98 protein-coding genes, 1 pseudogene and 1 riboswitch (1 of these 100 cut by a window edge) are annotated in these 113,119 nt (G+C 63.7%); of the genes and pseudogenes, 44 read left to right on the plus strand and 55 right to left on the minus strand.

Annotation, left to right across the window (positions count from 1 at the left end):
• The first annotated feature begins 247 nt into the window (after positions 1–247).
• Positions 248–1,567 (plus strand): Na+/H+ antiporter family protein, encoded by a 1,320-nt coding sequence (locus tag TZ03_RS00005; protein ID WP_051094848.1) that lies wholly within the window; start codon positions 248–250, stop codon positions 1,565–1,567.
• 13 nt (positions 1,568–1,580) lie between these two features.
• On the opposite strand, the gene TZ03_RS00010 is transcribed toward TZ03_RS00005, so the two are convergent.
• From TZ03_RS00010 to TZ03_RS00020, 3 genes are all read right to left on the minus strand, one after another.
• Positions 1,581–2,588, minus strand: coding sequence for a FecR family protein (locus TZ03_RS00010; protein ID WP_051094849.1), 1,008 nt, complete (start codon positions 2,586–2,588; stop codon positions 1,581–1,583).
• A gap of 422 nt (positions 2,589–3,010) precedes the next feature.
• Positions 3,011–4,780 carry an acyl-CoA dehydrogenase C-terminal domain-containing protein gene (locus TZ03_RS00015; RefSeq protein ID WP_051094850.1) on the minus strand — a complete coding sequence of 590 codons (1,770 nt, stop codon included), beginning with the start codon at positions 4,778–4,780 and terminating at the stop codon, positions 3,011–3,013.
• A 137-nt stretch (positions 4,781–4,917) separates the two neighbouring features.
• The gene (locus tag TZ03_RS00020; RefSeq protein ID WP_051094851.1) at positions 4,918–6,540 is read right to left on the minus strand and encodes an acyl-CoA synthetase; all 1,623 of its coding nucleotides are present in this window, start codon (positions 6,538–6,540) and stop codon (positions 4,918–4,920) included.
• A gap of 195 nt (positions 6,541–6,735) precedes the next feature.
• Here TZ03_RS00020 and TZ03_RS00025 point away from each other — a divergent pair, with 195 nt between their 5' ends.
• From TZ03_RS00025 to TZ03_RS31055, 6 genes are all read left to right on the plus strand, one after another.
• Positions 6,736–8,142, plus strand: a complete 1,407-nt coding sequence (locus TZ03_RS00025) for a sensor histidine kinase (protein ID WP_051094852.1) — start codon at positions 6,736–6,738, stop codon at positions 8,140–8,142.
• Positions 8,139–8,783, plus strand: a complete 645-nt coding sequence (locus tag TZ03_RS00030) for a response regulator transcription factor (protein WP_051094853.1) — start codon at positions 8,139–8,141, stop codon at positions 8,781–8,783. Before TZ03_RS00025 ends, TZ03_RS00030 begins: the two co-directional genes overlap by 4 nt.
• A gap of 361 nt (positions 8,784–9,144) precedes the next feature.
• Complete coding sequence (locus TZ03_RS00035; protein ID WP_051094854.1) at positions 9,145–9,618, plus strand: MarR family winged helix-turn-helix transcriptional regulator; 474 nt, start codon at positions 9,145–9,147, stop codon at positions 9,616–9,618.
• Between the two features lie 30 nt (positions 9,619–9,648).
• Positions 9,649–10,842, plus strand: coding sequence for an HlyD family efflux transporter periplasmic adaptor subunit (locus TZ03_RS00040; protein WP_051094855.1), 1,194 nt, complete (start codon positions 9,649–9,651; stop codon positions 10,840–10,842).
• A complete protein-coding gene (locus tag TZ03_RS00045; RefSeq protein WP_051094856.1) occupies positions 10,839–12,374 on the plus strand; it encodes a DHA2 family efflux MFS transporter permease subunit in 1,536 nt (511 codons plus the stop codon). The genes TZ03_RS00040 and TZ03_RS00045 overlap by 4 nt, the downstream gene beginning before the upstream one ends.
• 654 nt (positions 12,375–13,028) lie before the next feature.
• Complete coding sequence (locus TZ03_RS31055) at positions 13,029–13,289, plus strand: hypothetical protein (RefSeq protein WP_160297731.1); 261 nt, start codon at positions 13,029–13,031, stop codon at positions 13,287–13,289.
• On the opposite strand, the gene TZ03_RS00055 is transcribed toward TZ03_RS31055, so the two are convergent.
• Together TZ03_RS00055 and TZ03_RS00060 are read right to left on the minus strand one after the other, a co-directional pair.
• Positions 13,225–14,154 (minus strand): DMT family transporter, encoded by a 930-nt coding sequence (locus TZ03_RS00055; RefSeq protein WP_051094857.1) that lies wholly within the window; start codon positions 14,152–14,154, stop codon positions 13,225–13,227. The genes TZ03_RS31055 and TZ03_RS00055 overlap by 65 nt on opposite strands.
• 294 nt (positions 14,155–14,448) lie before the next feature.
• Positions 14,449–15,042, minus strand: a complete 594-nt coding sequence (locus TZ03_RS00060; RefSeq protein WP_051094858.1) for a helix-turn-helix domain-containing protein — start codon at positions 15,040–15,042, stop codon at positions 14,449–14,451.
• A gap of 308 nt (positions 15,043–15,350) precedes the next feature.
• On the opposite strand from TZ03_RS00060, the gene glnT reads away from it, so the two are divergent.
• From glnT to TZ03_RS00080, 4 genes are all read left to right on the plus strand, one after another.
• Positions 15,351–16,685, plus strand: a complete 1,335-nt coding sequence (gene glnT, locus TZ03_RS00065) for a type III glutamate--ammonia ligase (protein WP_051094859.1) — start codon at positions 15,351–15,353, stop codon at positions 16,683–16,685.
• A gap of 127 nt (positions 16,686–16,812) precedes the next feature.
• Positions 16,813–17,718, plus strand: a complete 906-nt coding sequence (locus TZ03_RS00070) for a class II glutamine amidotransferase (RefSeq protein WP_051094860.1) — start codon at positions 16,813–16,815, stop codon at positions 17,716–17,718.
• Between the two features lie 27 nt (positions 17,719–17,745).
• Positions 17,746–18,420, plus strand: coding sequence for a protein glxC (locus TZ03_RS00075; RefSeq protein ID WP_051094861.1), 675 nt, complete (start codon positions 17,746–17,748; stop codon positions 18,418–18,420).
• Positions 18,421–18,435: 15 nt separating this feature from the next.
• Positions 18,436–19,761 carry an FMN-binding glutamate synthase family protein gene (locus TZ03_RS00080; protein ID WP_051094862.1) on the plus strand — a complete coding sequence of 442 codons (1,326 nt, stop codon included), beginning with the start codon at positions 18,436–18,438 and terminating at the stop codon, positions 19,759–19,761.
• Positions 19,762–19,921: 160 nt separating this feature from the next.
• On the opposite strand, the gene TZ03_RS00085 is transcribed toward TZ03_RS00080, so the two are convergent.
• The gene (locus TZ03_RS00085; RefSeq protein WP_051094863.1) at positions 19,922–21,334 is read right to left on the minus strand and encodes a purine-cytosine permease family protein; all 1,413 of its coding nucleotides are present in this window, start codon (positions 21,332–21,334) and stop codon (positions 19,922–19,924) included.
• Positions 21,335–21,936: 602 nt separating this feature from the next.
• Positions 21,937–22,389: an Lrp/AsnC family transcriptional regulator gene (locus TZ03_RS00090; RefSeq protein ID WP_015270735.1), complete on the minus strand. Its 453-nt coding sequence runs from the start codon at positions 22,387–22,389 to the stop codon at positions 21,937–21,939.
• Positions 22,390–22,499: 110 nt separating this feature from the next.
• On the opposite strand from TZ03_RS00090, the gene TZ03_RS00095 reads away from it, so the two are divergent.
• Both TZ03_RS00095 and TZ03_RS00100 read left to right on the plus strand, forming a co-directional pair.
• The gene (locus TZ03_RS00095; RefSeq protein WP_051094864.1) at positions 22,500–23,114 is read left to right on the plus strand and encodes a LysE family translocator; all 615 of its coding nucleotides are present in this window, start codon (positions 22,500–22,502) and stop codon (positions 23,112–23,114) included.
• A 60-nt stretch (positions 23,115–23,174) separates the two neighbouring features.
• Positions 23,175–23,807, plus strand: coding sequence for a LysE family translocator (locus tag TZ03_RS00100; protein WP_051094865.1), 633 nt, complete (start codon positions 23,175–23,177; stop codon positions 23,805–23,807).
• Between the two features lie 37 nt (positions 23,808–23,844).
• Here the strand turns inward: TZ03_RS00100 and TZ03_RS00105 are convergent, their stop codons facing one another.
• From TZ03_RS00105 to TZ03_RS00150, 10 genes are all read right to left on the minus strand, one after another.
• Positions 23,845–26,028 (minus strand): ATP-binding protein, encoded by a 2,184-nt coding sequence (locus TZ03_RS00105; RefSeq protein ID WP_051094866.1) that lies wholly within the window; start codon positions 26,026–26,028, stop codon positions 23,845–23,847.
• A 93-nt stretch (positions 26,029–26,121) separates the two neighbouring features.
• Positions 26,122–26,685, minus strand: a complete 564-nt coding sequence (locus TZ03_RS00110) for an NUDIX hydrolase (RefSeq protein WP_051094867.1) — start codon at positions 26,683–26,685, stop codon at positions 26,122–26,124.
• Between the two features lie 2 nt (positions 26,686–26,687).
• Positions 26,688–27,452: a GntR family transcriptional regulator gene (locus tag TZ03_RS00115; protein WP_051094868.1), complete on the minus strand. Its 765-nt coding sequence runs from the start codon at positions 27,450–27,452 to the stop codon at positions 26,688–26,690.
• Positions 27,453–27,540: 88 nt separating this feature from the next.
• Positions 27,541–27,930, minus strand: coding sequence for a carboxymuconolactone decarboxylase family protein (locus tag TZ03_RS00120; RefSeq protein ID WP_051094869.1), 390 nt, complete (start codon positions 27,928–27,930; stop codon positions 27,541–27,543).
• Between the two features lie 196 nt (positions 27,931–28,126).
• Complete coding sequence (locus TZ03_RS00125) at positions 28,127–28,612, minus strand: flavin reductase family protein (RefSeq protein WP_051094870.1); 486 nt, start codon at positions 28,610–28,612, stop codon at positions 28,127–28,129.
• Between the two features lie 13 nt (positions 28,613–28,625).
• Positions 28,626–30,107 carry an aldehyde dehydrogenase gene (locus TZ03_RS00130; RefSeq protein WP_051094871.1) on the minus strand — a complete coding sequence of 494 codons (1,482 nt, stop codon included), beginning with the start codon at positions 30,105–30,107 and terminating at the stop codon, positions 28,626–28,628.
• A complete protein-coding gene (locus tag TZ03_RS00135; protein ID WP_051094872.1) occupies positions 30,104–30,937 on the minus strand; it encodes an alpha/beta fold hydrolase in 834 nt (277 codons plus the stop codon). Before TZ03_RS00135 ends, TZ03_RS00130 begins: the two co-directional genes overlap by 4 nt.
• Positions 30,938–31,005: 68 nt before the next feature.
• Positions 31,006–31,602 carry an amino acid synthesis family protein gene (locus TZ03_RS00140; RefSeq protein ID WP_051094873.1) on the minus strand — a complete coding sequence of 199 codons (597 nt, stop codon included), beginning with the start codon at positions 31,600–31,602 and terminating at the stop codon, positions 31,006–31,008.
• Positions 31,603–31,924: 322 nt separating this feature from the next.
• Entirely contained in the window at positions 31,925–32,965 is a 1,041-nt protein-coding gene (locus TZ03_RS00145; protein WP_051094874.1) for an LLM class flavin-dependent oxidoreductase, read from the minus strand.
• 75 nt (positions 32,966–33,040) lie between these two features.
• Positions 33,041–33,526 (minus strand): flavin reductase family protein, encoded by a 486-nt coding sequence (locus tag TZ03_RS00150; RefSeq protein ID WP_051094875.1) that lies wholly within the window; start codon positions 33,524–33,526, stop codon positions 33,041–33,043.
• A 317-nt stretch (positions 33,527–33,843) separates the two neighbouring features.
• Between TZ03_RS00150 and TZ03_RS00155 the strand changes: the two genes are divergently transcribed.
• On the plus strand, positions 33,844–35,250 hold the full coding sequence (locus tag TZ03_RS00155) for a purine-cytosine permease family protein (RefSeq protein ID WP_051094876.1): 1,407 nt from the start codon (positions 33,844–33,846) through the stop codon (positions 35,248–35,250).
• Between the two features lie 205 nt (positions 35,251–35,455).
• On the opposite strand, the gene TZ03_RS00160 is transcribed toward TZ03_RS00155, so the two are convergent.
• Positions 35,456–37,081 (minus strand): methyl-accepting chemotaxis protein, encoded by a 1,626-nt coding sequence (locus TZ03_RS00160; RefSeq protein ID WP_051094877.1) that lies wholly within the window; start codon positions 37,079–37,081, stop codon positions 35,456–35,458.
• Positions 37,082–37,311: 230 nt separating this feature from the next.
• The gene (locus TZ03_RS00165; protein WP_051094878.1) at positions 37,312–38,514 is read right to left on the minus strand and encodes an NAD(P)/FAD-dependent oxidoreductase; all 1,203 of its coding nucleotides are present in this window, start codon (positions 38,512–38,514) and stop codon (positions 37,312–37,314) included.
• 256 nt (positions 38,515–38,770) lie between these two features.
• Between TZ03_RS00165 and TZ03_RS00170 the strand changes: the two genes are divergently transcribed.
• The gene (locus tag TZ03_RS00170; protein WP_051094879.1) at positions 38,771–39,310 is read left to right on the plus strand and encodes an RrF2 family transcriptional regulator; all 540 of its coding nucleotides are present in this window, start codon (positions 38,771–38,773) and stop codon (positions 39,308–39,310) included.
• Positions 39,311–39,534: 224 nt separating this feature from the next.
• Here TZ03_RS00170 and TZ03_RS00175 read toward each other — a convergent pair whose 3' ends face one another.
• Entirely contained in the window at positions 39,535–40,446 is a 912-nt protein-coding gene (locus tag TZ03_RS00175) for an AraC family transcriptional regulator (RefSeq protein WP_051094880.1), read from the minus strand.
• 101 nt (positions 40,447–40,547) lie between these two features.
• Here TZ03_RS00175 and TZ03_RS00180 point away from each other — a divergent pair, with 101 nt between their 5' ends.
• The 5 genes from TZ03_RS00180 to TZ03_RS00200 all read left to right on the plus strand — a co-directional run bounded on the left by TZ03_RS00180 (position 40,548) and on the right by TZ03_RS00200 (position 45,035).
• The gene (locus TZ03_RS00180; RefSeq protein ID WP_046615469.1) at positions 40,548–41,108 is read left to right on the plus strand and encodes a carboxymuconolactone decarboxylase family protein; all 561 of its coding nucleotides are present in this window, start codon (positions 40,548–40,550) and stop codon (positions 41,106–41,108) included.
• Between the two features lie 97 nt (positions 41,109–41,205).
• Entirely contained in the window at positions 41,206–42,270 is a 1,065-nt protein-coding gene (locus TZ03_RS00185; RefSeq protein ID WP_051094881.1) for an acyl-CoA dehydrogenase family protein, read from the plus strand.
• The gene (locus TZ03_RS00190) at positions 42,267–43,088 is read left to right on the plus strand and encodes an ABC transporter ATP-binding protein (RefSeq protein WP_051094882.1); all 822 of its coding nucleotides are present in this window, start codon (positions 42,267–42,269) and stop codon (positions 43,086–43,088) included. The genes TZ03_RS00185 and TZ03_RS00190 overlap by 4 nt, the downstream gene beginning before the upstream one ends.
• The gene (locus tag TZ03_RS00195; protein ID WP_019096625.1) at positions 43,075–44,280 is read left to right on the plus strand and encodes an ABC transporter substrate-binding protein; all 1,206 of its coding nucleotides are present in this window, start codon (positions 43,075–43,077) and stop codon (positions 44,278–44,280) included. Before TZ03_RS00190 ends, TZ03_RS00195 begins: the two co-directional genes overlap by 14 nt.
• The gene (locus TZ03_RS00200; protein ID WP_051094883.1) at positions 44,280–45,035 is read left to right on the plus strand and encodes an ABC transporter permease; all 756 of its coding nucleotides are present in this window, start codon (positions 44,280–44,282) and stop codon (positions 45,033–45,035) included. Before TZ03_RS00195 ends, TZ03_RS00200 begins: the two co-directional genes overlap by 1 nt.
• 110 nt (positions 45,036–45,145) lie before the next feature.
• Here the strand turns inward: TZ03_RS00200 and TZ03_RS00205 are convergent, their stop codons facing one another.
• Together TZ03_RS00205 and argC are read right to left on the minus strand one after the other, a co-directional pair.
• Positions 45,146–45,832, minus strand: a complete 687-nt coding sequence (locus TZ03_RS00205) for a GNAT family N-acetyltransferase (RefSeq protein ID WP_051094884.1) — start codon at positions 45,830–45,832, stop codon at positions 45,146–45,148.
• A gap of 80 nt (positions 45,833–45,912) precedes the next feature.
• Positions 45,913–46,854, minus strand: coding sequence for an N-acetyl-gamma-glutamyl-phosphate reductase (gene argC / locus TZ03_RS00210; protein WP_051094885.1), 942 nt, complete (start codon positions 46,852–46,854; stop codon positions 45,913–45,915).
• 170 nt (positions 46,855–47,024) lie between these two features.
• Here argC and TZ03_RS00215 point away from each other — a divergent pair, with 170 nt between their 5' ends.
• Entirely contained in the window at positions 47,025–47,906 is an 882-nt protein-coding gene (locus tag TZ03_RS00215; RefSeq protein ID WP_051094886.1) for a LysR family transcriptional regulator, read from the plus strand.
• Between the two features lie 107 nt (positions 47,907–48,013).
• Positions 48,014–48,286: pseudogene (locus TZ03_RS00220) on the plus strand (hypothetical protein).
• 135 nt (positions 48,287–48,421) lie between these two features.
• On the opposite strand, the gene TZ03_RS00225 reads toward TZ03_RS00220, so the two are convergent.
• Positions 48,422–49,072, minus strand: a complete 651-nt coding sequence (locus TZ03_RS00225) for a TIGR04211 family SH3 domain-containing protein (protein WP_051094887.1) — start codon at positions 49,070–49,072, stop codon at positions 48,422–48,424.
• 217 nt (positions 49,073–49,289) lie between these two features.
• Between TZ03_RS00225 and TZ03_RS00230 the strand changes: the two genes are divergently transcribed.
• Positions 49,290–49,769: a VOC family protein gene (locus TZ03_RS00230; RefSeq protein ID WP_051094888.1), complete on the plus strand. Its 480-nt coding sequence runs from the start codon at positions 49,290–49,292 to the stop codon at positions 49,767–49,769.
• A gap of 353 nt (positions 49,770–50,122) precedes the next feature.
• On the opposite strand, the gene TZ03_RS00235 is transcribed toward TZ03_RS00230, so the two are convergent.
• The gene (locus TZ03_RS00235) at positions 50,123–51,016 is read right to left on the minus strand and encodes a dihydrodipicolinate synthase family protein (protein WP_051094889.1); all 894 of its coding nucleotides are present in this window, start codon (positions 51,014–51,016) and stop codon (positions 50,123–50,125) included.
• Between the two features lie 127 nt (positions 51,017–51,143).
• A complete protein-coding gene (locus tag TZ03_RS00240; protein ID WP_051094890.1) occupies positions 51,144–52,136 on the minus strand; it encodes a LysR family transcriptional regulator in 993 nt (330 codons plus the stop codon).
• Between the two features lie 169 nt (positions 52,137–52,305).
• Here TZ03_RS00240 and TZ03_RS00245 point away from each other — a divergent pair, with 169 nt between their 5' ends.
• Positions 52,306–53,535: an aromatic ring-hydroxylating oxygenase subunit alpha gene (locus TZ03_RS00245; protein WP_051094891.1), complete on the plus strand. Its 1,230-nt coding sequence runs from the start codon at positions 52,306–52,308 to the stop codon at positions 53,533–53,535.
• 73 nt (positions 53,536–53,608) lie between these two features.
• On the plus strand, positions 53,609–54,955 hold the full coding sequence (gene dddP, locus TZ03_RS00250) for a dimethylsulfonioproprionate lyase DddP (protein WP_082056493.1): 1,347 nt from the start codon (positions 53,609–53,611) through the stop codon (positions 54,953–54,955).
• Between the two features lie 165 nt (positions 54,956–55,120).
• Here the strand turns inward: dddP and TZ03_RS00255 are convergent, their stop codons facing one another.
• A complete protein-coding gene (locus tag TZ03_RS00255; protein ID WP_051094892.1) occupies positions 55,121–56,866 on the minus strand; it encodes a BCCT family transporter in 1,746 nt (581 codons plus the stop codon).
• 313 nt (positions 56,867–57,179) lie between these two features.
• Between TZ03_RS00255 and TZ03_RS00260 the strand changes: the two genes are divergently transcribed.
• Together TZ03_RS00260 and TZ03_RS00265 are read left to right on the plus strand one after the other, a co-directional pair.
• A complete protein-coding gene (locus TZ03_RS00260; protein WP_051094893.1) occupies positions 57,180–57,497 on the plus strand; it encodes a hypothetical protein in 318 nt (105 codons plus the stop codon).
• Positions 57,498–57,667: 170 nt separating this feature from the next.
• The gene (locus tag TZ03_RS00265) at positions 57,668–58,456 is read left to right on the plus strand and encodes a substrate-binding periplasmic protein (protein WP_051094894.1); all 789 of its coding nucleotides are present in this window, start codon (positions 57,668–57,670) and stop codon (positions 58,454–58,456) included.
• A 167-nt stretch (positions 58,457–58,623) separates the two neighbouring features.
• On the opposite strand, the gene TZ03_RS00270 is transcribed toward TZ03_RS00265, so the two are convergent.
• On the minus strand, positions 58,624–60,885 hold the full coding sequence (locus TZ03_RS00270) for a xanthine dehydrogenase family protein molybdopterin-binding subunit (protein ID WP_051094895.1): 2,262 nt from the start codon (positions 60,883–60,885) through the stop codon (positions 58,624–58,626).
• Positions 60,885–61,340, minus strand: a complete 456-nt coding sequence (locus TZ03_RS00275) for a (2Fe-2S)-binding protein (RefSeq protein WP_051094896.1) — start codon at positions 61,338–61,340, stop codon at positions 60,885–60,887. Before TZ03_RS00275 ends, TZ03_RS00270 begins: the two co-directional genes overlap by 1 nt.
• 404 nt (positions 61,341–61,744) lie before the next feature.
• On the opposite strand from TZ03_RS00275, the gene TZ03_RS00280 reads away from it, so the two are divergent.
• Positions 61,745–63,931 carry an OsmC domain/YcaO domain-containing protein gene (locus tag TZ03_RS00280; RefSeq protein ID WP_051094897.1) on the plus strand — a complete coding sequence of 729 codons (2,187 nt, stop codon included), beginning with the start codon at positions 61,745–61,747 and terminating at the stop codon, positions 63,929–63,931.
• A 257-nt stretch (positions 63,932–64,188) separates the two neighbouring features.
• On the opposite strand, the gene TZ03_RS00285 is transcribed toward TZ03_RS00280, so the two are convergent.
• The 3 genes from TZ03_RS00285 to TZ03_RS00295 all read right to left on the minus strand — a co-directional run bounded on the left by TZ03_RS00285 (position 64,189) and on the right by TZ03_RS00295 (position 68,726).
• Positions 64,189–65,067: a DUF6708 domain-containing protein gene (locus tag TZ03_RS00285; protein ID WP_051094898.1), complete on the minus strand. Its 879-nt coding sequence runs from the start codon at positions 65,065–65,067 to the stop codon at positions 64,189–64,191.
• 4 nt (positions 65,068–65,071) lie between these two features.
• Entirely contained in the window at positions 65,072–68,062 is a 2,991-nt protein-coding gene (locus TZ03_RS00290) for a T6SS effector BTH_I2691 family protein (protein WP_051094899.1), read from the minus strand.
• A 364-nt stretch (positions 68,063–68,426) separates the two neighbouring features.
• Positions 68,427–68,726 carry a hypothetical protein gene (locus tag TZ03_RS00295; protein ID WP_051094900.1) on the minus strand — a complete coding sequence of 100 codons (300 nt, stop codon included), beginning with the start codon at positions 68,724–68,726 and terminating at the stop codon, positions 68,427–68,429.
• A 163-nt stretch (positions 68,727–68,889) separates the two neighbouring features.
• Here TZ03_RS00295 and TZ03_RS00300 point away from each other — a divergent pair, with 163 nt between their 5' ends.
• The 4 genes from TZ03_RS00300 to TZ03_RS00315 all read left to right on the plus strand — a co-directional run bounded on the left by TZ03_RS00300 (position 68,890) and on the right by TZ03_RS00315 (position 72,096).
• The gene (locus TZ03_RS00300) at positions 68,890–69,318 is read left to right on the plus strand and encodes a DUF2231 domain-containing protein (RefSeq protein ID WP_051094901.1); all 429 of its coding nucleotides are present in this window, start codon (positions 68,890–68,892) and stop codon (positions 69,316–69,318) included.
• Positions 69,315–70,607 (plus strand): PQQ-dependent sugar dehydrogenase, encoded by a 1,293-nt coding sequence (locus tag TZ03_RS00305; RefSeq protein WP_051094902.1) that lies wholly within the window; start codon positions 69,315–69,317, stop codon positions 70,605–70,607. Before TZ03_RS00300 ends, TZ03_RS00305 begins: the two co-directional genes overlap by 4 nt.
• A 197-nt stretch (positions 70,608–70,804) precedes the next feature.
• Positions 70,805–71,386 carry a hypothetical protein gene (locus TZ03_RS00310; RefSeq protein ID WP_051094903.1) on the plus strand — a complete coding sequence of 194 codons (582 nt, stop codon included), beginning with the start codon at positions 70,805–70,807 and terminating at the stop codon, positions 71,384–71,386.
• A 191-nt stretch (positions 71,387–71,577) separates the two neighbouring features.
• Entirely contained in the window at positions 71,578–72,096 is a 519-nt protein-coding gene (locus tag TZ03_RS00315) for a DMT family transporter (protein WP_051094904.1), read from the plus strand.
• Here the strand turns inward: TZ03_RS00315 and TZ03_RS00320 are convergent, their stop codons facing one another.
• Complete coding sequence (locus TZ03_RS00320; RefSeq protein WP_051094905.1) at positions 72,097–73,005, minus strand: LysR family transcriptional regulator; 909 nt, start codon at positions 73,003–73,005, stop codon at positions 72,097–72,099. It lies immediately after the preceding gene.
• Between the two features lie 302 nt (positions 73,006–73,307).
• Between TZ03_RS00320 and TZ03_RS00325 the strand changes: the two genes are divergently transcribed.
• Positions 73,308–74,522, plus strand: coding sequence for a YeeE/YedE family protein (locus tag TZ03_RS00325; protein ID WP_051094906.1), 1,215 nt, complete (start codon positions 73,308–73,310; stop codon positions 74,520–74,522).
• Between the two features lie 371 nt (positions 74,523–74,893).
• Here TZ03_RS00325 and TZ03_RS00330 read toward each other — a convergent pair whose 3' ends face one another.
• Positions 74,894–75,223, minus strand: coding sequence for a hypothetical protein (locus tag TZ03_RS00330; RefSeq protein ID WP_051094907.1), 330 nt, complete (start codon positions 75,221–75,223; stop codon positions 74,894–74,896).
• A gap of 182 nt (positions 75,224–75,405) precedes the next feature.
• Between TZ03_RS00330 and TZ03_RS00335 the strand changes: the two genes are divergently transcribed.
• A complete protein-coding gene (locus TZ03_RS00335; RefSeq protein ID WP_051094908.1) occupies positions 75,406–76,155 on the plus strand; it encodes a FadR/GntR family transcriptional regulator in 750 nt (249 codons plus the stop codon).
• A 294-nt stretch (positions 76,156–76,449) separates the two neighbouring features.
• Here the strand turns inward: TZ03_RS00335 and TZ03_RS00340 are convergent, their stop codons facing one another.
• The 11 genes from TZ03_RS00340 to TZ03_RS00390 form a co-directional block, all read right to left on the minus strand.
• On the minus strand, positions 76,450–78,030 hold the full coding sequence (locus TZ03_RS00340; protein ID WP_051094909.1) for an aldehyde dehydrogenase (NADP(+)): 1,581 nt from the start codon (positions 78,028–78,030) through the stop codon (positions 76,450–76,452).
• Between the two features lie 162 nt (positions 78,031–78,192).
• The gene (gene garD, locus TZ03_RS00345; protein ID WP_051094910.1) at positions 78,193–79,746 is read right to left on the minus strand and encodes a galactarate dehydratase; all 1,554 of its coding nucleotides are present in this window, start codon (positions 79,744–79,746) and stop codon (positions 78,193–78,195) included.
• Positions 79,747–79,824: 78 nt separating this feature from the next.
• On the minus strand, positions 79,825–81,189 hold the full coding sequence (locus tag TZ03_RS00350) for an MFS transporter (protein ID WP_051094911.1): 1,365 nt from the start codon (positions 81,187–81,189) through the stop codon (positions 79,825–79,827).
• Between the two features lie 105 nt (positions 81,190–81,294).
• Positions 81,295–82,206: a 5-dehydro-4-deoxyglucarate dehydratase gene (gene kdgD / locus TZ03_RS00355; protein WP_051094912.1), complete on the minus strand. Its 912-nt coding sequence runs from the start codon at positions 82,204–82,206 to the stop codon at positions 81,295–81,297.
• Positions 82,207–82,654: 448 nt separating this feature from the next.
• Positions 82,655–83,464, minus strand: coding sequence for a gamma-glutamyl-gamma-aminobutyrate hydrolase family protein (locus TZ03_RS00360; protein ID WP_051094913.1), 810 nt, complete (start codon positions 83,462–83,464; stop codon positions 82,655–82,657).
• Positions 83,465–83,867: 403 nt separating this feature from the next.
• Positions 83,868–84,650 (minus strand): amino acid ABC transporter ATP-binding protein, encoded by a 783-nt coding sequence (locus TZ03_RS00365; RefSeq protein WP_051094914.1) that lies wholly within the window; start codon positions 84,648–84,650, stop codon positions 83,868–83,870.
• A gap of 22 nt (positions 84,651–84,672) precedes the next feature.
• The gene (locus TZ03_RS00370) at positions 84,673–85,917 is read right to left on the minus strand and encodes an NAD(P)/FAD-dependent oxidoreductase (protein ID WP_051094915.1); all 1,245 of its coding nucleotides are present in this window, start codon (positions 85,915–85,917) and stop codon (positions 84,673–84,675) included.
• 16 nt (positions 85,918–85,933) lie between these two features.
• Positions 85,934–86,644, minus strand: coding sequence for an ABC transporter permease (locus TZ03_RS00375; RefSeq protein WP_051094916.1), 711 nt, complete (start codon positions 86,642–86,644; stop codon positions 85,934–85,936).
• Positions 86,641–87,360 (minus strand): ABC transporter permease, encoded by a 720-nt coding sequence (locus TZ03_RS00380; protein ID WP_051094917.1) that lies wholly within the window; start codon positions 87,358–87,360, stop codon positions 86,641–86,643. The genes TZ03_RS00375 and TZ03_RS00380 overlap by 4 nt, the downstream gene beginning before the upstream one ends.
• 145 nt (positions 87,361–87,505) lie before the next feature.
• Entirely contained in the window at positions 87,506–88,258 is a 753-nt protein-coding gene (locus TZ03_RS00385) for a transporter substrate-binding domain-containing protein (protein ID WP_051094918.1), read from the minus strand.
• Positions 88,259–88,280: 22 nt separating this feature from the next.
• Positions 88,281–89,153, minus strand: coding sequence for a MurR/RpiR family transcriptional regulator (locus tag TZ03_RS00390; RefSeq protein WP_051094919.1), 873 nt, complete (start codon positions 89,151–89,153; stop codon positions 88,281–88,283).
• Between the two features lie 143 nt (positions 89,154–89,296).
• On the opposite strand from TZ03_RS00390, the gene TZ03_RS00395 reads away from it, so the two are divergent.
• Together TZ03_RS00395 and TZ03_RS00400 are read left to right on the plus strand one after the other, a co-directional pair.
• Positions 89,297–90,322, plus strand: a complete 1,026-nt coding sequence (locus tag TZ03_RS00395) for an Ldh family oxidoreductase (RefSeq protein WP_051094920.1) — start codon at positions 89,297–89,299, stop codon at positions 90,320–90,322.
• Between the two features lie 230 nt (positions 90,323–90,552).
• On the plus strand, positions 90,553–91,749 hold the full coding sequence (locus TZ03_RS00400; protein ID WP_051094922.1) for an aromatic amino acid transaminase: 1,197 nt from the start codon (positions 90,553–90,555) through the stop codon (positions 91,747–91,749).
• A gap of 280 nt (positions 91,750–92,029) precedes the next feature.
• Here the strand turns inward: TZ03_RS00400 and TZ03_RS00405 are convergent, their stop codons facing one another.
• Positions 92,030–92,884 (minus strand): LysR family transcriptional regulator, encoded by an 855-nt coding sequence (locus TZ03_RS00405; RefSeq protein ID WP_051094923.1) that lies wholly within the window; start codon positions 92,882–92,884, stop codon positions 92,030–92,032.
• Between the two features lie 92 nt (positions 92,885–92,976).
• Here TZ03_RS00405 and TZ03_RS00410 point away from each other — a divergent pair, with 92 nt between their 5' ends.
• The gene (locus TZ03_RS00410) at positions 92,977–93,405 is read left to right on the plus strand and encodes a multidrug/biocide efflux PACE transporter (protein WP_051094924.1); all 429 of its coding nucleotides are present in this window, start codon (positions 92,977–92,979) and stop codon (positions 93,403–93,405) included.
• Between the two features lie 90 nt (positions 93,406–93,495).
• On the opposite strand, the gene TZ03_RS00415 is transcribed toward TZ03_RS00410, so the two are convergent.
• The 4 genes from TZ03_RS00415 to TZ03_RS00430 form a co-directional block, all read right to left on the minus strand.
• Positions 93,496–94,515, minus strand: a complete 1,020-nt coding sequence (locus tag TZ03_RS00415; RefSeq protein ID WP_051094925.1) for a branched-chain amino acid aminotransferase — start codon at positions 94,513–94,515, stop codon at positions 93,496–93,498.
• 136 nt (positions 94,516–94,651) lie between these two features.
• Positions 94,652–96,229, minus strand: a complete 1,578-nt coding sequence (locus TZ03_RS00420; protein ID WP_051094926.1) for an ATP-binding cassette domain-containing protein — start codon at positions 96,227–96,229, stop codon at positions 94,652–94,654.
• Between the two features lie 328 nt (positions 96,230–96,557).
• The gene (locus TZ03_RS00425) at positions 96,558–96,917 is read right to left on the minus strand and encodes a hypothetical protein (RefSeq protein WP_051094927.1); all 360 of its coding nucleotides are present in this window, start codon (positions 96,915–96,917) and stop codon (positions 96,558–96,560) included.
• Entirely contained in the window at positions 96,914–97,291 is a 378-nt protein-coding gene (locus tag TZ03_RS00430) for a glyoxalase superfamily protein (RefSeq protein WP_051094929.1), read from the minus strand. The genes TZ03_RS00425 and TZ03_RS00430 overlap by 4 nt, the downstream gene beginning before the upstream one ends.
• 101 nt (positions 97,292–97,392) lie before the next feature.
• Positions 97,393–97,609: riboswitch (cobalamin riboswitch) on the plus strand.
• A 99-nt stretch (positions 97,610–97,708) separates the two neighbouring features.
• On the opposite strand from TZ03_RS00430, the gene cobW reads away from it, so the two are divergent.
• Genes cobW through TZ03_RS00450 form a run of 4 tightly spaced genes read left to right on the plus strand, consistent with a single transcriptional unit; the run spans position 97,709 to position 104,221 of the window.
• Positions 97,709–98,776: a cobalamin biosynthesis protein CobW gene (gene cobW, locus TZ03_RS00435; protein ID WP_051094931.1), complete on the plus strand. Its 1,068-nt coding sequence runs from the start codon at positions 97,709–97,711 to the stop codon at positions 98,774–98,776.
• Positions 98,777–98,779: 3 nt separating this feature from the next.
• Entirely contained in the window at positions 98,780–102,541 is a 3,762-nt protein-coding gene (gene cobN, locus TZ03_RS00440) for a cobaltochelatase subunit CobN (RefSeq protein WP_051094939.1), read from the plus strand.
• Between the two features lies 1 nt (position 102,542).
• Positions 102,543–103,553, plus strand: coding sequence for an ATP-binding protein (locus TZ03_RS00445; protein ID WP_051094941.1), 1,011 nt, complete (start codon positions 102,543–102,545; stop codon positions 103,551–103,553).
• A gap of 53 nt (positions 103,554–103,606) precedes the next feature.
• Positions 103,607–104,221 (plus strand): vWA domain-containing protein, encoded by a 615-nt coding sequence (locus TZ03_RS00450; protein ID WP_051094944.1) that lies wholly within the window; start codon positions 103,607–103,609, stop codon positions 104,219–104,221.
• 105 nt (positions 104,222–104,326) lie between these two features.
• Here TZ03_RS00450 and TZ03_RS00455 read toward each other — a convergent pair whose 3' ends face one another.
• Complete coding sequence (locus TZ03_RS00455; RefSeq protein WP_003247923.1) at positions 104,327–104,593, minus strand: hypothetical protein; 267 nt, start codon at positions 104,591–104,593, stop codon at positions 104,327–104,329.
• Between the two features lie 340 nt (positions 104,594–104,933).
• On the opposite strand from TZ03_RS00455, the gene TZ03_RS00460 reads away from it, so the two are divergent.
• Positions 104,934–106,259, plus strand: coding sequence for a sigma-54 dependent transcriptional regulator (locus tag TZ03_RS00460; protein WP_051094946.1), 1,326 nt, complete (start codon positions 104,934–104,936; stop codon positions 106,257–106,259).
• A 206-nt stretch (positions 106,260–106,465) separates the two neighbouring features.
• Here TZ03_RS00460 and TZ03_RS00465 read toward each other — a convergent pair whose 3' ends face one another.
• The gene (locus TZ03_RS00465; RefSeq protein ID WP_051094949.1) at positions 106,466–108,466 is read right to left on the minus strand and encodes a peptidase U32 family protein; all 2,001 of its coding nucleotides are present in this window, start codon (positions 108,464–108,466) and stop codon (positions 106,466–106,468) included.
• Positions 108,467–108,671: 205 nt separating this feature from the next.
• Entirely contained in the window at positions 108,672–109,052 is a 381-nt protein-coding gene (locus tag TZ03_RS00470; protein WP_051094951.1) for a RidA family protein, read from the minus strand.
• Between the two features lie 134 nt (positions 109,053–109,186).
• Between TZ03_RS00470 and TZ03_RS00475 the strand changes: the two genes are divergently transcribed.
• Positions 109,187–109,879, plus strand: coding sequence for a tRNA (adenine(22)-N(1))-methyltransferase (locus TZ03_RS00475; protein WP_051095381.1), 693 nt, complete (start codon positions 109,187–109,189; stop codon positions 109,877–109,879).
• A 1-nt stretch (position 109,880) separates the two neighbouring features.
• On the opposite strand, the gene TZ03_RS00480 is transcribed toward TZ03_RS00475, so the two are convergent.
• Entirely contained in the window at positions 109,881–110,141 is a 261-nt protein-coding gene (locus TZ03_RS00480) for a DUF2790 domain-containing protein (protein WP_051094953.1), read from the minus strand.
• 125 nt (positions 110,142–110,266) lie between these two features.
• Here TZ03_RS00480 and TZ03_RS00485 point away from each other — a divergent pair, with 125 nt between their 5' ends.
• A complete protein-coding gene (locus TZ03_RS00485; RefSeq protein ID WP_051094955.1) occupies positions 110,267–111,199 on the plus strand; it encodes a LysR family transcriptional regulator in 933 nt (310 codons plus the stop codon).
• Positions 111,200–111,298: 99 nt separating this feature from the next.
• Here the strand turns inward: TZ03_RS00485 and TZ03_RS00490 are convergent, their stop codons facing one another.
• The gene (locus tag TZ03_RS00490; RefSeq protein WP_051094957.1) at positions 111,299–112,450 is read right to left on the minus strand and encodes an acyl-CoA dehydrogenase family protein; all 1,152 of its coding nucleotides are present in this window, start codon (positions 112,448–112,450) and stop codon (positions 111,299–111,301) included.
• Positions 112,451–112,466: 16 nt separating this feature from the next.
• Positions 112,467–113,119, minus strand: partial view of an enoyl-CoA hydratase/isomerase family protein gene (locus tag TZ03_RS00495; RefSeq protein ID WP_051094958.1) — the 3' portion only. 418 nt of this gene lie beyond the right edge of the window; the window shows 653 of its 1,071 coding nt (coding positions 419–1,071); the start codon falls outside the window, past its right edge; the stop codon is at positions 112,467–112,469.

Raw genomic sequence — 113,119 nt, forward strand, 5'->3', positions numbered from 1 at the left:
AATGTGGGAGCTGGCTTGCCGGCGATGCGCCGCGCGGGCGGCGCTCGGTCTCACAGGCGACACCCATCTCCAGCCAGGCACCCCCAGCCTTCTCACTGTATCGGCCCACTCCACTTTTTCTTTATCCAAGCATTCAATTTAAATCTTGCCTCCCCCGCGTAATGCGCCGCAACATGGCGCTTTTGACATCTGCCACCCACTGCTGCAGAGTGCGCGCTTTTTTCTGTCGTAATGAGGTAAGCCAACCATGAATGCAGTGATCGCCGCGGTCGGCATCATGCTGATACTCAGCCTGTCCCGCGTGCACGTGGTCATCGCCCTGATCATTGGTGCCTTGGTCGGTGGGCTGGTCGGCGGCCTGGGTATCGAGGGCACGCTCAAGGCCTTCAACGGTGGTCTGGGTGGTGGGGCCACGGTGGCCTTGTCCTATGCACTGCTGGGCGCCTTCGCCGTGGCCATCGCCAAGTCCGGCCTGGCCCATGCCTTGGCCGACCGCGCCCTGGCCATGATCGACCGCCAGGGACATGCCAGTGGCGGCAAGGTCAAATGGCTGATGATTGGCCTGATGCTGGCGGTAGCAGTGTCGTCGCAGAACATCCTGCCCATCCACATCGCCTTCATCCCGCTGCTGGTGCCGCCATTGCTGTACGTGCTGACCCGCATGCGCATCGACCGCCGGCTGATCGCTTGCGTGATCACCTTCGGCCTGATCACCCCGTACATGTTCCTGCCGGTGGGCTTTGGCAACATTTTCCTCAACGAAATCCTGCTGGCCAACGTCGCCCGTGCCGGGGTCGACGTAAGTGGCGTCAACGTTACCCACGCCATGGCCATCCCGGCCGCCGGCATGCTCGCCGGGCTGTTGCTGGCGGTGTTCATCAGCTACCGCAAGAAGCGCGACTACGACCTGGCGCGCATCGAGCAGGTGGAGCAGGTGAGCGTGCAGTACAACCCGCTTACCCTGCTGGTGGCCGGGCTGGCGATCGCTGCGGCATTCATCGTCCAGCTGTTGCTGGACTCGATGATCATCGGCGCCATGGTCGGCTTCCTGATTTTCTCGCTGTCGGGCATCGTCAAGTGGAAGGACACCGACGACCTGTTCACCGAGGGCATGAAGATGATGGCCATGATCGGCTTCATCATGATTGCCGCCTCGGGCTTTGCCGACGTGATGAAAGCCACTGGCGAAGTGCAAAGCCTGGTGGAAACCTCGGCGCAGTGGATCGACCACAGCAAGGGCATCGGTGCCTTGCTGATGCTGTTGGTAGGGCTGCTGGTGACCATGGGCATCGGCTCGTCGTTCTCCACCGTGCCGATCCTGGCGGCGATCTTCGTGCCGCTGTGTGTGCAACTGGGCTTCGACCCGTTGGCCACGGTGTGTATCGTCGGTACTGCCGGTGCCTTGGGGGATGCGGGTTCGCCGGCTTCGGACTCCACCCTGGGCCCGACCTCGGGCCTGAACGTGGACGGCCAGCACCACCATATCTGGGACACCGTGGTGCCGACCTTCATCCACTATAACCTGCCGCTGCTGGCGTTTGGCTGGTTGGCGGCGATGACGCTCTGAGGTGGGGAGGGCGTCAGCCCTTGTCGGGCGGCGGCGAGATGCGATTGAGCACGGTGCTGCCGTCCTTGCTGCGGGTCAGGTAGATCGGCAGCACCTTGGGCAGGTTGTTGACCAAGTGCCCGACTTCGCGGGTGTTGTAGATGCCGCTGATGCGGATGCGCCCGGTGCTGGCATCGGCCAGCAGCAGTGGCGCGTCGAGGTAACGGTTGATCACCGGCAGCGCCTGCTCCAGGCTGAGGTTGTCGAGCACCAGCTTGCCGCTGCGCCAGGCCAGGCTGCTGCTGTAGTCGTCGCTTTGCTCCAACTGCGGCTCGAAGTCGCCCTTGTGATAGCTGGCCTGCATCCCCGGGCCGAGGCGGTAGCCGCCGACGCTGCCGTCGCTGGACACCAGCACCGAGCCTTCCACCAAGGTGACCTTGACCTGGTCCTGGTACTTCCACACGTTGAACTGGGTGCCGGTGACCCGGGTCTGGCCGCGGCCGGCATGCACGATGAACGGGTGGCTGCTGTCGTGCTGTACCTTGAAGAACGCCTCGCCACGCTTGAGCGTGACCTGGCGCTGGTCCTTGTAGTTGAGGTAGGTAAGCTCGGTATTGAGGTTGAGCTGCACCGTGCTGCCGTCGCTCAGCTCCACGGTCTGCATGCGGTCGCCGGCTTCGAAATGCTGGTAGTGGTTGGGCAGCCAGCCTTGTTCCCAGCCCACCCAGCCAGCCAGGGGCAGCACCGCCAGGGCGATGGCCGCGGCAGAGGCCAGCGGGCGCCAATTGCGCGGGCGAACGGCGCGCCGAGCGGGCGGGTTGAAGTCGATGACAGTGGCGTTGCGTGGCAGCAGGTCGGCGGTTTGCCAGATTTCCAGCATCGCCTGGTATTCCGCGGCATGCCGTGGGTCGGCCGCCAGCCAGCGGGCGAACGCCTCGCGCTCGGCCGCCGTGCAATCTTCGGCGTGCAGGCGCATGCACCAGTGCGCGGCGGCGTCGGTGATGGCATCGTCTGGGCTGGGGTTGAGGCGGTCGTGGTTCATTGCGGCTCCGGGTTTTGCGTATTCTACCCTTGCTAGAGGGCTCCCGAGAACAGACGTAATGGCGAATGACTATCAGTTGTGCCGGTTTTTCGTCGGATTGGCAGCCGGTTTTCAGCGTTTGAGAACCTTTCGCGCATGCATTTACAGGCTGAAATCGCTGGGGGCTGCTGTGCAGCCCATCGCTGGCAAGCCAAGCTCCCACAGGTACTGCATAAGGGATCTGAGCCTGTGCGATCCCTGTGAGAGCCCATCGCTGGCAAGCCAGGCTTCCACAGGTACTGCATAAGGGATTGAGCCTGTGCGACCCCTGTGAGAGCCCATCGCTGGCAAGCCAGGCTCCCACAGGTACTGCATAAGGGCTCTGAGCCTGTGCGATCCCTGTGGGAGCCTGGCTTGCCAGCGATGAGGCCGGTGCAGGACGATCAGAATTGTTCGGGTGTCATTCCATAAAGGCTGGCACTACCTGCTCGAATACTGGCCTCCAGCCCCAACCCACGTGGCAACACCCGCTGGAAGAAGAACTCCGCGCACGCCAGTTTGGCCCCGTAAAATGCGCCGTCTTCCTCGCGCTTGGCCAAGGCCACCGCCGCCATCCGTGCCCACATATAGGCATACGCGGTCAGCCCGAACAACTGCAGGTACTCCACCGCCACCGCGCTGACCAGGTTGGCATCCTCGCTGGCACGCGCCCGCAGCCAGGCGCTGGTCGCTTCCAGCCGCGCCAGGCTCGCTTGCAGGGCCTCGCGGTGCAACGGCGCATCCACGCTGAAGGCCCGTACTTCGGCGGCAAAGCTGGCCAGGGCCTGGCCACCGTCGGCCAGCACCTTGCGCCCGAGCAGGTCGAGGGCCTGGATACCGTTGGTGCCTTCGTAGATCTGTGCGATGCGCACGTCGCGCACCCGTTGTTCCTGCCCCCATTCGCGGATGTAGCCATGGCCGCCATACACTTGCTGGCCGAGCACGCAGCTTTCCAGGCCATTGTCGGTGAAGAAGGCCTTGGCCACCGGCGTCAGCAGCGCCACCAAGCGCTGGGCATGCTCGCGCTCGCCAGCGTCTTCGGCGTAGCGCGCCAGGTCCAGCTGCTGGCCAACGTAGGTGGCGAACGCCCGGCCACCTTCGGTGAGGGTGCGCATGGTCAGCAGCATGCGCCGCACATCGCCGTGGTGGATGATCGGGTCGGCAACCTTGTCCTGTGCCTGCGGAGCACTGGCGGCGCGGCTTTGCAGGCGCTCGTTGGCGTAGTGGGCGGCGCTCTGGTAGGACGCCTCGGCACAGCCGATACCCTGGATGCCGATGGACAGGCGCTCGTAGTTCATCATGGTGAACATCGCTGCCAGGCCCTTGTTCGGTTCGCCCACCAGGTAGCCCACCGCACCATCGAAGTTCATCACGCAGGTGGCCGAGGCCTTGATGCCCATCTTGTGCTCGATCGAGCCACAATGGGCGGCGTTGCGCGCGCCCAGGCGGCCATCGGTTTCGACCAGGTACTTGGGCACCAGGAACAACGAGATACCCTTGGCGCCGGCGGGCGCGTCCGGCAGCTTGGCCAGTACCAGGTGGACGATGTTCTCGGTCAGGTCCTGCTCGCCGCCGGTGATGAATATCTTGCTGCCGCTGATGCGGTAGCTGCCATCGGCCTGGGCTTCGGCGCGGCTGCGGATCAGCCCCAGGTCGGTGCCGGCGTGGGGTTCGGTGAGGCACATGGTGCCGGCCCAGCGGCCTTCATACAAAGGCGGCAGGTAGGTGGCCTTGAGCGTTTCGCTGGCATGGGCATCGATCGCCAGGCAGCTGCCGGCGCTCAAGGCCGAATACAGGCTGAAGCTGCAGTCGGCGGCGTAGAGCATTTCTTCGAACAATACGCCGAGCATTTTCGGCATGCCCATGCCGCCATGATCGGGGTTGCCACCCAGGCCGACCCAGCCGCCTTCACGGTAGGTGTGCCAGGCTTCGCGGAAGCCGTCGGGGGTGGTGACTTCGCCTGCGTCGAAGCGTACGCCTTGCTCGTCTCCGTTGCGGCTGAGCGGGGCGATCAGCTGGCCGGTGACTTTGGCCGCTTCTTCGAGGATGGCGTCGGCGGTGGCGGCGTCGATGCGCTCGGCCAGGGCGGGCAGGCGGGCCCACAGGGCCGGGGCGTTGAATACGTCATGCAGGACGAAGCGCATGTCGCGCAGGGGGGCGGAGTAGGTGGGCATCGTGGGCTCCTGGGAAATTGTGGGTGTCTGGGCGGGCCTCATCGCCGGCAAGCCAGCTCCCACAGGTACTGCACAAGGCTTGAGGCTTGCGCGATCCCTGTGGGAGCTGGCTTGCCGGCGATGAGGTCTCTACGGTTTCAGAGGGCTTTGGCCCGGTCGCGCAGCACGTACTTCTGGATCTTGCCGGTGGAGGTCTTCGGCAGTTCGCCAAACACCACGGTCTTCGGCACCTTGAACCCGGCCAGGTGCTCGCGGCACCAGCTGGTGATGTCGGTTTCGCGGGTGTCCTCACGGCCGGGCTTGAGGGCGACGAAGGCGCACGGCGTTTCTCCCCATTTTTCATCCGGGCGCGCCACCACAGCGGCCTCCAGCACCGCTGGGTGCTTGTACAGGGCGTCCTCGACCTCGATGGTGGAAATGTTCTCGCCGCCGGAAATGATGATGTCCTTGAGCCGGTCCTTGATCTCGACATAGCCGTCGGCATGCCATACGGCCAGGTCGCCAGTGTGGAACCAGCCGCCACGAAAGGCTTCGGCGGTAGCTTCGGGGTTTTTCAGGTAGCCCTTCATCACGGTGTTGCCACGCATGAAGATCTCGCCCAGGGTGTTGCCGTCGCGTGGCACTGGCTCAAGGGTTTGCGGGTCGGCGACCATCAGGCCGTCGAGGGTCGGGTAGCGCACACCCTGGCGTGACTTGATGCGCGCACGTTCCTCCAGCGTCAGCTCGTCCCATTCGTCATGCCAGGCACACACGGTCACCGGGCCATAGACCTCGGTCAGGCCGTAGGTATGGGTGACCTGGATGCCCATCTCTTCCACGGCGCCAATGACCTTGGCCGGTGGCGCGGCGCCAGCGACCATGGCCTGCACCGGGTGCTCGATGGCCGCCTTGGCCGCCTCGGGCATGTTGACCAGGGCGTTCAGCACGATGGGCGCGCCGCACAAGTGGCTGACCCGGTGTTCGCGGATCAGGGTCAGGATCTTCTGTGGGTCCACCCGGCGCAGGAACACATGGGTGCCGGCCAGGGCGGTGATGGTCCAGGGGTAGCACCAGCCGTTGCAGTGGAACATCGGCAGGGTCCACAGGTACACCGGGCGGTGGCCCATGGCCCAGGTCATCTGGTTGCCCAGCGCGTTGAGATAGGCGCCGCGGTGATGATAGACCACGCCCTTGGGGTTGCCGGTGGTGCCGGAGGTGTAGTTGAGCGAAATGGCCTGCCACTCGTCATCGGGCCACTCCCAGGCGAATTCCGGGTCGCCTTCGGCGAGCAAGGCCTCGTAGTCCAGCTCGCTGAGCGCACGGCCTTCGCCGTACTCCGGGTCATCCACATCCACCACCAAGGGCGGGTGTTCGAGCAACGCCAGGGCTGCTTCGATGACGGTGTGGAACTCACGGTCGGTAATCAGCACCTTGGCCTCGCCATGCTGCAGCATGAAGGCGATGGCCTCGGCGTCCAGGCGCACGTTCAGGGTATTGAGCACGGCACCGGTCATGGGCACGCCGAAGTGGGCTTCGAGCATGGCCGGGGTGTTGGGCAGCATCACCGCCACCGTGTCGCCACGGCCGATGCCGCGGCCCGCCAGGGCGCTGGCCAGGCGCCGACAGCGTTGGTAGGTTTCTTGCCAGTTGCGGCGGATGGCACCGTGGATCACTGCCGGATAATTGCCGTACACGGCAGCGGTGCGTTCGATGAAGCTCAGTGGGGTGAGGGCGACATGGTTGACGGCAGCGGGCATCAGGCCCTGGGCATAGATCGACATGCGGTAATCCTGTAGGGGAGGCAGGCGCAGCCTGTGCGCTTGGCCCCCGGTGGCTGATTGTTAGCTCTGTTCAGGGTGCAGGGAGGCGGACGGTGGGCCGCTCCCCCTTGTCGCAGTTTTACGCGAGTCGCTATGGTAGTAGGAATATCGACTATAGCAATATAGTAAAACTACTATAACAACGAGCCGCCCACCGTGGACAAGACTGCTTACCCTTTGCTCGCCAAGGACCCACAACCCAGCCTGCTGCTTGCAGGCGACGCCACGCCTCTGGCGGTCAATCCGGCATTGCAGGCCTGCATCGATGCAGGCCCGGCGCTGGCCTGCTGGCTGCCGGCCAACTGCGCTGCGCTGGTGCGTGCCTGTCTACGCCAGCACCGGGCGATTGCCGATGTCGAGGTGCGGGTCGGCGAGCGCATCGTGCTGTGGAGTTTCATCCCGGACGACCAGGGCCAGTGGGTGCTGGCGCGCTGTCGTGACGCCAGCGAAGAGCGCCGTGGCGCACACGAAGCCAGCCGCGCCCGGCGCCTGTACCGGCTGATCATCGAGAACACCACTGATCTGATCTCCCGACACAGCCCCGATGGCCGCTTCCTCGATGCCTCGCCGGCGGCATTCCGTCTGCTTGGCCTGTGGCCCGAGCAATTGCGCGGCATGGCCGTGCATACCCTGCTGCACCCACGCGAACGCCGCCAGGTGCTGCGCCAGGCTGCCGCCGCCCTGGACCAGGACGGCTACCACACCATGACCTGCCGGGTGCGCCAGGCCACAGGCGGTTATCGCTGGTTCGAGATCGCCAGCCGGGCCATCCGCGAAACCTACACCGGCGCGGTGGTGGAGGTGGTCAGCGTGTCTCGCGATATCACCTTGCGTATCGAAGCCCAGGAGAATCTGGCGCACAGTGCCCGGCTGGCCACCCTGGGTGAGCTGGCCTCGGGCATTGCCCACGAGATCAACCAGCCGTTGGCCGCGGTGGTCAACTACGCCAACGCCAGCCAGCGCTACCTGCAGGGCCTGGAGCGCGATCCGCAAGCCCGTGAACGGGTAGGGCAAGGCCTGCAGCGCATCACCGAGCAGGCCACCCACGCTGCCGAGGTGATCCGCCGCCTGCGCGCCTTCCTGCGCAAGGGGCCACGCCGCTTGCAAGCGCTGGACGTGGCCGAGGTGGCTGGCGAGGCCATGCGCCTGTGTGCCTGGGAGGCCGCACGCGACCAGGTGGTCGTCGAGTTGCGCATGAGCGCGCAGCTGCCCTCGGTGTATGCCGACCGGGTACTGCTGGAGCAGGTGCTGCTCAATTTGTTGCGCAACGCCATCGACGCCAACCGCGAGCAGCATGGCGAGCGCTCATCGCGTATTCTGCTGGGCGCCGTGCGCGATGGCGACGGCGTGCTGGTCGAGGTGGCCGACCAGGGCCCGGGTGTGGCGCCCGAACGCCTGGATGAAATCTTCACGCCGTTCATCACCAGCAAGGCCGACGGGCTGGGCCTGGGTTTGAGCATGAGCCGCAGCCTGATCGAAGGTTTTGGTGGCAGCCTGTGGGCGCGCGCCGGCGAGAATGGCGGCCTGGTACTGTGCTGCCGCCTGGCGGTCAGCAGGGGATGAGGGAGGTAGCGGTGCAGGCGAAAGTGTATGTGGTCGATGACGACCAGGGTATGCGCGATTCGACAGTCTGGCTGCTGCAGTCGGTGGGCTTGCAGGCCTTGCCGTTCGCCAGCGGCCAGGCGTTTCTCGACGCCTGTGGCGACGATGGGCCTGGTTGTGTGCTGCTGGACGTGCGCATGCCGGGGCTGGGTGGCTTGGCCGTGCAGCAGGCGATGCGCGAGCGTGGCCTGGCATTGCCGGTGATCTTTGTCAGCGGCCATGCCGATGTGCCGATCGTGGTGCGGGCGTTCAAGGCCGGCGCCTGCGATTTCATCGAAAAACCTTATAACGACCAGTTGCTGCTGGACAGCGTGCAGGCTGCGTTGGAGCACGCCGGGCGGGCACGCCAGGGCGACCAGGCGCTGGCCGAGGTGCAGGCACGTATCGACGGCCTGACGCCGCGTGAGCGTGACGTGTTCGTGCCATTGGCCCAAGGATTGAACAACCGCGAGATTGCCGAGCGGCTTGGCGTCAGCGTGAAGACCGTGGACCTGTACCGGGGGCGGGTGATGAAACGGCTGCAGGCCGGCAGCCTGGCGGAGCTGGTGGGTATGGCGATTGCCTGCGGGGCGGTGGAAGCGTTGAGCTTGCGCGCGCTTTAGCTGACTTCAAGATCTGAAGCCTTTCGCGGTTCTTGGGGGAGCAACTGTTTTGTATTGCCTGGACTGGCCTCATCGCCGGCAAGCCACACAGGTACTGCACAGGGCTTGCGGTCTATGCGGTCGAGGTGGGAGCGGCCTTGTGTCGCGAAAGGGCCGCAAGGCGGCCCCAGCGATCTTCGCAGGGCCTCGGATTCTGGGGCTGCTGCGCAGCCCTTTCGCGACACAAGGCCGCTCCCACAAGGAGCCCATTCCCGGCGAGTAAAGTGTTCAATCATGAAATTTTGCATAGCACCCTAATCAAAGCTTTGACATTCACTGCCTAGGCAGTAATATTTTTACACAATTACCCGAGCAGTCTCCGATGGCCCATTTCTCCCCCGAAAACTTCCAGACCTGCGCCATCGGCATGCTGCTTGGCCGTGCGGCGATCCTCAAGGACCGCATTCTCGACTGGCACCTCGAATCCGAGGGCGTCACCGCTGCGCAGTTCAAGGTGCTGATCATCGTCACCCAGTACCAGGTGGATACCCCGGCCGAGCTGTGCCGCTACCTGGGCCTGGACAGCGGTTCGATGACGCGCATGCTCGACCGCCTTGAGCAGAAGGAACTGATCGTGCGCAACCGCTGCGCCGACGACCGCCGCCAGGTGCGCCTGGCCCTCACCGCCGACGGCCAGCGCCTGGCCGACCGCCTGCCGGAAATCGGCGCTGCCGCCATGAATGAATTGTGCGGCGTGCTGGCCCCCGAAGAGCTCAAGACCCTGGAAGGCCTGCTGGCCAAGGTTCTGCTCGGTGCCGGCGACCCGTTGACGATCCGCCGCTTCGGCGATCGTTGATCCCTGTCACGAATTATCCAAGGTATTGTCATGGCCACTCCCGCAGACACCCCGACTCCCTCTGCCGCGCCCGAGCCGTCGCGCAAACGCAAAGCCTGGCTGCTTGGCCTGCTCTTGCTGCTTATCCTTGCCGGTGTCGGCGCCTGGGCCTGGTATACCCTGGTCGGGCGCTGGCACGAAAGCACCGACGATGCCTATGTCAACGGCAACGTGGTGGCGATCACCTCGCTGGTCACCGGCACCGTTACCAGCATCGGCGCCGATGACGGCGATCTGGTCCACGCCGGCCAGGTGTTGCTGCAGTTCGACCCGGCCGACAGCGAGGTGGCACTGCAGTCCGCCGAAGCCAAGCTGGCGCGCAGCGTGCGCCAGGTACGCGGGCTGTACAGCAACGTCGACTCGCTCAAGGCCCAGCTGGAAACGCGCCAGGCCGAACTGCGCAAGGCCCAGCAGGACTTCAACCGGCGCAAGGTGTTGGCCGACAGTGGTGCGATCGCCGCGGAAGAACTGTCCCATGCCCGCGATGACCTGAGCGTGGCCCAGGCCGCCGTCAACAGTGCACGCCAGCAACTCAGCACCAGCAGCGCGCTGGTGGATGACACCGTGGTCTCCTCGCACCCCGAGGTGATGGCCGCTGCCGCCGACCTGCGCCAGGCCTACCTGGACCACGCTCGCACCACTCTGGTGGCGCCGGTTACCGGCTACGTCGCCAAACGTACCGTGCAGTTGGGCCAGCGTCTGCAGCCGGGTAGCGCGACCATGGCGGTGATCCCGCTGGACCAGGTGTGGATCGACGCCAACTTCAAGGAAACCCAACTGCGTGACATGCGCATCGGCCAGCCGGTGCAGATCAGCGCCGACCTGTACGGCAGCGAAGTCAAGTACAACGGCACGGTCGACAGCCTGGGCGCCGGCACCGGCAGTGCCTTTGCCCTGCTGCCGGCACAGAATGCCACCGGCAACTGGATCAAGATCGTGCAACGGGTGCCTGTGCGTATTCACCTGAGCCCCGAGCAGCTCAAGGACCACCCACTGCGTATCGGCCTGTCCACCGTGGTCGAAGTCGACTTGCACGACCAGAGCGGCCCGACCCTGGCCCAGCAACCACCGCAGCAGGCCAGCTACACCACCCAGGTGTATGACCGCCAGTTGATCGAGGCCGACAACCTGATTGCCCGGCTGATCCACGAAAACAGCGCAACCGGCAAGACGGCCCAGCGATGAGCAACAATGCCACGGCCCAGTTCACGCCGCCGAGTCTGCTGCTGACTACCATTGGCCTGTCACTGGCGACGTTCATGCAGGTGCTCGACACCACCATCGCCAACGTGGCCTTGCCGACCATTTCCGGCAACCTGGGGGTGAGCTACGAGCAGGGCACCTGGGTGATCACCTCGTTCGCGGTGAGCAATGCCATCGCCTTGCCGTTGACTGGTTGGTTGAGCCGGCGGTTTGGTGAAGTGAAGCTGTTCATCTGGGCCACGCTGCTGTTCGTGCTGGCCTCGTTCCTGTGCGGTATCGCCCAATCGATGCCTGAGTTGGTTGGTTTTCGCGTCTTGCAGGGCGTGGTCGCCGGGCCGTTGTACCCGATGACCCAGACCTTGCTGATAGCCGTCTACCCACCGGCCAAGCGGGGGATGGCCCTGGCGCTGCTGGCGATGGTCACGGTGGTGGCACCGATTGCCGGGCCGATTCTCGGGGGCTGGATTACCGACAGCTACAGTTGGCCGTGGATCTTCTTCATCAACGTGCCCATCGGCCTGTTCGCTGCCGCCGTGGTCCGCCAGCAGATGCGCACGCGACCGGTGGTGACCAGCCGCCAGCCGATGGACTACATCGGCCTGCTGACGCTGATCATCGGCGTCGGCGCCTTGCAGGTGGTGCTCGACAAAGGCAATGACCTGGACTGGTTCGAGTCGTCGTTCATCATCGTTGGCAGCCTGATTTCGGTGGTGTTCCTGGCGGTGTTCGTGATCTGGGAACTGACCGACCGCCACCCGGTGGTCAACCTGCGCTTGTTCGTGCACCGCAACTTCCGCGTCGGCACCATCGTGCTGGTGGGGGGGTATGCGGGGTTCTTCGGCATCAACCTGATCCTGCCGCAGTGGTTGCAGACGCAGATGGGTTATACCGCTGCCTGGGCGGGCCTGGCGGTGGCACCGATCGGCCTGCTGCCGGTGATCATGTCGCCGTTCGTGGGCAAGTACGCGCACCGCTTCGACCTGCGTGTGCTGGCGGGGCTGGCGTTTTTGGCGATCGGTACCAGCTGCTACATGCGCGCCGGCTTCACCAGTGAGGTGGACTTCCAGCATGTGGCCTTGGTGCAGTTGTTCATGGGCATTGGCGTGGCGCTGTTCTTCATGCCGACCTTGAGCATTCTGCTGTCCGACCTGCCGCCGCACCAGATTGCCGACGGCTCGGGGCTGGCGACCTTCCTGCGTACCTTGGGCGGGAGCTTTGCGGCGTCGCTGACGACCTGGATCTGGATTCGCCGGGCGGACCAGCACCATGCCTACCTGAGCGAGAACATCAGCCAGTTCGACCCGGCGACACGGCATACGCTTGAACAGCTAGGTGGGGCCAACCCACAGAGCTATGCGCAGCTTGAACAGATGCTCAACGGGCAGGCGTACATGATGTCGACGGTGGATTACTTCACCCTGATGACCTGGGTGTTCGCCGGGTTGGTCCTGCTGGTGTGGTTCGCCAAGCCACCGTTTACCGCCAAGGCGGCGCCAGCTTCGGCAGGGCATTGATACAACTTCGCAGAGTATGCGCTGAAGCTTTGCTCTTGCTCTTGCTCTTGCTCTTGCTCTTGCTCTTGCTCTTGCTTCGGCTTTTGCTTCTAAGCGCGCGATAGTTCAGGCGCCGCAGATTGCGACTTCAGGAGGCCGAGTGAAGGGCATGCGGAGGGAGGTGACGGGCATGGATGCCCGTCAAGCGCTGAGGCCCCATGGATGGGGCCTGCAGCGCGTACTCCCGGGAGCATGCCCGTAGCGAGGGGACCCCGGAGCGAAGCGTAGGGGCCGGATGATGGGAGCGGGCGGTTTTTGGTTACTTTTTGCCAAGACAAAAAGTGACCCGCCGTAAGGGCGGAAAGGTGACTTGGCGCCACCATCGCGAACGAATTTTTTCACTGTGTTAAGGCCCACGCCCTCAGAGCAAGAGCAAGAGCTTATGCGGCGGTATTGAAACCGCGAACAGTCCGTTTGCGATGGCGACGCATACTCACCTTTTCGCCCTTACGGCGAGTCACTTTTTGTCAAACGCGACAAAAAGTAACCAAAAAACGCTGCGCTCCCATCATCCGGCCCCTGCGCTGCGCTCCGGGGTTCCCTCACTCCGGCCTTGCTCCCGGGAGTACGCGCTGCAGGCCCCATCCATGGGGCCTCAGCGCTTGACGGGCATCCATGCCCGTCACCTCCCTCCGCAAGGCCTGCGTTCGGCCTCCTGAAGTCGCGAAGATCAAGATCAAGATCAAGATCAAGATCAAGATCAAGATCAAGATCAAGATCAAGATCAAGATCAAGATCAAGATCAAGATCAAGATCAAGATCAAGATCAAGATCAAGATCAAGATCAAAAGCAGAGCAACAGCAGCGCGCGTCAATGCGCGCAGCGGCTGGTATCGCCTTGCTCGGCCGGGGCCTTGCGCGCTGCCGCCAATATAGTCGCCAGCACGATCAACGCCGCCCCCGCCGCCATGCGCAGGCTTGGCTGATCGCCAAACAGCCACCACGCACCAATGATCGCGTACACAGGCTCCAGCGCGATGATCATACCGGCCGTACGCGCCTCCAACCCCTCCAGGCTCTTGACGAACAGGAACTGCGACAGCCCAGTGCAAAACACCCCCAGCAACGCCAGGTTGACCCAGTCGTTACCGCCCAGGCTGGTATTGCCCAAGTGTGTAAAGGCAAACGGCGCAACCAGTGCGGCCACCACCACGTTCTGCCAGAAGGCCACCTGCATGGCGTTCATGCTCGACCCGTTGCGGCGGTTGGCCACGGTCAGCAAGGCGAACGACAGGCCCGAGCCCAAGCCCCAGAGCAGGCCGATGGTGCCGCTGTCGAGCAGGTCGAAAGACGGCACCACCATCACCAAGCCCGCTGTCACCATCAGCAACAGCAAACCCTGCACGGCACCGATGCGCTGGCCGAACACGCCGCGCTCGATCATGGCGATGAAGGCCGGGAAGCTGGCGAAGCCCAGGGTGGCCACGGCCACGCCGCCAATCTTGACGGCGATGAAGAAGGTCACCCAGTGCGTGGCCAACAGCGCGCCGGTCAGGCCGAGGATCGGCAGGTTGCGCAGGGTCAGGGCATCGAGCAGGCGAGTGCCCTTGAGCCCGGCGACAAAGCCCAGGGCAATGAAGGCAAAGGTGGCACGGCCGAAGGTGATGATGCTGGCGTGGGCCTCGATCAAATGACCCAGGATGCCGGTAAGGCCGAACAGCACAGCGGCGATATGGGCAACGAGCAGGGCATTGCGGTGGCCGGTAGCAGCACCGGCTACGGGGATTGATGTCGCGATCATGGCAGTCAAGTCTTCACAATGTGGCGCGCGCAAGCACTCCCGGCTGGCGCGGCGCGGGTCTTCAATACTGGGAGTTTTATCGTTATGAGCCCGGACGAATTGCCCGGTGCAAAAGGGCGCCACAGCGTTGGAATTGTGAAGCGAGGCTGTTTACTCGCAGGTACCACGCCAACCAGCCCACGGCGCGGGGCTGGTCGGTATGTGTATTATTTTTGTAGACACGGTTGTGAAGCCGATTGCGGGCGACGTGTGCTTGTCTGATCGCGACATCGGTTGTTGCCTCGCTGCGCCGCGTCACTCATCGCCGTAGTTCATGATCGACAGCAGGCGGATCGGCACCTGCACCAGTTGCTCGGGGCCGTGCGGGGTCTCGCCGTCGAAGGTCAGGCTGTCGCCGGCCTGCATGTGATAGAGCTGATTGCCGTGGCGGTACACCAGTTCTCCTTCCAGCAAATGGAGGAACTCGGTACCGGGGTGGGCGAAGGTCGGGAATTCTTCGCTGGCGTCGTCCATGCTCACCATGTAGGCCTCGAAGTTCTTTTTCGGCCCCCTGGCGTGATTGAGCAAGTGGTAGGTGTGACCCTTCTCCGTGCCGCGGCGTACCACCTCCAGCCCTTCGCCGGCCTTCACCAGCAGGGCATTGCCGTCGGGCTGGTCATATTGGCTGAACAGCTTGGCCATGGGCATGCCGAGCACGTCGCACAGGCGGCTGAGGGTGTCGAGGCTGGTGGACACCTGGGCGTTCTCGATCTTGCTCAGCATGCCTTGGCTGATGCCGGCGATGCGCGCCACATCGGCGAGCTTGAGGGACTGGGCCTGGCGCTGGCGCTTGATCTGCAGGCCCAGGTACTGCTCCAGGCGAAGACGCGGTTGGGTTTCGGTCAGCATCGAATGTCCTGCACGGTTTCAGTTCAAGAATAAAATTGTCGCACTCGGAAAGTGCGTCAGACGGCTGCATTGGCCGCTTTTTTCCTCAGGTGAAAACAAGTTTCCCATAAATAGAGCATAAAAACCTGCCTGGGTTTTGTGTTGTCTGGGCCGGCCTTTTCGCGGGTAAACCCGCTCCCACAGGGACCAGACCAGGCAACACAGAACTAGCACCCTGAGCAAACTTGGCAAGCGCATTGCATTCCTGTGGTGAAAGTAAGTTTCCCGTGCGGAATTACATGCAGCCCCTTACCAGGAGTGTTCAACCCATGTTGCCAGCAGAAACCCAGCGCACCCTCGACCAGCACGGCATCAAGTACGTGCTGGCGCAGTTCGTCGATATCCATGGCTCGGCGAAGACCAAATCGGTGCCGGTATCGGGCCTGAAAATGGTGGCCGAGGAGGGCGCCGGTTTTGCCGGGTTCGCCATCTGCGGCATGGGCATGGAACCGCACGGCCCGGACTTCATGGCCCGCGGCGACCTCTCCACGTTGATACCGGTGCCTTGGCAGCCGGGCTATGGCCGGGTGGTGTGCGTGGGCCATGTCAACGGCCAGCCCTGGCCCTACGACAGCCGCTACGTGTTGCAGCAGCAGGTGCAGCGCCTGGCGGACAAGGGTTGGACCCTGAACACGGGCCTTGAGCCCGAGTTCAGCCTGTTCCGCCGCGACGAAGGCGGCAAGCTGCAACTGGTGGATGCCTCCGACAACCTCGACAAGCCGTGCTACGACTACAAGGGCCTGTCGCGCTCGCGACTGTTCCTCGAACGGCTGACCGAAGCCCTGCAGCCGGTGGGCTTCGACATTTACCAGATCGACCACGAGGACGCCAACGGCCAGTTCGAGATCAACTACACCTACAGCGACGCCATGGAGTCGGCCGACCGCTTCACCTTCTTCCGCATGGCCGCCGGCGAGATTGCCAATGACCTGGGCATGATCTGCTCGTTCATGCCCAAGCCCGACCCCAAGCGTGCCGGCAATGGCATGCACTTCCACCTGTCGCTGGCCAGCAGCAGCAACAACAACCTGTTCCACGACCCGTCCGACAGCAGCGGTATGGGCCTGTCCAGGTTGGCCTATCACTTCGCCGCAGGCCTGCTGGCCCATGGCCCGGCCCTGTGCGCCTTCGCCGCGCCCACGGTCAACTCGTACAAGCGCCTGGTAGTCGGTCGTTCGCTGTCCGGCGCCACCTGGGCCCCAGCCTTCGTCGCCTACGGCGCGAACAACCGATCGGCGATGGTGCGCATCCCCTATGGCCGCCTGGAGTTCCGCCTGCCGGACGCCGGTTGCAACCCGTACCTGGTCAGCGCCGCGATCATTGCCGCGGGCCTCGATGGCATCGACCGCCAGCTCGAGCCGGGCGAGATGTGCAACGAGAACCTCTACAACCTAAGCCTGGAAGAGATTGCCGCACGCGGCATCAAGACCCTGCCGCAGTCGCTCAAGGAAGCTGCCGACGCGCTCGACGCCGACCCGCTGTTCCGCGAGGTGCTGGGCGCCGAAATCGTCGACGAGTTCATCAAGCTCAAGCGCATGGAGTGGGTGGAGTACTGCCGCCACGTCTCTGACTGGGAAATCCAGCGTTACACCGAGTTTTTCTGAGCTGCAAGCTTCAAGCCGCAAGTTGCAAGCGAAAGGCAGGGCGCGGCGAACACAAATATCCCGTTCAACACGGACAACTTGCAGCTTGCCGCTTACCGCTTGCTGCCGAACGTAGTGAGGCCCTTTTATGTGTGGAATCGTAGGTCTGTACCTGAAAAAGCTCGAACTGGAAGCCCAGCTCGGCAAGCTCTTCGAACCCATGCTCGAAGCCATGACCGACCGTGGTCCGGACAGCGCCGGCTTCGCCATCTACGGCGACGAGGTGGCCGATGGCTGGGTCAAGCTGACCCTGCAAGCGACTGACAACAGTTACCCCTGGGCGACGCTGATGGGCCAGTTGGAAGGGCGCCTGGGTTGCTCGCTGGACTGGTTCCAGAACGCCAGCGCCGCCGTGCTCAAGGTGCACACCGATGAAGCGGCCGCCCGCGCCGCGCTAGCCGAACTGGCGCCGGAGGTGCGCATCATGAGCGCCGGGCAGAGCATCGAGATCCTCAAGGGCATGGGCCTGCCGGCGGAAATCTCTAGCCGCTTCGGCCTGGCCGGCATGAAGGGTAGCCACATCATCGGCCATACCCGCATGGCCACCGAAAGCGCGGTGACCATGGAAGGCAGCCACCCGTTCTCCACCGGCGCCGACCTATGCCTGGTGCACAACGGTTCGCTGTCCAACCACTTCCGCCTGCGCCAGGAACTCAAGCGCGAAGGCATCAGCTTCGAAACCGACAACGACACCGAAGTGGCCGCCGGCTACCTGACCTGGCGCCTGAAGCAGGGCGACAGCCTGGCCCAGGCCCTGGATGGCGCGCTGGAAGACCTGGATGGCTTCTTCACCTTCGCCATCGGCACCCGCAACGGCTTTGCCGTAATCCGCGACCCGATCGCCTGCAAGCCCGCAGTGCTGGCCGAGACCGACGACTACGTGGCCATGGCCTCGGAATACCAGGCGCTGGCCAGCCTGCCGGGCATCGAAAACGCCAAGGTCTGGGAGCCGGCCCCGGCCACCCTGTACGTCTGGGAGCGCGCAAGCGCCTGACCTGCCACCGAACTACTGGAGAACCCCATGAAGACGATCGACCTTTCCGACACCTCGGTGCGTGACCTCAACCAGTCCCTGCACGGCGAAGTGCAGGACCATCAATGGCGGGTGACCCACCCCGACGGCAAGCACAACCTGGCCGTGGGCATCAACGCCGCCGTGTCCGTGGATATCGAAGGCCACGCCGGCTACTACTGCGCTGGCATGAACCAGCAGGCCTGCGTCACCGTGCATGGCAACGTCGGTGTGGGTGTGGCCGAGAACATGATGTCTGGCTTGGTGCGGGTCAAGGGCAGTGCTTCCCAGGCAGCGGGTGCCACCGCCCATGGCGGGCTGCTGGTGATCGAGGGTGACGCCGGTGCCCGTTGCGGTATTTCCATGAAGGGCGTGGACATCGTCGTCGGCGGCAGCATCGGCCACATGAGCTGCTTCATGGGCCAGGCCGGGCGCCTGGTGGTGTGTGGCGACGCCGGTGATGCCTTGGGCGATTCGCTGTACGAAGTGCGCATCTACGTCAAAGGCGCGGTGCGGTCGCTGGGCTCGGACTGCATCGAAAAAGAGATGCGCGCCGAGCACTTGCAAGAGCTGCAGGCGTTGCTGAACCAGGCTGGCCTGGACCACCAGGCCGCCGATTTCAAACGCTACGGCTCGGCTCGCCAGCTGTACAACTTCAAAGTCGATAACGCCAGCGCGTACTGATCCAGGAGCATTCCCATGAGCGAGCAATTCCCCCCGGTACTGCGTGAGTCGGCCACCTTCGACCGCCTGACCATCCAGGAAATCCAGCGGGCTGCCGAAACCGGCATCTACGATATCCGCGGCGGTGGCACCAAGCGCCGTGTGCCGCACTTCGACGACCTGCTGCTGCTGGGCGCCAGTGTGTCGCGCTACCCGCTGGAAGGTTATCGCGAGAAGTGTGGCACCGACGTGGTGCTCGGCACTCGCTTTGCGAAAAAGCCGATCCACCTGAAAATCCCGGTGACCATCGCCGGCATGAGCTTCGGTGCACTGTCGGCCAACGCCAAGGAAGCCCTGGGCCGTGGCGCGACCATCGCCGGCACCAGCACCACCACCGGTGACGGTGGCATGACCCCGGAAGAGCGCGGCCAGTCGCAGCACCTGGTGTACCAGTACCTGCCATCGCGCTACGGCATGAACCCCGACGACCTGCGCAAGGCCGATGCCATCGAGATCGTCCTCGGCCAGGGCGCCAAGCCTGGCGGTGGCGGCATGCTGTTGGGCATGAAGGTGACCGAGCGCGTGGCCGGCATGCGCACCTTGCCGATCGGCGTCGACCAGCGCAGCGCCTGCCGCCACCCGGACTGGACCGGCCCGGACGACCTGGCGATCAAGATCGCCGAGATCCGCGAGATCACCGATTGGGAAAAACCCATCTACGTGAAGATCGGCGCCAGCCGCCCGTACTACGACGTGAAGCTGGCGGTGAAGGCCGGCGCCGACGTGATCGTGCTCGATGGCATGCAGGGCGGCACCGCGGCGACCCAGGAGGTGTTCATCGAGCACGTCGGCATTCCGATATTGCCGGCCATCCCGCAGGCGGTGCAGGCGCTGCAGGAAATGGGCATGCACCGCAAGGTGCAACTGATCGTCTCGGGCGGTATCCGCAACGGTGCCGACGTGGCCAAGGCCATGGCCCTGGGGGCTGATGCGGTGGCCATTGGTACCGCAGCGCTGATCGCTCTGGGCGACAACCATCCGCGGCTGGACAGCGAGCTGAAGAAAATCGGCTCGGCGGCGGGGTTCTATGACGACTGGCAGAACGGCCGCGACCCGGCGGGTATCACCACCCAGGATCCGGAGCTGGCCAAACGGTTGAACCCGGAAGAGGCCGGGCGACGGCTGGCCAATTACCTGCGGGTGCTGGTGCTGGAGGCGCAGACCATGGCGCGGGCGTGTGGCAAGTCGCACCTGCACAACCTGGATCCGGAGGACCTGGTGGCGTTGACCGTGGAGGCGGCGGCCATGGCCAGGGTGCCGCTGGCGGGGACCGCTTGGGTGCCGGGCCAGGCGCAGTATTGAGTTGACCATCGGGGGCCGCTTTGCGGCCCTTTCGCGACACAAGGCCGCTCCCACAGGGAATTGCGCAAGACTCAGGTACCTCAGTGCAGGTACTGCACAGGGCTTGAGGCCTATGTGGTCGAGGTGGGAGCGGCTTTAGCCGCGAAGAGGCCGGTGCAGGTTAAGCAGTAGCAGCCACCTTGGCACTCATCTGCCGACGACGATAGGCACTGTCACGGCTGGCCAGCCACCAGTACAGCGGCGAGGTGATCGCCAAACCCACCAGCCACGACAGGTCAGCCCCGTTGATGTGTTCGGAAATCGGCCCGACATACAGCGGCGTGTTCATGAACGGGATCTGCACCACGATACCCACCGCATAGGCGATCAGCGCCTGCGGGTTGTAACGGCCGTAGATGCCGCCATCGACCTTGAAGATCGACTGGATGTCGTAGTCGCCCTTGTGGATGGCGTAGAAGTCGATCAGGTTGATCGCCGTCCACGGCACCAGCACCACCAGCAGCACCAGCACCATGTCGACGAAGTGGCCGATGAAGTCCGCCGAGGCGAACACCGCCACCACGCAGCAGGCCGCCAGCACGATCAGCGACAGCACCGCACGGCTCTTGGCGGTAGGGATCCAGCGGTAGGCGAAGGTCTGCACCAGGGTGATGATCGACAGCACTGCGCCATACAGGTTGAGGGCGTTGTGGCTGATCACGCTGAGCAGGAACAGCACCAGCATGATCGGCCCCAGGGTGCCGGTGGCCAACTTGACTGCGTCCATGGTATCCATGCCGGCCGGGATCGCCAGCACCGCCACGGCACCGAAGATGAACGACAGGCTCGAACCCAGGGCCGAGCCCAGGTAGGTGGTCCAGAAGGTCGAGCTGACTTTCACGTCTGCCGGCAGGTAGCGCGAGTAGTCCGACACATACGGGGCAAAGGCGATCTGCCACAGCGCCGCCAGCGACACGGTGGCCAGCCAGCCGGCCAGGTTGAAACCGCCGCGGGTGAGGAAGTCGTCGCTCTGCACGTGGGTGAAGATGTAGCCGAAGCCGACCACGATGCCGATGCCTAGCACCCAGGTGCCGATACGGTTGAGCACGTGGATGAAACGGTAGCCAATGATGCCGATGATGCCCGAGCCCAGCGCACCGATGACGATGCCCACCGGTACCGGTACGGCGTCGACCACGCCGTGCAGCGACTTGCCAGCGAGCACGATGTTGGAGGCGAAGAAGCCGATGTACATCACCCCAGCGATCACTACCACCAGCAGCGCACCGAGCGAGCCGAACTGGGCGCGGCTCTGGATCATCTGCGGAATGCCCATTTGCGGGCCCTGGGCCGAGTGCAGCGCCATCAGCACACCGCCGACCAGGTGGCCGACCAGGATGGCGACGATGCCCCATACCAGGTTCAGGTGGAACAATTGCACGCCCAGCGCGCCGGTGACGATGGGCAGTGGCGCGATATTACCGCCGAACCACAGTGTGAACAGATCCCTTACCTTTCCATGGCGGTCTTGCGGGGGCACGTAGCCGATCGTGTGTTTTTCTATGAGGGGTGCCGAATTGGCTGCACTGGTCATGACTGACTCCAAGGCAAGGTAGGGCATCGGGAGCTGCCCGGGGGCGTGCCGGCGAAGGGCGACGCGTTCTTGTTGGAGCGATGATGCGGGGCGCGGGGATAACGAGAAATTAGTAAATATGTGCCCATAAACGTTAAAAAACCTAAGGCTGACAAAAGCTTAAGCGGGTGACGGTAGCAAGGAGGGTGCCAGCAGGCGGAAAGGCCTGGGGTAGAGGGGTTGGGGTGATGGCAGGTTGACTGTGGTGGGTCGTGGTAGTGCAGTGTGCGCGTTTACAGGGCAGATAAAAATGTTGCCTGTGCCGTAATGCCAGTCAATTAAGCCATTTGGGGCCGCTGCGCGGCCCATCGCCGGCAAGCCGGGCTCCCACAGGGACTGCGCAAAGCTTGAGATCTGCGCGGTACCTGTGGGAGCTGGCTTGCCTGCGATGGGCTGCAAAGCAGCCCCAATAGCTGCCACTAAGGCTTAACTGACTGGCATTAGCCTGTGCCGGCCCTTTCGCGGGTGAACCCGCTCCCACAGGTACGGCGCACACCTTGAGCCGTGTGCAATCCCTGTGGGAGCGGGCAAGCCCGCGAAAGGGCCGGCACAGGAGAAAACCGCTACATCGGCAACAACCGATCCTGAATCACCTCTTTCATCACCAAGGTCGAACTCAAGCGCTTCACGTTGGGAATGCTGGTCAGTTGCTCGTCGTACAGTTTCTGGAATGCCGGCAGATCCTTGGCCACCACATGCAGCAGGTAGTCCGGGTCACCGAACAGCCGCTGCGCTTCGACGATCTGCGGGATCTCGGCCAGCGCCGCTTCGAAGTCCGCCACCGGTTGGCGGGTGACTTCGCGCAAGGTAACGAATACCAGCGCGGCAAAATTCAGCCCCAGGGCGCTGGGTGCCAGGCGGGCGTGATAGCCCAGAATCGCCCCGGACTCTTCCAGTGCCTTCAGGCGCCGATGGCAGGGCGACAGGCTGAGCCCCACGCGGTCGGCCAGTTCGGTCACCGACAGCCGACCGTCTTTTTGCAGTTCGGCAAGGATTTTTCGATCAGTTCTGTCCATGGGGAAGAATCTTCCAGAAATTGAATGCAGATGGGAAATATACGAAAGAAAGTCCCCGCGCGGAATCGGTAATCTTTCGACATCCCAAAGCAGTGGAAAGGAAGATTCAAGTGGCAATCAGTGTGCTGACGGCGTTCTGGGCCGTGTCGATGCTGTTCGTGATTACCCCGGGTGCAGACTGGGCCTACGCCATTTCGGCAGGCATGCGCGGGCGTTGGGTGATGCCCGCTGTGGCGGGGATGTTGTCGGGGCACTTCCTGGCGACCCTGGTGGTGGCGGCCGGGGTCGGCAGCCTGCTGGCTGGCCACCCGTTGGCGCTGACCTTGCTGACCCTGGCGGGGTGCAGCTATCTGCTGTGGCTGGGCGGCAACCTGTTGCTGAGCCCGGCATTGCCGGCGGCCGGGCAGGGTGGGGCGGGAGAGTCGGGCTCGCGCTGGGCGCTCAAGGGGTTTTGCGTCAGTGGCCTGAACCCGAAAGTGTTCCTGCTGTTCCTGGCGCTGTTGCCGCAGTTCACCGACCCGCAGTCGAGCTGGCCGGTGCCGCTGCAGATCCTGCTGCTAGGGCTGGTGCACTTGTGCAGCTCGCTGGTGATCTATTCGCTGGTCGGCTATGGCGCCAAGGCTGTGCTGAGCACCAGGCCCGGGGCGGCGAAGCTGGTCGGGCGGGTGTCGGGGCTGGCGATGATTACAGTGGCCTTGGGTTTGATAGCTGGCCAGATGGGGTGAGTTCACCTGCCGCACGGCTTCGGATAAGCTAGCGGCCTCAATGCACAGCCAGGAAGTGTCATGCCTGAAACCACTCAACTGCTTGCCTTCGCCCTGATCTCCCTGGGCATGGTGCTGACCCCAGGCCCGAATATGATCTACCTGATCTCCCGCTCGATCTGTCAGGGCCGTATGGCCGGGCTGATTTCGCTGGGCGGGGTGGCCTTGGGGTTTGTCTTCTACATGCTTTGCGCCGCTTTGGGCATTACCGCCTTGGTCATGGCGGTCCCTTTCGCCTACGACGCCCTGCGTATCGGTGGCGCTTTGTACCTGTTGTACCTGGCTTGGCAAGCCGTCAGGCCTGGCGGGCGCTCGCCGTTCCAGGTCCGTGATCTGCCGGCCGACAGCCCGCGCCGCTTGTTTGCCATGGGCTTCGTGACCAACCTGCTCAACCCCAAGATCGCCGTCATGTACCTGTCGTTGATGCCGCAGTTCATCGAGCCGGGTCATGGCAGCGTACTGTTGCAGTCGCTGCTGCTGGGTTCGACCCAGATCGCCATCAGCGTCACGGTCAATGCACTGATCGCGATCATGGCCGGGTCCATCGCCGTGTTCCTGGCCGGTCGCCCGCTGTGGCAGCAGGTTCAGCGCTGGCTGATGGGTACGGTACTGGCGGGTTTGGCCGTGCGCATGCTGGCCGAGGGGCGGCGTTGATCGTTGGGTGAAGACCAGCGGAACGAACGCCCGGGGTTCAACTGCCAAGCACCTTCCCGAGTATCTGGCACACCTGCTCCGCCGAGTAGGGCTTGGCCAGGAAGGCAAACCCCTGGTCACCCCCTTCGGCAATCGCTTCGCTGTATCCTGAGGTCAGGATCACCGGCAACTGCGGCCGCTGGCGGCGCAGTTCACGGGCCAGGGCCAGGCCGCCCATGCCTGGCATGACCACATCGGAAAACACCGCGTCAAAATCACTCTCCGGCCCGGCCAGTTGGGCCAGGGCCTCTTCCGCCGAACGCGCATAGCTGATCCGGTAGCCATGGTCCTCGAGGATTTGCGCGGTGAAGTTGCCAAGGTCAGGGTTGTCCTCCACCACCAGTATTCGCCGCCGCTCGCCCTGTGCCTGCGGTTGGCTGCTGGCCGCAGTGGCGGCAGGCAGGGCCGCGGGTGGTGGCTCCTGGGGCAGGTACAGGGTAAAGGTGGTGCCTTGGCCCGGGATGCTGTGCACTTGCACATCCCCGCCGGACTGCTTGGCAAAGCCGAACACCTGTGACAGCCCGAGCCCGGTGCCTTCGCCCGGTGCCTTGGTGGTGAAAAACGGGTCGAAGATGCGTTCCAGCAGCTCGGCGGCAATACCGACACCGCTGTCGCTCACCGAAATTGCCGCGAACGGCTCTGGCTGCGGCGGGTGGCCGCGCAGGGCGGGCAGCCGCTGGTCGGCCTTCAGGCTCAATTGCAAAGTGCCTTCGCCGGCCGTGGCGTCGCGGCCATTGAGTATCAGGTTGATCACCGCGGTTTCCAGCTGGCTGAGGTCGGCACGGATGTGACAAGGCGTCTGCGGCAACTGCAGTTCGACGTGGATCCGCGCGCCGGTGGCGGTGTCGAGCATGTCGGCCATGGCTTCCAGCCGTGGCCCGGCGTCGAACACTTGCGGGCTCAGGGCCTGGCGGCGAGCGAAGGCCAGCAACTGGCCGGTCAGCTTGGCGCCACGGTCGACGGTGTCGGACATGGTCTTGAGATAGCGCTCGCGGCGTCTCTCGTCGAGGTTGGGGCGCTGCAAGAAGTGCAGCGATGAGCGGATGATGGTCAGCAAGTTGTTGAAGTCGTGTGCCACGCCGCCAGTCAGCTGGCCGATGGCTTCGAGCTTCTGGGTCTGGCGCAGCACGGCCTCGGTGTGCAGCAGCTGGGTGGTGCGCTCTTCGACGCGATGCTCGAGGGTGGCGTTGAGCGCCTCCAGCGCGGCCATGGCCTCGCGCACTTCGGCATGGGCCTGCACCCGCTGGATATGGACCCAAGAGCGCTCGGTGACTTCGCTGAGCAAGGCCCGTTCGTAACCGGTCCATTTACGCGGCACGCGGTCATGGATGGCCATCAATGCAGTCAACCGGCCGCCCTTGATCAGTGGCATGCAGATGGTGGCAGTGATACCGATGGCCTGGAAGGTGGCCGCTTCATCGGCGGCCAGTTCGCTGAGGGTGTCGTTGATCACCAAGGCCTTGCCACTGCGCAGGCGGCTGAGCGCCAGGTGGCCGAAGTCGTGCAACCGGTACTGGCCCACCAGCCGTGGCGAGCCGTCGGCTATGGCATCACCGCAGATAGTGAAACCGTCCTCATCCGCCTCCATCACGGCATAGGCGCAACTGGACAGGCCCAGGTGCTCGACCAGCATACGTGTGGTGGTGGCCAGGATCTGGTCCGGGTCGGTGGCCTCGGCCACGGCGCGGCCGAGTTCGTCGAGGAAGTTCAGGCGCTGGTTGGCGACCACGCTGGCAGTGGTTTCGGTGACGGTGTCGAGCATGCCCAGCACCTTGCCGTCATGGCCGCGGATGGGGCTGTAGCAGAAGGTGAAATAGGCGCGTTCGGGGCCGCCGTTGCGGTTGATGACCAGTGGAAAGTCTTCGATGTACACCGCCTCGCCGGCCAGGGCGCGGTTGGCCAGGCTGCCGATGTCGGCCCAGGCTTCCTGCCACACTTCGCGAAAGGGGACACCCAGCGCCAGGGGTTTCTGCCCGAGGATGTGGGCGAAGGCGTCGTTGTGCAGAGTGAGCAGGTTAGGGCCCCAGAGCACGGCCTGCGGGAAGCGCGAGGCCAAGCACAAGGCCACAGTGGTCTTGAGCGCATCCGGCCAGGCCTCGAGCGGGCCGAGGCTGGTGCTGGTCCAGTCGTGGTTGCGGATGCGTTCGGCCATCAAGCCGCCACCGTCTAGCCATTTTGTCATCTGCTCTGCCGGTCCTTTTGCACAAGGCTTTAGGGTGCACCGAGAATAGACGCTTGGCGAGGGGTTTGTGCTGTCGCTGCCGGCCGGCACAGGCTAGCGAATGAAGTGCACCTTGCCAGTGTCGTCATTGCCCATGTAAATGCCGTACACCCCGGCCTGCCGTTCGAGGATGTAGCGCTCGAGAATCTGCCGAATCGCCGGGTAATAGATCTCGTCCCACGGGATCTGATCGGCCTCGAAGAACTTGTAGGCCAGCGTTTCTGCCCCGTACTGCCCGGTTTCTTCGGTGGCGATGGCGCGGAAGATGATGTACACCTCGCTGATTTTCGGCACGCTGAAGATCGAGTACGGCGAGACGATTTCGGCGCGCACGCCGCTTTCTTCCCAGACTTCGCGCAGTGCTGCCTGCTCGGTGGTCTCGCCTGCCTCCATGAACCCGGCCGGCAAGGTCCAGGTGCCTGGGCGCGGTGGGATGGCGCGCTGGCACAGCAGGTACTTGCCATCGCGCTCGATGATGCAGCCAGCGATGATCTTCGGGTTGATGTAGTGGATGTAGCCGCAGCCGGTGCAGTGCAGGCGCTCGTGAGTGTCGCCTGTGGGAACGCCCCGGGCCAGTTCCGTGGTGCAGTGCGGGCAGTAGCGCGGGGCAGTGGGCATGATCAGCGACCTATGCGTGGTTCTATGCGGGGTTCCTTGAGGGCCAGGGGCTCGACCATGTCGCGCACCTTGCTGTTGTCATCCTGCTTCTGGCGCAGGTAGTCCAGGGCCACCTTGGCGGCGGCGCGGACGTGGTCGACCGAGGCCTGGTGAGCGACCAGCGGGTCGCCGCTCTTGATCGCCTCGACGATCTTTTCCATTTCGCGGTTGCTGGCGCCACGGCGGTTTTCCTGCGACACCGAGGTGGCACGCAGGTAGCTGATGCGCGCCTGCAACTGGCGCAGCTGCTGGGCCGCCACTTGGTTGCCGGAGCCTTCCAGCAGTACATCGTAGAAACCTTGTACCGAATCCAGCACCTGTTGCAGCTCGCCTTCTTCCAGGGCTTCGCGGTTGACCTCCAGCGCGCGCTCCAGGGCACGGATGTCCTTGGCCTTGGCGTTGAGGGTGAACAGCTGCACGATCAGCCCTTCGAGCACGCAGCGCAGCTCGTAGATGTCGCGGGCGTCTTCCAGGGTGATGATGGCCACGCGGGGGCCCTTGGCGTCGGCGAATTCCACCAGGCCTTCGGATTCCAGGTGGCGGAGGGCTTCACGCACCGAGGTGCGGCTGACCCCGAGGCGGTCGCAGAGGTCGCGCTCGACCAGGCGATCGCCTGGTAGCAGGTGGAAGTTCATGATCGCGGTGCGCAGCTTGTCGAGCACGATTTCGCGCAGTGTCACGGGGTTGCGGTTGACCTTGAAGCTGTCATCGAGTGGCTGGCGTTTCATCAGGTGCGCTCTTTATGAGGCTGTTGCGCCAACATCGCGGAACGCCTCGAACCGAGGCTTTCCATGCAGTGGTTCGAACAGCCCGTTGTTAACGGGTTGACTCCGCATCGGCTTCGGCAAACGCTTCCCGGGCCAGGCGGAAACTGTCCACCGCCGCGGGTACGCCGCAGTAAATGCCGACCTGGAGCAGGATCTCGCGAATCTGTTCACGGCTCAGGCCATTACGCAAGGCGCCGCGAATGTGCAGCTTGAGCTCGTGGGGCCGGTTGAGCGCGGAAATCATGGCCAAGTTTATCATGCTGCGCTCCTTGAGCGACAAGCCTTCGCGGCCCCAGACGTGGCCCCAGCAGTATTCGGTGACCAGTTCCTGCAATGGCTTGGTGAAGTCGTCGGCGTTCTGGATCGAGCGCTTGACGTATTCCTCGCCCAGCACCTGGGTGCGGATCTGCAGGCCTTTTTCGTACTTTTCATTGCTCATGGGCAGTACTCCGGAAGAAAACAGGGGCCGCAACCGAGGGTGAGACGATAGCGCGGCCCCTAAAAACAGGGGCATCGGTGTGGGGTTCTTCGCGGGCTTGCCCGCTCCCACAGGTACTGTGCAGGTCTCGGGAGTTGCGCGATCCCTGTGGGAGCGGGCGAGCCCGCGAAGAAGCCAGCACCGATTTCAAGGTATGTCAGCCAAGCGGGGGCAGGGCGCCCAGCTTGCCCTTGTGGTACACCATCGGGGTCACCGGTTCGGCCGGCAGCACCAGGTTCTTCACCGCGCCGACGATGATCGCGTGGTCACCGCCGTCGTACTCGCGCCACAGTTCGCACTCGATGATCGCCGTGGCCTTGGCCAGCAGCGGGTTGCCCAGCTCGCTCAGGTGCCACTCGACGCCCTTGGCCTTGTCCGTGCCCTTGCCGGCGAAGGCATAGGCCTCGGCGGTCTGGTCGGCGGACAGCAGGTGGATGGCGAACTGCTTGCTGTCCCGCAGGATCGGGTAGGTGTCGGAGGCGTAGTTGGGGCAGAACAGCACCAGCGCCGGGTCGATCGACAACGCGCTGAAGGCGCTGGCGGTGATGCCGACGATGGCGCCGTCGGCGTCCAGGGTGGTGACCACCGTGACGCCGGACGGGAAGGAGCCCATCACGTCTTTGTAGATGCCTGGTTCGATCATCTCGTGTTACCTCTCAACGCATCACAAACGGGTCGGGCATGGGCGCGGTGGACAGGTTGATCCACACGGTCTTCAGCTCGGTATAGGCCAGCACCGAATCGATGCCGCTCTCACGGCCGTAGCCGCTGTTCTTGAAGCCGCCGATCGGTGCCATGGCCGATACCGCGCGGTAGGTGTTGACCCAGATGATCCCCGAACGCACGTCGCGGGCCAGGCGGTGGGCACGGCCCAGGTCGCGGGTCCAGATGCCGGCGGCCAGGCCGAACTGCGAGTCGTTGGCGATGGCCAGGGCTTCTTCCTCGGTCTTGAAGCGGATTACCGCGGCAACCGGGCCGAACACTTCTTCCTGCATGATGGTCATCGAATTGCTGTCGCATTCGAACAGGGTCGGCTCGTAGAACCAGCCGTCACCTTCGACCTCGGCACGCTTGCCGCCCATGTGCAGCTTGGCGCCTTCGGCCTTGGCCGCAGCTACCAGGCCTTCGACCACGGCCAGCTGTTGCGCGGTGGCCATCGGGCCCATTTCGCTGGCGTCATCCTGCGGGTTGCCGATGCGGATGCGCTTGGCGCGGGCGATCAGGCGCTCGACGAAATCGTCGAAGATCTCGTCCTGCACCAGCAGGCGCGAACCGGCCACGCAGCTTTGCCCGGAGGCGGCATAGATGCCGGCCACCGCGCCATTGATGGCGCTGTCCAGGTCGGCGTCGGCGAAGATGATGTTCGGCGACTTGCCGCCCAGCTCCAGCGACAGCTTGGCGAAGTTCTCGGCACTGCTGCGCACCACGTGGCGGGCGGTGGCGGCACCGCCGGTGAAGGCGATCTTGCGCACCAGCGGGTGGCGGGTCAGCGCCGCGCCGGTGCTTGGGCCGTAGCCGGTGACCACGTTGACCACGCCGGCCGGGAAGCCGGCCTCAAGCGCCAGGCGAGCCAGTTCGAGGATGGTCGCCGAGGCGTGCTCGGAGGGCTTGAGCACGATGGTGTTGCCGGCGGCCAGGGCCGGGGCCAGCTTGATCGCGGTGAGGTAAAGCGGGCTGTTCCACGGAATGATCCCGGCAACCACGCCAATCGGCTCATGCACGGTGTAGGCGAACAGGTCTGGCTTGTCCAGCGGCAGGGTGCCGCCTTCAAGCTTGTCGGCCAGGCCCGCGGTGTAGTGGAAGAACTCTGGCAGGTAGCCGACCTGACCGCGGGTTTCGCGGATCAACTTGCCGTTGTCACGGCTTTCCAGCTGGGCCAGGTGTTCCTTGTTCTCGGCGATCAGGTCACCCAGGCGACGCAGCAGCTTGCCGCGCGCGGTGGCGGTGATGCTGCGCCACTCCTTGCTGTCGAAGGCACGCTGGGCGGCCTGTACGGCCAGCTCGACATCGGCTTCGTCGGCGTCGGGCAGTTGTGCCCAGGCCTGGGCGGTGGCCGGGTTGAGGCTGTCGAAGGTCTTGCCGCTCTGGGCATCGCGCCATTGGCCGTCGATGCACATCTGGAAACGAACGAGAGTCATGCAACAATCCCCTTGGCGGATTCGGTGAGGGTGCGGGCTTGCGCGAGGAAGTCCAGCAGCATCTTGTTGACTTCACGCGGTGATTCCACCGGCATCATATGCCGTTGCTCGGCGAGGACCACGCTGCGCGCGCCAGGAATGCTGGCGGCGAGCTGGCGGGTCATGGCCGGGGTGGAGCCCGAGTCGAGTTCGCCGGTGGCGATCAGCGTCGGCACCTGGATGCTGCCCAGGTCGCCAGCGCGGTACATGTCCTGGGTGGCGAACAGCGAGTAGGTGGTGTGGTAGCCCTGCGGGTCGTTGCTCGCCAGCACCTGGCGAATGGCGGCGACCTGCGCCGGGTTGGCAGCTTTGTATTCACGGCTGAACCAGCGGTCGAGCGCGGCATCGACGTTGGCGTCGGGGCCCAGTTGCGCGGCCTGGGCGGCCCGGGCGATAACGCCGGCACTCTGCTCGGGGCTGCGGTTGAACACGCTGTTGAGCACTACCAGCGCCGCCAGGCGCTGCGGGTAGCTGAGGGCGAAGGCCCGGGCGACCAGACCACCCATGGAGAAGCCGATCACGGTGGCCTGCGGAATCTGCAGGTGGTCGAGCAGTTCGGCGAGCTGGGCGGCGTAGCCTTCCAGGCCGATGTCGGCAGGCGGCAGGGCGCTCTGGCCGTGGCCGAGCATGTCGTAGGCGATGACGCGGTAGTCGTTGGCCAGGCCAACGAACTGACCGCCCCACATTTCCTTGTTCAGGCCCACGCCGTGGATCAGTACCACGGGTTGGCCCTGGCCGACGGACAGGTAACTGGTGCCGGCAGGTGTGCGTTCAGCGACAGGCTGAATCATGGAGGGCGCTCCTTGAAGGTCGGGCGCGGCGGGTAAGCACGCCACGCCCCGGCCCGTCTTGGTTGTTGTTATTGAGCGTTGGCTTTTTCGGCAGCCAGTTCTTCCAGGTCGATGTAGCGGTTGCCGATGCGCGGGTGCAGGCGGCCGCCGTTGGAAGCGCCCAGGACCACGACGATTTCGTCGGCACGCGGGGCGTCTTCGATCTGCATTTCCAGGGTGATGTAGTGCGAACGCAGGCCTTCGTCGTCCTTCTGCATCATCGGGATCTGGATCGAGGTGCCTGGGCCGCCGCGCTTGTTGGTGAAGCTCAGGTAGCTCTTGGCCTGTACCGCTTCGCGGTAGTGGTTGCCGAAGCGCAGGGTGTGGATCACCGCCGAGGCGTGCTCGATCTCGCCGTCGGCACCCACTACTGCGGCTTTACCGTAGGCTTCGATCTTGTCGGCACCGCCGATGGCGGCAGTCAGGCGCTCGACCATCAGCGCACCCAGCTCCGAGCAGTTGGCGCGGATTTCCGGTTTCAGATCTTCAACGAAACCGCGACCGGCCCATGGGTTCTTGATCACCACGGCCAGGCCGACCATGGTCACCGGCTTGTCGGTGGCCTTGCCGCCTTCGATGCGGGTCTCTTCGGAGTAGGTGACGATCTTGCGGATTTCGAAACTCATGGGTGGCTCCTGGTGAGGGTTATCAGCTTTGTTGTCTGATGGTATACCATAATATTTGTTGTGCAAGAGGGTGCGGAAAATTTCTCTTGCCAGGGGACGAAAGGTGGCTTGATACCTTGAATTCCGGGGTGTCTGTACTGGCCCCTTCGCGGGCTTGCCCGCTCCCACAGGTACAACACAGCTTTCATGGCCTGTGCTGTACCTGTGGGAGCGGGCAAGCCCGCGAAGAGGCCAGCGCAGGTTTCAAAAAAAAGCCCGCTCGCGCAGGCCACAAGGGCCCACGGGAGCGGGCGCGTCCCGCAATGTTTCAGGCAATGGGAATTCAGGCGAACGCCGGCACCACTTCCTTGATGAACAGCTCCAGCGACTTCTTCTTCTCGGCGTGGGGCAGGCTGTTGTCGCACCAGAAGCTGAACTCGTCGACGCCCAGTTCCTGGTAGTACTTGATGCGCGCGATGATTTCTTCCGGTGTACCGATCATGGTGTTCTTGCGGATGTTCTCCAGCTGGAACGCCGGCACTTCGGCGAACTTCGATTCAGGGCTTGGTTCGAGGAAGCCATTGACCGGGGCGGTCTTGTTGCCGAACCAGGCATCGAAGGTGCGATAGAAGCGCGAGATGGCCTGGGCGCCGACCTTCCAGCCTTCCGGCTCGGCCGGGCTGTGCACGTGGGTGTGGCGCAGCACCATCAGTTGCGGGCGCGGTACGCCCGGGTTGTTGTCCAGGGCGGCCTGGAACTTGTTCTTCAGGTCCAGCACTTCTTCGTCACCCTTCATCAGTGGGGTGACCATGACGTTGCAGCCGTTGGCCACGGCGAAGTTGTGCGAGTCTGGGTCGCGGGCGGCGATCCACATCGGCGGTGTGGCGTTGAACGGCTTCGGCACGCTGGTAGAAGTGGGGAACTTGTACACTTCGCCGTCGTGGGCGTAGTCGCCTTCCCATAGCTTGCGTACCACCGGCACCATCTCGCGCAGGGCCTTGCCGCCGTCGGTGGCCGGCATGCCACCTGCCATACGGTCGAATTCGAACTGGTAGGCGCCACGGGCCAGGCCCACTTCCATGCGGCCGTTGCTGATCACGTCGAGCAGGGCGCATTCGCCGGCCACGCGGATCGGGTTCCAGAACGGCGCGATGATGGTGCCGGCGCCCAGGCGAATCTTCTCGGTGCGCGCGGCCAGGTAGGCCAGCAGCGGCATGGGGCTTGGCGAAATGGTGTATTCCATGGCGTGGTGTTCGCCGATCCATACAGTGCTGAAACCGCCGTTCTCGGCCATCAGGGTCAGTTCGGTCAGGTCTTCGAACAGCTGGCGGTGGCTGACCTGTTCATCCCAACGTTCCATGTGCACGAACAACGAAAATTTCATGGGGCTTTCCTCAACGCTTGAAAGTGTCTGGCGCCTGGCAAGGTAGGCGGCAGTGGTCTCGATTCAGAATAGGCTTCAGGCAAAGGCCGGCAGGCTGGCCATCTTGCCGCGGCAGTACACCATCGGCCGTGGTGCCTCTTGCGGGACGATCAGGTTGTGCACCTTGCCGACCATGATGGCGTGGTCGCCACCTTCATATTCACGCCACAGTTCGCACTCGATGACGGCGGTGGCGCCGGCCAGGATCGGGTTGCCCAGCTCGCTCGTGGACCATTCGATGCCGCTGGCCTTGTCCTTGCCCTTTTTGGCGAAGGCATAGGCTTCGGCCTGCTGTTCACCGGAAAGCAGGTGAATGGCGAAGCGCTTCTGCTTGATCAGCACAGGGTAGGAGTCGGATGTGTAGTTGGGGCAGAACAGCACCAGCGGCGGGTCCATCGACAGGGAGGAGAAGGCGCTGGCGGTCAGGCCGACGACCGAGCCGTCGTCGTCCAGGGTGGTGATGACGGTAACGCCGGACGGGAAGGAGCCCAGGACGTGCTTGTAGACGGTTGCGTCGATCATCGGGTGTACCTCTAAAGGGCTGCGGTGGTCCGCGGTTTTTATCGTTGATGTGTCTGATGGTATACCGTAATACCTATTTTGCAAGCGGAATTTTCAAGCGTGGGTATTGCGCGATGAACGGCTAAAGGCCGCGTATACCGGGGGTTTGAGCGGTGAGGCGGTTTGTCGCAGGGGTTGCCCAAACAGATCAGTGGGCGTTTTTTCCTGCGGGTCAGTGTTGTCAAAAGTTTGGAATACCATAATATGGTCCGCAGCTGAGAGGCCGCCTAGATGCGGTTTCCTTACAAAGATAAAAACGACCTTTCGAGCTGAATCCTATGTCCCAACCGTCGTCGCAACACCAGTTTGTCGAGAATCACACGGTCGATTACGTTCCACCTGCCGAGCGCCATGGGAAGGCGCGCGACCTGTTCACCCTCTGGTTCAGTACCAACATTGCGCCACTGCCCATCCTCACCGGCGCCATGGTGGTGCAGGTGTTCCACCTGAACCTGTTGTGGGGCCTGGTCGCCATCGTGCTGGGTCATCTGCTCGGTGGCGTGGTCATCGCCCTGGCCTCTGCGCAAGGGCCGCAGCTGGGCATTCCGCAGATGGTGCAGAGCCGCGGCCAGTTCGGCCGCTACGGCGCCTTGCTGATCGTGTTCTTCACCGCGCTGATCTATGTCGGCTTCTTCATCTCCAACATCGTCCTGGCGGGCAAGACCATCCATGGCATCACCCCCAGCGTGCCGATGCCGGGCGCGATCGTGATCGGTGCCCTGAGCGCCACTGCCATCGGTGTGATCGGCTACCGCTTCATCCACGTCCTCAACCGCATCGGTACCTGGGTGATGGGTTCGGCACTGCTGGCCGGCTTCATCATGATGTTCATCCAGGAGCTGCCGGCCGACTTCTTCAGCCGTGGCGCCTTCAACCTGTCGGGCTTCATTGCCACCGTATCGCTGGGGGTGATCTGGCAGATCAGCTTCTCGCCGTACACCTCTGACTATTCGCGCTACCTGCCGCGTGAAGTAGGCATTGCCAAGCCGTTCTGGGCTACTTACTTCGGCGCTACCCTGGGCACCATCCTGTGCTTCAGCTTTGGTGCTGTGGCGGTGCTGTGCGTGCCGGAAGGCACCGATGCGATGGACGCGGTCAAGCAGGCCACCGGCTGGCTGGGCCCAGTCCTGATGGTGCTGTTCCTGCTCAACATCATCAGCCACAACGCCCTCAACCTGTATGGGGCGGTGCTGTCGATCGTCACCGCGATCCAGACCTTCATTGCCGAGTGGACGCCGAGCATCAAGGTGCGGGTGATCCTGGCGTCGGTGATCCTGGTGGGCTGCGGGCTGGTGGCGTTGAATGCCTCGGCGGACTTCATCGGCCAGTTCATCGGCCTGATCCTGGCGCTGTTGCTGGTGCTGGTGCCGTGGGCGTCGATCAACCTGATCGACTTCTACCTGATCAAGAAGGGCCAGTACGACATCGCCTCGATCTTCAGCGCCGACGGCGGCATCTATGGCCGCTTCAACCACCACGCGATCATTGCCTATGCCTGCGGGATCCTGGTGCAACTGCCGTTCGCCAACACGTCGCTGTACGTGGGGCCATACTCGAACATTGTCGAAGGGGCTGACCTGTCGTGGCTGTTCGGCTTGCTGGTGACGGTGCCGCTGTATTACTGCCTGGCGACTCGCGGCAAGGCTGCCGGGAAGGTGGGGCGGGTTGTCGGTGTCAATGACTGATAGAGCGTTGTTGCAGTAATTGGGGCTGCTTTGCAGCCCATCGCCGGCAAGCCAGCTCCCACCCGACCGCACAGCCCTCAAGCCATGTGCAGTACCTAGGGGAGCCTGGCTCCCACCCGACTGCACAGACCTCAAGCCATGTGCAGTACCTGTGGGAGCCTGGCTTGCCGGCGATGGGCCGCAACGCGGCCCCGGCTGTTTCTGATCAAACCTTGAACTGCGCCACCATGCCATTCAGGTCCACCGCCAGGCGCGACAAATCCTGCGCCGCCGCACTGGTCTGGTTCGCCCCCGCCGATGTCTGCATCGCCAGGTCCCGGATATTCACCAGGTTACGGTCCACCTCGCGCGCCACCTGCGCTTGTTCCTCCGAGGCACTGGCAATCACCAGGTTGCGCTGGTTGATCGAAGCGATCGCCTCGGCAATCACCTCCAACGCCTGACCGGCCCCTTGGGCTACTTCCAGCGTACCAGTGGCGCGGCCCTGGCTGCTGTGCATCGCCGTCACCGCCCGTTCGGTACCGTTCTGGATGCCGGCGATCATCTGCTCGATCTCCGCCGTCGACTGCTGGGTACGGTGGGCGAGGGCGCGTACCTCGTCGGCCACCACGGCAAAACCACGCCCGGCCTCGCCGGCACGGGCAGCTTCGATGGCGGCGTTCAGTGCCAGCAGGTTGGTCTGCCCGGCGATCGCGCCAATCACATCCAGCACGCGGCTGATCTCATTGGCATTGCTGGCCAATTGTTCGATCTCGGTCGAGGTGCCGGTCACGTCCGCCACCAGATGCTGGATGGAGGCCAGGGCCTGGTTGACCCGATCGCGACCATCGCGGGTGGTCTGGTCGGCGCCTTTCGAGGCGTCGGCGGTGCTGACCGCGTTGTTCGCCACTTCCTCGACGGCCGCAGTCATCTGGTTGACGGCTGTGGCTGCCTGGTCGATTTCCGCGCTTTGCTGATGCAGGCCGCGGCTGGTGTCTTCGGTGACGGTGTGCAGTTCTTCCGAGGCCGAGGCCAGTTGGTCGGACGAGGCGGCGATCTTGCGGATGGTGTCGCGCAAGCTGCCTTGCATGCGGCTCAGGGCGCGTAACAGCAGGGCCGGCTCGTCGCGGCCGAATACGCGGATGTCCTGGGTCAGGTCTCCGGTCGCCACGCGTTCGGCCACGGCCAGCGCATCGGCCAGCGGCACGACGATACTGCGGGTGAGCAGGGTGGCAATGGCGGCCAGTGCCAGCATGATCACCAGCAACGAGGCAATCAGCGCGGTGGACGCCTGGGCTGCCACATCGCTGCTGCGCAGCGATGCCTGTTCGGCGCCTTTGCCGTTGTAGGCGATCAGTGCAGTCATGGCTTTCATCATGCTGTCGGCATACTGGGTGAGCGGGCCGCTGATCTGTTGCTTGGCATCATCCATGCGGCCGGCATCGATGGCCTGCAGTACCTGTGTCTGCAGGTCGAGGTATTGCTGATGGGCAGCGTTGAAGGTGTTGAACAGGGCGCGGTCGTCGTCGGCGATGATGGTGTCGTCGTAGTCCTTCAGGCTGTTCTTGAGTTCGGCATTGATGTCGTCGAGCAGCTGCAGGTTGCGGCGGCGTTCGCTGGGGTTGTCGTCCAGCGCGGCACGCAGGGTGATGGCGCGAGCGCGGCCGAGGTTGCTGCTGATTTCGCTGAGGGCTACCACGGCGGGCATCCAGGTGACCCGGATTTCGTCCGTGGCCTTGTCCATCTGCCGGGTTTCATAAAGTGCGATCAGGCCCATGAACAGGACCAGGATGCCCAACAGGGCGAACACGCTGGCAGCACGAATGCCGATCTTCAAATTCCTTAACTGCATGAAATGCTCCTTGACGGTGGCGTGCAGGCCTCAGGAGCTCGGGCGGATGGCCGGGTCACCGGTGTGGCGCCAGGCTCTGGAAGCGCTGCGGATTTGGATGTGTGCCTCACCCTCATTAATAATTTTTTATTTGAATGATGCCATATGGCCATCATTGTTGACCAGTCATTCAATGTATGACTGGGCATGACAAAACCGCCATATCTTGACGGTTTTGTCAGGTATTTGAATCACACGATTGCGATCATTGGGTCGGCAGCCGCCAAGGCCACGGCGCGGTCAGCGGCTGGTGGGTAGATCCATACCGAGTTGATCTGGCGCTTGAGATCCTTGCCTTCCTGGCCCTGCAGCTTCAGTTCGCGCTCCCAGCCTTCGCTGAATGCCGCGCCCCAGTCCCCCAGGTCCAGGCAGGTGACGTACTTGGGCTGGCGGTACACCACCGGCTGCAGGCCGAGCAGGTCGGCCGCGGCGTTGTTGCCAGAGTGACGGCCCATGGGGATGGCGTGCTGGCAGGTCATCAGGGCGTGGTTGCCCAAATCGTCCACCGCAGCCCAGGCGGTGTCGCCGGTCGCGTACACGTGGTCCTGGCCCAGCACTTTCAGGTGGCCGTCCACTTTCAGCCGGCCGAAGTTGTCACGCTCGCCGCCAACCTGCGCGGTCAACGGGCTGGCTTTGACGCCGACAGTCCAGATCACGGTGTTGCTGGCAATGTGCTCGCCGTTGTCCAGCGTGACGCCAGCGGCATCGACGGCCACTACGCAGGCCCCCGCCAGCCACTCGACCCCGGCCTGTTCGCAGGCGGCGACGATCGATGGCGTGATGCCCGCCCCCAATGCCGCGCCAACTTGCGCGCCACGGTCGACCACCACCACCCGCAACGCCGCCCCGGCGCCAAGGATCGCACGCAGGCGGGCAGGCATTTCGGTCGCGGTTTCGATACCGGTAAAGCCACCGCCGCAGACCACCACGGTGTCACGCGCCGGCGAAGCGGGCAGGGCGGCCAGGCCGACCAGGTGCTGCTCCAGGCGCATGGCCGACTCCATCTGGTCGACATCGAACGCGTGTTCGGCCAGGCCCGGCACCGCTGGGCGTGCGACCTGGCTGCCGGCGGCAAGGATCAGGCGGTCGTAGGTGATCTGTTGCGGCTGGCCCTGGGCGTCGGTGTAGCTGACGCTACGCCCTTCGGTATCGATGCTGTCGGCGTTGCCCGGGATGAAGTGAATGCCTACGGCTTCGAACAGTTCGCCCAGCGGGGCCTTCATGCCATGCACGTCGGCTTCGTAGAAGCGCGGGCGAATGCGCAGTTCCGGTTGTGGCGCCAGCACGTTGATGCTGAGGTCGGCGCGCTGGGCCTGGTCGAACAGGCGCGCGGCGCTCAGTGCGCTCCAGACACCGGCAAAGCCGGCACCGATGATCAGGATGTTCGATTTCATGTAGGTGCTCCACAAGGTTCTAGGGGCTTCGAGGACGGGATAGGTGTCTCTCGAATAACTACGACTGTATTGATCGTAGTTTATGCATGCAAGTCTTTTTTTCGACCCAGCGTCACCCCGTGCTGCTGTTCGACCGCCTGAATAGCTGTATTTATTGGGTTAAAGGGAAAAGTCAGGCCGACAGGCGGCGGCTTTGTGCTTTGCGCTACGCAGGCTATCAGCGTATTATTTGCGACAGATTTGGTCGGAGATAGCTATGTCGCTCTACAGTGCTGGCGTTGAATACGGCATCCATTGCCTGCTGTTCCTGGTGGACGAGCGCGGTGATTCGCGCGAGTCCAGCGTGCGCGACCTGGCGGAGTTGCAGGGCGTGCCCCAGGAATACCTGGCCAAGGTCTTCACCAAGCTGGCCCGCGCCGGGCTGGTGGCCGCCACTGAAGGCGTGCGCGGTGGCTTTCGCCTGGCGCGGCCGTCGGATGAGATCACCGTGCTGGATATCGTCACTGCCATCGACGGGCCGAAGAAGATCTTCGACTGCCGGGAAATTCGCGAGCGCTGCGCGGTATTCGAAGGTTCGGCGCCAGGCTGGGCGACCGAGGGCACCTGCGCGATCCATGCAGTGATGCTGGGGGCGCAGAAGCGTATGGAGGAGGCGCTGGCGCAGCAGACCATCCTGGATCTGGCGCGTCGCTTTGGGCGCAAGGCGCCGGCCGAGTTCGGGCAGAAGGTCAATGCCTGGATGGGCGAGCGGCGGGAAGGTAAAGGGGCTGGGGATATTCCCGTCAGTCAGGTCTGAATAGATTGGCTGTACTGGCCCTATCGCCGGCAAGCCAGCTCCCACCTCGACCGCATAGGCCTCAAGCCCTGTGCAGTACCTGTGGGAGCTGGCTTGCCGGCGATGAGGCCAGTCCAGGCAATACAAGACAGTTGCTCACACAGGCTGGCACATGGCTTGAGATCAATGCGGTCGGGGTGGGAGCTGGCTTGCCGGCGATAGGGCCAGTACAGGCACAGTAAGGTTCAGCGCCCCTCATGCTGACGCCGATACGCCCCCGGTTGCACCCCCACCGCCTTGGCAAACGCCCGGGTAAACGCTGCCACCGACTGATAGCCCACCTGAGCCCCTACTTGCTCCACGGTATTCCCCGCCCGCAACAACTGGCTGGCATGGCGCATGCGCAACGCCAGCAACACTTGCCCCGGCGACTGCCCCGCCAGTTCATTGAAGCGCTTGAAGAACGCCGACCGCGACAGCCCGGTGCAGGCGGCCATGCTTTCCAGGGTCCAGGTTTGCCCCGGTTGCTCGATCAACTGCTCCAGCAGCCTGGCAAACGTCGGCTGGCGGGCAAGCGCGACCAGCCCGCCCAGCGACTGCCCGGCATGCACCTGCTGGCGCAGCACATACAGGAACAGCAAATGCGTCAGCCGCTCCAGCAACGCCTGTGACGGCCCGGTGGCGCGCCGGCATTCTTCCAGGATCAGCTCGAACAATGCCCGCGCCGCATGCCCGGCCGGTTCATCGGCGCGCAGCAGGATCCAGTCGGCCAGGCCTTCGACGATCAGCGATGACAACCCCGGCTTGAAGTGGAAGAAGCCACACACCAGCCCCACACCATCGCCCGCGTCGGCGTCCAGGGCCTGCATGCGCAGGCGCGGTTGTGCACAGGCGCCGGCCGGGTCCTGGTCACTGGACAGGCGGTAGCCCAGGTCGCGCAGCAGGAACACCGCATCGCCGGCTTCCAGGCGCACCGCCTCGGCATGGCCGTCGATATGCAGCCAGCAGTGTCCTTGCACTACCAGGTGGAAGCTGGCCCGGCCCATGCCCTGGGTGCTGGCGTGCCAGCCGCCGCAGTAGCGGCCGACATGGAACAGGCTGGCATCGAGCTCCAGGCCCTCTAATAACCAATCGACAAGGTGGCTGGACGAAATCATCTAATGTAAAGACTCAGGAGCAAGGAAAGGCGACTGATGAATATGGAGGGTACTTCTTATAACCAACAGACTGTAGTGACACCCATCAAGGAGACCACTCCATGTCCTCGCGCATTACTTTACACACTCTGCAGAGCGCCCCGGAAGCGGCCCGCCCGTTCCTCGAAAACGCCCAGAAGAACTCTGGCTTCATCCCCAACCTGCTGGGCGTGCTGGCCAACGCCCCGGCGGCGCTGGAAACCTACGTGACCGTTTCTGCGCTCAACGGCAAGTCCGAGCTGAGCCTGGCCGAGCGCGAAGTGGTGCAGTTGATTGCCGCCACCCAACATGGCTGCGACTTCTGTGTCGCCGGCCACACGGCCGTGGCGCTGAACAAGGCCAAGCTGCCGCAGGAAGTGGTCGATGCCCTGCGTGCCCGCGGCGAGCTGCCCGATGCCCGTTACGAAACCCTGGCCGCGTTCGCCCGCGAAGTGATCGCCACCCGTGGCAATGTCAGCGAGGCCACCTACCAGGCCTTCCGCGCGGCCGGCTTCAGCGAAGGCAATGCCCTGGAAGTGATTCTGGGGGTGAGCCTCGCAACCCTGTGCAACTTTGCTAATGTGTTCGCCCAGACACCGCTGAACGACGAGCTTGGCAAGTATCGCTGGCAGCCTTCTGCGTAGTCCGCATGGGGCCGGCCGTGCCGCGCTCGTTGTAGGAGCGGCCTTGTGCCGCGAATGGGCCGCCAAGCGGCCCCGGCGTTTTCAAAGGAGCAAGAACATGCATGACTGCGCATTTCGACAATGGCTGGATGCCAATGCCGAGGCTATCGACCAGGGCCTGTGCGAGCCGCAGCTGGTCCTGACGCAGATCGCCGAATCGCAGCTGTTGCGCATCGGTGTCGACCCGGCGCAGGGTGGCACCGGCGGGCAGGTTACCGATGCGGTCGAGGCCATCGCCGCCATCGCCAGCCGCTCATTGGCAGCGGCCTTCGTCTGCTGGGGCCAGCGCGCCTTTATCGAGTACCTGTTGCACAGCCCCAACCAGCCGCTGCGCGAGCGCCTGCTGCCGCGCCTGCTGACCGGCGAACTGGCCGGCGCTACCGGGTTGTCCAACGCCATGAAGTTCCTGTCCGGGATCGAAGCGCTGCAGGTGCGTGGCCGCCCCGCGGCCGAGGGTTGGCACTTGGAAGGGCGCCTGCACTGGGTGACCAACCTGCGCAAGAGTGGTTTCGTGGTGGCGGCGGCCATCGAAGACGAAAACGGTGGCACGCCGTTCGTGCTGGCCATTCCCTCCGACGTCCAAGGCCTGGAGCGCTCCGACGACCTGCAACTGATGGGGCTGCAATCGAGCAATACCGCGGCACTGGCCTTCCATCAGGTAGCGTTGGGCCAGGACTGGTTGCTGCACGAAAATGCCCGTGAGTTCCTGCCCCGGGTACGCCCGGCGTTCCTGGCGCTGCAGTGCGGCATGGCCATCGGCCTGGCGCGGCGGGCGCTGGAGGAAGTGCAAGCACACCTGCATGGCCGTGGCTCGTTCCTCGACGAAGCCCGACAGGTGCTCGGCGAGCGCCTGGAGAACACCGTCAGCGAGCTCAAGCAAGGCCTGCTCGACGGCCGCTTCCTGCAGCAGCCAGCGGCCTTGTTCAAGCTGCGCATCACCCTGGCCGAAAGTGCTGCCGATGCGGTGCAGCTGGAGTTGCAGGCCAGTGGCGGCAAGGCCTACCTCAGCGAGTACGGCGAAGGTTTTGCCCGCCGCTGGCGCGAATCGGCCTTCGTGCCGATCGTCACGCCCAGCCTGGTGCAACTGCGTGCCGAACTGCAACGGCAGGCGGGCGCGGCATGAGCCCAGTATTGCTCGAAGCCCGCGACATCAGCCTGGGCTACCCGCGCGAGGGTGGCTGGCAGGAGGTGCTGGCGCAGTTCGACCTGCAACTGGTACCGGGCGAAGTGGTGAGCATCCTCGGCCCCAGTGGTGTTGGCAAGTCCAGCCTGTTGCGGGTGCTGGCCGGCCTGCAGCAGCCCCGTGGTGGCAGCGTGACCTTGCACGGCCAGCCGCTGCAGGGGCCGCATCCACGCCTGGCAGTGGCCTTCCAAGACCCCAGCCTGTTGCCCTGGCTGAGTCTGGAGAAGAACGTTGCCTTCGGCCTGGATTTCGCCCGCCAACCCAAGCTGGCCGCTGCCGAGCGGCGCGCGCGCGTCGACCACGCAATCGCTGCCGTGGGCCTGGCCCACGCCCGTAGCCAGTACCCGGCGCAATTGTCCGGCGGCATGGCCCAGCGTACCGCACTGGCCCGCTGCCTGGCCCGCCAGCCCGAGGTGCTGTTGCTCGACGAGCCGTTCGGTGCCCTGGATGAAGTGACCCGGGCCGACATGCAGCAACTGCTGCTGCAATTGATCGCCACCCACAACACGGCAGCGGTGTTGATTACCCACGATATCGACGAAGCGCTGCTGCTGTCCGACCGGGTCCTGCTACTGGGCAATCACCCAGCGCATATCCTCGGCCAGTGGCACATCGACCTGCCACAACCCCGGACGCAGCGGGTCGAAGAACTGGGCGCCCTGCGCATCGAAATCCTCAAAACCCTTCGGCGGGCAAGCCGCACAGTCGAACCTACCCCAACCCCGTTGCCCTCGGAGACTGTCCATGTGCATGGATGACTGCTGTTCCTCTTCTTCGCGTCGCGATTTCCTCAAACTCGGCGCCATGCTCACGGCGGCCGGTGCGCTGCCTTTGTTGTCGAGCCTGCAGGCCCGCGCCGCTGCCGAACCGGACGCGCCGGTGCGTATCGGCTACCTGCCAATTACCGACGCCACGCCGCTGCTGGTGGCACACAACAACGGCCTGTTCGAGGCCGAAGGCATCAAGGCCGAGCGGCCAGTGCTGCTGCGCAGCTGGGCACAGGTGATCGAGGCGTTCATTTCCGGCCAGGTCAACGTCATCCACCTGCTGTCGCCGATGACCGTGTGGGCCCGCTACGGCAGCAAGGTGCCGGCCAAGGTGGTGGCCTGGAACCACGTGGGCGGTTCGGGTCTGACCGTGGCGCCGGACATCACTGACATGAAACAACTGGGCGGCAAGACCGTGGCCATCCCGTTCTGGTACTCGATCCACAACGTGGTGCTGCAGCAGATGCTCAACGACAACGGCCTGACCCCCGTGTCGAAGCCAGCCAACGCGCAACTGGCCGCCAACGAGGTCAACCTGCTGGTGCTGCCGCCATCCGACATGCCCCCGGCGCTGGCCAGCAAGCGCATCGCCGGCTACATCGTCGCCGAACCGTTCAACGCCCTGGCCGAAAATCTCAAGGTTGGCCGCGTGCAGCGCTTTACCGGCGATGTGTGGCGCAACCACGCCTGCTGCGTGGTGTTCATGCACGAACATGACCTGAACAACCGCCCGGAGTGGTCGCAGAAGGTGGTCAACGCCATCGTCAAGGCCCAGCACTGGACCCGTGACCACCGCGCCGAAGCCGCCGCCTTGCTGTCCAAGGCCGGCCCCAACAAATACACCCCGCATGAACCTGCGGTACTGACCAAGGTGCTGGCGCCGGCCGCCGAGGACCGTGCTGGCTACATTGCCAGTGGTGCCATCCGCCATCAGCAGTGGGATGAGAAGCGCATCGATTTCCAGCCTTATCCGTTCCCGAGCTACACCGAAGAGCTGGTCAAACGCCTGAAAACCACCCTGATCGAAGGCGACAACGCGTTCCTGGCAGGGCTGGACCCGGCGCAAACCGCCCGCGACCTGGTCGACGATCGCTTCGTGCGCAACGCCATCGCCGCAGTCGGTGGGCCGTCGGTGTTCGGCATCGCCGACAATTTCGAGCGTAGCGAGGAGTTTGCAGTCTGATGCGCACGCATGTCGTACACGCCAGCCTTGGTCTGGCCGGGTTGCTGGGCTTGTTGCTGTTGTGGTGGGCCGGTGTTGCCGTGTTCGGCCAGGCCGATGGCCTGTCGGCGCGCTTTTCGCCGGCGGCGACCCTGGCCAGCCTGGTCGAGTTGCTGGGGCAGGGCGAGGTCTACGGGCATATCTGGGTCAGCCTCGAGCGCATCCTGGTCGGGCTGCTGCTGGCGTTGCTGATTGGCGTGCCGCTGGGCTTGCTGGTAGGCAGTTACCGGCATCTGGAGGCGGCGACCACGCCGGCGTTCCAGTTCCTGCGCATGATTTCGCCCCTGTCGTGGATGCCGGTGGTGGTGATGCTGATGGGCGTGGGTGACCAGCCGATCTACTTCTTGCTGGCGTTTGCCGCGTTGTGGCCGATCTTGCTGAACACCGCGGCAGGGGTAAGGCAGCTGGATCCGCGCTGGCTGCAGTTGAGCCGCAGTTTGAGCGCCACGCGCTGGGAAACCTTGTGCAAGGTGATCGTGCCCGGGGTGATCGGCCATGTGCTGACCGGCGTGCGCCTGGCCATCGGCATTCTGTGGATTGTACTGGTGCCGTGCGAAATGCTTGGGGTGAGTGCAGGGCTAGGGTATTTCATTCTCGATACCCGTGACCGGCTGGCGTATTCCGAGCTGATGGCGATGGTGTTGCTGATCGGCGTGCTGGGGTTCGTGCTCGATGCCCTGGCGCGCGGACTGCATCGGCGCTGGGTGCATGGCTGAGGGGCCAGTGTGGCTTGTTCGCGGGCTTGCCCGCTCCCACAGGTTATCACCGACCTTGGGCCTTGTGATATTCCTGTGGGAGCGGGCAAGCCCGCGAATAGGCCCTCGAATCAATGCACGGTCTTGCGCTGCCTTACACATTCCTGGGCTTGAATAGCCAACTCATCCAGCCGCTCATCGCGCATCTGTTCCGCTTCGATCATCGCATCCTCTCCCTGCTGGTTAAGCAGGTAGGTATGAATCTGCAGCACCTCAGCCGTCTGGTAGATCGGCGCAATGTCCAGCCGCCCGATCAACGCGCCACTGGCCTGCCCGGTACTGCTCATCAGCACCTGCGGCCCATTGGCGGCCACCACCTGCATGCCCATCGCCTCGAACCACGGCACCTGGCTGGCGAAGGCATTCAGCTCCACGCAGGCATGGCGCCTCTGCAGGTCGCCCAGCAGGGCACGGGCGATGCCCTGGCGGCGATGGCTGGAATGCACGGCAAGAAACGCCAGCGCGCACGCCTGCTGATCATCTTCGGCTGGCAGTGACAGGGCAAAGCCCAGCAACTGCTCCGGTGCTTCGGCATCCAGCGCCAGGGTCAGCGTCACGGCCAGGCCGCGGGTGCCGTCCAGCGCTTGCAGGTACTGGTGCACTTCCATGCCGACGCCGTACTGGTACAGCGGGTACAACGGGTTGTCGGCAGTGATGGCGACACTGCTCAGTTCGCCGACATTGTGGATCACCAGCTCGCGGATCTGGTTCTGGAAAGATTCGGGCGGCACGCTGTCGAGGCGGCTGAGGATGAACATCGGGGGACGGGCTCCGGCGGGTGGGGATACAGCCCGCGTCGTGTCGGCGCGGGTTGTACAGTCTAACCGGTTTTGCCGTCTCAGCCTTGCGCCTGAAGTGCACCGAGCATCAGGTCGAGGTTTTGCACCGCAGCGCCTGAGGCGCCTTTGCCCAGGTTGTCGAACACCGCGGTGAGCAATATCTGGCCATGTTCGCGGTTGGCGTATAGCGCCAGGCGCAGATCGTTGCTGTCGTTCAACGCTTCGGGGTCGAGGTTTGCCGCCGCGCCGTGCTGGTGCAGGGGCATCACCTGGACGTGGCGGGCGCCCTGGTAGTGCTGCTCCAGGCAGGCCTGCAGCTGTTCGGCGCTGACCTGGCCTGGCAGCAGGCGCAACTGCAGCGGGATGCTCAGCACGATGCCCTGGCGGTAGGCGCCGTAGCCGGGCATGAACATCGGCCGTGCCGATAACCCAGCGTGCTGCTGGATCTCCGGTACGTGCTTGTGCGCCAGCTCCAGGCCGTACAACTGCAGGGCCGGGGCTTTGTCTGCGCCGGGTTGTTCATGCCGTTCGACTGCCGCGCGGCCGCCGCCGGAATAGCCAGAAATGGCGTGAATGTTCAGCGGGTAGTCTGCGGGCAGCAAGTTGGCCTTGACCAGCGGCCGTAGCAGGGCGATGGCCCCGGTGGGGTAGCAGCCGGGGTTGCTGACACGCTTGCTTTGCGCGATGCGCTCGGCTTGCTGCTCGTCAAGCTCCGGCAGGCCATAGACCCAGCCTGGAGTGGTGCGGTGTGCGGAGCTGGCGTCGATCACCCGCACCTGCGGGTTATGAATCGCCGCCACGGCCTCACGGGCGGCGGCGTCGGGCAGGCACAGCAGGGCGATGTCGGCGCTGTTGATCGCTTCGCGGCGGCGCTGTGGGTCTTTGCGCTCGGCTTCGGGCAAGGTCAGCAGGCGCAGGTCGGTGCGGCCTTGCAGGCGGGTATGGATCTGCAGGCCGGTGGTGCCTTGGTCGCCGTCGATGAAGACAACAGGGGTGTGCATGGTTGGAGTCCGGGCGGGGAGGGATGACCTATGTTCGTTGGTGGCTTTGATAAAGGAAATTTGAATATGATGATCGACGTATTCAGTTTTTCTGTATGTGTTCTTTTGTGCCAGCCCTTTCGCGGGTATATCGGCACCTCGATTCACTCGCGAACAGGCCGGTACTGACTATGCGCGAAATCAGCCTCGACCGCCTGCGCACGCTAGTGGTCATCAGCGACCTGGGCTCGTTTGCCGAGGCTGCTCGCCAGCTCAACCTGGCGCCACCCACCATCAGCCTGCACGTGGCCGAGCTGGAGGCGCGTATCGGCGCGCCGTTGCTCAGCCGCACCCGTGGCCAGGTGCGGCCCACGGCTATCGGTGAAACGCTACTGGCCCGCGCCCGCCGCCTGCTGGCTGACGCCGATCTGGCGCTGGACGAAGTACGTCGTCAGGTCGAAGGCCTGACCGGGCGGGTACGCCTGGGCGCATCCACCGGTGCCATCGCCCATCTGCTGCCTCAAGCGTTGGCGCGCCTGCGGGTAGAACACCCGGGGATCGATGTGCAGGTGCAGGTGCTGACCTCTCAGGCATCGTTTGCGCGCTTGCGCGAGGGTACGCTGGATATCGGCCTGGTGGCCTTGCCGCAGATGGCTGGCAAAGGGCTGACGGTCAGCCCCTGGCGGCGCGACCCGATCCTGGCCTACGTACCGGCCGACTGGCAGCCGCCGACCAGGGTCACACCGGCCTGGCTGGCGCAACGGGCGTTGATCCTCAATGACAGCAGCACCCAACTGTCGCGGGTGACTGGCGAGTGGTTTGCGGCGGCGGGCCTGTACCCCGAACCGCGCATCGAGCTGAACTACAACGATGCGATCAAAAGCCTGGTCGGCGCCGGGTATGGGGCAACGTTGTTGCCGCAGGAGGGCGAGGCGGCCGAGTTGGACCGGCGCATTGCCCGCCGGCCGCTGCGGCCGGGGCTGTGGCGGCAGTTGGGGATCGCTTGCCGGGAAGGGCAGGTGGAACGGGCCACGGGGTATGTGTTGCAGGCGTTGGCGCGGTTGCGCCAGTGAGAATACTGGGCTGAGGTGGTGCGGGGCAGGCACGGGGCAACTATGCTTTTTGCTGCGTCGAGCTGAATGCACCTCGATGAACCTTATGGTTTCCAGGAGAACGGCCCATGAAATCCATGACATGCATACCTTTGCTGGTGATTGCCTCCGTCCTCAGTTTTGCCGCACACGCAGACCCTGCGAGCAACTGTGCGGCCAAGATCAAGGAGCTTGAAGACATCAAGAAAACCGATGGGTAGGCCCTGCACGGCGGCATGGCGCATGACTACCACGAGCTGTTGAAGCAGGCCAAGGAAGGGCAGGCGGCCGGCGACATGACCAAGTGCCAGGCCTCGGCTGACCGGGCCAAGACCATCTACAACAAGGCGCGTGGGAAGTAGCCCATCACAATTGCCGGTGGCGACTTCTTCGCGGGTAAACCCGCTCCCACAGGTACGCCACTGTCCTCAGCTCCAGTGATTTCCCTGTGGGAGCGGGTTTACCCGCGAAGAGGCCAGTGCAGGCCAACGCCGCTATCAGAACCAGCGATCGTTCTTCTTGCGCCCACGGGTCAGCGCCGGCAGAATCAGCCCCGCCAACAAGCCCGCACCGGCAATGCTGCCGCCGTACACCATGTAGCGCATCATCACCTGCTTGTTCTCATCCCCCAGGCGCGCCTGGGTATCGCGCAGCTTCGACTGGCTCTGGTCGAGCTGCTCGCTCAGTGTTTTGTTGCGCGCCTCCAGTTCGTCGATCAGCTTCTTGCGCGAATCAAGCGTTTCCTGCATGCCCTGCACGCGGTTCTTCCAGCTGTCGTCGATGGTCTTCAACTGCCCGGTCAGCTCTGCGACCTGGGTATCAAGCTGCGGCAGGCGTTCGTTTTGCCCAGGTACTGCCTGCAGGTCGTTGCTGAGGATCCACACCACATCGCCGTTCTGTCCGCGCACCTGGCTGTAGTTGCCCTGGCTGCCGAGCAAGGTCAGCTTCTGCCCTGACTTGAGCGTGCCGACGATGCGGTGGCCGTCAGTCGGGCCGCTACGCACGTAGGTGCTCAGGCTGTCGCTGACCCAGCGTGCGTCGCTGGCAGGCTCTTCGGCGTGCACCGGTGCGGCAAGGGCTACCAGGGCGGCAATCAGGCTGCCGCGCAGGACAGGGAGGGCGGAAGCAGTTGGGCGGAAATCGGGCATGTTGGGTCTTCGCTGAAACAGGACAAAAGTAGGCCCGGCGACTGGGCCGATGAACCGGTCGGTGAGTTGACCGTCAGCCAAAGACCGTATTTTTGTCAGCAGGTTCATCACCGGATATCGGAAATATCTGCAGGATGTTGCAGAGCAGCCTGGATTTTCAAAGGCACTCCAGCCAGGAACTAGACTCAAGGGTTCACTTCGTTCATGGAGCAAGGCCATGACTGCCAAGAACACCATCTGCCTCTGGTACGACAACGATGCCGAAGATGCGGCGAACTTCTATGCCAGCGTCTTTCCCGACAGCAGCGTGATTGCCTTGCACAAGGCACCGAGTGATTACCCATCGGGCAAGGAAGGCGACGTGATCACCGTCGAGTTCACCGTCATGGGCATTCCCTGCGTGGGGCTCAATGGCGGCAAGACGTTCAGGCATTGTGAGGCGTTTTCGTTCCAGGTCAGCACCGAGGACCAGGCCGAGACCGACCGTTTGTGGGACGCCATTGTCGGCAACGGTGGCGAGGCGAGCGTTTGTGGCTGGTGCAAGGACAAATGGGGGATTTCCTGGCAGATCACCCCGCGCATTCTTATCGAAGCTATCGGCCACCCCGATCGGGCAGCGGCCAAGCGCGCGTTCGAGGCGATGATGCAGATGGGCAAGATCGATGTGGCCACCATAGAGGCGGCGTTGAAGGGGTAGGGTGGGCTTGGCTGTGGGAGCCGCTTTCTTGCATTGCCTGTACTGGCCTCATCGCCGGCAAGCCAGCTCCCACAGGGACCGCGAAAAGCTTGAGGTCTGCCCTGTTCCTGTGAGAGCCGCTTTCTTACATTGCCTGTACTGGCCTCATCGCCGGCAAGCCAGCTCCCACAGGGACCGCGCAAAGCTTGAGGTCTGCACTGTTCCTGTGGGAGCCGCTTTCTTGCATTGCCTGTACTGGCTTCATCGCCGGCAAGCCAGCTCCCACAGGGACCGCGAAAAGCTTGAGGTCTGCACTGTTCCTGTGGGAGCCCGGCTTGCCGGCGATGGGCCGAACTTGGTCTTGGCTCCTGGCATCAGGCCTGGCTGGATTCGCGGGCAATCAGCTCGCCCAGTGCTGCTTGCAGTGCGCCGTGCTTGTCGCTCGCCAGGCGTGCCAGGGGCCGACGCGGGTTGCCTGCGCCATAACCGGTCAGCTCGGCACCGGCGTATACCGACTGCACGTAGTCGCCTTGCCAGATCAGCGACATGACCGGTTCCAGCGCACGCCAGATCTCCCGGGCGCGTTCCCACTGTTGTTCCAGCGCCGCGTTGACGAAGGCCACGCAGGTGCGTGGGGCCATGTTGGCCCCCCCCCAGATCAGCCCGGCGGCACCGGCATACAGGGCGTAGGCGGCCAGCGGGTCGGCACCGTTCATGGTCGGCAGGCCGGTGCGGATCAGCGATGCCTGGGCTGCCAGGTCGCCGCTGCTGTCCTTGACCGACACGAAGTTGGGAATTTCGCTGAGCTTGGCGAACAGCTGCGGGGTAACTTCAACGCCAACCGCCTGCGGCACGTTGTAACCAATGATCGGCAAGCCGGCCTCGGCCACCGTGGCGTAGAAATCGATGATGCCCTGGTCGTCGGTCGGGCCTTCGAAGAACGGCGGCAACACCATCACGCCATCGGCACCACAGTCGGCGGCGTGGCGGGTGCGTTCGAGCACTTCGTCGGCCAGCAGTGCGGAAGTCTGGGCGATCACCTTGGCGCGGCCATCGATGACTTTGGCGCCGAAGGCCACCAGTTGCCTGGACTCGTCCTTGCTCAGGTATACGTGCATGCCGGTGCCGGAGCTGAGCACGAAGCCGTGTACGCCAGCGCTAATGTAGCGCTCGATCAGTTGTTCGAAGCGGGGGTAGTCGACCTTGCCCTGGGCATCGAACGGGGTAGTGATGGCCAGGTTGACGCCGGGGAACTGGAATGCAGACATGCTTGACCTCTTGTTATTACTTTGCCCCAAAGTGCAGTGCAAGTTGTTTTGCGCTGTTGCTGGAAGGTTAGTGAGGCAACGGGTTTCGATACAGCGACATTTACGCAGCCAAACCGATGAGCTTTTGTTATGCCTGTGTATCGGCGTCGATATCTTCATGCAGCGACCAGTCGAACTGGTCGGTCAGCCAGTCGCGTACCTTGCAGCAGCTGGCGTCACGGGCTTTGGCCTCAGCCACGCTCAGGTAGTGCAGGGTGTCACGGTGCACCAATGTTTCCTGCACCGGGCGTACCAGCAGGCCTTTCTCCACCAGTGGTGCAACCAGGTAGTGCCAGCCCAGCGCCACGCCCTGGTGGTTCTGTGCCAGTTGCAGCAGCAGGCTGAAGTCGTTGGCGTTGAACAGCAGCGGCGCCTCGACGGCGCGGCAATTGAGGTCGATGTCCTGGTAGGCGAACCAGACTTTCCAGTCCACATGCTCGGCCACCTGCGAGCGGCCGAACGGGCTGAGGTTGAGCAGGGCCGTGTCGCGCAGGCCTTCCAGGCTGCTGATCTGCGGGTGTTGCTCGAGGTATTGCGGGGTACACACCGGGTAGATCACATCGCAAACCAGTGGCTGGCTGAAATAGCCTTCGCCGCTCTTGGCCATCTTGCAGATGAGGATGTCCGGGGTGACGCCGTTTTCCATGGTCAGGAAGTTTTGCGTCACCACGATGCTCAGGTCGATTTCCGGGTAGGCCTCGAAGAACGACGGTAACTTCGGCCCCAGCCAGAAGTTGGCAAAGGCCGGCGAGCAGCACAGGGTCACCTGCTGCTTGGGGCTTTCGGTATGGCGGATGCGCTCGGCGGCCTGGGCGATGTTGGTGAACGACAACTGCACCGCATCGTAGAAGATCGAACCCGCCGGGGTCAGCTCCACCGCGCGCCCGGCGCGGTTGAACAACTCGGCCCCCAGGTGCAGTTCAAGGTCGCGGATCTGCCGGCTGATTGCTGCCTGGGTCACGCACAGGGCTTCGGCCGCGCGAGTGAAGTTCTGGTAGCGGGCGGCGGCGACGAAGGCCTTGACCGCACGCAGGGACGGCATCTTGATCAAGGTCTGATCGGGTTCGGTGTGCTTGACCATACGTTTTGGTAATCAATTAGCCCTAGAAAATGTCGATTCTTCGAGTGTTGGCACTCGCCCTAGACTCAGGCAACAGCGAGGGTAGTTCGTTGTTCATTGAAAAGACTAACCCAATGAATAAGGGCCTTGAAGCGCCGCGCGGCAAGTGATTACCGGGAGCACAATAACAATGCAACAAAGCACCGATGTACTGGGCCTGATAAAACAACGCAAACCTCAACACGGCTTGCCGGGCGCCGCCTATAACGACTCGGACGTATACCGTCAGGATCTAGAGCAAATCTGGCACCGCGAATGGATCTTTGCCGGGCATACCTTCGAACTGGAGAAGCCTGGCCAGTACATTACCCTGCAGATCGGCGATTACCCGGTAGCGGTGGTGCGCGGCAGCGATGGCCAGGTACGCGCCTTCCACAACGCCTGCCGTCACCGCGGCTCCAAGGTGTGCACCGAGGCCAAGGGCAAGGTTGCCAAGCTGGTCTGCCCGTACCACAAGTGGACCTTCGAACTTGATGGCCGCCTGCTGTTCGCCGGCAACATGGGCGAGGGTTTCGACAATGCCGAGCACGGCCTGCTGCCGGTGCATTGCCAAGTGGTGCACAGCTACATCTACGTATGCGTGGCCAAGGTGGCGCCTGACTTCGAGAGGTTCCGCAGTGCCGTGTCGCCGTTCATTGGCCCGCATTACCTGGAAGATTGCAAGGTAGCCTTCGAGGCCAACCTGGTGGAGCAAGGCAACTGGAAGCTGGTGTTCGAGAACAACCGCGAGTGCTACCACTGCGATGGCACCCACCCCGAACTGCTCAACTCCTTTGTCGAGAACGTGTCGGTACAGGGCATCGGCGGTACCGAAGACCCGGAGCTGGCGGCGCACTGGAACGTCTGTGAAGCCAGTGGCCTGGCCAGCCGCCTGATCATGGACCCGGACGGCCAGTTCCGCATGACCCGCATTCCCCTCAACCATGGGGCCAGCAGCTACACCATGGACGGCAAGCCGGCAGTGGCCCGGCGCCTGGACCGCAGCGGCGTGGACAACATCGGGGCGTTGCTTTACTTCAACTACCCCTCAACCTGGAATCACTTTCTCGGCGACCATGCCCTGAGCTTCCGCGTGTTGCCGCAAGGGCCCGGGCAAACCCTGGTGACCACCCGCTGGCTGGTGCCCAAGGATGCCGAGGAAGGCGTGGACTATGACCTTGAACGCCTGACCAAGGTGTGGCTGGCCACCAACGACCAGGACCGCAGGCTGGTGGAAGGCACCCAGGTCGGCGTGACCTCGCCGGCGTACCAGCCAGGGCCATATTCGGCGGCGGTGGAGAATGGGGTGTGCCAGTTCGTCGACTGGTATTGCGAGCTGATGAGCCGACGCCTGGGTGAGGGGGCGGCGCGTATTGCATGAAGCCTAGGGCCGCAAAGCGGCCCCGATCCAACCGCTGTTTTCCAGACAATAAGACCAAGGAAATCCGCAAGCCATGATGACATCGCCGTTCTCGATCCCTGCTAACGCCCGCCGCATCGACCCGTCCCGCCAGCGTGCCGCCGCGCTCAAGGCCGATGGCTCGGTCGACGACAACGACCGCACCGAAATCGGTCCCACGCCGCTGGCCTTTGCCGAATGGGCCGCGCTCGGCCTGCAGGCGCCGCACCTGCCGAGCATGCGCGAGTACCGTTTGCAGCGCATCCGCGAACAGTTGGTGGCACGCGACCTCGGCGGCATCCTGCTGTTCGACCCGTTGAACATCCGCTACGCCACCGACACCACCAACATGCAGCTGTGGACCACCCACAACCCGGCGCGCGCCTGCTTCGTCGCCGCCAGCGGCCATGTGGTGCTGTGGGACTTCCACGGCTGCGACCACCTGTCCGCGCACTTGCCGCTGGTCAGCGAGCTGCGCAGTGGCGCATCGTTCTTCTACTTCGAAACCGGCGACCGCACCGACGAGCACGCCGCGCGCTTCTGTGCCCAGGTCGACGAATTGCTGCGTACCCACGCCGGCAACAACCGCCGCCTGGCAGTGGACCGCATCGAAGTCTCTGGCTTGCGTGCCCTCGATGCGCTGGGCGTGCAGGTGCATAACGGCCAGGAAGTGACCGAATTCGCCCGGCTGATCAAAGGCCCCGATGAAATCCTGGCCATGCGCTGCGCGGTGGCCGCCTGCGAGGCCTCGGTTGACGAAATGCGCCAGGCCATGCGCGCCGGCGCTACCGAGAACGATGTCTGGGCAGCGCTGCACAGCGGCAATATCCGCCGGGGTGGCGAGTGGATCGAAACCCGCATCCTCAGCTCCGGCCCGCGCACCAACCCCTGGTTCCAGGAGTGCGGCCCGCGGCTGCTCAGTGCTGGCGACCTATTGTCGTTCGACACCGACCTGGTCGGTGTGTATGGCTTCTGCGTGGACATGTCGCGCAGCTGGATCTGCGGCGACCTGGAGCCTACGGCCGAGCAGAAGCGCCTGTACCGCATCGCCCACGAGCACATCCACGTCAATGCCGAGATGGTCAAGCCTGGTGTGCGCTTCACCGAGCTCAGCCGTAACGGCCACCGCCTGCCCGAAAGCTGCCGCGCGCAGCGCTACGGGGTGATGTTCCATGGTGTGGGGTTGTGTGACGAGTACCCGAGCATTCGTTATCCGGAAGACCTTGAGGCCTATGGGTATGAAGGCGAACTGCAACCGGGCATGGCCCTGTGCGTGGAGGCCTATGTGGGCGAAGTGGGCGGGCGTGACGGCATCAAGCTGGAGAACCAGTTGCTGGTCACCGAAGACGGGTATGAGCTGTTGACCCATTACCCATTCGAGGACAGCTTCCTGCGCGATTGACTTGGCGAGACCGAGCCGGCTGGGCAATCGGTAATCCCTGTGGGAGCAACTGTCTTGTATTGCCTGGATTGGCCTCATCGCCGGCAAGCCAGCTCCCACAGGTATTGCACAGGGCTTAAGTCCTATGCGGTCAAGGTGGGAGCGGGCATGCCCGCGAACAGCCGTTCAGGTCTCGGATACTTCGCTTGTCGCCGCCGTCTTCACCGAAGCCTTCTTCTCCTGCACCACGATGTAGAACTCCTCGCCATGCTTGACCGCCCCATACAGCACGGCCTTTTCGATCAGCTCGTTGCCACGCAGGTGGCGCAGCATCATCGGGTCCTTGCGCAGGTCGCGGTACAGTGCCAGGCACAGCAGCACCATCACCACCACGAACGGCAGGGCCACGACGATGGTCAGGTTCTGCAGCCCGGTCAGCGCCTCGCCAGGGGCACGCGGGTCGCCGATCGCCAGCATGATCGCCGCCACCGTACCGGTCAGCGCACCCCAGAAAATCACCGTGCGCCGCGAGGGTGTGGTGGTGCCATGTTCCGACAGCGTGCCCATCACCAGCGACGCAGCGTCGGCACCGGAGACGAAGAAGATACCCACCAGGACCATCACCAGTACCGAGGTCGCCGAGGCCAGCGGGTAGCTGTCCAGCAACTGGTACAGTGCGTGGTTGCTGTTGACTGCGCCGTTGGCCAGCTGGAAGGCGCCGTCGCGCAGGGCGTCGATAGCCGCGCCGCCGAAGACGGTGAACCACACCAGGCTGACCAGGCTCGGCACCAGCAGCACCCCGGTGACGAACTGGCGGATGGTGCGGCCGCGGCTGATGCGGGCGATGAACATGCCCACGAACGGCGTCCAGGAAATCCACCAGGCCCAGTAGAACACGGTCCAGCCGGCCAGCCAGTCGTTCATCTGCTCGCCGCCGCTGGCGTTGGTGCGGGCCATCATTTCCGGCAGCATCTTGATGTAGATACCGATCGAGGTCGGCAACAGGTTGAGCATCAGCAGGGTCGGGCCGACCATGAACACGAACACCGCCAGTACCAGCGCCAGGACCATGTTGGTGTTGGACAGCCACTGGATGCCCTTGCCGATGCCCGACACCGCGGAGGTGACGAAGGCAATGGTCAGCAGGGTGATGATCGAGATGTAGAACAGTTTGCCGGGGCTTTCGATCCAGCCGTTGTATTCCAGGCCACCGGCGATCTGCAGCGCGCCCAGGCCCAGCGAGGCGGCCGAGCCGAACAGGGTGGCGAAGATCGCCATCATGTCGATCAGGCGGCCCAGCGGGCCGTTGGCGTGTTTGCCGATCAATGGCCGGAAGGCGGCAGAAATCAGCTGCGAGCGGCCGCGGCGGAAGGTGCCGTAGGCAATCACCAGGCCGACGATGGCGTACATGGCCCAGGGGTGCAGGGTCCAGTGGAACAACGTGGTGGCCATCGCCACCTGCATCGCTTCGCTCGATTGCCCAGTGGCCGACCCGGGCGGTGGCGATACATAGTGCGACAGTGGCTCGGCAACGCCGAAGAACATCAGGCCGATGCCCATGCCGGCGCTGAACATCATCGCTACCCAGGACACGGTGCGGAACTCTGGTTGTTCGCCATCACGCCCCAGTGGGACCCTGCCGTAACGGCTGGCGGCCAGCCACAACACGAACACCACGAACAGGGTCGAAGTCAGTACGAAGAACCAGCCGAAGTTGAGAATGACCCAGGATTGCGCGCTGGAGGCGCTGCTGGCGAGGCTGGCCTGGTTGAGGAAGCCCCAGAGGACGAAGGCAATGGCCAGGAGGCTGGTGAAACCAAAGACGATCCAGTCGAGCTTGCCCTCGAAATGCCGGTCCTGGCGGGCTTCTGCGGTTTTCGAGGGGTCCGTCACGCCTAGGTCGAACGTTTCGGTGATGTGTTCCTTTGCCATGAATGATGAGGCCCCTTTGTGGCTTACCTGCATGCGCAGGCTTGTTGTTGTGTGGGCTACCGAGTTCGTGACTGCCTCGGCGGGGAGACTTGCTGGCGCGATTATCCTGCGCACCAAACAACCTGGCCTGTCCCGATAACGCCCCGGGTCATCCATTGCGCGACGTGTGAAATGCTTTTAGTTCCGGGGGCGATGGCCCATTCTGCCTCGCGTTCTGGTACCCTGATGAGCATTACCCGGGCCTGCACATCCGAGCACCGTAGACGCGCTGCTGCTTGTGGGCCGGGCCGCACCAGGAAACGGAGATTCGTCAATGGCCACTGACCGTGTGAGCCTGATTCATTTCGATAAATTGAGCATGAGCCCTGCCGCTGCCGATCGGTTCCAGAAAGCCCTCGACGCCCTGGAAGCGCTCAAGTTGCAGGACCGTTACGTATACCTCATCGCTCCTTATCTGGGTGATATCGCTGACGCCTCCGATCCCGAGCAGTTGGCCACCGCCCTGGAGCAGAGCATCCGTGTGGTCGATGAGCTGCTGGCTGCCAGGTCGGTCAGCAAGGTCAAGGCCGCGGAACTGCGCCAGGTGTGTCAGGACGCCGCCGGGCGTGCGCGGGCAGAAATGCCTGGCTGAGTGCCGGCCGAAGCTGGTTGCTGTGCATGCAGCCTTCCTGTTTTTCTGGCCGCTCCTGGTCCAGACTGTCTACAACACCCACAGATGAATACTGCAGTCGACCGCCGGATATGGCAGCCTTTGGCCAGCCATACTGGGGTGCTGGATGTTCCATGTGCCGAGGGTTGTAGATGATCAAGCGCTGCTTTCGCCACGCCTTGTCGTTGCTGGGCCTTGCGCTGCTGCCCTTGGCTGTGGTAGCGCAAGAGCCATGCCAGCGGCTGACTGCTACCGGCAACCCCGAATACCCCCCATACCTGTGGCGCGACCCGCAAAACCCCCAGCAACTGATCGGTGCCAATGCCGACCTGCTCAAGTACCTGGGCAGGCAACTGGGCCTGGAAATCGAGGTGGTCTACGCTGGGCCGTGGTCGCGTGCCCAGGAAGAAGTGCGCACGGGCCGGATCGACCTGATGGCCGGGTATTTCATGACCCAGGCCCGCCAGCGCCAGATGGACTTCGTCGTCCCACCATTCCTGCACACCCCCAGCGTGGTCTGGGTGCGCCAGGACAATGCCTTTGCCTACGGGCAATGGGCCGACCTGAGGGGGCGCAAGGGCGGGACTCTTGTCAACAACAGCCACGGCCAGCAGTTCGATGACTACGCCAAGGCCAACCTCACCCTCGAAGCGGTGCCCAGTGCCAGGCAGGCGTTCGAGAAACTGATGCACAAGCGCAGCGATTACGTGGTGTACGAGCAGTACCCCGGCATGGCGCTGGCGCGCACACTGGGTATTGCAGACACGGTGCAGGTGCTGGAGCCGCCGGTTTCCAGCGAAGGGCTGTACTTGGCGCTGTCGCATGAGTCGCCCTGCAACCAGCCGCAACTGCGTGAGACGCTGGCGCGGGAAATGGAAAAGATCGTTGCCGGGGCGCTGCCGGAGCAGTTGCTGCAGCAGAACCTCGAGCGCTGGCAGTAACGGTCAGCGCATATGCAAAATGATCGGGCTACTGCTGGCCGGGTCGGTATGCTCCCGCAGTTTACCCACTGCCTGTGCATTCACTGCACCGCCCTGGTTCCCCCAGGCAGCGCCAGCCAGCCAGCGGTTCTTGCGAAGCGGTGGGTCATGGGGCGTTCCTTGTGCGGTCAGCTGAAGGTATGGCGGCTCAACGGCAGGCTACGCACGCGCTGGCCGGTGAGCTGCGCGACGGCGTTGGCCACTGCCGGTGCCACGGCGGGCAACGGCGGCTCGCCGATGCCGCCCATCTTCGCTCCGCTTTCGACGATGCGCACATGCACCCGGGCCATGCGCGAGGGCGGCAGGATCGGGTACAGGTCGTAGTTGCGCGCGCGTGGCTTGCCGTCGACGTAAACCGCTTCTTCCAGCAGCGTCTGCGACAGGCCCAGCGCGACGGCCCCGTTGACCTGGTGCTCGATGATCGCCGGGTTGACGATGCTGCCTGGGTCGATGGCCTGCCAGATGTCATGCACTTTGACCTGGCCGTTTTCGATCGACACCTCGGCAATGGCCGCTGCCTGCGAGCCGAACGGTGAGGCCATGGCCACGCCGCGCGCCCGCTTGCTGCCATCTTCGGCGGTGAACGGCCCACGCTTCCAGCCCCCGGACAGTTCGGCGACCGCCTGCAGCAGGTTGGTCAAGCGCGGGTTATCGCGTAGCAGGTGCAGGCGCAGTTCGAACGGGTCCTTGCCGCCTTTGTCGGCCAGTTCGTCAAGGAACGACTCGTAGAAGAAGTCGTTCAGCGAGTTGCCCACCGAGCGCCAGTAACCGAGCATGGCTGGGCCTTTGACGTAGATCTGCGCGATGCGTCTGTTGGCGATGGCGTAGGCCTTGCCCGACAGCCCTTCGAGTGCGGTCGGGTCAAGCTTGTCACCTTGCTTGCCGGCGATGGCTTCGGTCGGGCCTTCGGTGGCGCTTACTGCTTCGAGGGCCACCGGCAGGCCGTCGGCATCCAGCCCAGCACGGAACTTCACCACCGCGACCGGGCGCAGTACATCACGCAGGAACTCTTCTTCGCGGCTCCAGATGAGCTTCACCGGGCGGCCAACGGCCTTGGCCAGGGCAATGGCCTGGGGGTAGGGGTTGGCCGAGTCGTACAGAAAGTGGCGGCCAAAGAAACCGCCCAGCAATGGCGAATGCAGGGCGATCTGCGCAGGGGCCAGGCCGGTGCGCTTGGCGATGTCGTCGCGGAACATGTCCGGCGCCTGGTTGGGCAGCCAGACCTCCAGAGTACCGTCGGGATTGAAGCGCGCCAGTGCCGATGGCGGTTCCAGCTGGGCATGGTTGAGGTACTGGTTGTGATAGGTCGCCTCGACCCGGGTCTTGGCATTGGCCAGCACGCCTGCCACATCGCCCTGGTTTTCCTCGTCACGGGCCGGGCCCTCGACCGTGGCCAGGTGTTCGCGCCAGCCATCGCTGGAGAAGTCGGCCGGCATTGCTCGTACCGGGCTGTCGGCGGCAGGCTCTTGCCAGTCCACCTGGATGGCTTCGACTGCGCGCTTGGCATGCCACCAGCGCTCGGCGACCACCGCCACGGCGCCCGGCAACCGATGCACCGAGTGCACGCCCTTCATGGCCTTGACCTGGTCTTCGTTGCGCAGGCTGCCCACGGTCATACCCAGGCGTGGAGCATGTTGCACGGCGGCATGAAGCATGCCGTCGACCTTGATATCGATGGTGTATACGGCTTTGCCGGTGGACTTGTCGTAGGCATCCACCCGGCGTACCGGCTTGCCGATCCAGCGAAACTGGGTAGGGTCGCGCAGCTTGATGCTGGCCGGGTCCGGTACCGGCAGGTCCATGGCACGCCCGGCCAGTTCGCCGTAAGGCACCGAGCGACCCGTCGTGGTATGTACCACGTTGCCCGGCGTGGTGGAGAGCTCGTCGACCGGCACCCCCAGGTGCTCGGCGCCCACCTGCAGTAGCATGGCCCGGGCTAGGGCCCCCAGGCGGCGCATGGTCGGGTAGCTCATGCGCACCGACATGCTGCCGCCGGTGATGCGCATGCCATTTTCCATCACCACATAGGCTTCACCCGGCGGCGCGCTGTCGACCAGGAAGGTGGCCGGGTCGGCGTCCAGTTCTTCACCGACGATCTGCGCCATGGCGGTATAGGTGCCTTGCCCGCCTTCCATGAATGGGCAGAGCAGGCGCACGCGGTTGTCCGGACGAATCTCCAGGAATGCGGGGACCTGAGTGCCGCGCGCCTGTGTGGTGGCCGCAGCCGCCTGTACCCGGGCAGAACCTAGCGGCAGGCCGAGGCCGAGGACCAGGGCACCGGCCGCTGTCCCGGCCAGAAAACGCCGGCGTGACAGGTTGACGGTGACGCCCGGCGCCAGGTCGAGTAGCTCGGCAGGGGAGGTTAGCGGCGTGAGGAGGGGCGTGTTCATCAGGCCTTCTCCCCCAAGGCCAGTTCATGCACGGCGGCATGGATGGCATTGTAGGTGCCGCAGCGGCACAGGTTGATCATGGCCGCCTCGATCTGCGCATCACTGGGCTTTGCCGTGTGCTTGAGTAGCGCCGTGGCCGCGATCACCTGGCCGGACTGACAGTAACCGCACTGGGCCACCTGGTGCTCGACCCAGGCCGCGACCACCCGTTTGCCGACGTCATCGGCCTCGATCGCCTCGATAGTGGTCACCTCGCGCCCGACCACGCCTGCCACCGGGGTAACGCAGGCGCGCACCACGTTACCGTCGACCAGTACCGAACAGGCGCCACACTGGGCCAGGCCGCAGCCATACTTGGTGCCGGTCAGCCCCAGGTCATCGCGGATCACCCACAGCAAGGGCGTGTCGGCGTCCGCCTCGACCTGATAGGTCTTCTGGTTGATGCGTAGTTCCATGGTTCACCTGCCTGTCAACGGTTGCTGTCGCTGTATTTTTTCGAGTGGGGAATACGTTGTTCCCCAATTGGAAAACGCTAGCACAGGGCGGCGACCGCTGGTCTGGTGGCAGTGGCAGGCTCAGAGGATCGGGCAAGTAATCCGGTGGAATGCGCAAGCCGGTACCGGCCCTATCGCCGGCAAGCCAGCTCCCACCTCGACCGCATAGGCCTCAAGCCCTGTGCAGTACCTGTGTGTGGCTTGCCGGCGATGAGGCCAGTCAGGCAATACAAGACAGTTGCTCCCACACTGTGGGAGCTGGCTTGCCGGCGATAGGGCCAGTCAGGCAAACAGGACTTCTGGCTTGAAAACCCGGATAATGCCGGCCACTTTCGTTTTGCACGCTTAAATCACGGTAATCCCGCATGGAAATCAAGGTCAATTTTCTCGACAATCTCCGTCTCGAAGCCAAGTTCGACGACTTCACGGTGATCGCCGACCAACCGATCCGCTACAAGGGTGATGGCTCGGCCCCGGGGCCGTTCGATTACTTCCTGGCGTCTTCGGCCTTGTGCGCGGCTTACTTCGTCAAGCTGTACTGCCAGACGCGCGACATCCCTACCGAAAACATCCGCCTGTCGCAGAACAACATCGTCGATCCGGAAAACCGCTACAACCAGATCTTCAAGATCCAGGTCGAGCTGCCCGAGGACATTTCCGAGAAGGACCGCCAGGGCATCCTGCGCTCCATCGACCGCTGCACGGTGAAGAAGGTGGTGCAGACCGGCCCCGAGTTCGTGATCGAAGTGGTCGACAACCTCGATGCCGATGCCCAGGGCCTGCTGATGCCGGTGTCGGACAGCACCACCTACATCCCCGGCAAGGACCTGCCGCTGGAGCAGACTATCGCCAACATGTCCGGCATCCTCGCCGGGCTGGGGATGAAGATCGAGATCGCTTCGTGGCGCAACATCGTGCCTAACGTTTGGTCGCTGCACGTGCGCGACGCCCAGTCGCCGATGTGCTTCACCAACGGCAAGGGCGCGACCAAGGAGGCCGCGCTGGCCTCCGCACTGGGCGAGTTCATCGAGCGCCTGAACTGCAACTTCTTCTACAACGACCAGTTCTGGGGCGAGGACCTGGCCAACGCGCCGTTCGTGCATTACCCGAACGAGCAGTGGTTCAAGCCTGGCCCACGGGATGCACTGCCGGCCGAGATCCTCGACGAGCACTGCCTGGCAATCTACAACCCGGACGGCGAGCTGCGTGGCTCGCATCTGTACGACACCAATTCGGGCAATACCGCCCGCGGCATCTGCTCGCTACCGTTCGTGCGCCAGTCGGATCAGCAGGTGGTGTACTTCCCGTCCAACCTGATCGAGAACCTGTTCCTCAGCAACGGCATGAGCGCTGGCAACACCCTGGCCGAAGCGCAGGTGCAGTGCCTGTCGGAAATCTTCGAGCGGGCCGTGAAGCGCGAGATCCTGGAAGGCGAGCTGTGCCTGCCGGACGTGCCGCAGGAGGTGCTGGCCAAGTACCCGGCCATCGTCGCTGGCATCCAGGGCCTGGAAGAGCAGGGCTTCCCGGTGCTGGTCAAGGATGCCTCGCTGGGTGGCGAGTTCCCGGTCATGTGCGTGACCTTGATGAACCCGCGTACCGGCGGTGTGTTCGCCTCGTTCGGCGCACACCCGAGCCTGGAAGTGGCGCTGGAGCGCAGCCTCACCGAACTGTTGCAGGGCCGCAGCTTCGAAGGCTTGAACGACCTGCCGCAGCCAACCTTCGAAAGCCACGCGCTGACCGAGCCGAACAACTTCGTCGAGCACTTCATCGACTCCAGCGGTGTGGTGTCGTGGCGCTTCTTCAGCGCCAAGGCCGACTTCGAGTTCGTCGAGTGGGACTTCTCCGGCCACGGCGAGGACTCCAACGTGCAGGAGGCCGAGACCTTGTTCGGCATTCTCGAAGACCTGGGTAAGGAAGTGTACATGGCGGTGTACGACAACCTCGGCGCCACCGCCTGCCGCATCCTGGTGCCGGGCTACTCGGAAATCTACCCGGTCGAGGACCTGATCTGGGACAACACCAACCGCGCCTTGGCGTTCCGCGCCGACATCCTCAACCTGCACAGCCTCGACAGCCGCTCGCTGAAGCTGCTGCTCAAGCGCCTGGACAACTGCGATGTCGATGACTACACCACCATCACCACATTGATCGGCGTCGAGTTCGACGAGAACACGGTGTGGGGCCAACTGACCATTCTCGAGCTGAAGCTGCTGATCTGCCTGGCGGTGCAGCGCTTCGAAGATGCCAAGGAGCTGGTCGAGGCATTCCTGCAGTTCAACGACAACACCGTCGAGCGCGGGTTGTTCTACCAGGCGCTGAACGTGGTGCTGGAAGTGCAGCTGGATGAGGAACTGGAGCTGGACGACTACGAAGCCAACTTCCGCCGCATGTTCGGTAACGTGCGTATGGACGCGGTGCTGGGTTCGGTGAACGGCAGCGTGCGCTTCCATGGCCTGACCCCGACCAGCATGAAGCTCGAAGGCCTCGACCGCCACCTGCGCCTGATCGATAGCTACAAGAAGCTGCACGCGGCCCGGGCCAAGTTCGCCTGATAGCTGCTGCGCCCGAGCGTTGTCTTCTGGCTGTTCCGGCCACATCGCCGGCAAGCCAGCTCCCACAGGTTGGACTGCACAAATCTCAAGAGCAGTGCAGCACTTGTGGGAGCCGGCTTGCCGGCGATGAGGCCAGCAGCCTTCATATAGCGCTTTAGTCTTGGTTATATCCTCAGTTTATCTTTTCGCTTCACGTGGCAAGCGAGTAGTTTTTTGCACCCATCCCTGGAGTCCATGGCGCGTTCACCGCCACATGATTATTCGGGGTTGGCAGGCGCGCCTTCGAATGCCTCCATCGGTGGTGGTGCTGCACGGACATTGAAAAGTTTGCAGATGAAGTACCAACAGATGGCGACGGTCAGGTTGTAAGGGAACAGCACGGCCCAGAACGGCAGTTGCCAGTTCTTCTTGCCCTGCATTTCACCGGGCTCGCCGGTTCGCCACGGGGCGTAGTGGCGCCAGGCTTCTGCCGGGGTCAGGCAGATGGCGTGCAGTGGCTTGTGCCACCAGTTGGGTTCGCCGGGCGGGGGGAGTTTGTCCGGGCCGTGGTCCATGAAGTGGCGGAGGTATTCCCAGACTTCGGCGACGTATTGGATGTCGGACTCGGTGGGTTCGTTACTGTCGACCCACAGGCAGTCTTTCTGATGGAGGCTGCCATCCTCCCGGCGAGGAGCGAAGGCCAGAGCGTAGCTGGTACTGAAGGATGAACCGCCGAATTCGGTGCGTTTGAATAGGCCGCCTCGGATGTTGTTCCATTCAAAGGTTATGAGTTTCCTGAAACGCTTATAGTGGATCTTTTTTGTATTTCTATTTAAGTAGATATTTGACAGGTTTTTTATGAAAAGTATTCTGTAGGCTAGGAATGGTGTGAAAATTAAAGGTAACGATATTAGTATCGCGATAAAAGTGTTGCCGCCATCGATTGAGTAGTCTATCGAGCTGTCAAAAAGATTGTAGTAAGAAAATATGCATGTGAACAAGAACATTGCTGTGTAGATCTTTCCCATGAATACCGAGTCGGACACCCACGGGTTTCGTAAGCATAGATTTGAATCGGTTTTGTGAACAAGCTGGCCAGTAATGTTGGGCTGGGCACCAGATTCATGAAAGGGCTTGAAAAGCCAAATGGTTGCCATATGCTTAGCGTTCCAGATGAATAACGGCAGTGGAAGGGGTGTCGTTAGTTAGCCCCTGATGAACAATGTAGTTAATTTTCAGTGTGGTTGGTCTGATTTGCTTGGCGGCGGCCTTGAAATGAAGCACTAACCCTGCTGGAACAATGTGGCAGTCTGGGTTTGTGGGAAGGCTTGTAAACGAACCGTCAAGGTTTTTTTTGGTTAAGCTGGCTGACCACTCGCTCTGCCCAATTATAAATTGTGGTAAAAGTATGGTGAATTCTACTATTGGATCTTTAGCAATGACTTGGCTGTGGATAATGGTGGCCCAGTCAGGTGTTGGCCACTCGTTGTTTGTTTGCCATTGGGTCGAAAGATTACCGAGGCCAAGTCGTTCCGAATCAGCTGAAGTAAGCTTGATCGGAGAAAATGATTCAATATTCCATGTGTTAATTTCTTCCTGTAAATGACGAAAGGCTGGAAGTTTTTTGTCGAAGTCGAGCTTGATGTTTGTGCGGATTTCTCCATCATTTTCCCTTGTGCCGAAGATGCTTCTGCTGGCCCATAATTCTAAAGGAGAGTGGATTCGCTCATGGACCTTGGAGTGGATATAAAGACCGCCTGCTAATAAAATGGCGCCAGTCAGAACGATACCTGCTGCTGCCCATCCTGCGAAAGGAATGAAGACTGTCGTGCCAGCGATTGCGAGACTTCCTTCTAAAACAAGAACGGAGCCTGCAGCAGTTATTACACCGGCAGTCGCCGTATATAGGCCCGCGGTGCTGTTGCCGTTCTGCCATTGCCGTATTGCCTTAAAGCCATCTGAAAATAGCCCTAGCATTATCGCTGGATAGCCAGATGCACGCGCGTAAAGATTACTGCTTAAGAATTTTATAAACCCGTTGCCAAAAGCCATTCCTGGTGCTGTTGAGCTCAACCTCAGCATGACGGCCTTTTGCGTTGCGCGCACGCTGACCATAGTTGCTGCCGCCGCACCAATCACCCCAAAAATCGATGAAGCGAACCCCAGGGTGTATTCCGGGGCATCGCTCTGCTGCAGGCTGTTATAGGCGGTCTTGAGCGAGATCACGTTGAACCACAGCATGCCCGCGTTCAAACCACCGCCAACGCCCGAGGTAAGTAACCCGAGAAAGCTGGGTTTCACTCGCGCAGTGGTGGTCAGTTCGATCGACACCGCCCGGCTACCCGAAATGCGCAACTCTTTCATCTCTTCCACCTGCGCCATGCCGCTCTTCAAATACCTCTGTACCTCCTGGCTAAATGGATTGTCCGTGATGGCCTGCTCGGTGATCCGGTAGCGCGCCGCCAGTAGTCCCAGCGCTTTCTCGGCATTGGCCTCGCGCGCCGCCAACAACACCTGCTGATGCAGGCCATGGCTGGCATCCCAGCGGGTTTGCCCACGCAGGCGTTTGAGTACCACGGTATTGACCGACTGGGCGGTAAGGTCGGTGATGCCGGCCATGGCCGGAAAACGGCCGGCCAACCCTTCGATCACGTTGTCGCTGGCACCGAACAAGCTGCCGATCGAGTCGGCCTTGTCCTTGAACGGATTGAACGGCGCCAGGGCGGTGTACAGCGGGCTGTCATGTTGATCGAGCCACTGTTCGAGGCGTTTGAGTCGCTGATCCTGTTCTTCGGTACCGGGTGCCGGCTGGCCCATCGGTTGAATCAGCAGCGCCAATGAAATTTCCAGCCCGCGGGCGGAAGCGACTTCATCGCGGTCGTAACAGGCCAAGGCCGCAGCCAGGCTGTAGGGGTTATCGATATGTTGAGGTTCGGCCGTGCCGAGCCAGGCGTCATGATCGTTGCTGGCTTGCAAGGCCTGGTTGCGCAGGGCGGCAACGCGACGTCCCAGCTCATCGCGTTCGGTGAGAAAGCGCCGGTACTTGGCGATATCGAGGCGCTGCGCCAGACGTGCGCCGTTGGGGGAGTAGTCTTCGTGGGTGAGGGCCTGAAAACGTGACTCGGACGGAGACAGGGCGGGACCCCGGCGTTGCATGCCGAGGCGGAGCTCGGCCAGCTCCGGTGAAGGTGCATCCGCCGGGTACAGGCTTTCCAGCGTCTTGTTCAGCAGCATGGCCACCAGGTTGCGATGGTGGAAGTCGCGGCTTTGCACGCTCAGCTGTTCGGCATCCAGCTTGTAGCACGCCGGCACGCGTTCCTGTTCGGGCCCTGGCGCAGGCTTCATGTGCTCCAGCTGCTCGGCGGGTATCAGGTCGCGCAGTTGATGCTGATAGGCAGACACCGTCAGGCTCAGGTCCAGGGCCATGCCTTCGGCGTCGGCGAGCGCCACCACTACCGGTACCTTCGGCTGGGTGTAGGGGTAGTGCCGGCCAATGGCAATGAGGTTGCCGATGGGCAAGGTTTCGCTGATCGGGTCGCTGCTCCAGGTCAGGGGCATGCGCCGCTCGGTGGGCTTGAAATCTTCGACCCAGGTTTGCAGGGCGTTGACCGGCAAGACATGGGGCTGGGTTGACGGGGCGCGGTTGCCGGCTATCAGCTCGGCCATGTCCAGCTGGCGCATGTGCCGTTTGCGCAGGGCTGGCGAACCGGTGATGCGAGCGGTCATGGCGTTGGTCCACAGGTGCGGGCTGTAGCCGATCCACACTTCGCTGGCGGTGTCTTGGCAGGTATCGGCCCACACCCAGCCCATGGCGCGGCTGGACAGGTAGCGTTCACGCAGGTGGTAGTCTTCCAGCCCTTGGTAAAGCAGCTCTTTGTATAGGCCGGCGCCGATGTACTCATGGATGACCAGCTTTTCGCCCAAGGTGCCCTTCATGAACACGTAGACATAGCCTGGGCGCAAGGCGCGCAGGGTATAGGCAGAGTGTTGCAGCGGCCCGAAGCCGTGTTCGAGGTTGAAGCCTGCATCGGCATAGCGGCAGGCGGGCATGTCGCCGGTGCGTGGCACGATGGCATAGCGTATCGGCAGGATGGGGATGCGTGCGCTGCAGGCAGGGCCGGAGGTGGCGCTGCTGACGGAGGCATTGCTCATGCGAGCTCCTTGCTCAGAGAGCAGCCTTTTCGGACCATAGGCGCGAAGCGGCCTGCTCCAGTACTGAAAAGACTGAAAAATCGATTGACTGATACTGTTACGGAAGTGCAGACGTTCCGCTTCGGTTAAGTGCTTTGCGCTGAAATGTTTGTATTGTGGGAAGCCTCTTACTTGATGAAGTAGGAGGATATCTAGTTGTTGAACTTTGAGTGAGAAACAATGCCTCGTCTTTTGCTTTTGAGTCGAGGCTAAAAGTGTAAGATTTTATTTGGGTGTATTTATGTTTCGCTAGCGCAGATTCGTGCGTGGGAAGTTGGAAGTTACTTGTAGGAATTATCTTGCTTATAAGGTTGTTTATATACTGTCAGTTCTTGCACTTGGCCATCACCACTTGGCAAGTCCTTGGCGTGCCCCCCGACCGGCTGGCATAGCGCATGCAGTTGTCCATCGATTTCTTCCGGGCCAGACTCAGGGTATCGCCCCAGGCCAAGCCACCCTCGCCGGTGGTGGGGACGGCTTTGGCGAAGCAATTGGAGCCCACTGGAGGTGTGGCGTAGCGGGCCTTGCTGACTTTGCTGGAGCAACCAGCGGTGAGCGCCAGGCTGAGAGCGAGCAGGGTGGCCAGCGTCCAGGAGCCGTTGGGGCGAAGCGGTTTGCTGCTCATGTGTTCCCCTTCTGCACGGGGCACCCAATGCCTTGCAGGATGTTTCATTCAAGCGAAGCGCTGAACTATCGCGTCGTCAAGGGGCTCCTTTACTAAGCGCACCCTGCGCGCCTGGTGGCAAAAGCCCATCAGCCCCTGGGTCACTGAATGAAAAGGAGGCACCGTGACCGCATCTGACCAAACCCTCTACCGCTGTACGCCCAGCCCGCTGCACGCCCTGCTGCTCGCCGGCAGCGTGCCGTTGTTCCTTGGTGCGTTGCTGAGCGATATCGCCTACTACAACAGCTACCAGATCCAGTGGAGCAACTTCGCTGCCTGGCTGATCGCCGGTGCCCTGGTGTTCTGCGGGCTGGCGTTGTTGTTTGCGCTGGCCAACCTGATCCGCGCCGAACGCAAGGGCGGGCGCCCTACGCTGTACTTCGTGCTGCTGCTGGTGACCTGGGTACTTGGGCTGATCAATGCCTTCGAGCATGCCAAGGATGCCTGGGCAGTGATGCCGTCCGGGCTGGTGCTGTCGGTGATCGTGACCGTGCTCGCGGTAATAGCCGCCTGGACCGGTTTGAGCAACCTGCGCTCGGGAGGTGCGGCATGAAGCCTTTGCATGCATTGAGCCTGTTGAGCATGGCGCTGTTGCTGGGTGCCTGTGGTGGCGACGGCGAGCCGACCCAGAGCCATGGCCCCGACCCGAAATTGCCCGAGCCGCAGCGTAGCTTGTTGCCGAGCATGAAGATTGCCCAGCCGGCTGCCTGGGAGGACCAGAAACCCACTGTGCCAGAGGGCTTCAGCGTCACTGCTATCGCCACTGGCCTGAAGATTCCGCGGCAGAGCCTGGTGCTGCCCAATGGCGACATTCTGGTGGCCGAGGGCAGGGGTGGCAGCGCGGCCAAGCTCAAGCCCAAGGATGTGATCGCCAGCCAGATCAAGGCCAAGGGCAACACCCAGGTCAAGGGCGGCAACCGCCTGACTCTGCTGCGCGATGCCGACGGCGATGGTACCTACGAGGTGCAGACGGTGTTCGCGGAAAACCTCAATGCGCCCTATGGCCTGGCCTTTGCCAACGGCAAGTTGTATGTGGCCAATCAGGATGCGCTGGTGCGCTTCGACTACAAAGAAGGGCAGACCCAGGCCGACGGCCCGCCAACCAAAGTCACCGACCTGCCGGCCGAGATCAACCACCACTGGACCAAGGCGCTGACGGCCAGCACGGATGGGCGCTACCTGTATGTGGGCATCGGCTCCAACAGCAATATCACCGAGCGTGGCCTGGAGGTGGAGATCGACCGGGCCATGGTCTGGCAGGTCGATGCCGAAACCGGCGCGCACCGGCCCTATGCCACCGGCTTGCGCAACCCGACGGCGCTGGCGATCCAGCCGCAGACCGGGCAGTTGTGGGCGGTGGTCAACGAGCGTGATGAACTGGGCCCCGATCTGGTGCCGGACTACCTCACCTCGGTGCGTGAAGGCGAGTTCTACGGCTGGCCTTACAGCTATTGGGGGCAGAACGTGGATGAGCGGGTCCGCCCGCAAAATCCTGCCAAGGTCGCGGCGGCGATCAAGCCGGACTACAGCCTGGGCTCGCATGTGGCTGCGCTGGGCGTGAGCTTTTCGCTCCCGGCGATGGGCGAGCGTTTCGCTGACGGTGTGTTCGTGGGCGAGCACGGTAGCTGGAACCGCCCTAATCCCGTGGGCTACAAGGTGATCTTCGTGCCGTTCAGCAATGGCAAGCCGGCCGGGGAACCGATCGACTTCGCCACAGGCTTTCGCGGTGAAGATGGCAAGACCCGCGGGCGGCCGGTGGGGGTGACGGTGGACCCGCGCGGGGCGTTGATCATTGCCGACGACCTGGCGAATACGGTGTGGCGGGTGACGCGTAACCGCTGAGCCATTGCCTTGCGCAAATCTAACTGGTTTGCGCACCCCCTGTGGGACTGCGCAGGCTTCAGGGGCCGCGCAGTGTCCCTGAGGCCGCGGATGGGCGCATGGGGTGGGTACCAGCAAAACGGCAGGTACGGACTATGCTTGTCGGCGCATGAACATTTTGCGCACCTACTTGGTCTTGATCACATGGAAGCAGGCCTATGAAACCGATTCGTTCTCTCGCTCGTGCTGTAGCCCTTGCCACGCTGGCCTCTGCTGCCAGCCTCATGGCGCAGGCTGCCGATATTCCCATCGGCAGCGAGGCGCTGGAAAGCCATGTCACCACTCAGGTGACGGCCATTGACCTGGCCAACCGCCAGGTCACCGTGAAAGGCCCGGATGACAAGAAGGACGTGACCTTCCAGCTCACGGAGAAGGCCAAGGCGCTGCCTAACCTGAAGGTGGGTGACCAGGTCGACATCTATGTGACCCGAGCGGTGGCCTATGTGCTCAATACGGATGTGGGCGGGGCGCCGAAGGCAAGTGAAGAGTCCGGAACCATCCGCGCCACCGCCGACAACCCTAACCCGGGCGGCGAGGCGTTCCGCCAGGTCAGGGTTACATCGCAGATCAAGAAGATCGACCTTAAGCAGCATGAAGTGAGCCTGCTGCCGCCAGAAGGCAAGCTGCAGGTTGTCAAGGTCGAGAACCCTGAGCTGCAGGAGCGTATGAAGAACCTCAAGATCGGCCAGACGGTCGATGCGATCTACACCGAAGTGCTGCGCGTGGAAACCTCGCGCTGACCTTGGGCGCTGCCGACCTCGGGGGGCTCTCGGGGTCGTATGCGGGGCTAGGCGTCGATCAGGGCTTGGGCTGGATGAAAGGCCCGTTCGAACATGCATGCTACGAATAGATGGCATGCGGAGTTTTGATTTCCATCAGTACGGCGGATTACGCATCATGGTGCCCATCGAGACGGTGGATGAGGGCAACCATGTTCAGTAAATCAATGCTTCTGCTGGCACTTCCAATGGTCATGGCGCTGCTTGCCGGTGCCGTGCTGCCGTTCCAGGCTGCGGGTAACGCCGCCGTTGGCCGGGCACTGGGGCACTGGTTGTGGGGCGCGTTCACCTCGTTGACGGTGAGCTCGCTGGTGGTGATCGCTGCGTTGCTGATCCTCAGGGTACCTGCACCGGACATGGGCAAGGCGTTGCAGGGGCCTTGGTGGCTGTGGGTCGGTGGAGTGCTGGGGGCGATGTATGTGGCCGGTGCGGCGGCGCTCACCCACAAGTTAGGCGCCGCCGGGTTTCTGGTGCTGGTAGTGGCGGGGCAGATCATCACCGCAGTGGTCGCTGACCATTTCGGGGTGATGGGGCTGGGTGGCAAACCGCTCAGTTTGGCCAGGCTGGCGGGCGTGGCGCTGATCCTGTGCGGTGTAGTGTTGGTGCAGGGCAATTGGGCAGCGGGCTCGCCGGCCAGTACTGTTGCGGTGGTGAAGCAGACAGAGGGTTGATCAGTGCCCCGACTGGCTGCAGGCCCATACGGTTTCGCGCAGCCAGCGGTGGCCGGGATCGCTGTCCTTGCGGCTGTGCCAGGCCTGCTGGTAGTCGAACGAGGGGATGGCCAGTGGCGGAGTGAACTGGCGTAGGGTCTTGTGCTGATGCAGCGATCCCACTGCGCGGCTGGCCACAGTCAGAATCAGGTCGGTCCCGGCCAGTACCTCGACTGCTGCGCTCCAGTGCGGCAAGGCCAAGGCAATGCGCCGGTGCAGGCCTTGGGCAGCCAGTGCGCGCTCGATTTCATCGAAGGCGTCCGGGCGCATGGCCATCAACACATGCGGGCGTACCAGCCAGTCTTCCAGGCTCAGGCCGCCGCTTGCGGGCAGTACCTGGCGATCGGCAACGCTGATGAAACTGTCGGCAAACAGGGGTTGGGCAGTGATGTCCCGGGGCAGTTCGGGGAACAGGCCCAGGGCCAGGTCCAGTTCGCCGTCGAGCAACTGGGCCAGCATGGTTTCACGGCTGGCCTGGCTGATGGCCAGGTCTACCCCGGGCGCGACCTGGCGCAAGTGGCGCAGCAGGGGCGGCAAGATGATGCGTGAGGAGTAGTCGGACAGCGATAGCCGGAAACGGCGCTGGGCCCTGGCCGGCTCGAACTGCGGGGTGGCCAGCAGTTCGTTGAGGTTGCCCAGGGCATCCTGCAGCGGCTGCGCCAGCGCCTGAGCGCGGGCGGTAAGAGCCATGCCGCCGCTCTGGCGTACCAGCAAGGGGTCGTCGAAATGTTTGCGCAACTGCGCCAGGGCGTGGCTGACCGCCGGTTGGCTGCGGTGCAGGCGCAGGGCGGCGCGGGTCACGTGCTTTTCGCTGAGCAGGGCGTGCAGGGCGAGCAGCAGGTTGAGGTCGATCTTGCGCAGTTCATCCATGGGGTGAATGGCCTTGGGCAATGCGATGAAGAACGATCAGCTTAACAAATGATTCGGCCGCAACGTCCACTCCTTTTAAAGGCAGTGTCTTGGATTGCCTGTCAGGGCTCTATCGCCGGCAAGCCGGCTCCCACAGGTACAGCGCAGATCTCAAGCTTTGTGCAATCCCTGTTGGAGCCGGCTTGCCGGCGATGAGGCCAGAACAGGCAAGACTGTTGTTTGCACAAAAGACCGCGTCGCGTGGACTCCGCGCTGTCTGGCTGTATACTCCCCAACCGTTTTGTTGTTATCCGAGTATTCCGATGGGTCTTTGCGCAACTGCCACACCCGAACCGCGTCGCCTCGGCGCGCCCCTTGTCGCCTTGGCCTTGCTGCTAGCCGGTGCCTGGCTCCTCAACCTCAATGCCGGCTTCAAGCAGGTGTTACTGCTGCTGGTCGGCGCCGCGCTTGGCCTGACGCTGTATCACGCCGCCTTTGGCTTCACCTCGGCCTGGCGGGTGTTCATCAACGAACGCCGTGGTGCAGGCCTGCGTGCGCAGATGGTCATGCTGACCTTGGCGGTATTGCTGTTCTTCCCGGCGCTGGCGGCAGGCAGCCTGTTCGGCAACCCGGTCACTGGCTTGGTGGCCCCGGCGGGTGTGTCGGTGGTGTTCGGTGCGTTCATCTTCGGCATCGGCATGCAACTGGGCGGCGGTTGCGCATCGGGCACGCTGTTTACCGTGGGCGGTGGTAATGCGCGCATGCTGGTGACCCTGCTGTTCTTCATCATCGGCTCGGTCAGCGCCACCCACCATGTCGACTGGTGGTTCGCCTTGCCGTCGTTGCCAGCCACCTCGATCGTGCAGGCCTGGGGTGTGGGGCCGGCACTGCTGGTGAGCCTGGCGGTGTTCGGGCTGATCGCCTGGGCCACCATGGTGCTGGAAAAGCGCAGGCATGGTGCGCTTGAAGCGCCGGTTGCCAGCGAGCACCAGGGGCTGCGCCGCTTTCTGCGTGGTCCCTGGCCGTTGCTGTGGGGCGCAATCGCCCTGGCCTTGCTGAATTACGCGACCCTTGCGCTGGCGGGGCGGCCGTGGGGCATTACCTCGGCCTTCGCCCTGTGGGGGGCCAAGGTCCTCACTGGCCTGGGTGTGGATGTCGGCAACTGGGTGTTCTGGCAAGCGCCGGCCAATGCCAAGGCCTTGGCCTCACCGCTGTGGCAGGACATCACCACGGTAATGAACTTGGGCATCGTGCTGGGTGCGTTGCTGGCGGCGGGCCTGGCCGGTCGCTTTGCGCCAAGCCTGAAGATTCCACTGCCGTCGCTGGTGGCTGCAGTTATTGGTGGCCTGCTGTTGGGCTATGGTTCGCGCCTGGCCTACGGCTGCAACATCGGTGCGTACTTCAGCGGTATCGCCTCGGGTAGCGTGCATGGCTGGCTGTGGCTGGTGGCGGCCTATGCCGGCAACCTCATCGGCGTGCGCCTGCGCCCACTGTTCTTCGCCGGTGAGCGGCGCCCGACGGTGCTCACCGGCTGCTGAGGCGCTGAAGCAATTGCTGCAAGGGGTGCAGAAATCATCTGCACCCCGCCTGATTGTTCAACCTTTCCTACTTGATTAGCTTGATTCGAACACCCACGGTGCTGTCGAAGCGCTTGAGCGCCCTGGAGGCGCGCTTGGGCATTCCCACAGGTGACGGTGGAGGCAGAGCATGCCGACCGCTTCATTACCTGGCCTGGTATGGCGTGCCTGCGCAGTCGGAGGATGTTTCCGGGCATAACTGCTTATGTTTTAGTGGTTTAAGAAGCTTTCCTGAATGGCGGCTGATCTGTGGGAGATCACCCAGCCCAAAGGGTTGGTTAATCTTCTATAAAGCTTTAAGTTATAAACATAACTTATTGATAAACAACAATTTATCGCCTTGCTAAAGCATGCTGCACACATTGCTCATAGTAAGTCTGCTTGATCGCCGCAGGCTTGAGCCGCGAGCGGCTGTTGTAGGTCTGCTCGGTAATGCCGAAGGCGGTCATGCGCATCCACGGTTTGGGGAATTTGCGTACCTGTAGCTTCTTGCGGGTGGCATACAGGGTTACCCCGGAAAGCTTGGCTTGCTGGGCCTCGGCGGCTATCTGCGCGCCCCAGCCGCAGGTGTGGCGATCGTTCTGGCTCAGCGCCCGCGCCTGGGTGCCGAAAGCGAGCGTGGCCAGCAGGCAGCCGGTCATCGGTGCTAGAAGTACTCGCATGTTGCTGTCCTAAGCATATGAAGGAGAAGGAAGTTTGCCTACGCTTGAAGGTGCTGGGGGCCAGCACTTTGCCGTCAGTGTGGCGGTTGCAGGCTTGCTACGAAATACCATGCCGGGTGTATGTGATCGTACAACTGCTTGCGCTATGATGGGCGTTGTCTTTCAAGGTGAAATACAAGGCAATGACAGAGCAGCAGGTACAGGCAAGGACCCGGCGCAAACCACGCAGTCTGGCCCAGGAACTGGTCACGGTGCTGACCGAACGCATTCGCAGCGGCCAGCTCAAGCGCGGCGACAAGCTACCGACCGAGTCGCAGATCATGGCCGAAGAGGGTGTCAGTCGCACCGTGGTGCGTGAGGCGATCTCGCGGCTGCAGGCCGCCGGGCAGGTCGAAACCCGCCACGGCATCGGTACCTTCGTGCTGGATGCGTCGGCGACCGGGGGCTTCCGTATCGACCCGGCGACCGTGGTCACCCTGCGTGAGGTGCTGGCGGTACTGGAGTTGCGCATTGCCCTGGAGATCGAGTCGGCGGGCCTGGCGGCGCAGCGGCGCAGCGATGAAGAGCTGGCCGGCATGCGTGCGGCGCTGGACGAGCTCAACGAAGGGGCGGCGCATGCCACCGATGCGGTGTCGGCGGACTTCCAGTTCCACCTGCGCATTGCCCAGGCCAGTGGCAACCATTACTTCGCCGACATCATCAACCACCTGGGCACCAGTATCATCCCGCGTACCCGGTTGAATTCGGCGCGGCTGGCCCATGATGACCAGGCGCATTACATGAGCCGGCTGATGCATGAGCACGAGGCCATCTACGAAGCCATCGCCCGGCGTGACAGCGAAGGGGCGAAGATGGCCATGCGCATGCACCTGAGCAACAGCCGTGAGCGCTTGCGCCAGGCGCATGAAGAAGCGGAGGCGCAGGGGGCCTGAGCCTTCTGTTGCCTGATCGGGCCTCTTCGCGGGTGAACCCGCGAAGGGGACGGCACAGACAAAAGAAAAAGCCCCGTCGATACGGTAATGCTGTTCACTTAAGCAATTGGGGCCGCTCGGCGGCCCATCGCAGGCAAGCCAGCTCCCACAGGTACAGCACAGACCTCAAGAATTGCACGGTCCTGTGGGAGCTGGCTTGCCTGCGATGGGCTGCGCAGCAGCCCCAATCAGTGTGACATCACACTTAAGTGAACAGCATTGCCGTCGATACGGGGCTTTCTTGGTTCAGAGCGCTCAGATCGAGCCTTCACTCCACTGCCCATTCACCAACCGACGCAGCCCCAGCGGGTTGCCATCGCGTAGTGCCTCGGGCAACAACGCCTGCGGGTAGTTCTGGTAGCACACCGGGCGCAGGAAGCGGTCGATGGCCAGGGTGCCGACCGAGGTGCCACGCGCATCGGAGGTCGCCGGGTAGGGCCCGCCATGGACCATGGCATCACACACCTCGACACCGGTCGGGTAGCCATTGACCAGGATCCGACCAACCTTTTCTTCCAGCAGCGGCACCAGCCAGGCGAAGGCCTGGAAGTCTTCAGGCTCCCCGATCAGCGTCGCGGTCAGCTGGCCACGCAATCCGAGCAGCGCAGCGCGCAGCTGGTCGTTGTCCTGTACCTCGACGGCCACGGTGGTGGGGCCGAACACTTCTTCTTGCAGCAGCGGGTCAGACTCCACCAATAGGCGCGCATCGGCCTTGAACAGCTGGGCGCGGGCCTGGCTGCCTTCCTGCGGCTGGCCGGCCAGGTGCTCGATCCCGGCATGGCCGTGCAGGTGCTCCAGGCCGCCGATGTAGCTGCGCAGGCCGCCGGCGTTGAGCATGGTCTGACCGGCCTGTTGTTCCAGGTGTTGGCCCAGGTCGGCGAGCAACTGGCTGTACTGCGGCGACTGCAGGCCGATCACCAGGCCTGGGTTGGTGCAGAACTGGCCTGCCCCCAGGCACACCGAGCCGGCCAGTTCACGGGCGATGGCGTCGCCACGCTTGGCCAGCGCGCCAGGCAGGATGATCACCGGGTTGATGCTGGACATTTCGGCGAACACCGGGATTGGCTGCGGGCGCTCGGCGGCCATGCGGCACAGGGCGTCGCCGCCTTTCAGCGAGCCGGTGAAGCCAACCGCCTGGATGGCCGGGTGCTTTACCAGCCACTCGCCCACACCACCCCCGAACACCATGTTGAATACACCCTTGGGCATGCCGGTGCGCTCGGCGGCACGCACGATGGCGCAGCCGACCAGGTCGGCGGTGGCCATGTGGCCGCTGTGCGCCTTGAACACCACCGGGCAGCCGGCGGCCAGGGCGGCGGCGGTATCACCACCGGCGGTAGAAAAGGCCAGCGGGAAGTTGCTGGCGCCGAACACCGCTACCGGGCCGACGCCGATGCGCATCTGGCGCAGGTCTACGCGTGGCAGCGGCTGGCGCTCGGGCAGAGCCAAGTCGATGCGCGCGCCGAGGAAGTCGCCACGGCGCAGCACCTGGGCGAACAGGCGCATCTGCCCGCTGGTGCGGCCGCGCTCGCCCTGGATGCGGGCGGCGGGCAGGGCGGTTTCGCGGCAGACGATGGCGACGAAGGCGTCGTCGAGCTCGTCCAGTTCGGCGGCGATGGCGTCGAGGAACTCGGCGCGCCGCGCCGGGGCAAGTTGGCGGAATTCGGCAAAGGCGCTAGCGGCGGCCTTGGCGGCCTGGTCCACTTCGTTTTCGCTGGCCTGGGCGAAGCTGTAGGGCAGGGCTTCGCCAGTGCTGGCGTCCAGGCTCTGCAGGCGCTGTGGGCCAGCGGCGCTGCGCTGGCCGGCGATGAAGTTGTGGCCGAGGATTTCAGGCATGGGGTGCTCCTGTAGGTTGAAAGAAAACTGGCGGTTGTCGCAGTCCGTGTGGGAGCGGGTTCACCCGCGAACACCGGCGAAGCCGGTGCCATGCACCGAGGTGCCTGCTTCGCGGGTGAACCCGCTCCCACACTGGGATCGCGACATCCTGAAAATAGGGCATCAAGTGATCGGCGCCGGGTTGAACAAGGTGATGTCGTTGTGCAAACGGTGCTGTTCGGCCCAGGTCTGCTTGCGGCCGCTGGCCACGTCCAGGTAGTAGTGGAACAGCTCCCAGCCCAGTTCCTCGATAGTCGAGCGGCCGCTGGCGATGCGTCCGGCGTCGATATCGATCAGGTCGGGCCAGCGCTGGGCCAGTTCGCTGCGGGTGCACACTTTGACCACGGGTGCCATGGCCAGGCCGTAAGGTGTGCCACGGCCGGTGGTGAACACGTGCAGGTTCATACCGGCAGCGAGCTGCAAAGTGCCACAGACAAAGTCGCTGGCCGGGGTGGCGCAGAAGATCAGGCCTTTGCGGTTGACCCGCTCGCCCGGGCCGAGAACACCCTGGATGGCGCCACTGCCCGACTTGACGATCGAACCCAGCGATTTCTCGACGATATTCGACAGGCCGCCTTTCTTGTTGCCAGGCGTGGTGTTGGCGCTACGGTCGGCGGCGCCTTGCTGCAGGTAGCGGTCGTACCAGTCCATCTCCCGTACCAGCGCATCGGCGACGTCCTGGTTTTCGGCACGTGAGGTAAGCATGTAGATGGCGTCGCGTACCTCGGTCACTTCCGAGAACAGCACGGTGGCGCCGGCGCGTACCAGCAGGTCTGCGGCGTAGCCCAGCGCCGGGTTGGCGGTGATGCCCGAGAAAGCATCGCTGCCACCGCACTGCATGCCGAGAATCAGCTCGCTGGCCGGCACGGTTTCACGGCGGCGCTGGTCGAGCTTGCTCAGGCGGGTTTCGGCCAGTTCCATGATCTGCTCGATCATTTCCACAAAGCCCAGGCTGGCGTCCTGCAGGCGATAGAGCCATGGTTCGCTGAGGTCCACCGACGGGTCGTCGTCGTGCATCACCTGGCCAGCCTGCAGTTTTTCGCAGCCCAGGCTGATGACCAGGGCCTCGCCGCCCAGGTTGGGGTTGCGCGCCAGGTTGCGCACGGTGCGGATCGGGATGTACGCGTCGCGGGCGTTGATGGCCACGCCGCAGCCGTAGCTGTGGGTGATGGCCACCACGTCATCGACGTTGGGGTATTTGGGCAGCAACTCGCTGCGAATGCGCTTGACCGCATGTTCCAGCACGCCGGTCACGCACTGCACGGTGGTGGTGATGCCGAGGATGTTGCGAGTGCCGACGGTGCCGTCAGCGTTGCGGTAGCCCTCGAAGGTGAAACCTTCGAGCGGTGGCAAGGGCTGCGGGACTGCGTCGCAACGTGGCAGGCTGTCCAGTTCCGGGGCGGCCGGCATGGCCAGCTGGCTTTCCTGAACCCAGCTGCCTTGGCGCAGGTCTTCCAGCGCGTAACCGATGACCTGCCCGTAGCGGCGCACCGGCTCGCCCTTGGCGATGGCCACGGTGGCAACCTTGTGGCTTTGTGGCACGCCTTCGACCAGGGTCAGGCCGTCGGCGAAGCGGGCACCTTCGCCCAGGCCGCCGTCGTTGACCACCACCACGACGTTGTCGTCGTCGTGCAGGCGGACGTAGCGGGGCGAGTCGGAATGTTCGATCAACTGCATGTTTGGGCCCTACTTGTCAGGTTCTCAGGCTTTTTGTACATCCGCCCGCGCCAGCTAAGCCGGCGCGGGCGTGCTCACTCAGTGACGCGAGCTGGCCAGTTCGCCGTTGGCGGCAGGCTCAGCCTGCGGCTTGGGGGCATCGTCGCGCAGCTCGATACGCTTGATCGGGCCGACGATCACCAGGTAGCTGAATACCGCCACCAGGGCATTGGCCCCCACGTACACCAAGGCCCACTTGAACGAGCCGGTAGCGCTGATGATGTAGCCGATGACGATCGGCGTGGTGATCGACGCGATGTTGCCGAAGGTGTTGAACAGGCCACCCGACAGCCCGGCGATCTGCTTGGGCGAGGTATCCGCCACCACCGCCCAGCCCAGCGCGCCGATGCCTTTGCCGAAGAACGCCAGGGTCATGAAGCCGACCACCATCCACTCGGCGTCGACGTAGTTGCAGAACACCATGGTGGTCGACAACAGCAGGCCACAGACGATCGGCAGCTTGCGCGAGAAGGTCAGCGAGTTGCCACGGCGCAGCAGCCAGTCGGAAATCACACCACCCAGCACACCACCGATGAAGCCGCATATCGCCGGTAGCGAGGCGATGAAACCTGCCTTGAGAATGGTCATGCCACGTTCCTGCACCAGGTACACCGGGAACCAGGTGAGGAAGAAGTAGGTGATAGCGTTGATGCAGTACTGGCCCAGGTACACGCCCAGCAGCATGCGGCTGGTCAGCAGTTGCTTGATATAGCCCCATTTCGGGCCGTCGTTGCTGCGCTTCTGGTCCATGTCGACCAGGCCGCCATTCTGCTCGATGTGTTCGAGTTCAGCCTGGCTGATACGTGGGTGCTGCTTGGGGTTGTAGATGGTTCTCAGCCACACCATCGAGAAGATGATGCCCAGCGCACCCATGACCACGAACACGTGCTCCCAGCCGAAGCTGAACACGATCCAGCCCATGATGGGGGCGAACAATGCAGTGGCGAAGTACTGCGCCGAGTTGAAGATGGCCGAGGCGGTGCCGCGCTCCTGGGTCGGGAACCAGGCCGCGACGATCCGAGCGTTACCCGGGAACGACGGGGCTTCGGCGAAACCGACCAGAAAGCGCAGGGTGAACAGGGTTACCACCGCCCAGGCCACTGGCAGGCCACCGACAAAGCCCTGCAGCAGGGTGAACAGCGACCAGGTAAAGATGCTGAAGGCGTAGACGTTCTTGGAACCGAAGCGATCGAGCAGCCAGCCACCAGGAATCTGGCCAGCCACGTAAGCCCATCCGAAGGCGGAGAAGATATAACCGAGGGTTACGGCGTCAATGCCGAGGTCTTTTTGCAGGCTGGAGCCTGCGATGGCGATGGTAGCGCGGTCGGCATAGTTGATCGTGGTCACCAGAAACAGCATGAACAGGATCAGGTAGCGCACATGCGTCTTCTTAGTCGCTTGCATGCTGGTAATACTCCCACTAGTTATTTTTGTGCGGGCTGACGAATTGTAACCGGAGCGGGGCAGGCCCACTCCGGGTGCGGCATATGGCAGGCCGCGGGCAAGTGCTTATTGCGGGCCCATCTTGTCCATCAGTGCAGCGAGCATTTCGTACTCTTCGGCAGTGAGGTCAGTAAGTGGGGTACGCACCGGGCCTGCGTCGTAACCGGCAATCTTGGCGCCAGCCTTGACGATGCTCACGGCGTAGCCTGCTTTGCGGTTGCGAATGTCCAGGTACGGCAGGAAGAAGTCGTCGATCAGCTTGGCCACGGCGGCGTGGTCGTCGCGGGCGATGGCGTTGTAGAAGTCCATGGCGGTTTTCGGTACGAAGTTGAACACTGCGGAGGAGTACACCGGCACACCCAGGGCCTTGTAGGCGGCAGCATACACTTCGGCGGTGGGCAGGCCACCCAGGTAGCTGAAGCGATCGCCCAGGCGACGACGGATCGACACCATCAGCTCGATATCACCCAGGCCGTCCTTGTAGCCGATCAGGTTCGGGCAACGTTCGGCCAGTTTCTCCAGCAGGTCGGCGTTCAGGCGGCAGACGTTGCGGTTGTACACCACGACGCCGATGTTCACCGACTTGCACACCGCTTCGACGTGGGCGGCGACGCCTTCCTGGCTGGCTTCGGTCAGGTAGTGCGGCAGCAGCAGCAGGCCCTTGGCACCCAGGCGCTCGGCTTCTTGCGCGTATTCGATGGCCTGGCGGGTGGAGCCACCGACGCCAGCGAGGATCGGTACCGAAGTGGCGCAGGTGTCGACCGCGGTCTTGATCACCTGGCTGTATTCGCTGGCGGCCAGGGAGAAGAACTCACCGGTGCCACCGGCGGCGAACAGGGCGCTGGCGCCATACGGGGCCAGCCATTCCAGGCGCTTGATGTAGCCAGCCTGGTTGAAGTCGCCCTGGGCATTGAAGTCGGTGACCGGGAAAGACAGCAGGCCGTGGGAGAGGATGGATTTCAGTTCTTGTGGATTCATTGTTGTTGGCATCCTGTGGCGCTTGGGTGAAGGGTGTTGTTCTGTGTTGGAGGTAAGTTATCGTACAACTTGTACGATGACTAGCCCTTTCTTGAGATTTTTTTGTGGCAGGCAGGCAGGCAGGGAGGAGGGGTTATTGCCTGTACTGGCCTCTTCGCGGGCATGCCCGCTCCCACAGGTACGGTGCTACCTTTGAAAACTGCGGAGATCCTTGTGGGAGCGGGCGAGCCCGCGAAGAGGCCAACGCAGGCGACCAGGAGATAGTGATGGCAGACTATCTGCAATCAGTCATCGTATCTCTTGAGGGGTAAGGGAAAAAACGATCGCGGAGACAGGCACAAGCCCGCCGCCCGATTCCACGGGAAGTGTTCTGGGACCAGCAGAGGGTGACCGAGGAAACGGGGGCGGCCTTGCGCCGCCCCGCGATCAAAGCAGAGGAAACTGAAGGTCAGGCCGCTTGCTGGCGCTTGATCTGCGCCTTGCGTACCTGGGCCCGGCAAGCATCGCCGAAGGCCTGGAACATCTTGATCGAATCTGGGTTCTTCGCCGCTTGCCACTCCGGGTGCCACTGCACGGCGAACAGGAACGGCGAAATGCTCGGGGCGTGGATCGCCTCGACCAAGCCGTCTTCGGCGTGGGCGATGGCTTCGATGCCGGCGCCGAGGTTGCGCAGGCCCTGGCCGTGCAGCGAGTTGACGCGGATCTCGTCGCTACCCAGGGTGTCACGCAGCCAGCTGCCCGGCTTGATCTTCACCCCATGCACCTGGGCGTACTGCACCTCGACCGGGTCTTCGGGGTTTTCCCGATGGTCGTTGAAGCCAGGCTCGGCATACACCTTCTGGTAGATGTCGCCACCCAGGGCCACGTTGATTTCCTGCATGCCACGGCAGATGCCGAAGATTGGCAGGCCGCGCTTGATCGCAGCCTTCACCAGCGGGATGTCGAACAGGTCGCGGTTCTGGTCCTGGCCCTTGCCGGGGGTTTCGTTTTCCTGGCCATACAGCGCCGGGTCGATATTGCTGCCGGCGCCGGTCAGGTATACGCCATCGGCCATGTCCAGATAGGTCTCCAGGTCCTCGGTGCCACAGCAGGTGGGCACCAGCACCGGGACGCAGTCGGCGAACTCGACCAGCGGGGTGATGTATTTGTGGGTCATGACCTGGTAGTCATGGCCTTTGCGCTCTTGGCTGCCCATGGTCATCAGGACGACGGGTTTGCGCAGGGAGGGTTGCTTGTTGCCAATGTTGCTGTTGGACATATGTCACCTTGGGACAGGTTCGGCCTGTCGTTGTTGTGCAGGCGCACGGCGCGGGGCCTTGGGTGCAGCCTGTAGCCCCGAGCACTGCCGGCTCGTCGGAGGCGACGATTCCGGTCGGGGCTTGTAGATAGCTTGCCAGAGCCGTTCGATATGTCAAACGACTGGAGAGGGCTTTGGGGTGGGTAATGCACCGGTTTTTGCGGGCTGAAACCGATGCGGGCCTGTGGCGGCGTGGGTTTGACGGGGGTGGTGGTCAATAATATTTAACGATGCAGTTGGGTCATTGCAGCGGTGCAATGAAGGTGTTGCTTGTTCCGGCCTCTTCGCGGGTAAACCCGCTCCTACAACTGCTGTAGAGAACCCTGTAGGAGCGGGTTTACCCGCGAAGAGGCCGGAACAGGTATCAGTGCAGTATCTGCGCCAGGAACCCCTTGGCCCGTTCTGTCCGTGGCTGGTTGAAGAATACCTGTGGCGGGCTGTCCTCGATGATCTGCCCGCCTTCGAGGAACAGCACCCGCTCGGCCACCTGCCGGGCAAAGCCCATTTCATGGGTGACGCACAGCATGGTCATGCCGGTACCGGCCAGTTGCACCAGTACATCCAGCACCTCGGCGACCATTTCCGGGTCCAGTGCCGAGGTGGGCTCGTCGAACAGCATGATCCGCGGCTTCATGCACAGTGCCCGGGCAATCGCCACGCGTTGCTGCTGGCCGCCGGACAACTGGCTGGGGTACTTGTGCGCCTGGCTTTCGATGCCGACCTTGCTCAGGTACATGCGCGCCCGCTCCTCGGCGTCCTTGCGTGACAAGCCGCGTACGCTGGTGGGCGCCAGCAGGCAGTTGTCGAGCACGCTCATGTGCGGGAACAGGTTGAAGTGCTGGAACACCATGCCGATGTCGCTGCGTACCTGCGCCGCTTCGCGGGTGGTGGCCGCCAGGTCGATGCCGTCCACCTTGATGTTGCCCTGCTGGGCTACTTCCAGGCGGTTGATGCAGCGGATCAGGGTCGACTTGCCCGAGCCGGACGGCCCGCACAGCACGATGCGTTCGCCTTCGCGCACCTGCAGGTCGATGTCGCGCAGCACGTGGAACGCGCCGTAGTGCTTGTTCAGGCCTTCGATGCGGATCAGCACCGGGCGCGGGTCGGGTTCGGGGGCAAGGGTGGCAAGGCTCAGGGGGGCGGTCATGTTGTTGTTCTCCCGCGTGGGTTCAGTCGAAACGGGTCGCGCTGTAGGGCGCGGGGTCGGTGAAGGGGCGCTCGCCGGTCACCAGTTCGGCCACCAGGCGGCCGCTGACCGGGCCCAAGGTGAGGCCGTGGTGGGCGTGGCCGAAGTTGAACCACAGCCCCGCGTGGCGCGGCGCCGGGCCGATCACCGGGCGCATGTCGGGCAGGCACGGGCGGCGGCCCAGCCAGGGGCTGTCGTCCAGCCGTTGGCCCAGGGCCGGGAACAGTTTGCGCGCCAGGGCTTCGCAGCGGCGCAGTTGGATCTGGTTGCCGGGTGCGCTGCTGGCATCGAACTCGATGCCGGTGGTCAGGCGCACGCCGCGGGCCATCGGTGCCAGCACGTAGCCGCCCTGGGTATCGCAGATGGAATGCTCCAACTGCGCGCCGTCACGGGTGCTGTAGTGCATGTGGTAGCCACGCTTGATCGCCAGCGGGATCTGGTAGCCCAGGCCGCTGAACAGGTCGGCCGACTGTGGGCCGAGGCAGGCCACCACCTCGTCGGCGGTGATCGGGCCGCGGCGGCTGTCCACGCGCCATTGGCCGTTGGCCTGGCGTAGGCTGCGCGCATCGCCATGCAGGAACTGCCCACCGCGCTGGGTGAACAGTGCCGCATAGCCACGGGTGAGGGCGCCGGGGTTGTTCACGGTCTTGGGGTCGAGCCAGTGGATGCCGCCGACCACGCTGGCGTCCAGCTGATGCTCGCGGGCCTGCAGTTGCCCGCATTCGAGGATTTCGAATTGCAGGCCATAACGGCTCAGGCCCTTGGCGTCGGTCTTGGCCTGCTCGAACAGGGCAGGGTCGCGGAACACCTCGATCCAGCCTTTGGCCTGCACCAGGCCTTCCAGGCCGGCGGCAGCGATCAGCGCGTCGTGTTCTTCGACGCAGCGCTGCACCAGCGGGAGCATGTCGGCGGCGGCCCCGGCCAGGCGCCCGGGGGCCGACTGGCGCCAGTAGCGCCATAGCCAGGGTGCGGCCTTGGGCAGGTGCGCCAGGCTGTAGCGCACATCGGGCTGGCGGTTCAGGCCATAGCGCAGCAGCGCGCCCAGTTGCCGCGGGAAGGCATAAGGGATCACGCTGGAGCGCTCGATCAGCCCGGCGTTGCCGTGGCTGGTACCGCTGCCCGGTTCGTCGCGGTCGATCAGGATCACCTGGCGCCCGCGGGCCTGCAGGTGCAGCGCGGTGCTGACGCCGACGATGCCGGCGCCGAGGACAAGGGTTTGGCAATGCATGGAACGTATCCTTCGGTCAGTTCAGGTGGCGGCCCAGGCGGGCTTCCAGGTGTTTCAGCAGGCGCCGCACCAGTTCGACGATCAGCAGGTAGAGCACGGCGGCCCACAGGTAGATCTGGAAGTCGAAACTGCGCGAGAAGGCCAGTTTGGTCACGCCCATCAGGTCGTAGATAGTCACCAGCGAGGCGATGGCGCTGGCCTTGATCATCAGGATCAGTTCGTTGCCCAGCGGGCCGATGGCCACCAGCAGCGACTGCGGCAGGATCACCTTGAAGAAGGTGGTCGAGCGTTTCAGGTTCAGCGCCCGCGCCGCCTCATGCTGGCCTGGGGCGACGGCCATCAGGCTGCCGCGGAAGATCTCGGCCTGGTAGGCGGCGGTATTCAGGGTGAACGCCAGCAAGGTGCAGAACCACGCCTCGCGGAAGAACCACCACAGGCCGACGTCCTGCCAGAAACCCTTGAGCGAGCCCAGGCCGTAGTACAGCAGGAACAGCTGGGCCAGCAGCGGCGAGCCGCGGAAGAAGTACACGTAGCCAGCGGCCATGCGCTGCAGCACCAGGCTGCGGGACATGCGCGCCAGCGCCAGCAACAAGCCGAGCACGGCGCCCAGGCTGAAGGAAATCGCCACCAGCTTGGCGGTCACCAGCAGGCCATCGATGAAGCGCGGGCCATAGCGTTCCAGCAGGTCGGGGTCGAGGACCAGCGCCAGCAGTTGTTCGAAGCTCATGCGCGTGCTCCTTGCAGGTGGCGATTGCTGCGTCGTTCGATGAAGGCGAACACGCGCCCGGAAATGGCGGCGAACAACAGGTAGCCGAGGCAGGCGACGCCATAGAAGAACATCGGCTCCTTGGTCACGCTGACGGCCAGGTTGGTCTGGCGCATCAGGTCGACCAGCGAGATGGTCGACACCAGCGAAGTGTCCTTGAGCAGCGACAGCCAGTTGTTCGACAAGCCGGGCAGGGCGATGCGGGTCAGCTGCGGCAGCAGCACCTTGAAGAAGCCGGTGCGCTTGCTCAGGCCCAGTGCCGAGCAGGCTTCCAGCTGGCCCTTGGGCAGGGTCTTGAAGGCCGCCAGCCAGATCTCGCTGGAGAATGCGGCGAACACCAGGCTGAAGGCGATCATCGCGGCGAGAAAGGTGTTGATCAAAAATTCACCCTGGTAGCCCATGGCGGCGAGGATCGTCTGCGCGGCGATCTGGCAGCCGTAATAGATGATCAGCAGCGTCAGCAGCTCGGGCAGGCCGCGGAACACGGTGGAGAAGGTGGTGGCCCAAGCCCGTGGCAGGCGCTTGCGCGAACGCGCCGCCAGGGCGACGACCAGGCCCAGCGGCAAGCCGATGGGCAGGCAGGCCAGGGCCAGGGAAACGGTGACCAGCGCGCCGGCCAGCAGCGCCTGGCCCCAGCCTCCGCTGGCGAAGGACAGCAAGGACAATTGATCGAGCATGACGAACACCTTGTGTTGACCTCACCGGCCCTATCGCCGACAAGCCAGCTCCCACAAGGGACAGCACATCCTTCAGGCCTTGTGCGGTCCTGTGGGAGCTGGCTTGCCGGCGATAGGGCCCGATCAGGCGATGCGGGCTCTAAGGTCAGTTGTAGATATCGAAAGCGAAATACTTGCTGGCGATCTTCTGATAGGTGCCGTTGGCCACGATCTGTTGCAGCGCGGTGTTCAGGCGTTGGCGCAGGGCTTCGTCGTTCTTGCGCACGGCAATGGCGGCATCGGCCTTGGTGTCGGCCACGTCGCCAAGGATCTTGCAGCAGTCGCCGCCGTTCTTGCTCATCCACTCATGCAGCGGGAACTTGTCGGCAATCACCCCGTCCAGGCGGCCGGCGGCCAGGTCGGCGTTGGCTTCGTCCATGGTCGGGTACAGCTTCACATCGGCACCGGCCTTGGCGTACACGTCTTCGGCGTAGATGGCCTGGGTGGATGACGACTGGGCGCCAACGGTGTAGCCGACGAAGTCGGTCTGGGCGTCGTCGATCTTGCTGTCCTTGGCTACCGCAACGGTCAGCGGGGTGCGGTAGTAGTGGTCGGTGAAGGCGATTTTCTTGCGCCGCTCCTGGGTGTCGATCATCGACGCGACCACGGCGTCGTACTTGCGTGCCATCAGGGCCGGGATGATGCCTTCCCAGTCCTGGGCCACCAGCGTGCATTCGACCTTCATCTGCTCGCACAGGGCATGGGTGATGTCGATATCGAAGCCATGCAGCTGGTTATTGGCATCCACATAGTTGAACGGCGGGTAGGCGCCCTCGGTGGCGAAGCGCAGGGTTTCGGCACTGGCGGCACCGGTCAGCAGCAGGGCGCACGCACCCACCAAGGCCATGGACTTGTTCATCTCGCACCTCTTTGCACTCTTGCTATTGTTGTTTGCCCGTCGACCACGAGGTGTAGCCGACGAATTCGTTATGTAGAGCGGCAGTCGCTTCCAAGCGTTTTTCAACATCCGGTCCGAGCTTCTTGCAGACCTCGTTGACCATCAGGTGCACCCACGACAGCATGGTCGAGGTGGATTCCCAGAACAGATTGAACTCGGTGGGGATGCGGAACACCTCGTCGGCGTTGGCATCGGCCCAGTCACAGAAGGTGTCGGTCACCAGGGTGACCGCAATGCCAGCCTCGCGTGCCTTCTGGCACAGCAGCAGGGCATGGCGGGAATAACGGCGTGCCTCGAACACCACCAGGGCGCTGTCTTCGGCGCGGCCCAGCAGCACTTCGCCAAAGTGCCCGGCACTGATGTCCACCAGCTGTACGCCATCGCGCAGGTATTGCAGCAGGTGGCTCATGCACATGGCGATGCCGCGCTCGGTCTGGAAGCCGGCCACGAACACCCGCGGCTTGCTGGCCAGGCGTTGCGCCACGCTGTGCCAGGCCGGGTTCTGGCGGTACTCGTGCACGCGCACCAAGGCGGCGATTTCAAGCTCCAGGCTGCCGGCGTTGTCGCTGGCGTCTTGGTTCTGGCGGTAATCTTGCAGGCGGTCACCCACCAGCCACGGGCCATCGCCCAGGTCATTTTGCAGGTCTTGCTTAAGCGCCTTGAGATGGGCATAACCCAATGAGCGACAGAAGCGCCCGACGCTGGATTCGCTGACGCCCAGCTTGGCGGCGATGCTGGCCGAGGTCTGGAACGGCAGTTCGTGCAGGTTGGCCAGCATGTAGGTGGCGATCTTGCGGCCCGAGGCGGCGGCCCCTTCGAGGCTGTTTTCCAGGCGTTGCTTGATCGGTTGGCTCATGCTGCGGCTCCAGGGGGTGAGGCTTGGGAAGAAAATGAATGTTTTCTGTCATCAAGTCAACATTTGACAGAATGCTGTCACATGCAGGAAAGTTTTTGTCGTTGCAACGCTGTAGCCATTCCAAAATCAACAAGGAGCTCCAGATGTCCGCACCTTCCACTAGCACCGTCGTGCGCGTGCCTTTTACCGAGCTGCAGGGCCTGTTGCAGGCCATCTTCCAGCGCCATGGCTGCAGCGAGGCCGTGGCCGGGGTGCTGGCCTACAACTGCGCCAGCGCCCAGCGCGATGGCGCCCACAGCCATGGGGTGTTCCGCATGCCGGGCTATGTCTCGACCCTGGCCAGCGGCTGGGTCGACGGCCAGGCCACGCCAGAGGTCCGCGACGTGGCGGCCGGCTACGTCAGCGTCGATGCTGCGGGCGGCTTTGCCCAGCCGGCACTGGCGGCAGCCCGTGGGTTGCTGGTGGCCAAGGCGCGCAACGCCGGCATCGCTGTGCTGGCTATCCATAACTCGCACCACTTCGCCGCTTTGTGGCCGGACGTGGAGCCGTTTGCCGACGAAGGCCTGGTGGCCCTGAGCGTGGTCAACAGCATGACCTGCGTGGTGCCGCATGGTGCGCGCAAGCCGTTGTTCGGCACCAACCCCATTGCCTTTGCCGCGCCCTGCGCCGAACACGACCCGATCGTCTTCGACATGGCCACCAGCGCCATGGCCCACGGTGACGTGCAGATTGCCGCGCGCGCCGGCCAGCAGTTGCCTGAAGGCATGGGCGTGGATGCCAATGGCGAGCCGACCACCGAGCCCAAGGCGGTTCTGGAGGGCGGCGCCTTGTTGCCGTTTGGCGGGCACAAGGGCTCGGCGCTGTCGATGATGGTCGAATTGCTGGCGGCGGCGCTGACTGGCGGGCATTTCTCCTGGGAGTTCGACTGGTCGGGGCACCCAGGGGCGAAAACGCCATGGACCGGGCAACTGATCATCGTCATCGACCCGAGCAAGGCCGAGGGCGAGCGTTTTGCCCAGCGCAGCCGCGAACTGGTGGAGCAGATGCAGGCGGTGGGGTTGACGCGCATGCCGGGTGAGCGGCGTTATCGCGAGCGCGAGGTGGCAGACGAGGAGGGAGTGGCGGTGACCGAGCAGGAGTTGCAGGGCCTGAAGGAACTGCTTGGCTGATCCGGCCTAATCGCCGGCAAGCCAGCTCCCACAGGTACACCACAGACCTTGAGAGTTGTGGCGTACCTGTGGGGGCTTGCCGGCGATAGGGCCATCACTGCCAGCACAAAACCCTGGCCATGCAATGTTGCATAGACAACCTTGCACAATAGTGGATGTTCCTGAGCCCACACTCCGGGTATGCTCAGGGCTGACTTTTCGTACTGTCCTGATCCAAGGAGCTGCACGCTGTGTTCAAACATGTCGATGCCTATGCCGGCGACCCGATCCTCTCGTTGATGGAAACCTTCAAGGCCGACCCGCGCGCCGACAAGGTCAACCTGAGTATCGGCCTGTATTACGATGAGGCCGGCGTGGTGCCGCAACTGGCGGCTGTGGATGCGGTGGAAAAGCGCATGGCCGGTCAGGACCATGAAGCTTCCCTTTACCTGCCCATGGAAGGCCTGGCCAGCTACCGCCAGGCGATCCAGGCGCTGCTGTTCGGTGCCGATCACCCGGCCGTGACCGGCGGCCGCGTGGCCACCGTGCAAACCGTGGGTGGCTCCGGCGCCCTGAAAGTCGGTGCCGACTTCCTCAAGCGCTACTTCCCGCAATCCGAGGTCTGGGTCAGCAACCCGACCTGGGACAACCACCGCGCCATTTTCGAAGGCGCTGGCTTCAAGGTGCATACCTACCCGTACTTCGACCAGGCCACCCGTGGCGTGGACTTCGACGGCATGCTGGCCGCCCTGCAGGCCCTGCCGGCCAACAGCGTGGTGCTGCTGCACCCGTGCTGCCACAACCCCACCGGTGCCGACCTGGACCAGAACCAGTGGCAGCAGGTGGTCGAGGTGGTCAAGGCGCGCCAGCTGATCCCGTTCCTCGACATCGCCTACCAGGGCTTTGCCGAAGGCCTGGTGGAAGATGCCTACGCCATCCGCGAAATGGCCCGCGCCGGCGTACCGTGCCTGGTCAGCAACTCGTTCTCGAAAATCTTCTCGCTGTACGGCGAGCGGGTAGGCGGCCTGTCGGTGGTCTGCGACGACGACGCCACTGCCCAGAGCGTGCTCGGCCAGCTCAAGGCCACCGTGCGCCGCAACTACTCCAGCCCGCCCAACTTCGGTGCCCAGCTGGTGGCTGGCGTGCTCAGCGATGCCGGCCTGAATGCCCAGTGGGCCGAGGAAGTCGAAGTGATGCGCAAGCGTATCCTCGACATGCGTCAGGCGCTGGTCGATGCCCTGGCCGTGCTGCTGCCAGGCCAGGATTTCCAGTTCTTCCTGCGCCAGCGCGGCATGTTCAGCTACACCGGCTTCAGCGTCGAACAGGTACGCCGCCTGCGTGACGAGTTCGGCGTGTACCTGATCGACAGCGGCCGCGTGTGCATGTCCGGCCTGCGCCCGGCCAACCTGCAACGGGTTGCCGAAGCCTTCGCTGCCGTGCAGAAGTAACACCCCAAGGGGCCTGCGCGGCCCCTTTTTTGTGGGGTCGGCCGCATAGGCCTCAAGCCCTGTGCAGCACCTGTGCAGGCTGTGTGGAAACCTGAAATTTTGAGCCAGCTCCTGCAAAATGCCCCGCATCAACGATGCGGGGCATTTTTCATGGCGTGCATTCAGGGCGAACCACGGAATCAGGCCGGCTTGTTTCCAGTCTCGATTGATGAGCGACACCGCACGCTGAAGCCGGTCGGATGGGCTGCGCAGCAGCCCCAAATTCTGGCAGGTGAAGAACCTACTGCTCCAACATCTGCCGCACCAGCCACTGCCCCGCCGGCCCCAGCGCTCGCCGGCTGGACCACACCACATCCATATCGACCCGCCGCGGGTACCCGGCCACCTGCAACTCCACCAAGCCACTGCCAAACCGCGTCACCAGCGCCTTGGGCAGTTCGGCCCAGCCAAACCCGCGCACGGCGAACTCCAGCAGGGTGAGGTAATCCGGTGCCGACCAGGCCTGGCCGCGGCCGTGGTGCAGGCTGGGGGCGTAGGTCTTGATATACAGCTGCCGCGCGTTCTCCAGGTGCTGCGCTTGCACCTGCGCCAGGCCTGCCAATGGGTGCGTGCTGGCCACATATACGCCAAATTCCGCCTGCTCGGGCAAGCGCGCCACGGCCACGTCGGCGGGGTAGCTGGGCTGGGTGGCAAGAATGCCGATATGCGCCAGGCCCTGCTGGATCAACTCGATCACATCGGCATCTTCCGACGGGCCGCAGCGCAACTCGGTGTGCGGGTAATGCTCGGCGAAGCAGGCCATCACCGCGCCCTGAAAGGTGACGCTGTAGCTGTCCGACATCACCACCGAAACCAGCGCCTCGACATTCTCCGCCAGCCGCACCGCCAGGGCATCGAGCTGGGCGCTGGCATCGAGAATCGCCTCGACATGGCTCAACACTTGGCGGCCCGCCTCATTCAGCGTGGGGTGGCGGCCGCCGCGGTCGAACAACGGGCAGCCGATATCGGCCTCGAAATTGGCGATGGCGATGCTGATGGTGGACTGGCTTTTGCGCAGCTTGCGCGCAGCGGCAGAGAACGAACCCAGCGCTGCGGCTTCGACAAAGGCAACCAGAGCTTCGGGTGAGTAGCGCATGGTATTGATAAAACCGATGGTAGCTATGTCGCGAGTATCAGTTCTATCAAAGAAAATAGGAAGCACGACTCACGCAATGGATGGAATTTGCAATGAAAAACGTGTCTTTCACCGAACGCCTGGTTCACGCCATCGGTTACGAAGTGTTCGCTGTGCTGCTATGTGCGCCGCTGTTGTCGTGGATCATGGGCAAGTCGCTGGCGACGGCAGGGGCGCTGGCGGTGACCTTGTCGGTGATTGCCATGCTGTGGAACATGGTCTACAACGCGCTGGTCGATCGCTACGTGCAGGCCGAGCGTATCCACTGGAAGGCCCGCGCGCGTTTTGTGCATGGCTTGGGCTTCGAGGCCGGGCTGGTGGTGTGGTGCCTGCCGGTGGCGGCGTGGATGCTGGATATCTCGCTGCTGCAGGCGTTCATGGTGGAACTGGGCTTCTTCGTGATCATCCTGCCCTACACCGTGCTGTACAACTGGGCCTTCGACAAAGCCCGGCATTCGCTGATGCAGCGGCGCCTGGCCTGAATATCCCGCCCGACGCAAGGCCGCTCCCACACCAACGAAAACGGGGCATGCCATTGCTGGCATGCCCCGTTTTCAAACCGCTAAAGCGCCTCAGGCGACCTTGAAGATCCAGCCTGCCGGTGCTTCCACGTCACCGCTCTGGATACCGGTCAGCTCGTTGTAGAGCTTCTGGGTAACCGGGCCGACCTTTTCCAGGTCGTGGAACACGTGCAGCTTGCCGTTGTACTCGATGCCGCCGATCGGGGTGATCACCGCAGCGGTACCGCAGGCGCCGGCTTCGACGAAGCGGTCCAGCTTGCTGATTTCGACATCGCCTTCGATCACGGTCAGGCCCAGGCGCGATTGCGCCAGTTCCATCAGCGACAGGCGGGTGATGCCGGGCAGTACCGAGGCCGATTTCGGGGTGACGAATTCGTTATTGGCAGTGATGCCGAAGAAGTTGGCCGAGCCGACTTCTTCGATCTTGGTGTGGGTCAGCGGGTCGAGGTAGATGGCATCGGCGAAGTTGGCTTTCTTCGCTTCAGCACCTGGCTGCAGGCTGGCAGCGTAGTTGCCACCGACCTTGGCTGCGCCGGTGCCTTGCGGGGCAGCACGGTCGAAGCTGGAAATCTGGAAGTTGTGCGGCTTCATGCCGCCCTTGAAGTACGAGCCAACCGGGATGGCGAACACCGAGAAGATGAACTCGGGGGCGGTGCGCACGCCAATGTTGTCACCGGTGCCGATCACGAACGGGCGCAGGTACAGGGCGCCTTTGCCATGCGGTGGCACGAACTTTTCGTTGGCCTTGACCACTTGCTTGCAGGCCTCGATGAACACATCGGTCGGCACCTGCGGCATCAGCAGGCGGGCGCAGCTGCGCTGCATGCGGGCGGCGTTCTGGTCCGGGCGGAACAGGTTGATCGAGCCGTCCTTGCAACGGTAGGCCTTCAGGCCCTCGAAGCACTGCTGGCCGTAGTGCAGGGCGGTGGAGCCTTCACTGATGTGCAGCACGTTGTCTTCGGTCAGGGTGCCCTTGTCCCACTCGCCATTGCGCCATACGGACAGGTAGCGTTTGTCGGTCTTGATATAGTCGAAACCCAGCTTGTCCCAATTAATGCTTTCGTTGCTCATGACACCCTCATTGTCTTGCAAGTGCCCGATCGCTCGGGCTGCTGTTATATGCGCACCATGCCACCTTAATACATCCGTGGCGGATCGGGAACGGCCAGTCACGAATTGATAGCCTGCGATGCATTATTTGCTGAATCTATAGATGCAGGTAGTCGTCCAGCGCCAGGTTTTGCAGCAGTACCGCATCATGCGACGCCACCATCAGCGCCCCGCGAAACTGCCCGAGCATGCGCTCCAGTGCTGCCAGCGATGGCAGATCGAGGTGGTTACCGGGTTCGTCCAGCAGCAACAGGTCGAGCGGCCGTTCGCGGTACAGCACGGCGGCCAGTGCTGCCTTCATCCGCTCACCGCCGCTTAGCAGACCGCTGGGCAGCTCGATACGGGCCGCATCCAGCCCCAGTTGTGCGAGGCGGGTGCGCAGGTCGCCCTGGGCCAGCATCGGGTTGGCCTGGCGTAGATGGTCGAGCACGCTGGTGCCGCCCGGCAACGTGCTGCAGTGCTGGTCGAGCAGGGCGGTTTCGCCGCTGAGGCGCAGGCACTCGGTCGGTGCAGGCAGCTCGCTATTTATCAGCTTGAGCAAAGTGGACTTGCCGCTGCCATTGGCGCCGAGCAACCCCACTCGCTGGCCCAGGCACAGGCGCAGGTTCAGCGGTTTATGCGTGCCACGTGGCAAGTGCAGTGTCTGCAGGGCCAGCACTTCCCGGCCCGCATGGCGCTGTGGCGTGGGGGCATGCAAAGTAATGGCACTGGCCTGCTCGACCTCGCGGGCGGCGTCACGGACTTTGCCCAGCAGTGCCTGCTGGGCGTCGCGATGCTCACGGCGCTGCTTGCCTGCCGTGGCCTGGCTACGCTCCTGCTGACGGTCAATCAGGATCTTCGCCTGGTTGGCGTGTCTGGCCTGGCGCCCGGCCCGGGCTTGGTGACGCTCCAGGTCTTCACGCTGGCGCTGCAGTTCGCCGGCCTGGCGTTGTTGCTCCTGCTTCAGCCGGGCAAGTTGTTGCTGGGCCTGTGCCATCTGGCTGGCTTTCTGGGCTGCATAGAAGCTGTAGTTGCCACCAAAGGCCTGCAAACCCAGGCTGGATAACTCGACGATGCGCTCCATATGCGCCAGCAGGCTGCGGTCGTGGCTGATCACCAGCAGGCCCCGGTCCCACGTATCGATCATGCTCAGCAGCTGGGCACGGGCGTCGCTGTCCAGGTGATTGCTCGGTTCGTCGAGGATCAGGTAATCGGCATCGCTGAGCCATGCGCCGATCAGTGCTACGCGCATGGCCTGGCCTCCGCTGAGGCTGTGGACGGGCTGGCGCCAGTCGAGCTGGCCCAGGCCATGGCGTTGCAACTGCACCTGCAGTTGCTTGCGGATATCCCAGCGTTGGCCAACGGTATCGAAATCGCTAGGGTCGACACTACCTTGTTCGATGCGCTCCAGCGCTGCAATCACGCTGCCCACCTGGGCCAGGTCGGCAAGTGTGGCGCTGTGCTCGATTACTTGCTGGTTCAGCAGGTGAACAGGCCCAAGGCGCCGGCACTGGCCGCTGCTCGGTTGGCGCTGGCCGGCGAGAATCTGCCCGAGCAGGCTCTTGCCCACGCCATTGCGCCCGACCAGGCCGGTGCGGCGTTGGTCGAAGGTTTCGTTGAGGTCGGTAAATAGCAGCCTGCCATCAGGCAGGGCCAGGGTGACGCTGTCCAGCGTCAGGATCGACGTGTTCGTCATGCACAACTCCACAAATGCCGCGACATCTCCGGAGTGAACCGGAGGCTGAAGACTGGCCGTCGAAGGGACGGCGGCATTAATGGCGCATTGGACGAACACCTCGTGATTGGGGAGTGAGGAGCGTAGCGGACTGGCGGGGGTGGGTAAAGTACCGCCTGCCGTCTAGGCGCTGCCTGCACCGGCCTCATCGCCGGCAAGCCAGCTCCCACAGGTACCGCGCAGATCTCGAGCTTTGCGCGGTCCCTGTGGGAGCTGGCTTGCCGGCGATGCGCCGCGTGGGCGGCGCTCGATCTCATAGGCGCAGCAAGATTTTTGTCAGGCCTTGGGGTCAGCGCCCCTTCAAGCGCCTGGCCCAATCACCACCGTGGCTCTGCTTGCAGGCCTCTTCACTGTCAAACCGCACATGCCAGGCTGGATGGTCCAGTTGAATGCTGGCCTGCTCCAGCGCCAGGCCGGTCAGCGCCAGCATGCGCGCCTTCGCTTGGCCTGCCACGGCAGCGGCCTTGTGTGCCTCCTGCTCAAACACCCAGGTAATACGCAGGCTGGCCGGAAAATCCTCGGGTTCAAGGCGATGGGTGAGCCAGGCAAACCCGACGATTTCCGCCTTGGCGGTTTCGCAGGCATCGGTCAGGCACGCTACCAGTTCCCGCTCCAGCCGAGCCATTTCGCGTTTGCCCAGCGCCTTCACGGGTTGGCCTCGTCATCGATCTGCTGGCAGAAGCGCAGGCGGTTGCCGAACGGGTCGCACACCTGCATCTGCAGGCCCCAGTCCAGGCGCTCGGCCTCGGGCCGGGCGTAGCCGTACTGTTTATCCTGCAGTTCTCGCTCCAGCGCACGCAGGTCGTCGATGCGGGCGAACACAGTCGAACCGGGACAGGCATCGCCATGGTGTTCGGAAAGGTGCAGGATCAGGCCGTCGCGGTGAATCTGCATGTACAGCGGCAGGTCCGGGCTGAAGCGGTGCTCCCAGTCCAGGCTGAAGCCGAGGAAGTCGAGGTAGAACTCCTTGGCCTTGTCGACCGAGAAAATGCGCAGCACTGGTATGGCGGGGGCGAGGGGCATGGGGCGTCCTTGACCGTGGGTAGAGGCGCCACTGTAACCCAGTTGCCTCGCTTGTGGTCAGCCTGCCCGGCAGCAATGGTTGACCACCCGCCAGCCACTGCGTAGCCTTGCCACTTCGAGGTTCTTCGGCCAGGCCGAAGCTAAGACGGGAACGCGGTACAAGCCGCGGCTGCCCCCGCAACTGTAAGCACCGACAACGGATCGACACAGCCACTGCGCCAACGCGCGGGAAGGCGTCATCCCGCCAGCCCGCTGTTCAGCTAACGGGCAACTGGAACGGTGCGAGCCAGGAGACCTGCCTCGTCACGTTTTCGACTTTCAACCGGGCGGGGTGATCCGGTGGCGAACAAGCCCGGCCGGCCCGGCCCACGGCTGTCGTCCTGCATGCCCGCGCCATTCTGCCAAGGGCAATGCGACATGAAAACACTGGCCAAGCTCCCCGTCACCATCGTCACCGGCTTCCTCGGCTCGGGCAAGACCACCTTGCTGCGCCACATGCTCGACAACGCCCAGGGCCGCCGCATTGCGGTCATCGTCAACGAATTCGGCGAACTGGGCATCGACGGCGAAATCCTCAAGCAGTGCAGCATCGGTTGCAGCGAGGAAGAAGCCAGCGGCCGTGTCTACGAACTGGCCAACGGCTGCCTGTGCTGCACCGTGCAGGAAGAGTTCTTCCCGGTGATGCGCGAGCTGGTGGCACGCCGTGGCGACCTGGACCACATCCTCATCGAAACCAGCGGCCTGGCCCTGCCCAAACCGTTGGTGCAAGCCTTCCAGTGGCCGGAAATCCGCAACGCCTGCACCGTCGACGCGGTCATCACCGTGGTCGACAGCCCGGCGGTGGCTGCCGGCACCTTCGCCGCCTACCCGGACCAGGTCGATGCGCAGCGCAAGCTCGACCCCAACCTGGACCACGAATCGCCACTGCACGAGCTGTTCGCCGACCAGCTGGCCAGCGCCGACCTGGTGGTGCTGAACAAGGCCGACCTGATCGACGCCGAGGGCTTGGCCAAGGTCCGCGCCGAAGTGGCCGAAGAGCTGCCGCCAGCGGTGAAAGTGGTAGAGGCCAGCAGCGGCAAGCTGCCACTGGAAGTGCTGCTGGGCGTTGGGGCTGAGTCCGAGGCGCACATCGATGGCCGCCGCACTCACCATGACTCGCACCACGACGGTGGTGACCACGACGATCACGACCACGACGCCTTCGACTCGATCTCCATCGACCTGCCCGAAGCCGACGAAAGCCTGCTGCTCGACGCCCTGACCCAGTTGGTGGTGGAGTTCGGCATCCTGCGCGCCAAAGGCTTCGCTGCCATTCCGGGCAAGCCGATGCGGCTGCTGGTGCAAGGCGTGGGTACCCGTTTCGACAAGCACTTCGACCGCGCCTGGCGCACCGACGAACCGCGCATCACCCGCCTGGTGCTGATCGGCCAGGAGCTTGACGCTGGCCAACTGGAAGCGCGCCTGCGCCAGGCCCTGGGCGCCTGACCCATGCACCTGCTGCGGACCCAGCCCGGCGGCTTCGTGCCGGATGACAGCATTGCCGACCTCGGCCAGACACCCGCCGAACTGGTGATTCTCTGCAGCGGCGATTCGCACCTGGCATTGCTCGCCGATACCGCCGAGCAATTGCCCAAGGATTTCCCCAGCCTGCGCCTGGCCAACCCCATGCAGGTGCAGAACCACGCCTCGGTCGACCTGTATGTCGACCAGGTGCTGCGCCATGCCAAGGTCATTCTGGTGTCGCTGCACGGTGGCGTCGGCTACTGGCGCTATGGCGTCGAGCAACTGGTCGAGCTGGCCGCGCGTGGCGTGCAGTTGATCCTGGTGCCGGGCGACGACCGCCCGGACCCGGAGCTGACCAGCCTGGGCAGCGTCGGCGGCGAACAGGCCGAGCGCCTCTGGCACTACCTGCGCCAGGGCGGCAAGGCCAACGCCATCAACCTGTTCAACTGCCTGGCCAACCAGTGGCTGGGCCGCGACTATGCCTGGGATGAACCGCAGCCCTTGCCGCGCACTGCGGTTTATCACCCGGCCAAGGGCAGCGCCACGTTGCAGGACTGGTACCCGCACTGGCACCCCGAGCAGCCGGTGGCACCGCTGCTGTTCTACCGCTCGCACCTGCAGGCGGCCAACACCGCGTTCATCGACATGTTCTGCCAGCGCCTGCAGGCCGCCGGGCTCAACCCGTTGCCGATCGCCGTGGCCAGTCTCAAGGAAAGCGCTTGCCTGGAGCAGGTCGAAGCCTGGCTGGACGAGGTAGGCGCCGAGGTGCTGGTCAATACCACCGGCTTTGCCCTGTCCAGCCCCGAACGCCCCAATCTGCGCCCGTTTCGCCACGACATCCCGGTGTTGCAGGCCATTTGCGCACAAGACAACCAGCCCGGCTGGGAAGCCAGCGAGCAGGGCCTGGGCGCGCGTGACCTGGCCATGCACATTGCCTTACCGGAGCTGGACGGGCGCATCATCACCCGCCCTGTCAGTTTCAAGGATATGGCCTGGCGCAGCGAACGTAGCCAGTCCGACGTGGTCTGCTACCGTGCCCACCCCGAGCGCATGGACTTCGTCGCCGAGCTGGCCCGCCGTTGGGTCGAGCTGGCGCGCTTGCCCAACGCGCAGAAGCGCGTGGCCCTGGTGCTTGCCAACTACCCGACCCGCGATGGCCGCATTGGCAACGGCGTTGGCCTGGACACACCGGCAGCAGCGCTGAACATCCTCAAGGCGTTGCAGGCCGAAGGCTATCCACTGGCCGAACTGCCGGGCAGCGGCACGCAACTGATTCAGCAACTGCTTGGCGGTGTGACCAACGACCTCGACCACCTCGACCAGCGACCTTGCGCCCAGAGCCTGAGCCTGGCCGATTACCAGGCCGCGTTCGAGCGCCTGCCCGAGGCCAACCGCCAGGCGGTGCTGGAGCGCTGGGGGCCGCCCGAGCAGGACCCGATGTACCGCAGTGGCCGGCTGATGGTCGCTGGCCTGCGCTTTGGCCTGACCTTCGTCGGCATCCAGCCGGCGCGCGGCTACCAGGTGGACCCCAGCGCGGTGTACCACGATCCCGACCTGGTGCCGCCGCACGGCTACCTGGCGTTCCACTTCTGGCTGCGCCATGCCTTTGCCGCCGACGCGGTAATCCACGTCGGCAAGCACGGCAACCTTGAATGGCTGCCCGGCAAGGGTGTCGGGCTGTCGGCGCAGTGCTGGCCGGACGCCTTGCTCGGCCCGCTGCCGAACATCTACCCGTTCATCGTCAATGACCCGGGCGAGGGCGCCCAGGCCAAGCGCCGCACCCAGGCAGTGATCATAGACCACCTGATGCCGCCGCTGACCCGCGCCGAAACCTACGGCCCGTTGCGCCACCTGGAGCAACTGGCCGACGAGTTCTACGAAGCGCAGCTGCTCGACCCGCGGCGTGCCCGCGAGTTGCAGCGCGACATCCTCGAACTGGTCAAGGCCAACCACATTGACCGCGAGCTACAACTGGAAGGGCAAATGGACGATGCCGCCGTGTGGCTGCCGCGCCTGGACACTTACCTGTGCGACCTCAAGGAATCGCAGATTCGCGATGGCCTGCACGTGTTCGGCCAGTCGCCTGAAGGGCGGCTGCGCCTGGACACCCTGTTGGCACTGGTGCGGGTCGAGCGTGGCGACGGGCGCGGCGGCAATGCCAGCCTGCTGCGGGCCCTGGCCAAGGCGTTGGTGCCGGGTTTCGACCCGCTCGATTGCGAGCTTGGCCAGCCGTGGCAGGGGGCACGCCCCGAACAGCTGTTGGCCATCAGCGGCGAACCTTGGCGCACCTGTGGCGATACCCGCGAGCGCCTCGAACTGTTGGCGTTGCAGCTGATCGAGCAGGCGCTTGACGGCACTGCACAGTTGCCTGCCCGGAGCGACTGGCAGCCGGTGCACGACGTGGTGCAGGCCCTGCGCGACGCCGTGGCACCTAGCCTGGACGCCTGTGGCAGCGCCGAAATGAATGGCCTGCTGGCGGCGTTGGCCGGGCGTTTCGTGCCCGCCGGCCCCAGTGGCGCGCCTAGCCGCGGGCGCCTGGACGTACTGCCCACCGGGCGCAACTTCTATACCGTGGATGTGCGCAACCTGCCCACTACCACAGCCTGGCGCCTGGGCTTCGCCTCGGCCAACCTGATCCTCGAACGCCACCTGCAGGACCACGGCGACCACCTGCGCCAGCTCGGCCTGTCGGTGTGGGGCACGGCGACCATGCGCACTGGCGGCGACGATATCGCCCAGGCCATGGCGCTGATGGGCGTGCGGCCGGTGTGGGCGACCGGCAGCCAGCGCGTCGACGATTTCGAAATCCTGCCGCTGAGCTTGCTCGACCGCCCGCGGGTGGACGTGACCCTGCGCGTTTCGGGCTTCTTCCGCGATGCCTTCGGCAACCTCATTCGCCTGTTCGATGCCGCGGTGCAGGCAGTGGCCGCGCTGGACGAGCCCGACGACCTCAACCCCCTGGCCGCCCGCGTGCGCAGCGAGCGTGCTGCGCTGCAGGCGCAAGGCGTGGACGCCGAGCAGGCCGCACGGCAGGCCGGCTGGCGGGTTTTCGGCGCCAAACCCGGGGCCTACGGCGCCGGGGTACAGAACGCCATCGACGGGCGCCTGTGGCACAGCCGCGACGACCTGGCCGAGGTCTACCTCAACCACGGCGGCTACGCCTACGGCGGCAGCGACGATGGTACCCCGGCCCGCGCCCAGTTCGCCCAGCGCCTGGCCAAGGTGCAGGCTGTGCTGCAAAACCAGGACAACCACGAGCACGACCTGCTCGATTCCAACGACTACTACCAGTTCCAGGGCGGCATGCTGGCAGCGTCGGAAACCCTGAGCGGGGCTAACGTGGCCAGCTACCACGGCGACCACAGCCAAGCCGATCGGCCGCGTATACGTACCCTCAAGGAAGAACTGAACCGGGTCATCCGCGCCCGGGCGCTGAACCCGAAGTGGATCGACGGGGCCAAGCGCCACGGCTACAAGGGTGCCTTCGAGATGGCGGCGACGGTCGATAACCTGTTCGCCTTCGACGCCACCACGCACCTGATCGACGACCATCATTACCAGGCGCTGGCCGATGCCTACGTGCTCGACCCGGCGACCCGCGATTTCATGCGCGAGCATAACCCCGAGGCCCTGCGCGACCTTACCGAGCGCTTGCTGGAGGCCCAGCAGCGCGGCCTGTGGCAGGCCCCAGGCGATTACCGCGAAGCCCTCGAGGAACAACTGCTCGATGGCGAGGAACAGGCTTGAAATGAGTGAACCCGTACAATTTCCGCTGGCCGCTGTGGTCGGTGCCGACGACCTGAAACTGGCGCTGTGCCTGACCGCCATCGACCCGAAAATCGGCGGTGTGCTGATCGAAGGGCCGCGTGGCATGGCCAAGAGCACCCTGGCCCGTGGCCTGGCCGACCTGCTCGGTGAAGGCCCGTTCGTCACCCTGCCACTGGGCGCCAGCGAAGAACGGCTGGTCGGCACCCTCGACCTGGATGCCGCGCTGGGGCAGGGCAAGGCACAGTTTTCCCCGGGGGTGCTGGCCCAGGCCGACGGTGGCGTGCTGTATGTCGATGAGGTCAACCTGCTGCCCGATACCCTGGTCGATCTGTTGCTCGACGTGGCCGCCAGTGGCACCAACCGCATCGAACGCGACGGTATCTCGCACCGGCACAGTGCCCGCTTCGTGCTGATCGGCACCATGAACCCGGAAGAGGGCGAGCTGCGCCCGCAATTGCTCGACCGTTTTGGCCTGAACGTGGCCCTGGAAGGTTTGCCAGAGCCCGAGGCGCGGCGGCAGATCATTCGTCGCCGCCTGGCCTTCGACAGCGACCCGCAGGCCTTCTGCGCGCACTGGGCCACGGCCCAGGGGCAATTGCGCGAACGCTGCCACGCGGCGCGCCAGGCCTTGGCCAGCATTGCCCTGGACGACCAGGCGCTGGCCTGGATCACTGAACGTTGCTATGCCGCCGGGGTCGATGGCCTGCGTGCCGACCTGGTCTGGCTGCGCGCTGCGCGCGCTCACTGTGCCTGGCGCGGTGGCGTGGCCATCGACGAAGCCGATGTCGAGGCCGTGGCCGAATTCGCCTTGCGCCATCGTCGCCGGGTTGCGCCCCAGGCCAACCCACCGGCGGCGCCACCCGAAGCCGGCCAGCAGGGTGCCAGCAACCCAGGTGAACAGGGTGGGCAGGGTGACTGGGGTGCATTGCCGGCACAGCCGGTAGCCAGCGGCGCCCGTCGCGAGGTGCCGAACTGGGCAAAAAAGCCCTGAGCATCCCCCAGCCACCTGCCTCAGGGGCGGATGCCAAAACGGGAGAAGGCAAGCTGTACGGCGTCAGCCGTGGTCGCGCACGCAATGCGGCGGCCGGCCGGGTTGCCTGGCTGCCAACCTTGCTCAAGGGGCGGCCACGCCAGCGCAAGGATTTGTGCTGGCAACAACGTCAGGGCAAACCCGCGGAGCTGTGGCTGGTGATTGTCGATGCCTCGGCTTCTACCCGGCGCCATCAGGCGCTGGCGCAAACCAAAGGACTACTGGCGACACTGTTCGACCAGGCTTATCGGCAGCGCGCCCGTTTGGCCTTGCTCACCGCCAGTGGCCGCACGCCACAGTGGCAGCGCCACGGTCTGAAGGCCTCGGCCGCTTTGCAGCCTTGGCTGCAGGCTTTGGGTGCAGGCGGGGGGACGCCGCTGGTCGCCGCACTGGAGCAAGCCCGGCACTGGCTACAGGCGCGGCAACGGGCTCAGCCGCAAGAAGTCGTGCGCTGCCTGGTGTTCACCGACGGTCGCCTGCAGCACTGGAATGCTGTGCAGCCGATGCCTTGTGCCACATTGTTGGTGGATATGGAACTGGCGCCCGTGCGTCTGGGGCGCGCACAGCGTCTGGCCGAACAATTGCAGGCCGATTACCAGCACTTGCAGCAGTTCAGGGCCATGGATTAAAAGTGTGGGCGCGACACTATGTCGCAATAACAAAAGTTGCCAGAACAGTAACTGTAAAGTTGTGCAAGTGCGTGGCGCTGCACGCACTTGCTTTGCCGGCCGATATTATTTCGGCATTGACCACGGTTGCAGGTCGTAACCTTTTTCGCACAGTTCGGCGCGCACTTCCTCGATCAGGCTGGCCCACTGGGCCGGGTCGGAATAGATACGCGAGGACACTTGCTTGGCGCCGATGCGGGTGCTGGTCCGGTCGATCACTGCCAGGCTCAGTTCACCAGTGCCGTTGGGTGCATCCCAGGCTACGCACTGGAAAGGTTCGAAGGCGTGGTCGGCAATCAGCAGTGCTTCGTTGACACGGAGCGGGGCATTCATGGTTCGGTCTCTCTATGGTCCCAAACATCGAAGTGAAGTCCGCGTTGCTTCAAAGTCGCCTCAATTATCGCGATGTGCAGCGCGGGGTTATGTGTACTGATGCTCGTTGTCCGGGGGCAAGTCACATATTGGATGTAAAATTTTTTCTGGCGTGAATCCGTTCTTGCCTGCGCCGCCATGTGATGGCGATAACGCGCGGAAATTCCCGATACGTATTGTAAAAAAATGATTCGGCAGACAGACGGTACTGGGCACCGTCAACTTCGTTGCTACTGTTAAATGGGCGCCACAACTTGCTGTTTTACTTCAAAAAACCAAAAACTGGCGCCAAGGATCGGTTATGCAGCAGCTTGCCGCCCAACGCCGTTTGCTCATCGTAGACCCCTGCGATGACTGCCACCGTTTGTTACCTGGCCTGCGCAGCGCGGGCTGGGATGTGGACAGCTGCATTCTCGGGGCCGCCTTGGATCATCCTTGTGATGTGGGCCTGTTGCGCTTGCAGGCTTCGCACCTGAGGCACCCTGACGCGGTCAAGGACATGATCAAGCGCAGCAACACTGAATGGATCGCCGTGCTCGGCGCCGAACAGCTGCGCATGCCGGCTGTTGGCGATTTCGTTTGTGAATGGTTCTTCGACTTCCACACCTTGCCGTTCGACGTCTCGCGCGTGCAGGTCACCCTGGGGCGGGCCTTCGGCATGGCGCGCCTGCGTGGCCAAGGGGCAGTCCGGGTGGATGAAGCGACCCACGAACTGCTCGGCGAAAGCCGCCCGATCCGCGAGCTGCGCAAGCTGCTGGGCAAGCTGGCGCCCACCGAGTCGCCGGTGCTGATCCGTGGGGAAAGCGGCACTGGCAAGGAGCTGGTAGCCCGCACCCTGCACCGGCAGTCGCAACGCAGCGACCAGCCTTTCATCGCGATCAACTGCGGGGCCATCCCCGAGCACTTGATCCAGTCCGAACTGTTCGGCCATGAGAAGGGCGCGTTCACCGGGGCCCATCAGCGCAAGGCCGGGCGCATCGAAGCGGCCCACGGTGGCACGTTGTTCCTGGATGAAATCGGGGACCTGCCGCTGGAACTGCAGGCCAACCTGTTGCGCTTTTTGCAGGAGAAGCACATCGAGCGCGTTGGCGGCAGCCAGCCGATCCCGGTGGATGTGCGAGTACTGGCAGCGACCCACGTCGACCTGGAAAAGGCCATCGAGCAAGGGCGCTTTCGCGAAGACCTGTATTACCGCCTGAATGTGTTGCAGGTGGTGACCGCGCCGTTACGCGACCGGCATGGCGACCTGTCGATGCTGGCCAGCCACTTTGCCCATTTCTACAGCCTGGAAACCGGGCGTCGACCGCGTTCGTTCAGTGACCATGCCCTGGCGGCCATGGGCCGGCATGACTGGCCGGGCAACGTGCGTGAGCTGGCCAACCGGGTGCGTCGCGGGTTGGTGCTGGCTGAAGGGCGGCAGATCGAAGCACAGGACCTGGGCCTGCAGACCCTCGACCAGGAGCAACAGCCGCTGGGCACGCTGGAGGAGTACAAGCACCGCGCCGAGCGCCAGGCGCTGTGCGATGTGCTCAACCGGCACAGTGACAACCTGAGCATGGCGGCCAAGGTGCTGGGCATTTCGCGGCCGACGTTCTATCGGTTGCTGCACAAGCACCAGATTCGTTGACGTCAATGATGTGCACGGCCCTTCGCGGCTAAAGCCGCTCCCACAGGTGCTGTGCAGGGGCACCCTAACCTGTGGGAGCAACTGTATTGTCTGGACTGGCCTCATCGCCGGCAAGCCAGCTCCCACAGGTACTGCACAGGGCTTGAGGCCTATGCGGTCGAGGTGGGAGCGGCTTTAGCCGCGAAAGGGCCCTGGCAGGCTAACGATCAATGCGGCCCGCGCGGAATGGTTTTCAGCAGGTCTTCCGGGCTGATATGCCCCACCACCTGGGCCACCGCGCTGCCCGGGGTCGGCAGGTCGATGATGTGGCTCTTCATCTTGCCGACCACATGCATTTCGCACGGCTTGCAGTCGAACTTCAGGGTCAGCACTTCGTCCCCCTGAATCAGCTGCATCGGTGCCACCTTGGTGCGCACCCCGGTCACGCCCTTGGCCTGCTTGGGGCACAGGTTGAAGGAGAAACGCAGGCAGTGCTTGGTGATCATCACCGGCACTTCGCCGTGCTCTTCATGGGCCTCGTAGGCCGCGTCGATCAGTTGCACGCCGTGGCGGTGGTAGAAGTCGCGGGCCTTCTGGTTGTACACGTTGGCCAGGAACGACAGGTGCGACTCGGGGTACACCGGCGGCGGGGTGGTCTCGGCCTTGCGCCCGCCACGCGGGTGCGCCTGCACCCGTGCCGCGGTCAGCGCCTCGATGGCTTCGCGGCGCAGGGCCTTGAGCTGCGAGTTGGGGATGAAGTACGCCTGCGGGGCGTCCAGCTCGATATTGTCGGCGTGGTACATCGTGGTACCCAGCTGGCCAAGTAGGTCGTGCAGCTGGTCCAGCGCCTGCTGCGGCTTGTTGGCCACGCCGAACGGGCCGTCCAGCGCGACTTGCACGCTGACACCTTCTTCGCTGCTGACGCTGAGCATCAGGCGCTGTTCGGTGAGTACCGCGTGCCATTCCACGCCAACCCGGCGCTCGGCCGAGGTGCGCTGCAGGGCTTGCTGCCAGTTGTGGTCGAGGTTGCGTGACAGTGGGTGGTTGGGCCGCAGCTTGTGCAGGCCTTCGGGCATTTCGTTGGGCTCGACGCGGTAGCGGTAGCGCTGCTGGCCATCTTCCTCGAACTGGCCACGGGGTTCGGCGATATTGGCGCGGAAGCCCACTACTTCACGTTTGACCAGCACATTGAGGCCGTCGCCGTTGGTCAGCGGCACGTCGGTGACCACCTGCAGGTCGCGCTTGCCGACCTTTTCCACTACACCTACCGGCAGGCCGGTGAAGGTTGGCGAGTCGAAGGCGCCGATGTCGACCTTGCGGTCGGTGACGAAGTAGTCGGTGCTGCCACGGTGGAAGGTCTTGTCCGGGTCGGGCACGAAGAAGTGCTCGGTGCGGCCGCTGGAAGCGCGGGCCAGGTCCGGGCGGCCTTCGAGGATGGCGTCGAGTTCCTTGCGGTAGTGGGCGGTGATGTTCTTCACATAGCCCATGTCCTTGTAGCGGCCCTCGATCTTGAACGAGCGCACGCCGGCATCGACCAGGTCGGCCAGGTTGGCGGTCTGGTTGTTGTCCTTCATCGACAGCAGGTGCTTCTCGAAGGCCACCACCCGGCCCTGGTCATCCTTCAGGGTGTAGGGCAGGCGGCAGGCCTGCGAGCAGTCACCACGGTTGGCGCTGCGGCCGGTCTGCGCGTGGGAGATGTTGCACTGGCCGGAGAAAGCCACGCACAGCGCACCGTGGATGAAGAACTCGATGGCGGCGTCGGTTTCAGCGGCGATGGCGCGGATTTGCTGCAGGTTCAGCTCGCGGGCCAGCACCAGTTGCGAGAAGCCGGCCTGGTCGAGGAACTTGGCCCGTGCCAGGGTACGGATGTCGGTCTGGGTACTGGCGTGCAGCTCGATCGGCGGGATGTCCAGCTCCATCACCCCCAGGTCCTGCACGATCAGGGCGTCCACGCCGGCGTCGTACAGCTGGTGGATCAGCTTGCGCGCGGGTTCCAGCTCGTTGTCGTGGAGAATGGTGTTGATGGTAGTGAACACGCGTGCGTGGTAGCGATGGGCGAACTCGACCAGTTCGGCGATATCGCTGACTTCGTTGCAGGCGTTATGGCGCGCGCCAAAGCTCGGGCCGCCGATGTAGATGGCATCAGCGCCGTGCAGGATCGCTTCACGGGCAATGGCCACGTCACGGGCAGGGCTGAGCAGTTCCAGGTGATTCTTTGGAAGGGACATGTCGTTATATTTTCGGGCTGTCACGGTTTAGGCGGGCATTGTAGCGGCGAAACGGGCTGGCGGCATCATTGGGGTGCCGAGAGGTGTATCGCTTGTACCGGCCCTATCGCCGGCAAGCCGGCTCCCACAGGGATAACGCAGGTCTGGAGGGCTGTGCAGTACCTGTGGGAGCCGGCTTGCCGGCGATAGGGCCCTGACAGGTCGGTCAGCGTTTTGCCGCCATTGCCGTCACTTCGACGCGCATGCCGTCGAACGCAAGCGCAGCCACGCCCACGGCGGCGCGTACCGGCCACGGCTTGCTGAAGAAACGCTGGTACACCTCGTTGAACGCCGCGCGGTCGGCCATGTCGGTCAGGTAGATGGTCAGGTGCAGCACGCGGTCCATGCCGCTGCCGGCTTTCTCCAGCGCCACCTTCAGTGCCTGCAGGGTGCATTCGCTCTGCTCGACGATGCCACCCAGCTCCAGGCTGCCATCGGCGTGGGTCGGGATTTGCGTGGTGACCAGCACGCCGTTGTACTCGGCGATGTCCGACGAAATAGAGTCGGCGTCTGGGTCGGGGGTGTAGATGATGTCTGCATTTGCCATGGTGTTTGCCTTGCAACGGAAGGAAAGCGGCAAGCCTACGCGAGCGCACTGGCCGGGTCGAGGGTACCCGGGTGTTTGAAATGCGCGGCGTTCGCCGTCAGAATCGCGCCCCATTGCAAAGCCAGGGGTTTACCTTGAACGAACAGACATTGTCCAGGCGCCTGGAGCGCGTGGCCGCCCATGTGCCGCAGGGCGCGCGCCTGGCCGACATCGGCTCGGACCACGGCTACCTGCCGGTGGCCTTGATGCTGCGTGGCGTGCTCGCAGCCGCCGTGGCGGGTGAAGTAGCCCAGACGCCGTTCGCCTCGGCCCAGCGCAATGTGCGCAGAAACGGGCTGGAGGACCGCGTCAGCGTGCGCCTGGCCGATGGCCTGGCTGCGGTCGAGCCGCAAGACCGTATTTCGGTGGTCAGCATCTGCGGCATGGGTGGCGACACCATGTGCGAGATCCTAGAGGCTGGCAAGCCGCGCCTTGCTGGCGTCACGCGCCTGGTGTTGCAGCCAAATGGTGGTGAGCGCGAGCTGCGCCAGTGGCTGATGGGCAACGGTTACCGGGTCGTCAGCGAAGAACTGCTGCGGGAAAACCGCTTCGACTACGAGATCATCGTCGCCGAGCCGGGAGGGGCGGCGTATACCGCTGAACAACTGTACTTCGGCCCGCTGCTGATGCAGGAGAGGAGCGAGGCGTTCCTGGTCAAGTGGCGGCGCATGCTACGCCAGAAGCAGCAGACCCTGGCCAATTTCCAGCAGGCCCGCGATGCGGTGCCGCAGGCGAAAATCGACGACTTCAATCAACAGGTGGGCTGGATCACTCAAGTGCTGGCCTGACTCACTGCTGCGAGCAGTTGCCCATTTCCCGGTAGTCGACTTCGTGTTTCTGGCCCTGGTGGTCGACGTACACCATGTGTGCGGTGCCCACCTGGCAGTCGGCGGCGTTGCTGGCCGGGGTGATGGAGATGACCTTGGCCACGTCCAGCGGCATGCCGTATTCGTAGCTGTTGCTGACTGGCTGGTTGCTGCCCGCGTCGGCAAAGGCGCCGAACGAAACAAGGGCGGCGGCAACGGCAAGGACAGCGATCGAACGTTTCATGACAGGCTCCTTTTTTCAATGTATGACTAATGATGTATTCAAAGGTCTCACACAATAAATGGGCTAAGCCGTGATAGATTCCTGCCTGTAGCGCAAGAATAAGACCGAACAAGGAGCACACCTTCATGGACATGCTGCATGCCATGCGTACCTTCGCCCGTGTGGTGGAATGTGGCAGCTTCGCTGCGGCCGCCACTGCCCTGGACATTTCTGCCGCGCAGGTTTCGCGGATTGTCGCCGAGCTGGAAAACCAGCTGCAGACCCGCCTGCTGCACCGCACCACCCGGCGCTTGCGCATGAGCGAGGCGGGCGAGCGGTTTCTCGAACGTGCGCGGCAGATCATGTTGTTGACGGAAGAAGCGGTGGGCGAAGCCCGTGGTGCGCACCTGACACCGCGCGGCCGCCTGCGGTTACATTGCCCGCATGGCCTGGGGCTGTTGCTGATGCCACTGGTGGCTGGCTATAACGCGCTGTGCCCGGAGGTGGTGATCGAGCTGACCCTGTCGCAGCGCAACCCCGACCCGCTGGCCGAAGGGCATGACGTGGTGATCACTGTTGACGGGGCGTTGCCGGATTCGCAACTGATCGCTGTGCCGCTGGGCAACATTTTCAGCATCCCCTGCGCGGCTCCTGGTTACCTGGAAACCCATGGTGTACCGGAACGCCCCGAAGATTTGCACAGCCATCGCTGCCTGCGCATGGCTTACCCGATGTATGAAGGCGACTGGGTATTCCCGCAAGGGGTCGACCAGTGTGTGATCGCGCCGAACGACAGTTTTTCCACCAACGTCGCCGACGCCATGCTGGTGGCCAGCGAACTGGGCATGGGCATTGGCCTGCTACCGTTCTATACCGCCAGCCAGGCGATCGAACAGGGGCGCTTGTGCCGGCTGTTGGCGCCGTATCGGCTGCGGGAAAGTGCGCTGTATGCAATCTACCCGTCACGGCATTACCTGGATGCCAAGGTGCGCACCTGGATCGACTACCTCAAGGAGCAGCTGCCGGCGTTGTTCGAGGGGCATGCCAAGGTGGTGGATGATGCGCGGTATTGGCGCTGAGGCCGTCCTCTGTAGGAGCGGGTTTACCCGCGAATGCGGCGGTGAATTTACCGACGCATTCGCGGGTAAACCCGCTCCTACAGAGGGGGGCGCCAAGTTTTAGAGGGGATAGTGCTTCAGTTCTCGCGCAATCAGCATGCGCTGGATCTCGCTCGACCCTTCATAGATCTGCGTGATCCGCGCATCGCGGTAATAGCGCTCCACCGGGTAGTCCTCCAGGTAGCCATACCCGCCATGCACCTGGATCGCCATCGAGCACACCCGCTCGGCCATCTCCGAAGCGAACAGCTTGGCCTGCGACGCTTCCGACAGGCACGGCTTGCCGGCACTGCGCAGGCGTGCGGCATGCAGGATCAGCAAACGCGCGGCGTTAACCTGCACCTGCATGTCGGCCAGCAGGTTGGCGATGCTCTGGTGTTCGTTGATCGGCTTGCCGAACTGCACGCGGTCACGTGAGTAGAGCAGCGCCGCCTCGAACGCGGCGCGGGCGATGCCCAAGGCCTGGGCAGCAATGCCGATACGCCCGCCTTCAAGGTTGGACAAGGCAATGGCCAGGCCCTTGCCACGCTCGCCGAGCATGTTGGCAGCAGGGATGCGGCAGTTGTCGAAGGTCACCGCGCAAGTGTCGGAGGCGCGGATGCCCATCTTGTGCTCGCTGCGGTCGACCTTGAAGCCCGGGTTGTCGGTAGGCACCAGGAACGCCGACAGGCCTTTCTTGCCCAGCTCCGGGTCGGTCACCGCGAAGACGATGGCCAGGCCGGCGCGGCGGGCATTGCTGACGAACTGTTTGGCGCCGTTGATCACCCACTCGCCATTCACCAGCTCGGCACGGGTACGCAGGTTATGCGCCTCGGAGCCGGCCTGTGGCTCGGTCAGGCAGAAGCAGCCGATTACCTCGCCGCTGGCCAGGCGTGGCAGCCATTGCTGTTGCTGTTCGGCGGTGCCGTAGGCCAGCAGCGGGCCACAGCCCACCGAGTTGTGGATGCTCATCATCGCCCCGGTGGCGCCGCAGCCGGCGGCGATTTCTTCCACCGCCAGGGCGTAGGCGACATAGTCGGTGTAGCTGCCGCCGAAGTCTTCCGGCACCACCATGCCCAGCAGGCCCAGTTCGCCCATCTTGCGCACCACGCCATCGTCGATCCAGCCGGCCTTTTCCCAGGCCTGGGCATGCGGGGCGATCTCGCCACGGGCAAAGTCCCGGGCCATGTCGCGGATCATGATCTGTTCTTCGCTCAGTTCCAGGTCTTGCATCTGTGTACTCCCGGGCTCACAGGCCTTCGAAGAATTGGTCGACCCGCTGGCGTTGCAGTGCGGCCAGGGTCGGCGGGTTCCAGCGTGGCTGCTTGTCCTTGTCGATGATCAGGGCGCGCACGCCTTCGATGATGTCGCCGTGCTGGAACCACTGGCGGTCCAGGTGCAGCTCCATGGCAAAGCAGTCCTCAAGGGCCAGGTGGCGACCGCGGCGCAGCATCTCCAGGGTAACCGCCATGGCCAGCGGCGAGCGGCTTTCCAGCTGGTCGGCGGTGCTGATGGCCCAGGCGTGGCTGTCGCCGATGCTGACCGCACGCAGTTGCTCGATGATGGCCGCCAGGTCGGGCAGGGCGAAGAAGTGGTCGATGACCGGGCGCAGTTTTTCCAGTGGCGCATCGTCCAGCACCTGGGTGCCGAGGCTGGCCAGCAGGTTCTGCAGGTCCTTGAGCGGTTGGTCGCTGAAATGCAGCTGGTCCAGGCCCTGGTCGAGGGCGCTGAGCTGATCGCTGGGCAAGTACCAGTCGGCCAGCCCGCAGTACAGTGCGTCGGCCGCCTGGATCTGGGTGCCGCTGACGCCCAGGTAGGTGCCCAGTTCGCCGGGGATGCGCGAGAGGAAGTAGCTGCCGCCGACATCGGGGAAGTAACCGATGCCGACCTCGGGCATGCCCA

The sequence above is a fragment of the Pseudomonas sp. 10-1B genome, assembly GCF_000935045.1.
Taxonomy (GTDB): Bacteria; Pseudomonadota; Gammaproteobacteria; order Pseudomonadales; family Pseudomonadaceae; genus Aquipseudomonas.

What these genes read in the sequence shown, in the direction of transcription:
- TZ03_RS00235 (WP_051094889.1), bottom strand. Translation starts at nt 51,016, where the DNA reads ATGTCTGCATTCCAGTTCCCCGGCGTCAACCTGGCCATCACTACCCCG.
- TZ03_RS00170 (WP_051094879.1), top strand. Translation starts at nt 38,771, where the DNA reads ATGTCGCTCTACAGTGCTGGCGTTGAATACGGCATCCATTGCCTGCTG.
- TZ03_RS00180 (WP_046615469.1), top strand. Translation starts at nt 40,548, where the DNA reads ATGTCCTCGCGCATTACTTTACACACTCTGCAGAGCGCCCCGGAAGCG.
- TZ03_RS00090 (WP_015270735.1), bottom strand. Translation starts at nt 22,389, where the DNA reads ATGGACAGAACTGATCGAAAAATCCTTGCCGAACTGCAAAAAGACGGT.
- TZ03_RS00445 (WP_051094941.1), top strand. Translation starts at nt 102,543, where the DNA reads ATGAGTGAACCCGTACAATTTCCGCTGGCCGCTGTGGTCGGTGCCGAC.
- TZ03_RS00240 (WP_051094890.1), bottom strand. Translation starts at nt 52,136, where the DNA reads ATGGTCAAGCACACCGAACCCGATCAGACCTTGATCAAGATGCCGTCC.
- TZ03_RS00295 (WP_051094900.1), bottom strand. Translation starts at nt 68,726, where the DNA reads ATGAGCAGCAAACCGCTTCGCCCCAACGGCTCCTGGACGCTGGCCACC.
- TZ03_RS00115 (WP_051094868.1), bottom strand. Translation starts at nt 27,452, where the DNA reads ATGAAACGCCAGCCACTCGATGACAGCTTCAAGGTCAACCGCAACCCC.
- TZ03_RS00360 (WP_051094913.1), bottom strand. Translation starts at nt 83,464, where the DNA reads ATGTCCAACAGCAACATTGGCAACAAGCAACCCTCCCTGCGCAAACCC.
- TZ03_RS00305 (WP_051094902.1), top strand. Translation starts at nt 69,315, where the DNA reads ATGAAGCCTTTGCATGCATTGAGCCTGTTGAGCATGGCGCTGTTGCTG.
- TZ03_RS00430 (WP_051094929.1), bottom strand. Translation starts at nt 97,291, where the DNA reads ATGCCCCTCGCCCCCGCCATACCAGTGCTGCGCATTTTCTCGGTCGAC.
- TZ03_RS00140 (WP_051094873.1), bottom strand. Translation starts at nt 31,602, where the DNA reads ATGAGTTTCGAAATCCGCAAGATCGTCACCTACTCCGAAGAGACCCGC.
- TZ03_RS00325 (WP_051094906.1), top strand. Translation starts at nt 73,308, where the DNA reads ATGGGTCTTTGCGCAACTGCCACACCCGAACCGCGTCGCCTCGGCGCG.
- TZ03_RS00285 (WP_051094898.1), bottom strand. Translation starts at nt 65,067, where the DNA reads ATGGCAACCATTTGGCTTTTCAAGCCCTTTCATGAATCTGGTGCCCAG.
- cobW (WP_051094931.1), top strand. Translation starts at nt 97,709, where the DNA reads ATGAAAACACTGGCCAAGCTCCCCGTCACCATCGTCACCGGCTTCCTC.
- TZ03_RS00035 (WP_051094854.1), top strand. Translation starts at nt 9,145, where the DNA reads ATGGCCCATTTCTCCCCCGAAAACTTCCAGACCTGCGCCATCGGCATG.
- TZ03_RS00330 (WP_051094907.1), bottom strand. Translation starts at nt 75,223, where the DNA reads ATGCGAGTACTTCTAGCACCGATGACCGGCTGCCTGCTGGCCACGCTC.
- TZ03_RS00340 (WP_051094909.1), bottom strand. Translation starts at nt 78,030, where the DNA reads ATGCCTGAAATCCTCGGCCACAACTTCATCGCCGGCCAGCGCAGCGCC.
- TZ03_RS00290 (WP_051094899.1), bottom strand. Translation starts at nt 68,062, where the DNA reads ATGAGCAATGCCTCCGTCAGCAGCGCCACCTCCGGCCCTGCCTGCAGC.
- TZ03_RS00310 (WP_051094903.1), top strand. Translation starts at nt 70,805, where the DNA reads ATGAAACCGATTCGTTCTCTCGCTCGTGCTGTAGCCCTTGCCACGCTG.
- dddP (WP_082056493.1), top strand. Translation starts at nt 53,609, where the DNA reads ATGATGACATCGCCGTTCTCGATCCCTGCTAACGCCCGCCGCATCGAC.
- TZ03_RS00195 (WP_019096625.1), top strand. Translation starts at nt 43,075, where the DNA reads ATGTGCATGGATGACTGCTGTTCCTCTTCTTCGCGTCGCGATTTCCTC.
- TZ03_RS00490 (WP_051094957.1), bottom strand. Translation starts at nt 112,450, where the DNA reads ATGCAAGACCTGGAACTGAGCGAAGAACAGATCATGATCCGCGACATG.
- TZ03_RS00470 (WP_051094951.1), bottom strand. Translation starts at nt 109,052, where the DNA reads ATGGCAAATGCAGACATCATCTACACCCCCGACCCAGACGCCGACTCT.
- TZ03_RS00420 (WP_051094926.1), bottom strand. Translation starts at nt 96,229, where the DNA reads ATGACGAACACGTCGATCCTGACGCTGGACAGCGTCACCCTGGCCCTG.
- TZ03_RS00040 (WP_051094855.1), top strand. Translation starts at nt 9,649, where the DNA reads ATGGCCACTCCCGCAGACACCCCGACTCCCTCTGCCGCGCCCGAGCCG.
- TZ03_RS00120 (WP_051094869.1), bottom strand. Translation starts at nt 27,930, where the DNA reads ATGAGCAATGAAAAGTACGAAAAAGGCCTGCAGATCCGCACCCAGGTG.
- TZ03_RS00480 (WP_051094953.1), bottom strand. Translation starts at nt 110,141, where the DNA reads ATGAAACGTTCGATCGCTGTCCTTGCCGTTGCCGCCGCCCTTGTTTCG.
- TZ03_RS00460 (WP_051094946.1), top strand. Translation starts at nt 104,934, where the DNA reads ATGCAGCAGCTTGCCGCCCAACGCCGTTTGCTCATCGTAGACCCCTGC.
- TZ03_RS00410 (WP_051094924.1), top strand. Translation starts at nt 92,977, where the DNA reads ATGAAAAACGTGTCTTTCACCGAACGCCTGGTTCACGCCATCGGTTAC.
- TZ03_RS00225 (WP_051094887.1), bottom strand. Translation starts at nt 49,072, where the DNA reads ATGCCCGATTTCCGCCCAACTGCTTCCGCCCTCCCTGTCCTGCGCGGC.
- TZ03_RS00375 (WP_051094916.1), bottom strand. Translation starts at nt 86,644, where the DNA reads ATGAGCTTCGAACAACTGCTGGCGCTGGTCCTCGACCCCGACCTGCTG.
- TZ03_RS00415 (WP_051094925.1), bottom strand. Translation starts at nt 94,515, where the DNA reads ATGAGCAACGAAAGCATTAATTGGGACAAGCTGGGTTTCGACTATATC.
- glnT (WP_051094859.1), top strand. Translation starts at nt 15,351, where the DNA reads ATGTTGCCAGCAGAAACCCAGCGCACCCTCGACCAGCACGGCATCAAG.
- TZ03_RS00265 (WP_051094894.1), top strand. Translation starts at nt 57,668, where the DNA reads ATGATCAAGCGCTGCTTTCGCCACGCCTTGTCGTTGCTGGGCCTTGCG.
- TZ03_RS00255 (WP_051094892.1), bottom strand. Translation starts at nt 56,866, where the DNA reads ATGGCAAAGGAACACATCACCGAAACGTTCGACCTAGGCGTGACGGAC.
- TZ03_RS00105 (WP_051094866.1), bottom strand. Translation starts at nt 26,028, where the DNA reads ATGACAAAATGGCTAGACGGTGGCGGCTTGATGGCCGAACGCATCCGC.
- TZ03_RS00145 (WP_051094874.1), bottom strand. Translation starts at nt 32,965, where the DNA reads ATGAAATTTTCGTTGTTCGTGCACATGGAACGTTGGGATGAACAGGTC.
- TZ03_RS00270 (WP_051094895.1), bottom strand. Translation starts at nt 60,885, where the DNA reads ATGAACACGCCCCTCCTCACGCCGCTAACCTCCCCTGCCGAGCTACTC.
- TZ03_RS00230 (WP_051094888.1), top strand. Translation starts at nt 49,290, where the DNA reads ATGACTGCCAAGAACACCATCTGCCTCTGGTACGACAACGATGCCGAA.
- TZ03_RS00160 (WP_051094877.1), bottom strand. Translation starts at nt 37,081, where the DNA reads ATGCAGTTAAGGAATTTGAAGATCGGCATTCGTGCTGCCAGCGTGTTC.
- TZ03_RS00390 (WP_051094919.1), bottom strand. Translation starts at nt 89,153, where the DNA reads ATGAGCCAACCGATCAAGCAACGCCTGGAAAACAGCCTCGAAGGGGCC.
- TZ03_RS00485 (WP_051094955.1), top strand. Translation starts at nt 110,267, where the DNA reads ATGGACATGCTGCATGCCATGCGTACCTTCGCCCGTGTGGTGGAATGT.
- TZ03_RS00350 (WP_051094911.1), bottom strand. Translation starts at nt 81,189, where the DNA reads ATGCAAGCGACTAAGAAGACGCATGTGCGCTACCTGATCCTGTTCATG.
- TZ03_RS00045 (WP_051094856.1), top strand. Translation starts at nt 10,839, where the DNA reads ATGAGCAACAATGCCACGGCCCAGTTCACGCCGCCGAGTCTGCTGCTG.
- TZ03_RS00315 (WP_051094904.1), top strand. Translation starts at nt 71,578, where the DNA reads ATGTTCAGTAAATCAATGCTTCTGCTGGCACTTCCAATGGTCATGGCG.
- TZ03_RS31055 (WP_160297731.1), top strand. Translation starts at nt 13,029, where the DNA reads ATGCCCGTCACCTCCCTCCGCAAGGCCTGCGTTCGGCCTCCTGAAGTC.
- TZ03_RS00155 (WP_051094876.1), top strand. Translation starts at nt 33,844, where the DNA reads ATGTCCCAACCGTCGTCGCAACACCAGTTTGTCGAGAATCACACGGTC.
- TZ03_RS00260 (WP_051094893.1), top strand. Translation starts at nt 57,180, where the DNA reads ATGGCCACTGACCGTGTGAGCCTGATTCATTTCGATAAATTGAGCATG.
- TZ03_RS00370 (WP_051094915.1), bottom strand. Translation starts at nt 85,917, where the DNA reads ATGCATTGCCAAACCCTTGTCCTCGGCGCCGGCATCGTCGGCGTCAGC.
- TZ03_RS00055 (WP_051094857.1), bottom strand. Translation starts at nt 14,154, where the DNA reads ATGATCGCGACATCAATCCCCGTAGCCGGTGCTGCTACCGGCCACCGC.
- argC (WP_051094885.1), bottom strand. Translation starts at nt 46,854, where the DNA reads ATGCACACCCCTGTTGTCTTCATCGACGGCGACCAAGGCACCACCGGC.
- TZ03_RS00015 (WP_051094850.1), bottom strand. Translation starts at nt 4,780, where the DNA reads ATGCCCACCTACTCCGCCCCCCTGCGCGACATGCGCTTCGTCCTGCAT.
- TZ03_RS00130 (WP_051094871.1), bottom strand. Translation starts at nt 30,107, where the DNA reads ATGACTCTCGTTCGTTTCCAGATGTGCATCGACGGCCAATGGCGCGAT.
- TZ03_RS00165 (WP_051094878.1), bottom strand. Translation starts at nt 38,514, where the DNA reads ATGAAATCGAACATCCTGATCATCGGTGCCGGCTTTGCCGGTGTCTGG.
- TZ03_RS00380 (WP_051094917.1), bottom strand. Translation starts at nt 87,360, where the DNA reads ATGCTCGATCAATTGTCCTTGCTGTCCTTCGCCAGCGGAGGCTGGGGC.
- TZ03_RS00135 (WP_051094872.1), bottom strand. Translation starts at nt 30,937, where the DNA reads ATGATTCAGCCTGTCGCTGAACGCACACCTGCCGGCACCAGTTACCTG.
- TZ03_RS00020 (WP_051094851.1), bottom strand. Translation starts at nt 6,540, where the DNA reads ATGTCGATCTATGCCCAGGGCCTGATGCCCGCTGCCGTCAACCATGTC.
- TZ03_RS00385 (WP_051094918.1), bottom strand. Translation starts at nt 88,258, where the DNA reads ATGAACAAGTCCATGGCCTTGGTGGGTGCGTGCGCCCTGCTGCTGACC.
- TZ03_RS00190 (WP_051094882.1), top strand. Translation starts at nt 42,267, where the DNA reads ATGAGCCCAGTATTGCTCGAAGCCCGCGACATCAGCCTGGGCTACCCG.
- TZ03_RS00085 (WP_051094863.1), bottom strand. Translation starts at nt 21,334, where the DNA reads ATGACCAGTGCAGCCAATTCGGCACCCCTCATAGAAAAACACACGATC.
- TZ03_RS00365 (WP_051094914.1), bottom strand. Translation starts at nt 84,650, where the DNA reads ATGACCGCCCCCCTGAGCCTTGCCACCCTTGCCCCCGAACCCGACCCG.
- TZ03_RS00060 (WP_051094858.1), bottom strand. Translation starts at nt 15,042, where the DNA reads ATGCTGACCGAAACCCAACCGCGTCTTCGCCTGGAGCAGTACCTGGGC.
- TZ03_RS00010 (WP_051094849.1), bottom strand. Translation starts at nt 2,588, where the DNA reads ATGAACCACGACCGCCTCAACCCCAGCCCAGACGATGCCATCACCGAC.
- TZ03_RS00405 (WP_051094923.1), bottom strand. Translation starts at nt 92,884, where the DNA reads ATGCGCTACTCACCCGAAGCTCTGGTTGCCTTTGTCGAAGCCGCAGCG.
- TZ03_RS00125 (WP_051094870.1), bottom strand. Translation starts at nt 28,612, where the DNA reads ATGATCGAACCAGGCATCTACAAAGACGTGATGGGCTCCTTCCCGTCC.
- TZ03_RS00280 (WP_051094897.1), top strand. Translation starts at nt 61,745, where the DNA reads ATGGAAATCAAGGTCAATTTTCTCGACAATCTCCGTCTCGAAGCCAAG.
- TZ03_RS00100 (WP_051094865.1), top strand. Translation starts at nt 23,175, where the DNA reads ATGCCTGAAACCACTCAACTGCTTGCCTTCGCCCTGATCTCCCTGGGC.
- TZ03_RS00335 (WP_051094908.1), top strand. Translation starts at nt 75,406, where the DNA reads ATGACAGAGCAGCAGGTACAGGCAAGGACCCGGCGCAAACCACGCAGT.
- cobN (WP_051094939.1), top strand. Translation starts at nt 98,780, where the DNA reads ATGCACCTGCTGCGGACCCAGCCCGGCGGCTTCGTGCCGGATGACAGC.
- TZ03_RS00075 (WP_051094861.1), top strand. Translation starts at nt 17,746, where the DNA reads ATGAAGACGATCGACCTTTCCGACACCTCGGTGCGTGACCTCAACCAG.
- TZ03_RS00275 (WP_051094896.1), bottom strand. Translation starts at nt 61,340, where the DNA reads ATGGAACTACGCATCAACCAGAAGACCTATCAGGTCGAGGCGGACGCC.
- TZ03_RS00175 (WP_051094880.1), bottom strand. Translation starts at nt 40,446, where the DNA reads ATGATTTCGTCCAGCCACCTTGTCGATTGGTTATTAGAGGGCCTGGAG.
- TZ03_RS00465 (WP_051094949.1), bottom strand. Translation starts at nt 108,466, where the DNA reads ATGTCCCTTCCAAAGAATCACCTGGAACTGCTCAGCCCTGCCCGTGAC.
- TZ03_RS00215 (WP_051094886.1), top strand. Translation starts at nt 47,025, where the DNA reads ATGCGCGAAATCAGCCTCGACCGCCTGCGCACGCTAGTGGTCATCAGC.
- TZ03_RS00005 (WP_051094848.1), top strand. Translation starts at nt 248, where the DNA reads ATGAATGCAGTGATCGCCGCGGTCGGCATCATGCTGATACTCAGCCTG.
- TZ03_RS00070 (WP_051094860.1), top strand. Translation starts at nt 16,813, where the DNA reads ATGTGTGGAATCGTAGGTCTGTACCTGAAAAAGCTCGAACTGGAAGCC.
- TZ03_RS00245 (WP_051094891.1), top strand. Translation starts at nt 52,306, where the DNA reads ATGCAACAAAGCACCGATGTACTGGGCCTGATAAAACAACGCAAACCT.
- kdgD (WP_051094912.1), bottom strand. Translation starts at nt 82,206, where the DNA reads ATGAATCCACAAGAACTGAAATCCATCCTCTCCCACGGCCTGCTGTCT.
- TZ03_RS00080 (WP_051094862.1), top strand. Translation starts at nt 18,436, where the DNA reads ATGAGCGAGCAATTCCCCCCGGTACTGCGTGAGTCGGCCACCTTCGAC.
- garD (WP_051094910.1), bottom strand. Translation starts at nt 79,746, where the DNA reads ATGCAGTTGATCGAACATTCCGACTCGCCCCGCTACGTCCGCCTGCAC.
- TZ03_RS00320 (WP_051094905.1), bottom strand. Translation starts at nt 73,005, where the DNA reads ATGGATGAACTGCGCAAGATCGACCTCAACCTGCTGCTCGCCCTGCAC.
- TZ03_RS00110 (WP_051094867.1), bottom strand. Translation starts at nt 26,685, where the DNA reads ATGCCCACTGCCCCGCGCTACTGCCCGCACTGCACCACGGAACTGGCC.
- TZ03_RS00455 (WP_003247923.1), bottom strand. Translation starts at nt 104,593, where the DNA reads ATGAATGCCCCGCTCCGTGTCAACGAAGCACTGCTGATTGCCGACCAC.
- TZ03_RS00205 (WP_051094884.1), bottom strand. Translation starts at nt 45,832, where the DNA reads ATGTTCATCCTCAGCCGCCTCGACAGCGTGCCGCCCGAATCTTTCCAG.
- TZ03_RS00395 (WP_051094920.1), top strand. Translation starts at nt 89,297, where the DNA reads ATGTCCGCACCTTCCACTAGCACCGTCGTGCGCGTGCCTTTTACCGAG.
- TZ03_RS00030 (WP_051094853.1), top strand. Translation starts at nt 8,139, where the DNA reads ATGAGGGAGGTAGCGGTGCAGGCGAAAGTGTATGTGGTCGATGACGAC.
- TZ03_RS00185 (WP_051094881.1), top strand. Translation starts at nt 41,206, where the DNA reads ATGCATGACTGCGCATTTCGACAATGGCTGGATGCCAATGCCGAGGCT.
- TZ03_RS00200 (WP_051094883.1), top strand. Translation starts at nt 44,280, where the DNA reads ATGCGCACGCATGTCGTACACGCCAGCCTTGGTCTGGCCGGGTTGCTG.
- TZ03_RS00150 (WP_051094875.1), bottom strand. Translation starts at nt 33,526, where the DNA reads ATGATCGACGCAACCGTCTACAAGCACGTCCTGGGCTCCTTCCCGTCC.